This window comes from Kribbella sp. VKM Ac-2566 (assembly GCF_004366005.1).
Lineage (GTDB): Bacteria > Actinomycetota > Actinomycetes > Propionibacteriales > Kribbellaceae > Kribbella > Kribbella pratensis.
The window spans coordinates 111,053-224,804 of sequence record NZ_SODT01000001.1; the positions used below are offsets into that span (position 1 = coordinate 111,053).

General features: G+C 68.5%; 104 protein-coding genes and 1 tRNA gene. 50 read left to right on the forward strand and 55 right to left on the reverse strand.

The annotated features are described in order from the left end of the window. Positions 1-40 precede the first annotated feature (40 nt). Complete coding sequence (locus EV647_RS00585; RefSeq protein ID WP_133996676.1) at positions 41-514, reverse strand: methylated-DNA--[protein]-cysteine S-methyltransferase; 474 nt, start codon at positions 512-514, stop codon at positions 41-43. 109 nt (positions 515-623) lie between these two features. On the opposite strand from EV647_RS00585, the gene EV647_RS00590 reads away from it, so the two are divergent. The 3 genes from EV647_RS00590 to EV647_RS00600 all read left to right on the forward strand — a co-directional run bounded on the left by EV647_RS00590 (position 624) and on the right by EV647_RS00600 (position 4,374). Beyond that, positions 624-1,349: a DUF4328 domain-containing protein gene (locus EV647_RS00590; protein WP_133996679.1), complete on the forward strand. Its 726-nt coding sequence runs from the start codon at positions 624-626 to the stop codon at positions 1,347-1,349. Positions 1,350-1,557: 208 nt separating this feature from the next. Continuing rightward, positions 1,558-3,573: a DUF4328 domain-containing protein gene (locus EV647_RS00595; RefSeq protein ID WP_133996682.1), complete on the forward strand. Its 2,016-nt coding sequence runs from the start codon at positions 1,558-1,560 to the stop codon at positions 3,571-3,573. 12 nt (positions 3,574-3,585) lie between these two features. Next, positions 3,586-4,374 carry a sugar phosphate isomerase/epimerase gene (locus EV647_RS00600; protein ID WP_133996686.1) on the forward strand — a complete coding sequence of 263 codons (789 nt, stop codon included), beginning with the start codon at positions 3,586-3,588 and terminating at the stop codon, positions 4,372-4,374. On the opposite strand, the gene EV647_RS00605 is transcribed toward EV647_RS00600, so the two are convergent. Further along, positions 4,335-4,901, reverse strand: a complete 567-nt coding sequence (locus tag EV647_RS00605; RefSeq protein WP_133996689.1) for a TetR family transcriptional regulator — start codon at positions 4,899-4,901, stop codon at positions 4,335-4,337. The genes EV647_RS00600 and EV647_RS00605 overlap by 40 nt on opposite strands. 86 nt (positions 4,902-4,987) lie before the next feature. Between EV647_RS00605 and EV647_RS00610 the strand changes: the two genes are divergently transcribed. Beyond that, the gene (locus EV647_RS00610; protein WP_133996692.1) at positions 4,988-6,130 is read left to right on the forward strand and encodes an NAD(P)/FAD-dependent oxidoreductase; all 1,143 of its coding nucleotides are present in this window, start codon (positions 4,988-4,990) and stop codon (positions 6,128-6,130) included. On the opposite strand, the gene EV647_RS00615 is transcribed toward EV647_RS00610, so the two are convergent. Further along, entirely contained in the window at positions 6,127-7,125 is a 999-nt protein-coding gene (locus EV647_RS00615) for a LacI family DNA-binding transcriptional regulator (RefSeq protein WP_133996695.1), read from the reverse strand. The genes EV647_RS00610 and EV647_RS00615 overlap by 4 nt on opposite strands. A gap of 277 nt (positions 7,126-7,402) precedes the next feature. Between EV647_RS00615 and EV647_RS00620 the strand changes: the two genes are divergently transcribed. From EV647_RS00620 to EV647_RS00635, 4 genes are read left to right on the forward strand one after another with little or no spacing between them, the layout of a single operon-like run. After that, complete coding sequence (locus EV647_RS00620) at positions 7,403-8,890, forward strand: alpha-N-arabinofuranosidase (protein WP_133996698.1); 1,488 nt, start codon at positions 7,403-7,405, stop codon at positions 8,888-8,890. A gap of 20 nt (positions 8,891-8,910) precedes the next feature. Continuing rightward, on the forward strand, positions 8,911-11,121 hold the full coding sequence (locus EV647_RS00625; RefSeq protein WP_238176947.1) for a family 43 glycosylhydrolase: 2,211 nt from the start codon (positions 8,911-8,913) through the stop codon (positions 11,119-11,121). Further along, a complete protein-coding gene (locus EV647_RS00630) occupies positions 11,122-12,000 on the forward strand; it encodes a glycoside hydrolase family 43 protein (protein WP_133996701.1) in 879 nt (292 codons plus the stop codon). 56 nt (positions 12,001-12,056) lie between these two features. Beyond that, on the forward strand, positions 12,057-12,950 hold the full coding sequence (locus EV647_RS00635) for a hypothetical protein (RefSeq protein ID WP_238176948.1): 894 nt from the start codon (positions 12,057-12,059) through the stop codon (positions 12,948-12,950). Here the strand turns inward: EV647_RS00635 and EV647_RS00640 are convergent. Then, positions 12,937-14,301 carry a PLP-dependent aminotransferase family protein gene (locus tag EV647_RS00640; RefSeq protein ID WP_133996704.1) on the reverse strand — a complete coding sequence of 455 codons (1,365 nt, stop codon included), beginning with the start codon at positions 14,299-14,301 and terminating at the stop codon, positions 12,937-12,939. The two genes, EV647_RS00635 and EV647_RS00640, sit on opposite strands and share 14 nt — an antisense overlap. 18 nt (positions 14,302-14,319) lie before the next feature. On the opposite strand from EV647_RS00640, the gene EV647_RS00645 reads away from it, so the two are divergent. From EV647_RS00645 to EV647_RS00655, 3 genes are all read left to right on the forward strand, one after another. After that, the gene (locus EV647_RS00645) at positions 14,320-15,264 is read left to right on the forward strand and encodes an RNA polymerase sigma-70 factor (protein WP_133996707.1); all 945 of its coding nucleotides are present in this window, start codon (positions 14,320-14,322) and stop codon (positions 15,262-15,264) included. Positions 15,265-15,346: 82 nt separating this feature from the next. Beyond that, on the forward strand, positions 15,347-16,522 hold the full coding sequence (locus tag EV647_RS00650) for an NAD(P)/FAD-dependent oxidoreductase (RefSeq protein ID WP_133996710.1): 1,176 nt from the start codon (positions 15,347-15,349) through the stop codon (positions 16,520-16,522). 53 nt (positions 16,523-16,575) lie between these two features. Further along, positions 16,576-17,256: a pyridoxamine 5'-phosphate oxidase family protein gene (locus EV647_RS00655; protein WP_133996713.1), complete on the forward strand. Its 681-nt coding sequence runs from the start codon at positions 16,576-16,578 to the stop codon at positions 17,254-17,256. Here EV647_RS00655 and EV647_RS00660 read toward each other — a convergent pair. From EV647_RS00660 to EV647_RS00680, 5 genes are all read right to left on the reverse strand, one after another. After that, entirely contained in the window at positions 17,253-18,053 is an 801-nt protein-coding gene (locus tag EV647_RS00660; RefSeq protein WP_133996716.1) for an ABC transporter permease, read from the reverse strand. The genes EV647_RS00655 and EV647_RS00660 overlap by 4 nt on opposite strands. Beyond that, entirely contained in the window at positions 18,050-18,994 is a 945-nt protein-coding gene (locus EV647_RS00665; protein ID WP_133996719.1) for an ATP-binding cassette domain-containing protein, read from the reverse strand. The genes EV647_RS00660 and EV647_RS00665 overlap by 4 nt, the downstream gene beginning before the upstream one ends. A gap of 132 nt (positions 18,995-19,126) precedes the next feature. Further along, entirely contained in the window at positions 19,127-19,651 is a 525-nt protein-coding gene (locus EV647_RS00670; protein ID WP_133996722.1) for an EXLDI protein, read from the reverse strand. 117 nt (positions 19,652-19,768) lie between these two features. Further along, the gene (locus tag EV647_RS00675; protein WP_133996725.1) at positions 19,769-20,377 is read right to left on the reverse strand and encodes a hypothetical protein; all 609 of its coding nucleotides are present in this window, start codon (positions 20,375-20,377) and stop codon (positions 19,769-19,771) included. A 48-nt stretch (positions 20,378-20,425) separates the two neighbouring features. Continuing rightward, complete coding sequence (locus EV647_RS00680; protein WP_133996728.1) at positions 20,426-21,043, reverse strand: hypothetical protein; 618 nt, start codon at positions 21,041-21,043, stop codon at positions 20,426-20,428. Between the two features lie 72 nt (positions 21,044-21,115). On the opposite strand from EV647_RS00680, the gene EV647_RS00685 reads away from it, so the two are divergent. After that, the gene (locus EV647_RS00685; protein ID WP_238176949.1) at positions 21,116-21,571 is read left to right on the forward strand and encodes an Lrp/AsnC family transcriptional regulator; all 456 of its coding nucleotides are present in this window, start codon (positions 21,116-21,118) and stop codon (positions 21,569-21,571) included. Positions 21,572-21,757: 186 nt separating this feature from the next. Here the strand turns inward: EV647_RS00685 and EV647_RS00690 are convergent, their stop codons facing one another. Then, positions 21,758-22,018: a cell division protein CrgA gene (locus tag EV647_RS00690; RefSeq protein WP_133783707.1), complete on the reverse strand. Its 261-nt coding sequence runs from the start codon at positions 22,016-22,018 to the stop codon at positions 21,758-21,760. Between the two features lie 102 nt (positions 22,019-22,120). On the opposite strand from EV647_RS00690, the gene EV647_RS00695 reads away from it, so the two are divergent. Beyond that, positions 22,121-22,891: a DUF881 domain-containing protein gene (locus EV647_RS00695; RefSeq protein ID WP_133996734.1), complete on the forward strand. Its 771-nt coding sequence runs from the start codon at positions 22,121-22,123 to the stop codon at positions 22,889-22,891. A gap of 8 nt (positions 22,892-22,899) precedes the next feature. Then, positions 22,900-23,517: an aminodeoxychorismate/anthranilate synthase component II gene (locus EV647_RS00700; protein WP_133996737.1), complete on the forward strand. Its 618-nt coding sequence runs from the start codon at positions 22,900-22,902 to the stop codon at positions 23,515-23,517. Between the two features lie 54 nt (positions 23,518-23,571). On the opposite strand, the gene pknB is transcribed toward EV647_RS00700, so the two are convergent. From pknB to EV647_RS00730, 6 genes are all read right to left on the reverse strand, one after another. Continuing rightward, positions 23,572-25,422 carry a Stk1 family PASTA domain-containing Ser/Thr kinase gene (pknB, locus tag EV647_RS00705; RefSeq protein ID WP_133996740.1) on the reverse strand — a complete coding sequence of 617 codons (1,851 nt, stop codon included), beginning with the start codon at positions 25,420-25,422 and terminating at the stop codon, positions 23,572-23,574. Positions 25,423-25,548: 126 nt separating this feature from the next. Then, entirely contained in the window at positions 25,549-27,003 is a 1,455-nt protein-coding gene (locus EV647_RS00710) for a penicillin-binding protein 2 (protein WP_133996743.1), read from the reverse strand. Beyond that, complete coding sequence (locus EV647_RS00715) at positions 27,000-28,397, reverse strand: FtsW/RodA/SpoVE family cell cycle protein (protein ID WP_133996746.1); 1,398 nt, start codon at positions 28,395-28,397, stop codon at positions 27,000-27,002. The genes EV647_RS00710 and EV647_RS00715 overlap by 4 nt, the downstream gene beginning before the upstream one ends. After that, on the reverse strand, positions 28,394-29,800 hold the full coding sequence (locus tag EV647_RS00720) for a PP2C family serine/threonine-protein phosphatase (protein ID WP_133996750.1): 1,407 nt from the start codon (positions 29,798-29,800) through the stop codon (positions 28,394-28,396). The genes EV647_RS00715 and EV647_RS00720 overlap by 4 nt, the downstream gene beginning before the upstream one ends. A 10-nt stretch (positions 29,801-29,810) precedes the next feature. Further along, positions 29,811-30,293: an FHA domain-containing protein gene (locus EV647_RS00725; protein ID WP_133996753.1), complete on the reverse strand. Its 483-nt coding sequence runs from the start codon at positions 30,291-30,293 to the stop codon at positions 29,811-29,813. Positions 30,294-30,303: 10 nt separating this feature from the next. Continuing rightward, positions 30,304-31,143: a DUF3662 and FHA domain-containing protein gene (locus EV647_RS00730; protein WP_133996757.1), complete on the reverse strand. Its 840-nt coding sequence runs from the start codon at positions 31,141-31,143 to the stop codon at positions 30,304-30,306. 169 nt (positions 31,144-31,312) lie between these two features. Here EV647_RS00730 and EV647_RS00735 point away from each other — a divergent pair. From EV647_RS00735 to EV647_RS00750, 4 genes are all read left to right on the forward strand, one after another. After that, positions 31,313-31,396, forward strand: a tRNA-Leu gene (locus EV647_RS00735). Positions 31,397-31,495: 99 nt separating this feature from the next. Beyond that, positions 31,496-31,810, forward strand: coding sequence for a type II toxin-antitoxin system Phd/YefM family antitoxin (locus tag EV647_RS00740; protein ID WP_238176950.1), 315 nt, complete (start codon positions 31,496-31,498; stop codon positions 31,808-31,810). Beyond that, positions 31,807-32,067, forward strand: a complete 261-nt coding sequence (locus EV647_RS00745) for a Txe/YoeB family addiction module toxin (RefSeq protein WP_133996760.1) — start codon at positions 31,807-31,809, stop codon at positions 32,065-32,067. The genes EV647_RS00740 and EV647_RS00745 overlap by 4 nt, the downstream gene beginning before the upstream one ends. 370 nt (positions 32,068-32,437) lie before the next feature. Next, positions 32,438-33,415, forward strand: coding sequence for a helix-turn-helix domain-containing protein (locus tag EV647_RS00750; RefSeq protein WP_133996763.1), 978 nt, complete (start codon positions 32,438-32,440; stop codon positions 33,413-33,415). A gap of 21 nt (positions 33,416-33,436) precedes the next feature. On the opposite strand, the gene EV647_RS00755 is transcribed toward EV647_RS00750, so the two are convergent. Next, complete coding sequence (locus EV647_RS00755; protein ID WP_133996766.1) at positions 33,437-37,069, reverse strand: S8 family serine peptidase; 3,633 nt, start codon at positions 37,067-37,069, stop codon at positions 33,437-33,439. Between the two features lie 147 nt (positions 37,070-37,216). Here EV647_RS00755 and EV647_RS00760 point away from each other — a divergent pair, with 147 nt between their 5' ends. Both EV647_RS00760 and EV647_RS00765 read left to right on the forward strand, forming a co-directional pair. After that, a complete protein-coding gene (locus EV647_RS00760; protein ID WP_133996769.1) occupies positions 37,217-37,999 on the forward strand; it encodes a PrsW family intramembrane metalloprotease in 783 nt (260 codons plus the stop codon). A 75-nt stretch (positions 38,000-38,074) separates the two neighbouring features. Then, positions 38,075-39,199: an aminotransferase class I/II-fold pyridoxal phosphate-dependent enzyme gene (locus EV647_RS00765; RefSeq protein WP_133996772.1), complete on the forward strand. Its 1,125-nt coding sequence runs from the start codon at positions 38,075-38,077 to the stop codon at positions 39,197-39,199. 11 nt (positions 39,200-39,210) lie between these two features. Here the strand turns inward: EV647_RS00765 and cysS are convergent, their stop codons facing one another. Then, entirely contained in the window at positions 39,211-40,677 is a 1,467-nt protein-coding gene (cysS, locus tag EV647_RS00770; RefSeq protein WP_202875990.1) for a cysteine--tRNA ligase, read from the reverse strand. A gap of 53 nt (positions 40,678-40,730) precedes the next feature. On the opposite strand from cysS, the gene EV647_RS43325 reads away from it, so the two are divergent. Both EV647_RS43325 and EV647_RS00775 read left to right on the forward strand, forming a co-directional pair. After that, on the forward strand, positions 40,731-40,862 hold the full coding sequence (locus EV647_RS43325; protein ID WP_255517806.1) for a hypothetical protein: 132 nt from the start codon (positions 40,731-40,733) through the stop codon (positions 40,860-40,862). A gap of 161 nt (positions 40,863-41,023) precedes the next feature. Beyond that, complete coding sequence (locus EV647_RS00775) at positions 41,024-42,142, forward strand: endonuclease (RefSeq protein ID WP_238176951.1); 1,119 nt, start codon at positions 41,024-41,026, stop codon at positions 42,140-42,142. Between the two features lie 3 nt (positions 42,143-42,145). On the opposite strand, the gene EV647_RS00780 is transcribed toward EV647_RS00775, so the two are convergent. Further along, positions 42,146-44,737 carry an AAA family ATPase gene (locus EV647_RS00780; RefSeq protein WP_133996778.1) on the reverse strand — a complete coding sequence of 864 codons (2,592 nt, stop codon included), beginning with the start codon at positions 44,735-44,737 and terminating at the stop codon, positions 42,146-42,148. Between the two features lie 181 nt (positions 44,738-44,918). On the opposite strand from EV647_RS00780, the gene EV647_RS00785 reads away from it, so the two are divergent. From EV647_RS00785 to EV647_RS00795, 3 genes are all read left to right on the forward strand, one after another. Next, positions 44,919-45,956: a hypothetical protein gene (locus EV647_RS00785; RefSeq protein ID WP_133996781.1), complete on the forward strand. Its 1,038-nt coding sequence runs from the start codon at positions 44,919-44,921 to the stop codon at positions 45,954-45,956. A gap of 2 nt (positions 45,957-45,958) precedes the next feature. Then, positions 45,959-46,996 (forward strand): hypothetical protein, encoded by a 1,038-nt coding sequence (locus EV647_RS00790; protein WP_133996784.1) that lies wholly within the window; start codon positions 45,959-45,961, stop codon positions 46,994-46,996. A 71-nt stretch (positions 46,997-47,067) separates the two neighbouring features. Then, positions 47,068-47,880, forward strand: coding sequence for a siderophore-interacting protein (locus EV647_RS00795; protein WP_133996787.1), 813 nt, complete (start codon positions 47,068-47,070; stop codon positions 47,878-47,880). A gap of 5 nt (positions 47,881-47,885) precedes the next feature. Here EV647_RS00795 and EV647_RS00800 read toward each other — a convergent pair whose 3' ends face one another. From EV647_RS00800 to EV647_RS00815, 4 genes are read right to left on the reverse strand one after another with little or no spacing between them, the layout of a single operon-like run. Then, on the reverse strand, positions 47,886-48,938 hold the full coding sequence (locus tag EV647_RS00800) for a hypothetical protein (protein ID WP_133996790.1): 1,053 nt from the start codon (positions 48,936-48,938) through the stop codon (positions 47,886-47,888). A gap of 39 nt (positions 48,939-48,977) precedes the next feature. Then, the gene (locus EV647_RS00805; RefSeq protein ID WP_133996793.1) at positions 48,978-49,685 is read right to left on the reverse strand and encodes a hypothetical protein; all 708 of its coding nucleotides are present in this window, start codon (positions 49,683-49,685) and stop codon (positions 48,978-48,980) included. A 46-nt stretch (positions 49,686-49,731) separates the two neighbouring features. After that, a complete protein-coding gene (locus EV647_RS00810; protein ID WP_133996796.1) occupies positions 49,732-50,511 on the reverse strand; it encodes a Fic family protein in 780 nt (259 codons plus the stop codon). 3 nt (positions 50,512-50,514) lie between these two features. After that, the gene (locus tag EV647_RS00815; RefSeq protein WP_133996799.1) at positions 50,515-50,748 is read right to left on the reverse strand and encodes an antitoxin VbhA family protein; all 234 of its coding nucleotides are present in this window, start codon (positions 50,746-50,748) and stop codon (positions 50,515-50,517) included. 27 nt (positions 50,749-50,775) lie between these two features. Between EV647_RS00815 and EV647_RS00820 the strand changes: the two genes are divergently transcribed. The 5 genes from EV647_RS00820 to EV647_RS00840 all read left to right on the forward strand — a co-directional run bounded on the left by EV647_RS00820 (position 50,776) and on the right by EV647_RS00840 (position 56,211). Then, positions 50,776-51,696, forward strand: coding sequence for an aminoglycoside phosphotransferase family protein (locus EV647_RS00820; protein WP_370342092.1), 921 nt, complete (start codon positions 50,776-50,778; stop codon positions 51,694-51,696). Positions 51,697-51,708: 12 nt separating this feature from the next. After that, on the forward strand, positions 51,709-52,167 hold the full coding sequence (locus tag EV647_RS00825; RefSeq protein ID WP_133783664.1) for a group II truncated hemoglobin: 459 nt from the start codon (positions 51,709-51,711) through the stop codon (positions 52,165-52,167). Positions 52,168-52,244: 77 nt separating this feature from the next. After that, on the forward strand, positions 52,245-53,300 hold the full coding sequence (locus EV647_RS00830) for a glycine betaine/L-proline ABC transporter ATP-binding protein (RefSeq protein WP_133996802.1): 1,056 nt from the start codon (positions 52,245-52,247) through the stop codon (positions 53,298-53,300). Then, a complete protein-coding gene (locus EV647_RS00835; protein WP_133996805.1) occupies positions 53,300-55,252 on the forward strand; it encodes an ABC transporter permease subunit in 1,953 nt (650 codons plus the stop codon). The genes EV647_RS00830 and EV647_RS00835 overlap by 1 nt, the downstream gene beginning before the upstream one ends. Further along, entirely contained in the window at positions 55,249-56,211 is a 963-nt protein-coding gene (locus EV647_RS00840) for an ABC transporter substrate-binding protein (protein WP_133996808.1), read from the forward strand. Before EV647_RS00835 ends, EV647_RS00840 begins: the two co-directional genes overlap by 4 nt. On the opposite strand, the gene EV647_RS00845 is transcribed toward EV647_RS00840, so the two are convergent. After that, positions 56,189-58,999, reverse strand: coding sequence for a BTAD domain-containing putative transcriptional regulator (locus EV647_RS00845; RefSeq protein WP_133996811.1), 2,811 nt, complete (start codon positions 58,997-58,999; stop codon positions 56,189-56,191). The genes EV647_RS00840 and EV647_RS00845 overlap by 23 nt on opposite strands. Before the next feature lie 42 nt (positions 59,000-59,041). On the opposite strand from EV647_RS00845, the gene EV647_RS00850 reads away from it, so the two are divergent. After that, positions 59,042-59,902 (forward strand): NAD(P)-binding domain-containing protein, encoded by an 861-nt coding sequence (locus EV647_RS00850; protein WP_133996815.1) that lies wholly within the window; start codon positions 59,042-59,044, stop codon positions 59,900-59,902. On the opposite strand, the gene EV647_RS00855 is transcribed toward EV647_RS00850, so the two are convergent. Then, the gene (locus EV647_RS00855; protein WP_133996818.1) at positions 59,899-60,147 is read right to left on the reverse strand and encodes a hypothetical protein; all 249 of its coding nucleotides are present in this window, start codon (positions 60,145-60,147) and stop codon (positions 59,899-59,901) included. The two genes, EV647_RS00850 and EV647_RS00855, sit on opposite strands and share 4 nt — an antisense overlap. After that, complete coding sequence (locus EV647_RS00860) at positions 60,144-60,665, reverse strand: RNA polymerase sigma factor (RefSeq protein ID WP_133996821.1); 522 nt, start codon at positions 60,663-60,665, stop codon at positions 60,144-60,146. Before EV647_RS00860 ends, EV647_RS00855 begins: the two co-directional genes overlap by 4 nt. A gap of 258 nt (positions 60,666-60,923) precedes the next feature. Here EV647_RS00860 and EV647_RS00865 point away from each other — a divergent pair, with 258 nt between their 5' ends. Next, on the forward strand, positions 60,924-61,520 hold the full coding sequence (locus EV647_RS00865; RefSeq protein WP_133996824.1) for a ParA family protein: 597 nt from the start codon (positions 60,924-60,926) through the stop codon (positions 61,518-61,520). Positions 61,521-61,523: 3 nt separating this feature from the next. On the opposite strand, the gene EV647_RS00870 is transcribed toward EV647_RS00865, so the two are convergent. The 5 genes from EV647_RS00870 to EV647_RS00890 all read right to left on the reverse strand — a co-directional run bounded on the left by EV647_RS00870 (position 61,524) and on the right by EV647_RS00890 (position 67,192). Further along, positions 61,524-62,675: an ROK family transcriptional regulator gene (locus tag EV647_RS00870; RefSeq protein ID WP_238176953.1), complete on the reverse strand. Its 1,152-nt coding sequence runs from the start codon at positions 62,673-62,675 to the stop codon at positions 61,524-61,526. A gap of 74 nt (positions 62,676-62,749) precedes the next feature. Beyond that, the gene (locus tag EV647_RS00875; RefSeq protein WP_133996831.1) at positions 62,750-63,628 is read right to left on the reverse strand and encodes an oxygenase MpaB family protein; all 879 of its coding nucleotides are present in this window, start codon (positions 63,626-63,628) and stop codon (positions 62,750-62,752) included. Between the two features lie 24 nt (positions 63,629-63,652). Continuing rightward, positions 63,653-65,302, reverse strand: coding sequence for a PHP domain-containing protein (locus EV647_RS00880; protein ID WP_133996834.1), 1,650 nt, complete (start codon positions 65,300-65,302; stop codon positions 63,653-63,655). Positions 65,303-65,335: 33 nt separating this feature from the next. Beyond that, entirely contained in the window at positions 65,336-65,887 is a 552-nt protein-coding gene (locus tag EV647_RS00885) for a GNAT family N-acetyltransferase (RefSeq protein WP_133996838.1), read from the reverse strand. 9 nt (positions 65,888-65,896) lie between these two features. Then, positions 65,897-67,192 (reverse strand): XRE family transcriptional regulator, encoded by a 1,296-nt coding sequence (locus EV647_RS00890; RefSeq protein WP_133783642.1) that lies wholly within the window; start codon positions 67,190-67,192, stop codon positions 65,897-65,899. 228 nt (positions 67,193-67,420) lie between these two features. On the opposite strand from EV647_RS00890, the gene EV647_RS41795 reads away from it, so the two are divergent. Continuing rightward, entirely contained in the window at positions 67,421-67,594 is a 174-nt protein-coding gene (locus tag EV647_RS41795) for a hypothetical protein (RefSeq protein ID WP_166679921.1), read from the forward strand. A 389-nt stretch (positions 67,595-67,983) separates the two neighbouring features. Here the strand turns inward: EV647_RS41795 and EV647_RS42430 are convergent, their stop codons facing one another. Together EV647_RS42430 and EV647_RS00905 are read right to left on the reverse strand one after the other, a co-directional pair. Continuing rightward, positions 67,984-68,985, reverse strand: coding sequence for a GNAT family N-acetyltransferase (locus EV647_RS42430; RefSeq protein ID WP_202875991.1), 1,002 nt, complete (start codon positions 68,983-68,985; stop codon positions 67,984-67,986). Between the two features lie 9 nt (positions 68,986-68,994). Further along, complete coding sequence (locus tag EV647_RS00905) at positions 68,995-69,906, reverse strand: PD40 domain-containing protein (protein WP_133996841.1); 912 nt, start codon at positions 69,904-69,906, stop codon at positions 68,995-68,997. A 97-nt stretch (positions 69,907-70,003) separates the two neighbouring features. Here EV647_RS00905 and EV647_RS00910 point away from each other — a divergent pair, with 97 nt between their 5' ends. After that, positions 70,004-71,023: a LuxR C-terminal-related transcriptional regulator gene (locus EV647_RS00910; protein WP_166680172.1), complete on the forward strand. Its 1,020-nt coding sequence runs from the start codon at positions 70,004-70,006 to the stop codon at positions 71,021-71,023. Position 71,024: 1 nt separating this feature from the next. Here the strand turns inward: EV647_RS00910 and EV647_RS00915 are convergent, their stop codons facing one another. Continuing rightward, positions 71,025-72,473 carry an MDR family MFS transporter gene (locus EV647_RS00915; protein WP_133996847.1) on the reverse strand — a complete coding sequence of 483 codons (1,449 nt, stop codon included), beginning with the start codon at positions 72,471-72,473 and terminating at the stop codon, positions 71,025-71,027. Positions 72,474-72,638: 165 nt separating this feature from the next. Here EV647_RS00915 and EV647_RS00920 point away from each other — a divergent pair, with 165 nt between their 5' ends. Continuing rightward, positions 72,639-74,888 (forward strand): NACHT domain-containing NTPase, encoded by a 2,250-nt coding sequence (locus tag EV647_RS00920; RefSeq protein WP_133997212.1) that lies wholly within the window; start codon positions 72,639-72,641, stop codon positions 74,886-74,888. Here the strand turns inward: EV647_RS00920 and EV647_RS00925 are convergent. Together EV647_RS00925 and EV647_RS00930 are read right to left on the reverse strand one after the other, a co-directional pair. Then, a complete protein-coding gene (locus EV647_RS00925) occupies positions 74,878-75,540 on the reverse strand; it encodes a hypothetical protein (RefSeq protein WP_133996850.1) in 663 nt (220 codons plus the stop codon). The two genes, EV647_RS00920 and EV647_RS00925, sit on opposite strands and share 11 nt — an antisense overlap. A gap of 116 nt (positions 75,541-75,656) precedes the next feature. Beyond that, on the reverse strand, positions 75,657-76,781 hold the full coding sequence (locus EV647_RS00930; RefSeq protein ID WP_238176954.1) for an MFS transporter: 1,125 nt from the start codon (positions 76,779-76,781) through the stop codon (positions 75,657-75,659). Between the two features lie 54 nt (positions 76,782-76,835). On the opposite strand from EV647_RS00930, the gene EV647_RS00935 reads away from it, so the two are divergent. After that, positions 76,836-77,567 (forward strand): helix-turn-helix domain-containing protein, encoded by a 732-nt coding sequence (locus EV647_RS00935; protein WP_133996853.1) that lies wholly within the window; start codon positions 76,836-76,838, stop codon positions 77,565-77,567. Here EV647_RS00935 and EV647_RS00940 read toward each other — a convergent pair. From EV647_RS00940 to EV647_RS00975, 8 genes are read right to left on the reverse strand one after another with little or no spacing between them, the layout of a single operon-like run. Next, the gene (locus tag EV647_RS00940) at positions 77,540-78,151 is read right to left on the reverse strand and encodes a TetR/AcrR family transcriptional regulator (RefSeq protein ID WP_202875992.1); all 612 of its coding nucleotides are present in this window, start codon (positions 78,149-78,151) and stop codon (positions 77,540-77,542) included. The two genes, EV647_RS00935 and EV647_RS00940, sit on opposite strands and share 28 nt — an antisense overlap. Next, positions 78,144-79,700, reverse strand: coding sequence for an AMP-binding protein (locus EV647_RS00945; protein ID WP_133996857.1), 1,557 nt, complete (start codon positions 79,698-79,700; stop codon positions 78,144-78,146). The genes EV647_RS00940 and EV647_RS00945 overlap by 8 nt, the downstream gene beginning before the upstream one ends. A gap of 13 nt (positions 79,701-79,713) precedes the next feature. Beyond that, positions 79,714-80,871, reverse strand: a complete 1,158-nt coding sequence (locus tag EV647_RS00950) for an acyl-CoA dehydrogenase family protein (RefSeq protein ID WP_133996860.1) — start codon at positions 80,869-80,871, stop codon at positions 79,714-79,716. After that, on the reverse strand, positions 80,868-82,820 hold the full coding sequence (locus EV647_RS00955) for a biotin carboxylase N-terminal domain-containing protein (protein WP_133996864.1): 1,953 nt from the start codon (positions 82,818-82,820) through the stop codon (positions 80,868-80,870). Before EV647_RS00955 ends, EV647_RS00950 begins: the two co-directional genes overlap by 4 nt. Positions 82,821-82,825: 5 nt before the next feature. Then, positions 82,826-84,379, reverse strand: a complete 1,554-nt coding sequence (locus EV647_RS00960) for an acyl-CoA carboxylase subunit beta (RefSeq protein WP_133996867.1) — start codon at positions 84,377-84,379, stop codon at positions 82,826-82,828. Beyond that, complete coding sequence (locus EV647_RS00965) at positions 84,376-85,497, reverse strand: acyl-CoA dehydrogenase family protein (RefSeq protein WP_202875993.1); 1,122 nt, start codon at positions 85,495-85,497, stop codon at positions 84,376-84,378. Before EV647_RS00965 ends, EV647_RS00960 begins: the two co-directional genes overlap by 4 nt. Then, entirely contained in the window at positions 85,494-87,203 is a 1,710-nt protein-coding gene (locus EV647_RS00970; RefSeq protein ID WP_133996874.1) for an acyclic terpene utilization AtuA family protein, read from the reverse strand. The genes EV647_RS00965 and EV647_RS00970 overlap by 4 nt, the downstream gene beginning before the upstream one ends. Further along, positions 87,196-87,984 (reverse strand): TIGR03084 family metal-binding protein, encoded by a 789-nt coding sequence (locus tag EV647_RS00975; protein ID WP_133996878.1) that lies wholly within the window; start codon positions 87,982-87,984, stop codon positions 87,196-87,198. The genes EV647_RS00970 and EV647_RS00975 overlap by 8 nt, the downstream gene beginning before the upstream one ends. A gap of 244 nt (positions 87,985-88,228) precedes the next feature. On the opposite strand from EV647_RS00975, the gene EV647_RS00980 reads away from it, so the two are divergent. The 3 genes from EV647_RS00980 (at position 88,229) to EV647_RS00990 (ending at position 91,140) form a co-directional block, all read left to right on the forward strand. Continuing rightward, complete coding sequence (locus EV647_RS00980) at positions 88,229-88,861, forward strand: hypothetical protein (RefSeq protein ID WP_238176961.1); 633 nt, start codon at positions 88,229-88,231, stop codon at positions 88,859-88,861. A 61-nt stretch (positions 88,862-88,922) separates the two neighbouring features. Then, a complete protein-coding gene (locus EV647_RS00985; protein WP_166680173.1) occupies positions 88,923-89,822 on the forward strand; it encodes an N-acetylglucosamine kinase in 900 nt (299 codons plus the stop codon). Between the two features lie 70 nt (positions 89,823-89,892). Continuing rightward, positions 89,893-91,140 (forward strand): hypothetical protein, encoded by a 1,248-nt coding sequence (locus EV647_RS00990; protein ID WP_133996886.1) that lies wholly within the window; start codon positions 89,893-89,895, stop codon positions 91,138-91,140. Here the strand turns inward: EV647_RS00990 and EV647_RS00995 are convergent. Together EV647_RS00995 and EV647_RS01000 are read right to left on the reverse strand one after the other, a co-directional pair. Beyond that, complete coding sequence (locus EV647_RS00995) at positions 91,137-93,200, reverse strand: YhgE/Pip domain-containing protein (protein WP_133996889.1); 2,064 nt, start codon at positions 93,198-93,200, stop codon at positions 91,137-91,139. The genes EV647_RS00990 and EV647_RS00995 overlap by 4 nt on opposite strands. Further along, complete coding sequence (locus tag EV647_RS01000) at positions 93,197-93,913, reverse strand: hypothetical protein (RefSeq protein WP_133996891.1); 717 nt, start codon at positions 93,911-93,913, stop codon at positions 93,197-93,199. Before EV647_RS01000 ends, EV647_RS00995 begins: the two co-directional genes overlap by 4 nt. A 56-nt stretch (positions 93,914-93,969) precedes the next feature. Between EV647_RS01000 and EV647_RS01005 the strand changes: the two genes are divergently transcribed. Then, complete coding sequence (locus EV647_RS01005) at positions 93,970-94,581, forward strand: TetR/AcrR family transcriptional regulator (RefSeq protein ID WP_133996894.1); 612 nt, start codon at positions 93,970-93,972, stop codon at positions 94,579-94,581. Here the strand turns inward: EV647_RS01005 and EV647_RS01010 are convergent. Together EV647_RS01010 and EV647_RS01015 are read right to left on the reverse strand one after the other, a co-directional pair. Next, positions 94,562-96,082, reverse strand: coding sequence for a molybdopterin-dependent oxidoreductase (locus EV647_RS01010; RefSeq protein ID WP_133996898.1), 1,521 nt, complete (start codon positions 96,080-96,082; stop codon positions 94,562-94,564). The two genes, EV647_RS01005 and EV647_RS01010, sit on opposite strands and share 20 nt — an antisense overlap. A 271-nt stretch (positions 96,083-96,353) precedes the next feature. Beyond that, entirely contained in the window at positions 96,354-96,905 is a 552-nt protein-coding gene (locus EV647_RS01015; protein ID WP_238175397.1) for a MarR family winged helix-turn-helix transcriptional regulator, read from the reverse strand. A gap of 196 nt (positions 96,906-97,101) precedes the next feature. Between EV647_RS01015 and EV647_RS01020 the strand changes: the two genes are divergently transcribed. The 5 genes from EV647_RS01020 to EV647_RS01040 all read left to right on the forward strand — a co-directional run bounded on the left by EV647_RS01020 (position 97,102) and on the right by EV647_RS01040 (position 101,936). After that, entirely contained in the window at positions 97,102-98,118 is a 1,017-nt protein-coding gene (locus EV647_RS01020) for an ATP-binding cassette domain-containing protein (protein ID WP_133996901.1), read from the forward strand. Then, positions 98,115-98,912 carry an ABC-2 family transporter protein gene (locus EV647_RS01025; protein ID WP_133996904.1) on the forward strand — a complete coding sequence of 266 codons (798 nt, stop codon included), beginning with the start codon at positions 98,115-98,117 and terminating at the stop codon, positions 98,910-98,912. Before EV647_RS01020 ends, EV647_RS01025 begins: the two co-directional genes overlap by 4 nt. After that, complete coding sequence (locus tag EV647_RS01030) at positions 98,905-99,714, forward strand: ABC transporter permease (protein WP_133996907.1); 810 nt, start codon at positions 98,905-98,907, stop codon at positions 99,712-99,714. Before EV647_RS01025 ends, EV647_RS01030 begins: the two co-directional genes overlap by 8 nt. A gap of 93 nt (positions 99,715-99,807) precedes the next feature. Beyond that, positions 99,808-100,608, forward strand: coding sequence for a hypothetical protein (locus EV647_RS01035; RefSeq protein WP_133996911.1), 801 nt, complete (start codon positions 99,808-99,810; stop codon positions 100,606-100,608). An 11-nt stretch (positions 100,609-100,619) separates the two neighbouring features. Then, entirely contained in the window at positions 100,620-101,936 is a 1,317-nt protein-coding gene (locus EV647_RS01040; protein WP_133996914.1) for a hypothetical protein, read from the forward strand. A gap of 121 nt (positions 101,937-102,057) precedes the next feature. On the opposite strand, the gene EV647_RS01045 is transcribed toward EV647_RS01040, so the two are convergent. Beyond that, entirely contained in the window at positions 102,058-102,690 is a 633-nt protein-coding gene (locus tag EV647_RS01045; protein WP_133996917.1) for a GNAT family N-acetyltransferase, read from the reverse strand. Between the two features lie 52 nt (positions 102,691-102,742). On the opposite strand from EV647_RS01045, the gene EV647_RS01050 reads away from it, so the two are divergent. Together EV647_RS01050 and EV647_RS01055 are read left to right on the forward strand one after the other, a co-directional pair. Next, positions 102,743-103,669, forward strand: a complete 927-nt coding sequence (locus tag EV647_RS01050) for a hydroxymethylglutaryl-CoA lyase (RefSeq protein WP_133996920.1) — start codon at positions 102,743-102,745, stop codon at positions 103,667-103,669. 31 nt (positions 103,670-103,700) lie between these two features. Further along, the gene (locus tag EV647_RS01055) at positions 103,701-104,534 is read left to right on the forward strand and encodes a helix-turn-helix transcriptional regulator (RefSeq protein ID WP_133996923.1); all 834 of its coding nucleotides are present in this window, start codon (positions 103,701-103,703) and stop codon (positions 104,532-104,534) included. On the opposite strand, the gene EV647_RS01060 is transcribed toward EV647_RS01055, so the two are convergent. Next, a complete protein-coding gene (locus EV647_RS01060) occupies positions 104,521-105,216 on the reverse strand; it encodes an EcsC family protein (protein ID WP_133996926.1) in 696 nt (231 codons plus the stop codon). The genes EV647_RS01055 and EV647_RS01060 overlap by 14 nt on opposite strands. Before the next feature lie 129 nt (positions 105,217-105,345). Here EV647_RS01060 and aat point away from each other — a divergent pair, with 129 nt between their 5' ends. Beyond that, positions 105,346-106,011, forward strand: a complete 666-nt coding sequence (gene aat / locus EV647_RS01065) for a leucyl/phenylalanyl-tRNA--protein transferase (protein WP_133996929.1) — start codon at positions 105,346-105,348, stop codon at positions 106,009-106,011. Here the strand turns inward: aat and EV647_RS01070 are convergent. Further along, entirely contained in the window at positions 106,004-106,690 is a 687-nt protein-coding gene (locus EV647_RS01070; protein ID WP_133996933.1) for a TetR/AcrR family transcriptional regulator, read from the reverse strand. The genes aat and EV647_RS01070 overlap by 8 nt on opposite strands. Positions 106,691-106,802: 112 nt before the next feature. Between EV647_RS01070 and EV647_RS01075 the strand changes: the two genes are divergently transcribed. Next, on the forward strand, positions 106,803-107,270 hold the full coding sequence (locus tag EV647_RS01075; RefSeq protein ID WP_238176955.1) for a nitroreductase family deazaflavin-dependent oxidoreductase: 468 nt from the start codon (positions 106,803-106,805) through the stop codon (positions 107,268-107,270). Here EV647_RS01075 and EV647_RS01080 read toward each other — a convergent pair. Then, positions 107,267-109,054: an ABC transporter ATP-binding protein gene (locus tag EV647_RS01080; protein WP_133996936.1), complete on the reverse strand. Its 1,788-nt coding sequence runs from the start codon at positions 109,052-109,054 to the stop codon at positions 107,267-107,269. The genes EV647_RS01075 and EV647_RS01080 overlap by 4 nt on opposite strands. Beyond that, a complete protein-coding gene (locus EV647_RS01085) occupies positions 109,041-110,837 on the reverse strand; it encodes an ABC transporter ATP-binding protein (protein WP_133996939.1) in 1,797 nt (598 codons plus the stop codon). The genes EV647_RS01080 and EV647_RS01085 overlap by 14 nt, the downstream gene beginning before the upstream one ends. A gap of 64 nt (positions 110,838-110,901) precedes the next feature. On the opposite strand from EV647_RS01085, the gene EV647_RS01090 reads away from it, so the two are divergent. Then, positions 110,902-111,966, forward strand: coding sequence for an adenosine deaminase (locus tag EV647_RS01090; RefSeq protein WP_133996942.1), 1,065 nt, complete (start codon positions 110,902-110,904; stop codon positions 111,964-111,966). Here EV647_RS01090 and EV647_RS01095 read toward each other — a convergent pair. Continuing rightward, the gene (locus EV647_RS01095) at positions 111,958-112,725 is read right to left on the reverse strand and encodes an ABC transporter permease (RefSeq protein ID WP_133996945.1); all 768 of its coding nucleotides are present in this window, start codon (positions 112,723-112,725) and stop codon (positions 111,958-111,960) included. The two genes, EV647_RS01090 and EV647_RS01095, sit on opposite strands and share 9 nt — an antisense overlap. Continuing rightward, on the reverse strand, positions 112,722-113,702 hold the full coding sequence (locus EV647_RS01100) for an ATP-binding cassette domain-containing protein (protein ID WP_133996948.1): 981 nt from the start codon (positions 113,700-113,702) through the stop codon (positions 112,722-112,724). Before EV647_RS01100 ends, EV647_RS01095 begins: the two co-directional genes overlap by 4 nt. Positions 113,703-113,752 lie beyond the last annotated feature (50 nt).

Genomic DNA, 113,752 nt, shown 5'->3' on the forward strand with positions numbered 1-113,752 from the left:
CTCGATCAGCGCCGACCGAGTGTCAGATCTTCGTCAGGTCTCAGGTCCAGAGCGTCTCGAGGGTGACCCTGGCCTCGAGCTCGAGCAGGTGCCGTTTGGTCGGGATGCCGCCGCCGAAGCCGACCATCTTGCCGCCGGCGCCGACCACCCGGTGGCAGGGCACGACGATCGCGATCGGGTTCCGGTTGCACGCCGTACCGACGGCGCGGGCGGCACCGGCGTCGCCGACGATCTTGGCAACGTCGCCGTACGTCTGCATCTCGCCGTACGGGATCCGGGTGAGCTGGGTCCAGACCGCGCGCTCGAAGTCGGAGCCGCTGCGGACCGAGAGCGGCAGCGTGAACTCCTGGAGTTCGCCGGCGAAGTACGCCTTCAGTTGCTCGGCGGCCTCGGTCAGCAGCGGATCGGCACCGAGCGGCCGGTCGGTCGCCCCGAAGTGCAACCGGCAGAGCCCGGTCTCGTCGACTGCGAGCGTGAGGTCGCCGATCGGTGAGTCGACCACGGACCAGTGCATACGACCATCTTTCCCGCGGCCACCGACAGTTTCTGGCAGAAATGCGCCACGGAGAGGCCGCAACGTGATGTTCTCGCTCGGTCACGCCCTGTTGTGCTATGTCTGATCCATGCCGAGCCGGGCGTCGCAAGTACCGCAGGACCGGTGGTTCAGTTCCGAGCGGGCCATGGGTATCGGTGCGTCGATCCTGATCGGGGTCGTCACCGTCACCACGTGGTCGACCGCGTGGTCGGACTGGAACCTGTACCGGACCCGCAAGGTGTACGGCGGTGACCCGGACAAACTGGCCGAGGCCGACCTGATCTCCGGCTCGCTCGGGATCGTCGCCGCGCTGGCGCTGCTCGCGGCCGCGGTGGTGTTCATCGTCTGGCTGTGGCGGGTCCGCTGGAACGCGGAGATGTTCTGCCGCGGCGAGCACCGGTTCACCCGCGGCTGGGTGCTCGGGTGCTGGCTGGTCCCGGTGGTGAACCTCTGGTACCCGAAGCAGGTCGTCGACGACGTCGTCGCGGCCAGCGACCCGCGCACCGATCCGCTGACCCCGATGCTCAAGGACGTTCCGGGCACGCATCTCGTCTGGGCCTGGTGGCTGACCTGGGTGGCCGGCCTGGTCACCGGGAACATCGTGCAAAGAGGTGTTCTCGTCGGCGCGTCGGAGCTGGGAGATCTGCGGACGAACGTCATACTGTCCTCCGTCTCGGCGCTGTTCACCACCGGCGCGGCCGTGCTCGCAGTCATCCTGATCCAGCGGATCGACGAGCTTCAGAGCAGCCGTCCGTGGGTGCCGTGGTGGGCGGTCGGGACCCCGCAGAGTGGCTTCCAACCACCTGCGCGGTAAACCAAACCGTCACGCCCCGTCTTGTCGGTCGTTACCACTGGTGATGGGCGTACGAAAAGAACACGTTAAGTCGACACCCTCTGTGCTGGGGCCGACTGCCCTGGCGTACCTACTTCGTGGTATCAATGTGGCTCGGTCACGCGGGGGTAGGGCCAGGCAGATACGCCGGACAGACGACGGAGTTCCAGCAACGCGAGGGACGCGAGACGTGAGCCACCCGCAGGCATTGATGACTGCTGTCGAGGATCAGGAAGAGTGGCAGCCGCACGCGGCTGAAGAGTTCCAGCAGGTCGGGACGGTCGGCAAGATCGCGATCGGACTGCTGGGCGCATCAACGGTCACCCACCTGCTGTCCACCTGGTCCGACTGGAACACGTACTCCGTGGTGCATCGCTACCTCGGCGGCATGCCGAACGTCGACGACGCGGACCTGAACCGCGCCGACGCGATCGCCAAGGTCACAGCGATCCCGAACGTGATCGTCTCGGTCGCCGCCGCGGTCGTCTTCGTCATCTGGTTGTGGCGGGCCCGGGTCAACTCCGAGGTCTTCTCGCAGGCCGACCACCGCCGCAGCCACGGCTGGGTACTGGCCAGCTGGTTCGTCCCCGGACCCAACCTCTGGTACCCGAAACAGATCGTCGACGACGTCTGGATCGCCAGCGACCCGAAGACCCCCGTGTACACCGACGACCTGCGCCGGTTCAGGACACCGACCCTCACCTCCGTGTGGTGGGTCGCCTGGATCGGCGCTCTCGCGTTCGACGTGGTGGTCCGCCGGTTCCTGATGTGGATGGAAGCCACCGTCGGCTCGCTCCGCGGTATCGCACTGGCCGGTACGGCGTCCCTCGTGCTGACGGTCGTCTCCGCGGTCGCCGCGACGATGGTGATCCGCAAGATCAACCACATGCAGACCACGCGTGAGTGGGTGCCGTGGTGGGACCAGGGCCCGAAGCTCAGCGCCGTTCCGTCGTACGAGGTGACGCAGGTTCCGTCGTACGCGAACGACGACACCGACGAGCAGCCCGCGATCTCCGAGCCGATCGCCGCCGGGCCCGCGCTGGGTCTGGTCCGCGAGCCGCAGTTGCAGATGGCCGGTCCTTCGCAGGCCCCCGTGCAGAACCCGTTCGCCCCAACTCCGGCACCGCAGAGCTTCCCGGGCGACGGCGCTGCCGCCCCGGCCGCGTTCGCCGGCGGTCCTTCGGCCGACGACGCGCCGAAGTGGAGCCCGTTCGCCCCGGTCGCCGGGAACTGGCAGGACGCCGACGCCGGTCCGGCCACCGAGCAGTTCAACCCGATCGAGACCTGGCGGGACGAGAAGCCGGTCGAGCAGACGACGTACGACACGCCGCAGCAGAGCTGGGAGGACTACCGCAGCTCGCTCACCGCGGACCTGCTCGGTACGACGAGCAGCTGGCGTGACGAGGCTGCGCCGATGACCGTCGTACAGCCCGACCCGTACGGCTACCAGCCCGAGCCGGAACCTCAGCCGCAGCCCGCCGAGGAGCCGTGGGCGGCGCGCTACTCCGAGCCGTACTCGTACGAGCCCGACTACCTCACCTCGACGGCCTCCCCCGTGGAGGCGCAGACCGCACCCGAGCCTGAGCCCGCGCCTGTTGCGCGCGCCGGCCGCCGGGCCGCTCGGGTCGCGGTCGACAGCCCCTCGGCGATTCAGCCGGCGGTGCCGAACCACTCGCCGCACGTCTCCCAGACCGAGACGTACTCGTCGTACTCGGACCACAACGTCTACGGGCCGTCCGAGCACACGCAGCCGTCGTCGCACGTGTCCGCCTCGTCCGGGTACTACGAGCCGGCGCCGGCCCCGAGCTACCAGGAGCAGGACGACTTCCTGACCCCGTCGAAGCCGCTCCCGCCGGTGCCGTCGTACGGCCCGGAGCCGACGTACTCCTCCGGCGGGTACTCCGACCAGGAGACGTCGTACACCTCGGACTACTCCTCGTCGTACAACTCCGAGTCCTACGGTTCGAGCAACTACGACGCGTACGGCAGCAACGGCGGCTCGGAGTACACGAGCACCGAGTCCTACGAGACCTACAGCCCGAACTACGCGACCGAGTCGTACGGGTCGCAGTACTCGCCGGAGCCGGAGCCGGAGCAGACCGAGCACCAGCAGCACTCGCCGTACGCCTACGAGCAGCAGCAGCCGACCGACCCCGAGCAGCCGCCCAGTCCCCGGACCCTGCCGCGCCGTGGCCGCTGGATCTGATCAGATAGCAGTATGCGTTTAGGTTTCGCCACCCTCGGTTGTCCCGGAGCTGCCCTCGACGACGTCCTGGCACTTGCCCAGGGCAACAACTTCGTCGGTCTGGAGCTACGGGCCGCGCCGGACGAGTTCACGAACACGGGTCTGTCGGCGACGCAGCGCCGTGAGCTGCGGACCCGGATCGAGGACGCCGGCCTGGAGATCTTCGCGGTCAGCAGCTACGTGAAGCTCTGCGCGGTCGAGGAGCAGCCGCTCGAGGAACACCTCGAACTCGCCGCGGACCTCGGCGCCCGAGGTGTCCGCGTGTTCCCCGGTGACGATCCCGGTGAGGGTACGCCGGACGGCCCGAGCGCCGGTGAGATCCGCGCGCTCGACCGGGTGACGACCGCACCGAAGGACGTCCCGATCCTGCTGGAGACGCACGACTCGCACTCGACGGCCCGGCAGGTCGCCGCGTTCTGCGCGCTGCTCGACACCGACGTCCCCGGCCACAACGTGAAGGCACTCTGGGACACCTCGCACACGTGGTCGCACGGCGAGACCCTGGCCGAGTCGTTCGCCCTGGTGCAGCCGTGGCTCGAGTTGGTCCAGTTCAAGCAGGCCGACTCACAGCAGGAGTACCGCCCGGTCGCGATCGACGCCGGCGACTTCCCGATCGGCGAGCTGCTGACGGTTCTCGACGGCACCGATTACCCGCTCTCCCTCGAGTGGGAGCTCAAGTGGCACCCGCAGCTCCCGTCATTGGCTGAGACCCTGCCGGCCGTTCACGCCTGGTTGAGTGTTGGAGCCGGCGAGGTCAAGTAGCGGGCCAACGTCGGCCCGAGCCAGGCGACCACCTGGTCGTCGGGCATCGTCGCGATCGGTGGGAAGCCGAGGATGTACCGGCAGAGTGCGAAGCCGAGCACCTGACTCGCGACCAGACCTGCCCGTACGTCGGGTTGGTCGACTGCCTGCACCCGCAGCGTGGGCGCGAGCTGCGCCGCGAAGATCGAACGCATGCGCTCGACCGCGACCTCGTTGGTGACCGCGGTCCGCAGTAGCACCCGCAGTGAGTCGTCGGCCTCCCAGCGCTCCAGGAAGTGCCGCGCGAGTGCCTCCCCCAGCGATTCCAGCGGTACGTCGCCGAAGTCCGGCAACCGGATGTCGAACTCGGCTGCCGCCGCGAACAGCTTCTCCTTGCTGCCGTAGTACCGCATCACCATCGCGGGGTCGATCGCCGCGTCCGCCGCGATCGCCCGGATCGTCGCCCGCTCGTACCCGTCCGCGCCGAACCGCTCGCGGGCCGCCGCGAGGATCGCCGCCCGGGTCCGATCGGACTTCTTCTCCGCCATGCCCCCAGCATATGCCAACGCCTGTTGACTTTTGCCATCCCCAGGCCTAGCGTGAAAGTCAACAGGTGTTGATAAAAGGAGCGACGATGATTCCCCAGCAGGCAGAAATCGTGGTGGTTGGTGCCGGTCCGGTCGGGCTCGCCGTGGCGGTCGGGCTCCGGCTGCACGGACATGACGTCGTGGTCGTCGATCAGCAAGCCGAGGGTGCGAACACCTCGCGGGCCTGCGTGATCCACCCGCGGACGCTGGAGGTGCTCGAGGAGCTCGGCGTCACCAAGCGGCTCGTCGACCTCGGCCTGGAGCTCGACGACTTCGCGATCCGCGCCGGCGACCGCAAGCTGATCCCGGTCGGCTTCGCGGACCTGCCGACCGAGTACCCGTTCGTGACGATGATCCCCCAGCCGGTCACCGAGCAGGTGCTGCTCGAACGGCTCGAGGAGCTCGGCGGCTCGGTGCTCCGTCCGTACGCCGCGACCGGCCTGACCCAGACCGCCGACGGTGCCGAGGTCACGCTCGACAGCGGCGACGTGATCAAGGCGCAGTACGTCGTGGCAGCCGACGGCATGAACAGCACGATCCGCGAACTCGCCGGCCTTCGGATGCCGGGCAACACCCTGCAGATCTCGTGCAGCCTGGTCGACGTCCGCGTCGACAGTGGCCTGCCGGTCGACGAGGTCGCCCTGTACTTCGCCTCCGCCGGACTGCTCGTCGTGGCGCCGCTGCCGGACGGAAGCTTCCGGCTCGTCGCCGAAGTGCATGACGCGCCGGAGCACCCCGATCTTGCCTACGCGCAGCGGTTGCTGGCCGATCGCGGTCCGCGCAAGGCGCACCCGAAGGTCACCGAGGTCGTCTGGGGTTCGCGGTTCCGGATCCACGAGCGGGTCGCCGACGCGTACCGTGCGGGCCGGGTGCTACTGGCCGGCGACGCCGCTCACACGCACAGTCCGGCCGGCGGCCAGGGCATGAACCTCGGCCTGCGCGACGCGGTCACCCTGGCAGACGCCCTGTCGGCTGCCCTGGCAGGAGACGACTCCGGCCTCGACGCCTACGCCGCGAACAGCCGTGAGGAGGCGGTCCGGGTGATCGGGCTGGTGCACCGCCTGACCCGCCTCGCGAACGTCCCGCGCGCGATCCGCCCGGTGCGCAACGCCGTACTCAGCCTGGTCGGTCGAGTGAGCAAGACCCAGAACGGCCTTGCCAAGCAGTTGGCCGGCTTCCCGGAGCGTTAACCCCCGGTCGACTCGCGGATCTTCAACGTGTACGGGACGGTGAGGTCGCGATGGGTGGATCCACCGTTCCCGGCGATGCGGTCGAGGAGCAGCGCGACCGCGTTGTCGGCCAGCCATTCCGTGTCCTGCGAGATCGTGGTCAGTGACGGCGAGTGGTACCGGCCGTCCTCGATGTCGTCGAAGCCCACCACGGCCACGTCCTCCGGCACCCGCAGGCCCGCCTCGGCCAGCGTCCGCAGGGCGCCCAGGGCGAGCAGGTCGTTGAAACAGAACACCGCGTCCGGCGGCTCTGGCAGCGCCAGCAGTTCCCGCATTGCCGTGGCCCCGTCGAGTCGGTGGTACCCCGACGCGGCCAACTCGAGCGCGGCGTCGTGCGGCATCCCGGCAGCTTTGAGCGCCTTGCGGTACCCCTTCCGCCGGACTGCGCCGGTGCTGGTCCCGCCGACCCCGATCGCCGCGATCCGGTGCCGGCCCAGTGAGATCAGGTGGGCGGTTGCGTCGTACGACGCCTGCACCGAGTCGACCGCGACGCGGTCGAACTGACCGCCGGCAGGTCGTTCACCGAGCAGGACCAGCGGCTTCCCGGTGTCCGCCGAGGTGAGCTTGGCGGGGGCGGTGGCCAGCGGGGAGAAGATGATGCCGTCGATCAGCTGCCCGCGCATGCCGTCCAGGACGAATCGCTCGGCGGCGGACTCGCCCTCGGTCTGGTCGATCAGGACGGTGATCCCGCGACGCTTCGCGGCCCGGCTGATCTCCGCTCCGAGTTCGGCGAAGTACGGCGAACCCATCTCCGGGATGGCCAGCGCGATGAAGTCCGAGCGGCCCTTGCGCAGCGACCGGGCGCTGACGTTCGGCTTGTAGTCCAGGGCGGCGATCGCGGCCTCGACCTTGGCCCGGGTGCGCGCCGTGATGTGCGGGTAGTCGTTGATCACGTTCGAGACGGTCTTCACCGACACACCGGCCCGCGCGGCCACGTCGCTCAGCCTGGTCGCCATCGGAGCACCCTCCTGTCACCGTCCCGTCGCCCGAGTGTGCCACGTCGGCAGCCCGCTCTACCCCCGCCACCGCCCTCTCCGCATTTGCCTGGCTGACCCACCAGGTGAGGGGTTTGTGACCCAGATTCAGGGTGTGGAACCCCCGACCTGGTGGGTCGGCCAGCGAAATTGGTGGGTCTGCCAGTCAAATGAGGTTCGGGTGGTGAGGTCTTTACACCGATTGTCAATCGTTGTAGACATCCACGGTAATCGTTGTAACCGTTCCCCGGGAGGTCTTGTGGCGCGCCTAGTGGTGGATCCGGCGTTCGTGGTCGGGGCGCTGGACCGGCGGGTGTTCGGCTCGTTCGTCGAGCACATGGGGCGCTGCGTCTACACCGGGATCTACGAGCCGGGGCATCCCACCGCCGACGCGGACGGGTTCCGGCAGGACGTGCTCGCGCTGGTCCGCGAGCTCGGCGTGACCGCGATCCGCTACCCCGGCGGCAACTTCGTCTCGAACTACGACTGGGAGGACGGCGTCGGGCCGAAGGACGAGCGGCCGCGGCGGCTCGACCTGGCCTGGCGGGCGATCGAGCCGAACCAGTTCGGCACCGACGAGTTCGTCACCTGGTCGCGCAAGGCCGGCGTACAACCCATCTGGGCGGTCAATCTCGGCACCCGCGGGATCCGCGAGGCCGTCGACCTGCTCGAGTACTGCAACCTCCCGGCGGGCACCGCGCTCGGCGATCGCCGGGTCGCGAACGGCAGCCCGGAGCCGCACGACATCCGGATCTGGTGCCTGGGCAACGAAATGGACGGCCCCTGGCAGATCGGCCACAAGACCGCCGAGGAGTACGCGCGGCTCGCCGAGGAGACTGCGAACGCGCTGCGGCGCGTCGATCCCGGGCTCGAACTGGTCGCCTGCGGATCGAGCAACGCCGGGATGCCGACGTTCGGCGACTGGGAACGCGTCGTCCTGGAGCGCACCTACGACCTGGTCGACCACATCAGCCTGCACGCGTACTACGAGCCGCGCGACGGCGACCAGGCGAGTTTCCTGGCGGCCGCCGAGGAGATGGACCGGATGATCTCCGCGGTGGTCGCGACCGCCGACCACGTGAAGGCGCTCAAGCGCAGCGACAAGGAGCTGACGCTGTCCTTCGACGAGTGGAACGTCTGGTACCAGCAGCACTTCCCCGGCGAGCTCGGCCTGCCGATCCGCGAGGTCGGCCCACTGATCGAGGACACCTACACCGTCGACGACGCGGTGGTCGTCGGCAGCCTGCTGATCACGTTGCTCCGGCACGCCGACCGGGTGAAGATCGCTTGCCTCGCGCAACTGGTGAACGTGATCGGCCCGATCCGTACCGAGCCCGGTGGGCGCGCGTGGCGGCAGACGATCTTCTACCCGTTCGCCCTGACCGCGCAGTACGCCGGCCCGACCGTGCTGCGGACCGCGATCACCGGAGGCCCGGAGCTCCACACCTCGGCCTTCGGCCGCGTCCCGGCCCTCTGGAGCACAGCGACGTACGACGAGAACACCGGGGAGACCGCGATCTTCGTGGTGAACCGGAGCGAGACCGACAAGATCGACCTGGAAATCCCGGTGACCGGAAGTGTGATCCGGCACCTGGCTCTCTATGACGAGGACCGGTCCGCCGTGAACACGGCGGACGATCCGGACCGGGTCCAGCCCCGGGCCGTCGACACCACCGAGGTCGCCGACGGTTTCTGCCGTGCCACCCTGCCACCCGCATCGTGGCACGTGATCCAGCTCAGCAGTTGATTCGAGAGGGGACCCCGCCCGTGCCTTCGAAACGACTCCTTGCCGCAGTCCTGACTGTGGCTGCCGTCGCAGCCGGCATCTCGGCTGCGACCGCCGCACCACCGGTGACCACGACCAACGCGATCAGCTCCAGCTTCGCCGACACCTTCGCCGACCCGTCGATCATCCAGGGCCGCGACGGCTACTGGTACGCGTACGCCACCTCCGATCCACTGGTGGCGAACGGCCCGTTCGGCTTGATGCACATGGCCCGGACCAAGGACTTCAGCTCCTGGGAGTACCTCGGCACGGTCTTCAACGACCAGACCAAGCCGGCCTGGGCCGCGCCCGGCTCGTTCTTCTGGGCGCCGGACATCCGGTACTTCCACGGTCACTACGTCATGTACTTCACTGTCACCGACACCGCGGCCAACCCGGGTGGCGATCCCGCAATCGGCGTAGCCACCGCCCCGACCCCAGCGGGACCGTGGACCGCCACCGACGGCCCGGTCGTCGCCCCGAAACCGGACGGCAACGGCGGCTTCTTCGGCACCATCGACCCGGCGATGCTCACCGCCGCGGACGGCAAGCGGTACCTGTACTACGGAGGCTTCTACGGCGGCATCTCCGTCACCGAACTGAGCGCCGACGGCATGCACGCGGTCGGTGAGCCGACGCAGATCACGATCGGCGACCGCTACGAGGGCTCGTACGTCGTCTACCGCGACGGCTGGTACTACTTCATGGGCTCGTCGATGAACTGCTGCGCCGGCCCGACCACCGGGTACTCCGTGTTCGCCGGACGCTCCCGCTCCCCGCGCGGCCCGTTCGTCGACGCCGACGGCGCCGCGCTCACCGACTCCCGGGTCGGCGGTACGACGGTCGTCACGCAGAACGGTAACAAGTGGATCGGCCCCGGCCACCACGCGTTCATCACCGACGCGGCCGGGCAGGACCACATCGTCTACCACGCGATCGACCGCGGTACGCCGTGGCTCACCAACCCGTTCGGGATCAACCGGCGGCCGATGCTGATCGACAAGATCGACTGGATCAACAGCTGGCCCCGCACTCGCGCCGGCCTCGGCCCGTCCGAGGGCCCGGTCCCCGCGCCGACCACCGGCTCGTCCCTCGGCATCGACTCCACCGACCCGGCGTCGGGCATCCAAGGCGCCACCAGACAACCGGGTGACTCACTCGGCGGACCGACCGCGACCATCAACGGCGGAGCCCAAACCCGAGCGGCTGCACCTGCAGGATCGCTCCGGGTAGAAGCGGATGCCCGACTCGGCACCTCCTTCACCACGGTCCTCGGCAACCAGGTGGTGGCGACTGTCGCGAACAATCGGGTGACGCTCACGGTCGGTCGCCGTACGACGTCGGCGAACCTGCCGCCCGATTTCGACCGCACCCAGTGGAACAAGCTGTCCGTGCAGGTCTCCGGATCAACCGTGACGGCTCGCCTCAACGACGCCGGCCTCGGAGATCTCTATGCGGAGGCACGGTTGGAGGTTCCTGGGCTTTCGCTGAAGGCGGCGCCGGTGCGGTGGCTCGGATCGGCGGAGGTGGACAACCTGACGGTCCGCCCGGTAGCGCGCCCGGTGACGAAGTTGGCCGACGTACCGCGGACCGGTGACCTGCTGTCCGGCGACGACTTCAGCGGTCCGCTCGGTGCGGACTGGTCGTGGGTCCGTCAGGACGACAAGGCGACTGTTGCCGACGGCAAGTTGTCCTGGCCGCTGGAGAACGCCGACCTGACCGGCTCGTCCAACAACGCCGGGTTGCTGCTGCACGCGACACCGGCCGGGAACAGCTGGATCGCGGAGACCAAGCTCCACCTCGACACCGGGGAGGGCGACGTCCGCAACTACCAGCAGGCCGGCATGATCGCGTACCTGAACGACAGCGACTTCGCCCGTCTCGGCAGTGTGGCGATCTGGAAGACCCGCCAGACGGAGTACGGGCGGGAGCTCGTGGCACGGCCGTCGGACGGCGCGACGTCGTACGGCGCGGCCGCGATCGGGCGCTCGGCGCCGACGTTGTGGATGCGGCTCGCGTACCACCAGAACGCCGCCGGCGAGCACGTCTACCGCGCAGGTACGTCGGTGGACGGGAAGAACTGGACCTGGGGCGCGTCGTGGGTGCTGCCGGCCGCGGCTCGCATTGGTCTGTATGCACACGGCGAGTTCACCGGCGCGAACCCGCCGCCGGTCGCCACCTTCGACTACCTGAAGTTCTACGAGAGCAGATAAATGCGATTCTCCAATCCGGTGTACGACGGCAGCTTCGCCGATCCGCAGATCATTGCGGTCGGCAACGACTACTACGCCTTCGCGACCAACGGCCCGCTGGGCAACGTGCAGACGCTGACCTCCCGTGACCTGGTGTCGTGGGAGGCGGTGGGTGACGCGCTGCCGTCGTTGCCGGATTGGACCGCTCCCGGACGGGTGTGGGCGCCGGAGATCGCGGCGCACGCGCCCGACCGGTACGTCATGTATTACACGTCGCGGGACACCGCGGCGGATCGGCAGGCCGTCGGCGTCGCGGTGGCGTCCATCCCCACAGGTCCATATGTCGACAAATCGATGAAGCCGCTGATCAGTCAGGCCGAGGAGGGCGGCTCGATCGATGCGTCGCCGTTCCAGGACTCGACCGGCCGGCGCTGGCTGTACTGGAAGAACGACGGCAACGCGATCGGCGTCGACACCTGGATCTACGTGTCCGAGCTGTCCGCGGACGGTCTCACGCTGACCGGTCCGGTGCATCGGCTGATCAAGCAGGACCTGCCGTGGGAGGGCGATCTGGTCGAGGCGCCGTACATGGTCGAGCGGAACGGGAAGTTCCACCTGTTCTACTCCGGCAACGCGTTCGACAAGGCGACGTACGCCGTCGGCCATGCACTGTGCGAGTCACCGACCGGTCCTTGCGTGAAGACCGGCGATCCCATCCTGAAGTCGAGCCCGGATGCTGCCGGGCCGGGGCACAACATGGTGCTCGGCGACTGGTTCGTCTACCACGCGTGGGACCCCGCGCAGGTCGGCACCGACCCGAAGGGCCGCACCATGTGGCTGTCGCGGCTGACCTGGGACGGCGATCGCCCGGTCGTCGAGCCGCCCCGCACCAGGCCATAACTTGTCCAGCCCCTCCCGCATCAAGGTCTGTGGAAGATCGAGATCCGGGAGAGAACATGAAACGACGCAGCACCTTCGCCTGCCTGGCCGGGACGCTCGCACTGACCGCGGCGGCCTTCGTGCCGACAGCCCACGCCGCGCCGCAGTCCGCGACCGAGGCCTGCGCGGTGGGGCTCGGGTCGGTCGACGCCGCCGGTGCCCAGACCTCGTCCGGCGTGACCGCCGGTACGCCGCCGACGATGAAAGGTCCCACAGCGGTCGACGAGCCCGTCTTCCCGCCCGGCCAGGTCCGGCTGAGTTCCGTGTGGGAGATCGAACCCAACGTCGCCGGCTTCGACCGGTCCGGCTACGTCGTGCAGGGCGATGCGCTGTACCGCTATTTCTACAACCGCAGTTTCGGCGACGACATTGTCAAGCGGATCGGCGGCGGCTGGTCGAACTTCACCGCGCTCGAGGTCTCCCACTTCGAGGACACCAAGCGCAAGATCTTCCACTGGATGGCGTACGGGCTGCGCAGCGACGGCACGCTGTTCCGCTGGAACGGCGGGTGGGGCAGGGCCCAGTCGGTGCCCGGGTTCTCGTCGGTGAAGTCGATGGCGCTGATCAGCAAGACGGCGACGTACGACACCTTCCTCGCGAACACCCGCGGCGGTGCCCTCTACACGATCCGGATCCCGGTCACGTCGCCGCTGAAGCCGATCGTGACGCGGGTGCGGACGAGTACCTGGCAGGGCTTCGAGGCGCTGGTCGCGAGCAAGTGCGGCAACTACGGCACCTTGTTGCTCGGCATCGACAAGGACACCAACAGCGGCTACCTGTACGCCGTCGGCCACGCGAACGGCGCGGCGACGGTGATCAACGCCCTGGGCAAGGTCGATGGGACCTTCCCGAATGCCCCCTACTACCGCTGGGGCGCGGTCTTCTACCTCGACCCGCTCAACGGCGACTGAGGATTTCGGTCAGGATCGTCAGGGCGCGGTGCAGGTCGGAGGTCGACGGGGTCGCGTACCCGATCACGAGCCCTGGCGGTCCCGGCACGGTACGGCGGTACTCGGACAGCGGCGCGACCACGACGCCGGCCTCCCGGGCCGCGGCGGCGATCCGCAGATCGTCCGCGTCGTCGGGAAGCAAGAGCGTGATGTGCAGCCCCGCGTCCTGGCCGACGATCTGACCGTACGGCGACAGCACCGCGCACGTGTGGGTACGACGGTCCGCGTACATCCGGCGCCCGCGGCGAACGGCCTGGTCGAGGTAGCCGTCGCGGAGCATGGCGAGCATCGCGGCCTGCATCGGCCAGCCGGGCCAGTCGCCGGAGTCGGCCCGGAACGTGGCGAGCCGATCCACCATCGCCTCGGACGCCACCAGCCAGCCCAGGCGGAGCGCGGGACTCAGCGTCTTCGACAGTGTCCCGAGGTGGACGACCCGCTCCAGATCGAGCTGCGCGAGGGCGGGCAGCGGCGCGACGTCGTACCGGAACTCGCTGTCGTAGTCGTCCTCGATCAGCAGGCTGCCGGTGCGGCGTGCCCAGCGGACCAGTTCGTTGCGTCGGGCAACGGGCAACCGGCCGCCGAGCGGGTACTGGTGCGACGGCGTGACGTAGACGGCGGCGGCCTCGGTGAGCGCGTCGACCTGCAGGCCGTCCTCGTCGACGGGGACGTCGACGATCTCGAGCCGGTGGTCGCGCGCGGCGACGACCGCGTTCAGGTAACCAGGGTCCTCGATCGCGATCCGGTCGCCGGGCTGCCGCGTGACCGTGAGCAGCAGCCGCAGCCCGTGGACGGTGCCGTTGGTGACGAGCACGTTCTCCGGTCCACAGGCGATTCCGCGGACCCGGGCGACGTGGTCCGCCAGAGCGGCGCGCAGTGCGGGAAGCCCGGCCGCGTCGTCGTACCCGCGCGGCGGTGACTGGGTGGACACCTCCCGCCACGCTCGCCGCCAGCCCGGATCAGGCGTCGGTGCGATGTACGGGATGCCGGGGCGCAGTGTCAGGAGTTTCGCGTCGGCATCGGGCCGATGGGCTGGGCGTCGTCGTACGGCGGGTTGCAACGGCACGACGTCCGTGACGAAGGTGCCGGCGCCGGTGCGCCCCTCGATCCAGCCCTCGGCATGCAGTTGGTCGTATGCCGCCTGCGTCACGGACCGCGAGACCCCGAGCTCCCGCGCGAGATCGCGCGTGGACGGCAGCCGATGACCGGCCTGGAGCCGCCCGTCCAGCACCGCCGCACGGAACTGTTCCGCGAGCTGCAGGTGCAACGGCAGTCCGGCGGCTCGGTCGATCGTCAGCGGCAGCGAGCTCTGCACGCCAACTAGGATCGCAGCATGACCATGACCGCGGAGGACGTGTCTCGTTTCGAGCAGTCCAGAGGTCGGCTGGAGGCGATCGCGTACCGGATGCTCGGTTCGGCGAGCGAGGCGGAGGACGCCGTACAGGAGACGTTCCTGCGCTGGCAGGCCACCGACACCGCCCGCATCGAGGTCCCCGAGGCGTGGCTGACGAAGGTGCTCACCAACCTCTGCCTCAACCAGCTCGCCTCCGCTCGCGCGCGGCGGGAGACGTACGTCGGCCAGTGGCTGCCCGAGCCGCTGCTCGACGGCGACCCGATGCTCGGCCCGGCGGACACCGTGGAGCAGCGCGAGTCGGTGTCGTACGCCGTACTCACGCTGATGGAGCGCCTCTCGCCGAACGAGCGGGCGGTCTACGTACTGCGGGAGGCGTTCGACTACGCGCACCGGGAGATCGCCGAGATCCTCGAGATCAGCGAATCCTCCAGCCAGCAGATCTTCCGCCGGGCCAAGCAGCATCTCGCGGACGGCCGGGCGCGCACCGAGGTCGACGAGGCCGTGGCGCGGCGGATCGTGGACGAGTTCCTGGCCGCCGCCACCAGCGGCCAGACCGACTCGATCGTGCGGCTGCTCACCGCCGACGCCGTCTCGGTCGGCGACGGTGGCGGCAAGGTCCCGGCCCGGACCACCGCGGTCGAAGGCGCGCTCGCGGTCGCCCGCTTCCTGCGCGGACTGTTCAAACCGACCGATGCGAAGCGCCTGTACGTCGGCGGTCCGGCAGAGGTCTACGCCTGGCCGGCCAACAGCGAACCCGCCCTCGTGGTGGTCGTGAACGGCGAGGTCATCGGTGTCATCTGCCTCGACATCACCGCCGACGGTGTGACTGCCGTCCGCACCCAGGCGAACCCGGACAAGCTGGCGCGTGCGACCGAACTGTTCGCCGCCTCCGACCACGGGGAACCGCTGACGACCATCCTGTGACCTGCTTCACATCGAACACCTGTCATGAAACGGCGGGCTGCCCGGTTCAAGGGGAGACACCGCATCAGACAGGAGTACGGATATGAAGCACCGCATCGTAGTTCTCGGCGCCGGGTACTCCGGAGCCGTCGCCGCCGGCCGTCTCGCCGCCCGGCTGTACCGCGACGAGGTCAGCGTCACGCTCGTGAACGGCGAGACCGACTTCGTGGAGCGGGTCCGGATGCACGAGGTGGCCACCGGCCGGGACCTCAAGTTCCGTCCGTTCGAGCAGATGTACGCCGGGACCGGCGTCGAGCTGAAGTTCGCGAAGGTCACCGCGGTGGACGTCGACCGCAAGACGGTCGCGCTGGAGTCGGAGGAGCTGGAATACGACACGCTCGTGTACGCGCTCGGCAGCCGGTGGAACCCGCAGGGCGTTCCGGGTGTCGCGGAGCACGCCTACGAGATCGCGAGTCGTCCCGGTGCACTTCGACTGCGTGAGCGTCTGGCGTCACTGACTGCCGGCCAGACCGTGACGGTTGTCGGCGGCGGCCTCACGGGCGTGGAGTTCGTGACCGAGCTCGCCGAGTCGCGACCGGATCTCGACGTGGCGTTCGCCGTCCGCGGAGAGCTGGGCGATTGGCTGTCCCCCAAGGGACGCCGGCACCTCCGGAAGGTCGTCGACCGGCTGGGCATCACCGTGCACGAGAAGGCGGCGGTGACGCGGGTCGACGCGGATCAGCTGACGACGGCCGACGGTGGAACGATCCCCGCCGCGGTCACGGTGTGGACGGCTGGATTCGCCGTACACCCGATCGTGGAGGCGACGTCGCTGGAGGTCAGCGACACCGGCCGGATCGTGGTCGACGAGACCATGCGGTCCGTCTCACATCCGGACGTGTACGCCGTCGGCGACGCGGCGTACGCGATGGGCTCGAAGAACAAGCCGCTGCGGATGTCGTGCGCATCGGGGCAGCCGATGGCGTGGCAGGCCGCCGACTCCATCGCAGCCCGGTTGACCGGCGGCAAGCTCGGGCACGCGCCGCTGTTCTACTTCAACCAGTGCATCTCGCTGGGGCGCAAGGACGGGCTGATCCAGTACGTCACCACCGACGACTGCGCCGTCAACGCGACCCTGACCGGCCGGGTGGCAGCCGTCTACAAGGAGCTGATCTGCAAGGGCGCCGCGTGGGGCACGGAGAACCCGACGATGGGCCTGCCGACGCGGCGGCGCCACGTGATCAGCCAGGCCGTCCCGCTGCACGAATGGACTAGCTGATTCGAGCCGGAATGGCCCGTGCAGCCAGTCCACTCAGAGTCGAACCTAGTTACATGACCACTACGCCGTTGCAGCCGACCGCCCGGACCTCGTTGCGTCGCTCGAAGGAACGTGCCGCCACCGAGCGGCAGGTGCTGTACGACGTACTGCTCGACGGCATGTTCTGCCACCTCGGCGTAGTGGTCGACGGCGATCCGCTCGTGCTGCCGACGGCGTACGGCGTGGACCTGGACCGCGGACCGGACGGGGAGCTGTACCTGCACGGCTCGGTCGCGGCCCGGAGCGTGGTCGCGGCTCCGCAGCAGACCGTGTGCGTCACCGTCACGCACACCGACGGTCTGGTGCTGGCCCGGTCGGCGTTCCACCACTCGGTGAACTACCGGTCCGCGGTGATCTTCGGCGTACCGCGGCTGGTCACCGACCCGGACGAGAAACTGCACGCTCTCAACCGGATCGTCGACCACCTCGTCCCCGGCCGGTCGACCGCCGTCCGCCCACCGAACCGCAAGGAGCTGGCGAAGACCTCGGTGCTGGCGCTCTCCCTCACCGAGGCGTCGGTGAAGACCCGCTCCGGACCCGCCAACGACGACGAGGAGGACCTCGACCTGCCCTACTGGACAGGCGTGATCCCCCTCCACGTCGTCGCCGGCGCACCGGAGAACAACCCCGACTGCGACCTGCTGGTCCCCGCCCACATCCGCAGCCGGGCGAACGTCCTGGGCGCACCCTCCTAGGCCACGGTCCCCTTGTTGTAGCTGGACTGGGCCCAGAAGTACCCGACCACCGCGATCGCCACGCACCAGGCGGCGGCGAGCCAGCCGCTGCTGGAGTCCATCGGCGTCCCCAGCAGCAAATGGCGCAGGCTGTCGATGATCGGGGTGAACGGCTGGTACTCGGCGAACCAGCGGATGCCGCTCGGCATCGCCTCCAGCGGGATGAACGTGTTGCTGAGGAACGGCAGCAACAGGCTGATCGGCAGTACGACGTTGCTCGCGCCTTCCGGCGTCTTACTGGTCAGCCCCAGCGCGATCGCGAACCAGGTCAGGCCGATGGTCAGCCCGATCAGCAGCACCGCCGCCAGCAGCCAGTCCCCGACCGACGCGTTCGGCCGGAACCCGATCAGGATCGCGAAGCCGACCACCAGGGCCAGGCTGACGATCGTCACGAGCACGTTGCCCAGCACGTGTCCGGTCAGCACGGCCGGCCGGAAGATCGCCATCGTCCGGAACCTGGCCACGATGCCCTCGGACATGTCCATGCAGACGGCGACCGCTGGCGACATCGTCCCGGACGCGATCGACATCAGCAGGATGCCCGGGGTCAGGAAGTCGATGTAGTCGAAGCCGTTTGCGCCCCCGCCGAGCCCGGCCGAGAACGTGTCGCCGAAGACCAGACCGAACAGCAGGATCATGATCACCGGCATCCCGAGGGCGCCGAGCGACAGGCCCGGGTACCGCTGGGCGTGCCGCAGGTTGCGGCGCAGCATGGTGCCGATGTCGGCCATCGGGCGGACGGTTGCGGTAGTGCTCATCGTGCGGTCACCTCTTCGGACTTGGGCTGACCGGTGACGGCGAAGAACACGTCGTCCAGGTCAGGGGTGTGGACAGTCAGTTCGTCGACCTCGAGCGAGGCGTCGTCGATCCGGGCCAGCAGGTCGCGCAGCGCGTGCACGCTGCCGTCGTTCGGCACCTGCAGAACCAGTGCTTCGGGATTCGGTACGGCGGTCGGCAGCACCTGACCGGCGAGCGTGAACTCCTCCGGCGACGTGAAGCGCAAGCGGATGTGCCCGCCCGGCGCGAGTCGCTTGAGTTCTTCCGCCGTACCTTGGGCGACCAGTCGCCCGTGGTCGAGGACGGCGATCCGGTCTGCGAGCTGATCGGCCTCCTCCAGGTACTGCGTGGTGAGCAGGACCGTGACGCCGCCGGCGACGAGTTCGCGGATCAACGTCCACATGCGGTGCCGGCTGCGCGGGTCGAGACCGGTCGTCGGCTCGTCCAGGAAGATGATCTGCGGGCGGCCGACCAGCGTCATGGCCAGATCGAGCCGGCGCTTCATACCGCCGGAGTACGTCGATGCGAGCTTCTTGCCGGCATCGGCCAGGTCGAACTGTTCGAGCAGCTCGTCCGCCCGGCGGCGGGCCTCCTGCCTGCCGAGGTGGTGCAGATCGGCCATCAGGATGAGGTTCTCGCGCCCGGTCATCAGGCCGTCGACCGCGGAGAACTGACCGGTGACGCCGATCGCGGCACGGACCGCTTCGGGCGACTGGTGCAGGTCGTGGCCGGCCACCCTGATCTCGCCGGCGTCGGCGGCGACCAGGGTGGACAGGATCTGCACCGCGGTGGTCTTGCCGGCGCCGTTCGGGCCGAGCAGGGAAAAGATGGTGCCTTCGGCAACGTTCAGGTCGATGCCGTCGAGCACGAGTTTCTCGCCGTAGGACTTGCGCAGTCCACGGACGTCGATCGCTGCTGACATGAGGGATCCTTGGGTGATTTCGGGCAGGTGTTCCTGACCCGGGGTGGTTGACGGGTCTGCTGGAGGAGGATTTGGGCGTGCCTCACCGGCCGGACGGCCGGCAGTCGGCGTCCGGTGGTGGTGTGGGTTCAGTTAGATGTCGAGATCCTCGACCGCCGGCTGATCGGCGGCCTCCTCGACGAGTTGATAGAGGTCCTCGGGGATCAGTTCACGGAGCTCGTCGACCGTGTCCACGACATGCAGGGTGGCCTCGCCCTGCGCCATGCTCCAGGACTGGTCGGTGCTCCAGTTGCCGACCCAGGAGCGCCACCCGGTGAGGAAGCGCTCGTCGTCGGCGTTCTGCTTGAACTGGCTGCGGCGGTCCGCGTGCAGGACGAACTTGCCGGTGCGGCTGCGGTAGACCTTGAAGGCCTCGTACCCGGTACTGCTCGACCGGCCGCCTTCAGCGAGCAGTACGCCGGAGAACCGTTGCTTGCGGCCGGTGCCCCGGCCCACCCGCACGGTGATCTCCTCGTACCCCTCGAACCGGCCCTCCTCCATCTCGACGTACTTGCGCAGTGCGATCGAGATCGCCGAGGACAGGTTCCCGGCCAGCTCCCCGGCCCGCTTGTACAGCGGCAGGTCGTCGTCGGACACGTAGATCGTCTTGTTCGGCATCGCTTGTCTCCTCCTACGTAGAACTATACGCACACAGGTGCGCACATGTCTACGTATATCCCTACGTAGAAGGAGGCGGCCGCGACGGGATCCGTCGCGGCCGCCTCGGGTGGCTGTCTACTTGGGTGAGTACAGCCAGGGGTGCTCGATGTCGTAGAACGTCGGCGGACCGGAGGAGAGACTGTTCATCTCGTCCATTTCCGCCTTGAGTTCCGATGGCACCTCTTTCTGCTCGCCTTCGCGGGCCTCGGTCTCGGAGGTGAAGTACATCGCCATCGTGTAGTCGCCGTCGTCGTACATGGCGACCTCACTCCCGAGGATCTCGGGCCGGAACTCGGCCCATTCGTCGCGGTGCTGACCCATCAGTTCCCGCGCGCGCTCCGGGTTGCTGCCGGCGCCCTGCATCACCTGGACGAATCCGGCGGCGTCCGGGTCGCCGTGGGTGTCGATCACCACGTCCTCCGTGTCGTGGAAGGTGGCTCCGTCGCTGAGCAGCGACGAGAACTCGTGCCACCACTTGTCCTGTGCCGGGCTCTCGCTGTTCCGCCGCGCGGCGTCGGCGGAGTCGAAACGAGCCAGCGCGATGAACTTGCCGTCCGCGGTGACACCGGCGGTGGTCCCCAGCCAGCCGGACGCCCCGGGCGCCAGTTCTTCCATCCACCGATCCATCGCCGTGTGAGCCTGCTCGGCATCGGTGACCTGCCCCTGAATGACCTGAACGAACATCTGAGAGCCCTCCCTGGTCTCGCGGATCGTTCACTGGCGATTTCGACGTTACGCCCGCCCGTTCCCGGCGTCGACGGCGTCACCCGTGACAACTCGCCGACGATTCGTAGCCCGAGCTCGGGCGAGCATCAGCAGACTCGCGAGCACACCGGTCGCGCCGAGGGTGGTCAGGCGTACGTCGGCGTTCCACAGGCCGAACATGAGCCAGCAGGACAGCTCGCCGAGGACCAATGCCCAGGTGCCCGCCGAGATCCCGGTCGGGTGCGCGGTCCGGTACGCCGTCCACAGCGAAGGCGTCACCTGGACGATCGAGGCTGCGGCGAGCAGGCTGCCCAGTCCGATGCGTCCGCCGACGATCGCGCCGACCACGAGCAGCGCCGCCCAGCCCGCGATCCACCCGACGGCGCGTGCGTTCAGCGCACCACGGCGTACCAGCATCACCGAGAGGGTGCCGGCGAGCGACGCCGCCGCGGTGGAGGGCAGGCTCGCGGTCCAGTAGCCCGACGCCATGAAGTAGCCGAACCAGGCCGCGTTGTTGATGCTCGTCAGCGTCGCCCAGGACCAGGAGACGCCGGCCGTGTCGCCGGTCCGGCGCAGCTTGAGGAGCTGCGGAAGGTACTGCGGGATGCCGAACGCGGCGGCGATGACGGGCAGGAGGTCGAGCATGGCGCAAGATTACTGCCGAATCATCGACAGATTCGTGCGAATTCATGCCAGTCAACGGCTCTGAGGGATAAGATGTTTGCCGTGGACACCATTGATCGCAATATCCTTGCTGTGCTCCAGGAAGACGGTCGGCTGACCGTCACCGAACTTGCGCAGCGGGTCGGGTTGAGTGCCGCGCCGTGTCATCGGCGGTTGCGGGAGCTCGAGCGGGCCGGGGTGATCCGCGGGTACCGCGCGGTCGTCGACGGAGCGGCCGTCGGGCACGGGTTCGAGGTGCTGCTGGCGGTGACGATGGACCGGGAGGAATCGGTCGCCGGGTTCGAGGCCGGGCTGGCCGAGATTCCCGAGGTGGTGCAGGCCGAGCGGCTGTTCGGGGAGCCGGACTACTTCGTCAGAGTCGTGACCGCGGACATCGCTGCGTTCCAGAAGCTGCGCGACGAGCGCCTGGCGCGACTACCCGGTGTGCAACGGCTGACATCCACCATTGTGATGAAGAAGGTCGTGGACAACCGGCCGCTGCCGACGTGAACGGTGTGGAAACTCGTCGGCTCAAACCTGAGTTATCCACAGATTTGAGCCAGTTTTGACCACATTCAGTGGAGAACCATTACTGAACCTGGGGATAACTCCAACGAATCGGTGTGCACAACTGGGGATACCGGTGTGGATAACTCCGGCACTCCACCTCATGTGACGCACAGGTGGGTGGCCTGGTCAGACCCACTGGGTGGAGACGACGAAGCCGACCGCGATCAGGCCCATGCCGATCAGCAGGTTCCAGTTGTTGAGGTCCTTCATCACCGGGATGTCCTGGCCGGCCACGTAGAAGACGACCAGCCAGGCGAGTCCGAGCAGCCAGCACGCCAGCATCAGCGGCGCGACCCACACGCGACTGGTGGTACGCGGCTTCTTCGGGGTCTTCTCGGCCTTGACCTTCTCGGTCTTCTTCTTGGGGCGACTGCTCGACTCGGGCACGACTGAACTCCTTGTAAGGACGGACGCATAAGCTGACCGCGAGGACCTGGTAGGGGTCCGGTCCGGGTTAGCGTAGTGCAGAGAGCAATATGGAGATCACGGGTGCGTAGGTTGAGGCGGATTTCGCTGTGGCGTGCGGTCGCGCCGCTGGCGCTGCTGTGCGCCGGTCTGCTGTTCGCGACCAGCGCGACCAACGCCCGGGGCACCGACCTCCGGCCCAGCCGTAACACTACGCTCGCGGGCCTCGTGGAGGAACAGAGCCGGCGCAGCGCCAGCCTGGTCCGGCAGCACGCGGCCCTGACCCAGGACATCGAGAAGCTCCAGGAGCAGCAGGGCTCGATCGACCCCGCGCTGGCCAAGCAGCTCAAGGACCTGGCCGACGCCGTCGGCACCACGCCGGTCACCGGGCCGGGGCTGACCGTGACGCTCAAGGACGCGCCGTCCCAGGTCGTCAAGGACAACCCGGACGTCGACGCCGACTGGCTTGTGATCCACCAGCAGGACATCCAGGCGGTGGTGAATGCTCTCTGGGCCGGCGGCGCGGACGCGATCTCGATCCAGAACCACCGGGTCATCTCCACCACCGGGATCAAGTGCGTCGGCAACTCCGTCGTACTGCACGGCGTCCCGTACCTCCCGCCGTACAAGATCACCGCGATCGGGGACCGGCGGAAGTTGCAGAAGGCGCTCGACGACTCGCAGTACATCGAGAACCTGCAGGACTACGTCGTGAAGTTCCAGCTCGGGTACGACGTGAAGAACGAGTCGTCGATCTCGATGCCGGCGTACGAGGGCACCCTGGATCTGCAGAGCGCGACGGTCCCCGGGTTCCCGCGGACTCCCTCGACAAGCCCGACCGCCAGCGGGCGATAATGGACCGCATGCCGCGGATCCTTGTCGTCGACAACTACGACTCCTTCGTCTACAACCTGGTGCAGTACCTGCAGCAACTGCAGGCCGACACCACCGTGCTGCGCAACGACGAGGTCACCCCTGAGCAGGCCGGTGAGTACGACGGCGTGCTGCTCTCCCCCGGTCCCGGTACGCCGGAAGAGGCCGGCGCCTGTGTCGACATCGTGAAGGAGAAGGGCCGCGAGGTCCCGATCTTCGGTGTGTGCCTCGGCCTGCAGGCGATCGGCGTCGCGTACGGCGGGGTCGTCGGCCGCGCGGACGAGTTGCTGCACGGCAAGACCAGCCAGGTGTTCCACGACGGCGCCGGCGTACTGTCCGGGCTCCCGTCGCCGTTCACCGCGACCCGGTACCACTCGCTGGCGATCGCGCAGGACAGCGTGCCGGACGAGCTGCAGGTGACCGCGCGGACCGAGGCCGGCGTGATCATGGCGGCCCGGCACCGTGACTTCGCGGTCGAGGGCGTGCAGTTCCACCCGGAGTCGGTGCTGACCGAGGGCGGCCACCGGATGCTCGCCAACTGGCTCGAGATCTGCGGCGACCCGGACGCGGTCGCCCGCTCCGCCGGCCTGGCCCCGGTCGTCAGTTAGTCCGTAGAACTGAAGAACCCCCGGAGCGCGACGCGCTCCGGGGGTTCTGTCGTCTCAGCCGCCAGGGATCGTGATGGCGGGGCTCGTCGGTGTCGACGGCGGTGGTGTCTCCGACTCGGTCGGAGTGCTCGGCGGTGGCGTCTCTTCCTGCAGTTTGTTCACCGTCAGCGTGATCAGCGTGCCCTTCGCCGCCTTGCTGCCGGCCTTCACGGACTGCTTGAGGACGGTCCCCTCTGCCTGGTTCTGGTCGTTGCCGAACGTCTGCCCGACCCGGAAGCCGGCCTGCTCCAGCGTCAGCTTCGCGTCGTCGAACGTCTGAGTGACCACATTCGGTACGTCGACGTCGGTCTTGCCGGTGGAGACGGTCAGGGTGAACTCCTGACCTGACGGATACTTCCCGGTCGGGTCCGGGCTGACCGCGAGCACGATGCCCTTCTTCTGGTCGCTGTCCTGCTCGATCGTCTTGTCCTTGACCTTGAAGTTCGCGGACGTGCCTTCGAGCGCCTTGCGGGCCGCGGACTCCGACTTGCCGATCACATCCGGCACCGGGAACGCACTTCGCCCGGACGAGAACACCACGGTGACCGTCGAGCCCTGCTCGGCCTCGGTCCCCGCCGGCGGGGTCTGCCGGATCGCGGAGCCGCGACCGACCGTGTCGCTGGTCTCGGACGGTCCCTGCGCGAACTTCAGGCCCTTGTCGGCGAGCAACGCGGTCGCGTCGGCGACCGACTTGCCGCTGACGTCCGGCACGGCAACCTTCGCCACCGGGGTGGCGGTCGTCCCGCCGCCGCCGGCGTTGTTGTCCTTGTTCATGTTCGAGAACAGCGCGTACGCGCCGACCGCGACCGCGACGATCGCGAGGCCGAGCAGGAAGTAGGCCAGGCCGCGGTTGCGGCGGGACCGGGCGTCCTGCGCCTCGTCCAGGTCGTCGCCGCCGGGCGGGAGCAGGTCGTTCGCCGAGGTCTGCTGGTACTGCTGGGTCGCGGCCGCCGCCACCGCGGTCGGCGCCATCGACCGGGTCTCGGCGACTGCCGCCATCGGCGCGGTCACCTGCTGGCCGGCCAGCACCCGGTGGATGTCGGCGCGCATCTCGGACGCGCTCTGGTACCGCTCCTCGCGGCTCTTCGCCAGCGCCTTCAGGACGACCGCGTCGACCTCCGGCGGGATGTCCGGGTCGAACGAGGACGGCGGCAGCGGCTGCTCACGGACGTGCTGGTAGGCCACCGACACCGGCGACTCACCGACGAACGGCGGGCGGCCGGTGAGCAGTTCGTACAGCAGGCAGCCGGTCGAGTACAGGTCGGAGCGGGCGTCCACGGTCTCGCCGCGGGCCTGCTCCGGGGACAGGTACTGCGCGGTGCCGATCACGGCCGCGGTCTGGGTCATCGTGGAGGACGTGTCGGCGACCGCACGGGCGATACCGAAGTCCATCACCTTGACCTGGCCCTGCGGGGTCAGCATCACGTTCCCGGGCTTGATGTCGCGGTGCACGATGCCGGCCCGGTGGCTGTAGTCGAGCGCCTCGAGCACACCGGAGGTGATCTCCAGCGCCCGCTCCGGCATGATCTTGCGGCCCTCGCGGATCAGGTCCCGCAGCGTCTTGCCGGTCACCAGCTCCATCACGATGTACGGAATGGTGACGCCGGAGCCGTTCGGGTCCGGCTCCTCGCCGGTGTCGTACACCGACACGATCGTCGGGTGGTTCAGCGACGCGGCCGACTGGGCCTCGCGCCGGAACCGCGCCTGGAAGGTGGCGTCACTCGCGAGGTCGACGCGCAGCCGCTTGATCGCGACGCTCCGGCCGAGCCGGTTGTCGAGGCCCTTGCGGACCTCCGCCATGCCGCCGCGGCCGAGCGGTTCGCCTTCTTCGTACCGGCCGCCGACGAGACGTGCCTGCGATGTCATGACTCAGCCTTCCAACCTGTCTGCGGTAAATCAGTCAACTTGCCCACGGTAGCGGCCGCCACACGCGGATCCCCGTTGGAAAGACGCGCTGTCATCGCATCATTCCGTATGGTGCTCATCGGATGCTCATTGGCCCAGCACCGCCTCCATCACCTTCTTGGCGATCGGAGCCGCCAAGGTGCCGCCCGCGATGTCGTTGCGCGCGATGTTCGCGTCCTCGATCAAGACCGCCACGGCCACCTTCGGGTCGTTGGCCGGCGCGAACGCGGTGAACCACGCGAACGGCGGGCGGTCCTTCGAGGTCTGCGCCGTACCTGTCTTGCCGGCCACCTGGACTCCGTCGATCCGTCCCGGCTTGCCGGTGCCGTTGTTGACGACGTCGACCATCATCGCGGTCAGCTGGGCCGCGACCTGCGGGGTGACCGCCTGGTGCAGCGACTCCGGCTTGGTCTCCGAGACCGTCTTCAGGTCCGGGGTCTTCACGTTCTGGACCAGGTACGGCTTCATCACCTCGCCCTTGTTCGCGATCCCGGCCGCCACCATCGCCATCTGCAGCGGGGTGGCGCGGACGTCGAACTGGCCGATCGCGGACTGCGCGGTCTGCGGCTCGTTCGGGTCGCCGGGGAACTGGCTGGTGGCCACGCTCGGCAGCTCGGTCAGCGGCCGGGCGCCGAAGCCGAACTTCGCGGCCTGCTCGTTGAGCGCGTCCGCGCCGAGGGCCATGCCGACGGTGCCGAACGCGGTGTTGCAGGAGTAGCGCAGCGCGATCGTCAGCGTCGCGCTGTTGCTGCCGCCGCAGTTCTTGCCGTCCTCGTTGACCAGCGGGACCGTGGTCTGCGGGAGCGGCAGCTCGGCCGGCGAGTTCACCTTGCTCTCCGGCGTGTACTTGCCGCTGGACAGCGCGGCCGCCGCGGTGACCAGCTTGAAGGTCGACCCGGGCGGGTACAGCTCCTGCACCGCGCGGTTCGACAGCGGTTTGTCCTTGTCGGCGTTCAGGTTCTTCCAGGCCGAGCCGACCTTCTCGGTGTCGTGCGAGGCGAGCAGGTTCGGGTCGTACGACGGCCTGCTGGCCATCGCCAGGATCCGCCCGGTCTTCGGCTCGATCGCGACCACCGCACCGGTCTTCCCGGCCAGGCCGTTGTACGCCGCCTGCTGGGCCGCGGCGTTCAGGGTCAGGGTCACGCTGCCGCCTTGCTGCGGGCGGTTGCTGATCACGTCGATGATCCGGCGGAACGCCATCGAGGGGTCCGAGCCGTTCAGCTCGGCGTTCATCGTCAGCTCGATACCGCCGCGACCGAACAGGTACGAGTAGAACCCGGTCACGGGCGCGTAGACCTGGCCTCCCGCGTACGTCCGCTGGTACTTGAACCGGTCTCCGGACGGCTTGCTCTGCGCGACCGGCGTACTGCCGATCAGGATCGGGCCGCGGTTGACCGAGAACTGCGAGTCGCGGACCCGGTTGTTGTCGTTACGGCCGTTGATCTCGTTCGCCCGGAAGGCCTGCAGGTACGTCGAGTTCGCCATCAGCGCGAGCATCAGGATGATCGCCGCCACGGCCAGTCGCCGGATCGCTGAGTTCATGCCTTCTGCACCGCCATCGCGATCGTTTCGTCGGAAACCGGGGCGGCCGGGGTCTGCGGACGCCGGGCCTGGTCGCTGATCCGCAGCAGCAGCGCGATGATCGCCCAGTTGGCGACCAGCGACGTACCGCCGAGTGCCATGAACGGGGTGGCCAGACCGGTCAGCGGGATCAGCCCGGTGACGCCGCCGACGATCACGAACACCTGCAGCGCGAACGACATCGCCAGACCGGTCGCGATCAGCTTGCCGAAGATGTCCCGGCAGCCGAGCGCGGTCCGCAGGCCGCGCTCGATGATGAGGGTGTAGACCAGCAGGATCGCGATCAGCCCGGTCAGCCCGAGCTCCTCGGCGAACGACGAGATGATCATGTCGCTGTTGGCGTACAGAGTGGCCTCCGGGTGGCCCTGGCCGAGACCGCGGCCGAGGATGCCGCCCCAGGCCTGACCCATCAGCCCGAGCTTCACCTGGCCGCCGTCGATCGCCCACGGGTTCAGCCAGTCGGTGACGCGGCGGTGCACGTGGCCGAACGTCATGTACGCGAAGTACGCGCCGCCGACGAACAGCAGGCCGCCGATGATCAGCCAGCCGGCCCGCTCGGTCGACACGTACAGCAGGAACAGGAACAGGCCGAAGAACAGCAGCGACGAGCCGAGGTCGCTCTCGAACACCAGGACGCCGAGGCTGACCGCCCAGGCGATCCCGATCGGGCCGAGGTCGCGGGCCCGCGGCAGGTCGAGCCCGAGGAAGCGGTGCCCGGCCAGCGTCAGGACGTCGCGTTTCACCACCAGGTAGCCGGCGAAGAACACGACCAGACAGATCTTTGCGAACTCACCGGGCTGGAAGGACATGCCGGCGAGCCGGATCCAGATCCGGGCGCCGTTCAGGTTCACGCCGAGGCCGGGGATCAGCGGCAGCACGAGCAGCAGCAGACCGACCAGGCCGGCGGTGTAGGTGAGCGCCTGCAACCGACGGTGATCTCTGATCACGAGGATGACGACCAGGAACAACACGATGCCGACCGCGGTCCAGGTGATCTGCTGCGGCGCAGCGGGCGCCTTCGGGACCTTTCCCTTCGCCTCGGCGACGATGGCCAGGCCGAGGTCGATCCGGTGGATCATCGCGACGCCGAGGCCGTTCAGCAGCACGGCGCAGGGCAGTAGCACCGGGTCGGCGTACGGCGCCCGGTAGCGGAGCGCGAGGTGGGCGATCAGGGCGAGCAGCCCGATCCCGGCCGCGTAGTACCCGGTGCTGGCCGGTACGGCGTTCTGCACGGTGATGCCGATGTTCACGTAGGCGCCGACCGAGACCGCGATCGCGATCACGAGCAGCAGCAGCTCCACCCCACGCCGGGTACGCGGGATGATCTGAATGACGGACGTCGAAGCGATGCTCATCGGACCCCGTCGCAGTCGTCGGGGTCGACCGGCGTGCTCGGCGACGTCGTACCGGTCGGGGCCGTCGACGCGGGCGGCGAGGAAACCGGAGGCTTCGAGACCGGAGGTGTCGAGACCGCGGGCTTCGAGACGGGCGGGGTCGACGGCTTCGGCGTCGGGGACGGGGTCGGCTTGACTCTGGCGGCGCACTCGGCAGCGGTGTGCTGCAGCTCCGCGACGATCGAGCGGGCGCCGGCCAGGTTGTCCGCCTGGATGTTGGCCTCGACCTGCTGCCGGCTGTACGTCGGGAGCTTGTCGACCTGCAGCGCCTGCCGCTCGTACACCTTCGACAGTGTCAAGCCGGGGAGATCCGCCTCGACGCCCTTGAAGATCGCCACGTAGTCGCCGTCGGTGCCGACGTAGTACTGCTTCTGGGTCCAGCTGTACGCGAACCAGCCGCCGCCACCGATCAGGCCGAGGACGACGAGCAGTACGGCGATCCGCCGCAGCCACGCGAACCGCTTCGGCGGACGCGGCGCATACCGCAGTTCCTCCGGGTCGAGCGCACCGCCGTGACCACCGCCGCCGTGACCGTCACCACCGGCAGTGCGGACCGCGACCGTCGGCTCGCCGCGCCCGGTGCTGCCTTGCGCCAGCTCGGCGGCGGCACCGACCAGTTGCGGCTGGACGCCACTCGCGGGCTCGGTCTCGACGACGTCCGCGACCAGGACGGTGACGTTGTCGTTCGAGCCCGCCTCCAGCGCGTGCGTGATCAGGTCGACGACGACCGAGTCCGGCGTACCGGAGGCCATCGAGGCCGCGATCACCTCGTCGCTCACGTAGTCGGGCAGGCCGTCGCTGCACAGCATCAGTCGGTCGCCGGCCTGGACGTCGAGCATCTCCAGGTCGGGGTCGGAATCCGGGCGGCCGTCGAGGACACGCAGGATCAGGTTCCGGTGCGGGTGGGTGAAGGCCTCCTCCTGGGAGATCCGGCCCTCGTCGACCAGCGACTGCACGAAGGTGTGGTCGTGGCTCAGCTGGTACAGCTGCCCGTCCCGCAGCCGGTACGCGCGGGAGTCGCCCAGATGGGCCAGGCCGAGCCGCTTGCCGTCGAACATCAGCGCGGTGACCGTCGAGCCCATGCCTTCGCGCTCGGGGTCCTCCTCGACCAGCTCGGACAGGCGCTCGTTGGCCCGGTGCACCGCGCCGGCCAGCGCCTCGATCATGTCTTCGCCGGTGATGTCGGCGGTGTCCAGCCGCCGCATCACCTGGACTGCCGCCGCGCTGGCCACCTCACCGGCTGCCGCACCGCCCATCCCGTCGGCGAGCAGCAGCAGGTGCGGACCAGCGTACGCCGAGTCCTCGTTGTTGCGGCGTACTCGTCCGACGTCGGAGAGGGTTGCGTAGTCGAGCGACAGGGTCATCGAGGCAGGCCTACTTCGCGATGTTCAGCGTCGTCCGGCCGATCCGGATCGAACCGCCGATCTCGGCCGGGACCGGGCGGGTGACCCGCTGGCCGTCCAGGTACGTGCCGTTGGTGGAGCCGAGGTCCTCGACCCACCACTGGCCCTCGGACAGGAACAGCCGGGCGTGCCGGGTGGAGGAGTAGTCGTCGTCGAGCCGGATCTGGCAGTCCGACCCGCGTCCGATGATCACCGGCTCGTCACCCAGTGAGGCACCGACCCCGGCCTGCGGGCCGTCCGCGATCGTCACCGATCCGGGCAGACCCTTGCGCTTCTTGACCGGCTTCGAGGGCTTCGGCGTACGGGAGTTCTGCGGTACGACGGCAGCCGCGGCCCGGCTGTCCACCTTCGCGCCGAACAGGTCGGACCTGATCACGGACAGCACCGCGAGGACGAACATCCACAACAGGGCCAGGAACCCCAGTTTGATCAGGGTCAGGGTCAGTTCCGACATGGAAGGTCAGTCACCACCCGCTGCTCGGCGGCTGGGCCATCGGCTCGTCCGCGAGACGCAGCGTCATGGTCGTGTTGCCGATCCGGACCGTCGAGCCGTCCACCAGTTCGGCCTCGGTGGTCCGGCGGCCGTTCACCAGCGTGCCGTTGGTGGAGCCGAGGTCGACCATCACCACCCGGATACCGCCCGGGCCTTCCGGCATCAGGCGGATCTCGGCGTGCCGCCGGGAGACGCCCGGGTCGTTGATCTGGATGTCGGCGTCGGTGCCGCGGCCGAGCACCACGCCGGGCGGGTTCACCGGGCGGCGGCGGCCGTTCACCTCGAGCATCACCTGCGGGTGCCCGCGGCGCGGCGCCTGCTGCGGCGGCGGCTGCTGGAACTGCTGCGCTGGCGGCGGGGTCTGCACGACCGGCTCGTTCGGCGGCACGTAGGGCTCCTGCTGATAGGGCTGGGGCTCGTAGGGCGGGCGCCGCTGGGGCGTCCCGACCGTGGCGCTGACCACCCGGAACTTACCGGTCGGGAGATCATCCTGCTGGACCAGCTCGATGTCGATGGGCCCGGAGAAGGTGTAGCGCTGGATGTCGGCGTGGTCCCGCAGTTCGTTGGCGAGCTCGTGGTTGAGGGTCCGGCCGTACGCGTTCAGCCGCTCGAAGTCGTCCGGACCGAGCTCGATGGTGAAGTGGTTCGGCACCAGCCGGCGGTCCCGGGACAGGATCCGCGCGGTGTTGTCGATCTCACGCTTGAGCGCGGCGGCCAGTTCGATCGGCTCGACGTCACCCTTGAAAGCGCGCGCGAAGACACCGCTCACAATGCCTTCCAGGCGTCGCTCGAAGCGCTGTAGCGGTCGCACGCCTCCTCCTCCACGGTCGGTACGCCAACAGATGTCCACCGGTCAGGCGGACACACCGGGTACGACGATCGATCGTATCGGGAGGTTCGACCGAACCCGCAATGTGAAGCACCGGCAGAACCCGTGCTACTGTTCCTTCTCGTCGCCAGGAGATGTATCAGGCGGCTGCGCGCGGGTGGCGGAATAGGCAGACGCGCACGGTTCAGGTCCGTGTGCCCGAAAGGGCGTGGGGGTTCAACTCCCCCCTCGCGCACAACAAAGTCCCGGTCGACCAGACCGGGACTTTTGCGTTCTCCGGCCAGCTTTCGTCCTTTCGGAGGATCCAGAACTCATCTCTACGAGTCTGTGGCCGATGTACGTTATTCTGTACATCGTGAAGACGATGAGTTTTACCGAGACGCGCGCGAACCTGGCCGCGGCCCTCGACGCGGTCGAGAACGACGCGGAGGAGTTGGTGATCACCCGCGCCGGGCACGAGCCCGTCGTCGTAGTCACGCTGGCGGAGTACGAATCGCTGAAGGAAACCGACTACCTGATGCGGTCGCCGGCCAACGCGAGGCGCTTGCGCGAGGCGATCGAGCAGGACCGGGCGGGCGACGGCACGGTGCGCGAACTGGCCGACCCCGACGCCGCCGATGACAGAGGAACGGCGGGCGGCGCAGCGTGACGGTCGTCTTCCTCGACCGCGGTTGGGAGGACTATCTGTGGTGGCAAGCCAACGATCGGAAGCTCCTCAAACGGATCAACCAGTTGATCGAGGACATCGACCGCAATGGCCATGAAGGCATCGGCAAGCCGGAGCCACTACGGCACGAGTTCGCCGGTTACTGGTCGAGGCGCATCAATACGGAGCACCGTCTCGTCTACCGGATCGCTGACGACGGAATCCACATCATCGCCTGCAGCTACCACTACGGCCCCTGACGATCCGGCGGGCTTACCTACTACCGCGCGAGGAAGCGCGTTCCGGGCGGGTCGGTCGCGGTAGTCGCAGGGTAGGGGCGCCGCGGTGTCGCGCGGTCGGGGCGATAGTGCGGTGGTTGCGGAGCATCCAGATTGCTACGGCGGTGGCCGCGATCAGGCCGGCGACGCCGGCGTAGTCGGTGAAGCTCATCATGCGTTCTCTTCTCCAGGGCGGGCGGCTGGCGAGTTCCGCGGGTGTCTGACCGGAAGGTGACGGGAGTTCGCCTGCTTCGTGATGGCACAACCGTGCCGTGGCTGATGAGTGCCAGATGGAAAATGCTCGCTTCCACGTTGGAATGCCTGCTTAGGTGGTGCCCGGGAGGTGGGGCGGATGCAGGACGGAATGTTGCTGGACGAACGGGAAGAACAGGCGTACCGACTGCTCGTCGGGCTGTCGGCGGCCAAGGCGGCCGACCTGGCCGAGGTCGCCAAGTTCACGCAGCCGGAGGCCGACGAAGTGCTGCAGCGGTTGCAGGCCAAGGGGCTGGTGACGGCGCAGGCGGCCGACGATCCGGTGTTCCGGCCGTTGCCGCCGGACGTCGCTTTCGGTACGACGTTGCTGCGCCGCCAGGAGTCGCTCGAGGCGGCCCGCAAGACGGTGAGCGCACTCAGCGAGGAGTTCAGGGCCAGCGTCAGCCGGCGCGACGCGCACCACCTGGTCGAGGTGATCGTCGGCGCCGCCACGCTCCGCGAGCGGCTGCGGGACCTGCAGAACTCGGCCCGCGAGGAGATCCTCTGGTTCTGCCGCGCGAACCCGCTGGCGATGCAGGGCGCCGAGAACACCGAGGAGTACGGCGCTTTGTCCCGCGGCGTCCGGTACCGCGCGATCTACGAGCGCGCACTGATCGAGACACCCGGTGAGCTCGACTCGATCGCCGAAGGCGTCAGCTGGGGCGAGGAGGCCCGGGTGGTGCCGACACTGCCGGTCCGGATCGCGATCGTGGACCGGTCGACGGCGATCTGCCCTCTGGTCCGTGACGACGAGCAGAGCATCGGAGAGCCGTCCGCCGCGATCATCAGCCGCGGCCAGCTTCTAGACGCGTTGCTGGCGCTCTTCGAGAGCTACTGGGAGTTGGCGACACCCGTGCGCCTCCACTCCGAGGAGAAGCACGAAGACGAGGGTCTGGACGACTCCGAGCGGCTCCTGCTCTCCCTGCTCGTAGGCGGCGTACCGGACAAGTCCATCGCCAACCAGTTGGGTATCAGCCGCCGTACGGTTCAGCGCCGTCTCGACCGCCTCATGGCGCTGGCCGGTGTGGACACCCGCACCGGCCTGGCCTTCCAAGCCGCAAAACGCGACTGGCTCTAGCCAGGCCGGTGCGCTGCCCTACTACTTGACGCCGTACGCGCGGATCACCGTCTGGGTGACCTTCGTGCCGTTCGGGCCGGTTGCCGCGACCTTGAGCGAGACCGTGTCGTGGGCGTTGGGGACGACGGCCAGGTAGTGGCCGGCGGCACCGAGTACCACGAGGCGCTGCCAGGTCTTGCCCTCGTCGAACGAGGACCAGGCCTGCAGTCCGGTCGCCCGGGGCGACTCGAAGCCGACTACGTGCGTCCGGGCGCTCACCCGGCCGGTCAGGTCGACCGGGACCTTGTAGTCCACCTGCTGCAGTGCGAGCGGCGTTGCCTTGTCGTCCGCCTGCTTGGCCGAGCGGAACTCCCAGGAGGTCTGCGTGCGCGTCCCCCAGTTCCACTCGCCTTCGGAGTCGATGCGCTCGGTGGACACGTCCAGCTTGTACGCCGCGTTGTCGCTGGAGGTGATCACGTCCTCCCACGCGTCCGGAAGCTCGGCCACGACCTGACCGTTGCGGGACAGCGTCGCGGAGTCCTTCGTGGCCTCACCGATCGTGTAGTGCCCGGCTGCGTCCACGAACGACGGGATGCGGAGCGAGAGCCGGTCACCTGTGCGCGTGGACTGGATGCCCGGCGCAGCCGCGGGACGTACGACCGGACCGAACCACGTTTCGTCCGACGACCCGGTCCGGTAGCTACGCGGTACGGACGTCATACCGCCGGCCAGCGGGTTCATGATGTCCCACGTGTACAGGTGGTGCACCCGGTGCTGCCAGAGCGAGTCACCCGACGTCACCCACTCCTCCCGGACCTTCGGCGTCTCGACGAACCGCTGGGAGTCGTTCCACGAGTACTCCTGCCACGGACGCCACCCGAACCGCTGCTCCTTGGCCCAGTTGAACCCGCCGTTGTCGGCGTACCGCGTGGTGATGCGGGCGCTGTTCGCCGCCGTCACCTTGTAGACGATCTGCGCCGGGATGAACCCGGTCGAGACCTGCTGTACGTCGTACAGGTACGGGCTGGACGTGGTGAGCGTCAGGTCGATGGTCGCGTGGCCCTGACGCGCCCGGGCGATCAGCTTCTGACCGTCCTGGTACGTCGTCACCATGGCGGGGATCGGCTCGCGGTCGCCGACCGGACGCCAGACCGTCCAGGCGGACCAGTCGGCGGGCCGGACCAGGATGACCGCGGCGGCACCGGCCTTCGCGGCTGCTGCGATCTGGTCCTGCTCGCTGCCGTTGCCCCAACCGTCCTCGCTGGAGTCCAGCACCGCCAGCGCGCCCTTGACGCCCTGCAGCGAGGAGTCGGCATGCACCAGTGGGAACCGCCTCTTGCCCTCGTACGACGGCGACTGGTGCAGCAGGTTGATGTCGAGCGGACCGGACACTCCGGGGACCGACGCCTGGACCAGCGGCGCGACCAGCTGCCAGCGGGACGAGAACTCGAAGCTGCCGTCCTTGACCGGCTTCGTCGGGGTCACGTTGACCTGCTGGACGGTGCTGAAGTGCATCACGCCGTGGCTGATCGACCGCCCGTTGCCGTACTCGCGGTGCACGTAGTAGCTGAGCACTGCCTGCTGCTCCGACGGCTTCGGCGTCTCGATCTTGATCGGAACCGCCTTCCGCGCGTCGATGACGATCTCGGTGTCCTTGCTGACCACGATGTTCGGGTCGGTGAAGAGGCTGACCTGCTCGTCCTGCGGATCGTAGTTCTCCACCAGCGAGTGCAGCAGGTACGTGCCCTCCTCGACCTCGGCGGTGAACGTCTCGCCGTCTCCGATCCACGCCAGTACGTCGGACCGCGAGTTGTCGCCGTACAGCGAGATCACCGGGACGCCGGTGGGCTGACCGTCCAGGCCGACCGCCCGCAGTGTGACCTTGTGCTTCGGGCCGGACCGGAGCGCGCCGACCGCGGTGTGCGTGACGACACCGTCGGGGCCGGTGGCAACGATCCAGCCGCTGTACTGGCCGCGGCCGAGCTTGGCCGGGTCCAGGGTGAGCGGTACGTCAGCGGTGCCGTTGGCCGGGACCGTGACGGTCGCGGGCAGACCGAAACCGTCGGTTTCCGGCTGCTTGTCGTCGAGGTTCGTCACCTGGACGGACAGGTTCAGCGTGACCGCGCTGCCGGAGTCGTTCCGGTAGGTGATGGTCCGCGTGCCCGCCTCCGCCGTCTGTACGCCGAAGTCCGCGACGCCGCTGGCGGTCACCTTCTGCGCGACGGCCCGGGGCAGGTCGACCCGACCGGCGCCCTGTGCGTACACGGTCTGCTCCGGCTGGGTCTTCGCGGTGCTGACCAGCGCGTTCTTCAGTTGGTCGGCCTTCCAGTCCGGGTGCTGCTGCGCGAGCAGGGCCGCTGCACCGGCGACGTGCGGCGTCGCCATCGACGTACCGGAGGCTGCCGTGTAGAGCTCGTCGACCGGGTCGCCCATGACCGTGCCCGTCGCGCGGGCGGCGATGATGCCGACGCCGGGGGCGGTGATCTCCGGCTTCAGACCCGCGTCACCGAGCCGCGGTCCGCGACTGGAGAAGTCGGCGAGCTTGTCCTCGCGGTCCACGGCTCCGACCGTCAGCGCGGACGCCGCGGCGCCCGGCGTACCGACCGTCTCGTCCTGGCCCTCGTTGCCGGCCGCAACCACGAACAGCGTGCCGGTCTGCGCGGTGATGTCGTTGACCGCCTGGCTGAGCGGGTCGGTGCCGTCGGTGGCCTCGCCGCCGAGGCTCATGTTCACGACCTTCGCGCCCTCGGACGCGGCCCACTCCATCCCGGCGATGATCCAGGAGTCGTACCCGTACCCGTCGTCGCCGAGCACCTTGCCAACGAGCAGGTCGGCCTTCGGCGCCACACCCTTCCGGGTGCCGCCGGCTCCCGCGCCGGTGCCGGCGATGGTCGCGGCGACGTGCGTGCCGTGGCCGAAGTGGTCCTCGGTGCCGCTCGGGCTGCCGGAGAAGTCCTGGCTCTCCTTGACCTTGCCGTCCAGGTCCGGGTGCGTCGCGTCGACACCGGTGTCCAGTACGGCGACCTGGACTCCGGAACCCTCGTACCCGGCCTTCCACGCGTCCGGCGCACCGATCTGCGGGACGCTCTTGTCGAGCACCGGACGGACCTTGCCGTCGAGCCAGATCTTGGTGACGCCGCCGTTCAGCGAGCGGGTGCCGACGCCGGGCTTGAGAGACTTCCACAGCTCCGGCAGTTGGTCCTTCGCGGCGGTCAGGGCGCGGCCGCCGATCGACGGGAGCTGTCGCGTCGTCGTCGTACCGGCGAGGTTCTGCGCCGACCGGACGCCAGGGGTGTCCTTGACGATGAGCGGGAGGCTCGCGGCGGTGCCGTACCCGTCGGCGATCAGCTCGTCGACGTCGAACAGGTCCACGTCCAGGACGCCGCTCGACACGAACGGTACGGCGTCGCTCGGCAGCACGCGGAGTCCGCCGTCGGCCTCGATCGTGTGGAACGAGACGCCTTCGCGGCCGGCCGCCGGGCGGACCGTGGCGGCCTTCTTGCCGGCACCGGCATCCGTCAGTTCGACGACGTCACCGGTGATCAGCGTGACCGAGGACGTCTTGATCGCTGTGGATCCCGTGGGAGGGGCAGCGGCGGACGGGATCACCGTCGCCGCACCGAGAGCAAGCACCGCCGCGGTGGTGAGCGCGGCGGCACGTCGGGGGGAGGACATAGGCGGAATTCTCCTTCGAGAGGTTTGGGGCAGGCACACCTCTTCTTCAGTGAGAGTTTGCAATCAGGTCACAGCAATCCGCCCTGTCCACCACTGCCGTCCCTGCGACATGGCGCAATGAGGACAGCAACCGGCACCATTCAGTGCATGACACAACAGCTGGTACGCCGGTGGGCCTGGGTGGGGACGTTTCTGATCGGGGCGGGGCTGTATCTGGCCGTGCTGGCTGTGCTGACCGATACCGGGAATCCGAATCTGTTCCCGACGATGATCTTGCTCGGGGCACTCGTCGTACCGCTGACCTTCGTGACGTTCGCCGCCGGCCGGTCCGGGCGGTGGCTGATCGACGGGCCGACGCTCGGCGGTTGCCTGCTGTTCGGCGGGGTGGTCGGGGTCGTTGTCGCGGGCCTGCTCGAGTACGACGCGATGCGCCGGCTCGGGACGCTGCCGATGGTCGGTGTCGGGCTGATCGAGGAGGCGGCCAAGCTCGTCGTACCGGCGATCCTCGTGGTGTTCTTCGGGCACCGGTACCGGACGTCGATCGGGCGCGGGATCGTCATCGGGGTCGCGGTCGGCACCGGGTTCGCCGTACTGGAGACGATGGGCTACGCGTTCGTCGCGCTGCTGCAGTCGAACGGGAACGTCGGCGCGGCCGAGCAGACGCTGTTCATCCGCGGCCTGCTCTCACCGGCGGGGCACGCGGCCTGGACCGGTCTGACCTGCTGGGGCCTGTGGCGGTTCGTGCTCGAGCCGACCCGCAAGCGGTTCGCAGGCTTCCTCGGAATGTACGCACTGGCCGTCGCGCTGCACTCCACCTGGGACGGTATCGGCGGCCGCATCACCTACGCCGTCGTCGGCGCGATCTCGATCGGCCTCCTGCTCTACGGCCTCAAGCGCGCCCAGCGCGCCGAAGTCCCGGCTCCAGCGTGAGCGCGGTCGCTCGCCCCTTGCGGATCTCTCGCTCCGCGCTCTACCAGCTGCTCGGTCAAGCCCGGAAGGAACCGCATGCCGACCCTGCCTGATTTCCGCCTGGAGACGTACTTCGCGCGCTGGGAGTTCAGCGCGCGCTACCACCTGACCGCGTCGGACGCGCAGACGCTGCCGATGTCCGAACTGCTGGCGATGGCCGACGACGACGGTCGCGAGCGGTGGGAGTCGCTGGACCTCGGCTACACGGAAACCCGCGGTCTGCCGGCGCTGCGCGAAGCGATCGCGTCGACGTACGCCGAGGTCGAGCCCGAAGACGTCCTGTGCTTCGCAGGCGCCGAAGAGGCGATCTATCTGGCGATGCGCACCCTCCTCGACCCCACGGACCACGCCGTCGTCCTCACCCCCAATTACCAGGCAGCAGAAACCATCCCACTGTCCGTCTGTGAGGTGACTGGGGTATCACTGCAGTCCGGTGAAGGTTGGGCACTCGACGTCGACGCGACAGCAGCTGCCCTACGCCCCAACACCCGGCTCGTGTCGGTCAACTTCCCCAACAACCCGACAGGTGCACTCCCCTCACCGGACGCCTGGTCGCGACTCGTCCAGCTGTGCGACGAGCGGGGCATCATCTTGTTCTCCGACGAGGTCTACCGCGGCCTCGAAGCGGATCCTTTGCCCCAGGCAACAGATCTTTCGGGTACGGCGATCTCTCTCAACGTGATGTCCAAGGCGTACGGGCTGCCGGGCCTGCGGATCGGGTGGGTCGCCTGCCGCGACCGTACCGTCCTGGATCGGCTCGAACGGGCGAAGCACTACACGACGATCTGCAACGCGGGGCCGAGTGAGGTCCTCGCGTTGATCGCACTGCGCGCCCGGGACCGAATCCTGGAGCGCAACCGGGGCATAGTCGCGCGGAATCTGCCGCTGTTCGGCGAGTTCTTCGGGCGGTACCCGGAGCTGTTCGAGTTCATCGCCCCGGACGGCGGATGCGTTTGTTATCCGCGCTACCTCGGCGCTGACGGTGTCGAATCCCTGTGCAGTGAGCTGGTCGAGCAGACCGGCGTACTGCTGCTGCCGGCAAGCATCTACTCGTCCGAGCTGACCGCGACGCCGACGGATCGCTTCCGGGTCGGGCTCGGTCGGAGCGGGCCGGACGAAGCTCTGGCGGTCTGGTCCGACTGGCTGGAAAAGCGGCGGTGAAGGTTGGCTGCTCAGCTGATGCGGGTCCAGGTCGGGCCGTCGGCGGTGTCGGTGACCTGAACGCCCAGCTCGGTCAGCTCCGCACGCAGGGCGTCGGCGCGGGCCCAGTCCCGAGCGGCCCGAGCGGCCTCGCGGTCCGCGACCAGTTGATCGACCGCAGCCTCGTCGAGCTCCGGCAGCCCGGTCGCGACCGGCTCGACGTCAGCCGGGGTGAGCTGGCCGAAGGGCAGCCCGAGTACGGCGGCGCACGCGGCCACGACCGCCCGCTGACCCGCCTCGGACAGCGCCTGATCGCGCAGCGACTCCTGCAGCAACGCGAGCACGCGCGGTGTGTTGAGGTCCGAGCTGATCGCATCGTCGATCTGGTCGATCACGGCGATGGCCGCCGCGTCGTCACCGGCCGCCGCGCGAGCCTCGTCCGCTGTGGTCACGGACGGCAGCTGACCGAGTGACGACGTACGGCGGACCAACCGGCGCAGTGTGGATTGGGCGCTGTCGAGTCCGGCCATGGTGAACTCGAGCTGAGCGCGATAGTGACCACCGAGCAGGAACAGCCGATACGCGAGCGGATGGAATCCCTGCTCGGCCAGGTCGCTGACCGTGAGGATGTGACCGGCCGACTTCGAGATCTTCGCCGAGCCGAGCTGCAGGAACTCGTTGTGCAGCCAGAACTTCACCCACGGCTGCGCGTCGCCGAGGTACGCCTCGCTCTGGGCGATCTCGTTGACGTGGTGCAACTGCCGGTGGTCCACGCCGCCGGTGTGGATGTCGAAGTGCTCGCCGAGCAGCAGCATGCTCATCACCGAGCACTCGAGATGCCAGCCGGGTGCTCCCCAGCCCCACGGCGAGTTCCAGCGCATCGCCCGCAGCTGTCCCGGGGCCTCCGCGCGCCACAGCGCGAAGTCGGTCTTCGCCCTACGGCCGGGCACCTCCTCGACACGCGCGCCCTCGAGCTGACCGCTGACGTCGATCAGACCGAGCTGCCCGTACGTCGGATCCTTCGACGTGTCGAAGTACAGTCCGGACTCGATCTCGTAGGTGAAGCCGCGCTCGACGAGGCGTTCCGCGAACGCGATCATCTGCTCGACGTACTGGGTGGCACGCGGATAGTGGTGTGCGGGCAGGATGTTCAGCGCGGTCAGGTCGGCGAAGAACGCCTCGGTGTACATCGCCGCGATCTCCTCGACCGACCGGCGTTCCCGGGCGGCCGCGACCTCGAGCTTGTCCTCGCCGAGCTCGGCCTCCGCGACCGCGTGACCGACGTCGGTGATGTTGATGACGTGCTCGACCTGCAGGCCCTTCCAGAGCAGGGCCCGGCGCAAGGTGTCCGCGAACGTGTAGGCACGCAGGTTGCCGATGTGCGCGTAGCTGTAGACCGTCGGGCCACAGCTGTACAGCCGCACGATGCCGTCTGTGCCGGGGGTGAAGTCCTCGACCCGGCGTCCGAGTGAATTGAAAAGTCGCAACGGCACGGTCACCCGCGCGATGCTACCGGTCGGAGTGTGAGATGGCTCCGGCGAAGGCATGGACAATGCGTGCTGAAGTGAGTACGGTCCGTAAACGGCGTCCGTCCCACGCCGACCTCGACGGTGAGGTGCCGCCCGCCAGTGGCGCCTCGCTGGTGTGTGGGCAGAGCGGGCTGCGGCTGTGCGTCTCGGCCTGATGGGGGCCCATTCACCCAGGTGGGGTGGTGAGCGGCACTCACCCGTTCACCGCCCCACCGGTTCAACTCTTCATCAAGTGTTTGCATGCCGGATGTTCGGCGGCTCGGCATCCTGGGCAGACTGACCTGCGTCCGGTCCCCAACCGCCCCTGGGAGTAGCCGTGTCCCGACTCTTGCGTCCGGCGCTGCTCGTCACCGCCGTACTGGCCCTGCTCGGATTCGGCATCACGCCGGCCGGTGCCGCCACCTCGATCACGGTCGCCACGGCGATCGGCCGCCAAGACGGTTCGACCGCTTCGGTCACCGGGTACGTGGTCGGTCAGCCGACCGCCACCAGCACCGTTGTCCGCAGCAACTTCCCGAACGACTACGCGCTGGCGCTGGCCGATTCGGCGTCCCAGACCAGTACGTCGTCGATGCTCTACGTCCAGATCCCGACCGCGTTCCGCGCGTCGTACGGACTGCAGAGCAACCCGAGCCTGCTCGGCAAGCAGATCACCGTCACCGGCACGCTGGCGGCGTACTTCTCGCACCCCGGCCTGAAGAACGCGACCGCCGTCACCGGCGGTGGCGGCACGGACCCTGGCCCGGATCCGGGTGACTACTACGCCGGCGCCGAGGGCAAGACCGGGTCGGCGCTGAAGTCCGCGCTGCACACGATCATCTCGAGCCAGACCAAGCTCACCTACGACCAGGTCTGGGACGCGCTGAAGGTCACCGACCAGGACCCGAACAACAGCAGCAACGTCATCGAGATCTACTCCGGCCGCTCGATCAGCAAGACCCTCAACGGCGGCGACGCCGACGACTGGAACCGCGAGCACGTCTGGGCCAAGTCGCACGGCGACTTCGGGACCGCGACCGGCCCGGGCACCGACGTCCACCACCTCCGCCCCGAGGACGTGACGGTGAACTCGGCCCGCGGCAACCTCGACTTCGACAACGGCGGTACGTCGGTCGCCCAGTGCTCCGGCTGCACGGCGGACTCGGACTCGTTCGCGCCCCGTGCGGCGGTCCGCGGTGACGTCGCGCGGATGATCTTCTACATGGCCGTGCGCTACGAGGGCGACGACGGGTTCGCGAACCTCGAGCTGAACGACTCCGTCAGCAACGGCACCGCGCCGTACATCGGCAAGGTCTCGGTGCTGAAGGCCTGGGCCGCGGCCGACCCGCCGGACGCCTTCGAGAAGAACCGCAACGAAGTCATCTACAGCCAGTTCCAGCACAACCGGAACCCGTTCATCGATCACCCGGAGTGGGTCGCGTCGATCTGGCCGTAGGGGTCAGCGGTTCTGCTGAACGTCTTGTTTCGCGCCGAGGGCGGGCCGGTGGTCTACGGTCCGCCCTCCGTTCGTCGTGAGCTGCGCCTGGGGCCTGACCGGTGCTGCGATGCCGGACAGCGCAGTAGACGTGCCGAGCCGGGTCTGTACCCAGTCCTGGAAGCCTGGGTCGGTGACGTGGATCCGGAAGTCGGTGCGGGTCAGCAAGCCGCGTGAGATCAGCGTCTTGGACGCGTTGTCGAGGTCCCAGCGATCCGGACTGTCGGTCCGGGACGGGATCGGTACGCCGTGGGTCCCGTGCGCCGCGGTCTTCGCGAGCAACGCCATCTCGTGGTTCGAGCAGTTGGCCCAGGCAGCGGCGTACAGCGACTGGGATCGCGTGTTCAGCCGAGAGGCCGCTGTCACGGCGATCTCGGTGGTGATGGTATTCTGGCCGGGCTGAACGAGCTCGAGGGCCGCGCCGGCCAGCGTCCGCAGCCTGCTCGGGTGGCCCTGTGCGCCCTCCACCAGTTTGTCCACAGCACCCGGCTCACACCGGATACCGGCCTTGGACAGCGGCCGGACAAGTGCCGTGCGCATCTCGTCGGCGTTCATCGGCACCAGTTCGCGGACGTCGAGCTTCAGCTCGGTCTCCGTCCCGGAGCGGCCACCCGATGCCGACAGCAGCCGGGACTCCATCTGGTTGCCGCCCGCTGCGATCAGGAAGGCCGGCTTCCGGTTCTCGTGCAGGGTGGCCGACAGCCCGGTCAGGGCGACGAGGTCGGTGTCCGACGCGGCATCGAGGTTGTCGACCATCAGCAGGATCGGCTCGCGGCGTGGCCCGGCCATCTTGCCGAGCTGTTCGCCGAGCTCGCTCAAGGTGCGACCGACCGAGTCCTTCGTGACGCCTTCCCAGGCCCGGTGGACGCCGATCTTCGGCCCGGGCGCGAGACCGGCGCGGAGCTGCGCGGTGTTCATCGAGTTCTTGGTCCGGACGGCCATCCGGTTCAGGATCTCTTTCAGCTCCTTGACCTGGTCGGCCGGGTACCGCCGCTTGAAGGTGTCCAGCTCGTTCTGAACGGCGCGAATGATCCTGGACTCCACCGACTCGCGGCGCGAGGCGCTGAAGCGGATCGAGATCCAGCCTTCCCGGTCGGCCAGCGCCTTGGTCCGGGTCAACTCGTGACTGGTCCCGATGCCGGGAGGGCCGGTGAACAGCACCGTTGTTCCGATCGGGAGTGCCTGTTCGAGCGAGATCGGCCGGCCGTTCTTGTCCTTGCGGTCGATCTGCTCGACGAGCTGACCGGACGCGCCGAACACTCTGTTGACCGCAGCGCGGTCCCCGGCGAGGTGTACCGGTGCCAGGTTGGCGGCGGGTCGGCCGGCTTCCGGGCCGCGGGCAGGCGCCGGCGTCTGGTCGAGGTGTGTGTTGACCCAGTCCCGGAACCCCTTGTCGGGGATCGTCACGAGCTGGCCGTCGTGCTCCCTGAGCATTCCGCGGGCGACGAGTTCCTGGCGCGCCCTGTCGACCTGCTGCCACTCGTCCGGCAGATCGGGACGGGTCTCGGGCGGCATGTACAGACCGTTCGTTCCCTGCGCCGCGACTCTGGCGAGGAGATCCTTCTGGGCGTGCGTGGTCTCCGGCTGGTTCCATTTGCTCTGGTAGCTGTGTTCCGAGTCCGTCCAGACCCTGACGGTCGCCGCTTCCGCGGCCGCCACCGTGATCCCGCGCTCCGGGTCCCGGATCGCGACAGCGGCCAGGGCGAACTTCCGCAACTGGCTCGGGTTGCCGTTGGCGGCGCGGACCAGTACGTCGATGCCGTCGTGCTCGTACGGGATCTCCGCGGCGTCGAGCGGTGCGGTCAGGGACATCGCGAGATCCGCGTCGGGCAGCGGCTCGAGCTCGCGGAGACTGAACTGGTTGGTGATCGTGGTGGCGATGCCGGACATCCGCCGGGACGCGTGCATCAGCGAACTCGTCGACTTCGTGCCGCCGGCGACGACCAGCCACACCGGGCGATCCATTTCCTCGAGATGGATCGCCAGGTCGTTGACGCCCGCCTGGTCGTGCTCCGACGCCGCGTCGATCTTGTCGATCAGCAGCAGGATCGGCTCGTTCTCGTGGCCGGCGATCCGGCCGAGTTCGTCGGCGAAGTCGTTCAGCGTGGTGCCGAGCTTGTCGTGCGCGGTGGTGTCCTTCTCGCGCTTGCCGACGAACTCGACCGGGACCGGGCCGCCACCGAGCCGCGCCTCCCAGCCCCAGCGGGTGTTGCGGCCACTCTCGGTCAGGTCACGAACCGTCTTGCTGAGGCCGCGTACCCGGCGCTTGCCGAACCGGTCCTGCAGGTCTTCGAGCTTCTTCCGGAACGCGGTGGTGAGGTGGTGCTCGAGCGGTATGTTCTCGGACGCGGTCACCCTGATCGTGGTCCAGCCGTGGAGTTCGGCCAGATCTTCCACCCGGTTCAGTTCGGTGGTCTTGCCCATGCCGGGTGCGCCCTGGAAGAGGATCGCTCTGCTCTCCGGCAGTACGCCGCTCAACGAGAGCGGCGTACCGAGCTGGTCCTTGCGCGTGATCAAGTACGCCGGGCGCCCGTCGGCTCCGAAGACCTGGCTCATTGGGACAGCGTGCGGACCGTAGCGGTCCCCGACACGGTCGGTGAGTTACCTGGCGGTTAACACTCGCCTCCTGGAAGTTGAATCCCGGGTCGGCGGCAACCGGTCTACAGACCGCGACCCGATCGCGCACACCTGAGCCGAAATGCTTGGAAGCGACCTGTACCGCTGTCACCCTCAGTGCATGAGAACCGGACGAGTGCTCGCTGCGCTGCTCGCGGCACCGCTGCTGCTGGCCGTCTTCCCGGCCGTGGCGGCCCAGGCCGCGCCCGACCCCGACCTCAAGATCGACTCGATCACACTGAACAAGACCAGCGTCGCGGTCAGCGGACTCAACACCGTGCCGGTCACGGTGACGGTGAAGGGAACGTACGGCGCCGACGCCGGCACGCCGGTGAACGTGATCCTCGAGCGGACCGGCGGCACCGGCCAGGAGCGGACGCTGTTCTCCACGAACCTGCCGCGGCTCGCGAACGGCACCTGGAGCGGACCGCTGCAGGTCCCGTCGACGGCGAACGGCACGTTCAAGGTGACCGGCGTACTGACCGGGCCGTTCTTCCCGGGCAGCGGGAGCATGACGGACCCGACGGCGTACGCCGGTCCTTCGCTCGCGGTCACCGGGACGCACCAGCCGAAGATCACCGCGTCGGTGTCCCCGAAGGTGGTGCCGTTCGGCTCCGGCTTCTCGATCACGTGGGCGGTCACCGACGCGCAGACAGGCAAGCCGTACGGCAGCAAGGTCCGCGTCGTCCTCGGGACCGACAACACCTGCGCCGAGTACTTCGGCCCGGGGTACACGAACCTCACCAACACGAGCGGTGTGGTGACCAAGGCCTACCCGGCCTCGGACGCCCAATGGGTGAACTGCCTGCTGCTGCCGGGTAACCCGTCGTCGATCGGCGGACTGGGACTCGGCGTCGCACGGCCCGGCATCGTGACCGCCACGCCGTCCAAGACCAGCGCACCGGTCGGCACGATCGTCCCGGTGAACGGCGTCGTCCAGGGGGCGCCGTCCGCGTGCAAGGTGTATCTGCAGCGGCTGTACGGCGCCACGCAATGGAAGACGGTCAGCCCCGCGGGCAGCATCCGGTCCTACAGCGGAAAGTTCACGCTGAACGCGCAACCGGCGTACAAGGGTCTGATCCCGTACCGCGTCTACTTCCCGAAGTGCTACAACTACCAGGCCGGTGTCAGCAAGGTCTTCTACATCCGAGGGCTGTAATCATGCGCCGAGCACTCACCGCACTGCTCGCCGCACCTCTTGCAATGGCTGCGTTTCCGCTCGCGGCACAGGCTGAGCCCGATCCGGCTCTGCACATCACGTCGGTCGCCCTGAACAAGACGAGCGTCGCGGTCAGCGGGCTCAACACCGCACCTGTCACGGTGACGGTCAAGGGCGTCTTCGACACCGGCTCGTCGACCGACGAGAAGGTCCCGGTCAACGTGATCCTCGAACGCACCGGCGGCTCCGGCCAGGCGTCGGTGCTGTTCTCCACGAACCTCGTCCGCAACACGCAGAGCGGCACCTGGACCGGGCCGCTGCAGGTCCCGTCGACAGCGAACGGCACGTTCAAGGTGACCGGCGTGATGACCGGGCCGTTCTTCCCGCCCAACCCGCCGATGACCGACCCGACGCCGTACGCCGGTCCGTCGATCACCGTCACCGGTACGCATCAGCCGAAGATCACCGCGGTGGTGACGCCGAAGGTGGTGCCGTTCAACCAGCCGTACTCGATCAGGTGGGCGGTCACCGACGCGCAGACCGGCAAGCCGTACGGCAGCCGGGTCAGGGTCGCACTGAAGACCAACAGCGGTTGCGTCGAGTACTTCGGTCCCGGCTACACGCACCTGACCGACACCAACGGCGTCGTGACGAACTCGTACCCGGGCGTGTCGATCACACCCATCACCTGCCTGCTGCTGCCGGGCAATCCGGCCGAGAACGGGTGGCTCTCGTTCGTCCCGGCCCGGCCGGCGGTCGTGTCCGCGGCACCGTCGAAGGCGAGCGCACCGGTCGGCACGATCGTTCCGGTCAACGGTTCGGTCAGGGGCGGTCCGTACAAGTGCCCGGTCCACCTGCAGCGGCTGTACGGCGCGTCGCAGTGGCGGACCGTCGGCTCCGGCGCGGTCCGGGCGTCCGGTCGCTTCACGCTCAACGCGCAACCGGCGTACAAGGGCCTGATCCCGTACCGCGTCCACTTCCCGGCGTGCCGGCCGTACGTCGCGGGCGTCAGCAAGACCTTCTCCATCCGCGGAGCCTGATCCTCGTTGGGCGGGTGAGTTAGGCTGAGTTAGGTTGACCTAACTTATCCGCCCGAGAGGACCGTGGTCGAGTGACCAGCCCCGCACCCCGCCGTAACCGCGTCTGCAAGCGCGCCGTCGTCCTGAGGACCGAGCGGATCACCCCGCACATGATCCGGGTCGTGTTCACCTCCGACGACTTCGCCGACAACGGCTTCACCGACCACTACGTGAAGCTGCTGTTCTGCAAGGACGGCGTCGAGTACCCCGAGCCGCTGGACATGGGCCTGGTGCGGGAGACGTATCCGGCCGAGCACTGGCCGACCATGCGGACCTACACCGTCCGCGGCTGGGACGAGGCGACGCGGGAACTGACCATCGACTTCGTCCACCACGGTGACGAGGGCATCGCCGGTCCGTGGGCGGCGTCGGCGCAGCCGGGCGACGTGCTGTGGTTCAACGGTCCCGGCGGAGCGTACGCGCCGGACGAGGCGGCCGACTGGCATCTGCTCGTCGGTGACGAGAGCGCGCTGCCGGCGATCGGCGCCGCGGTCGAGCAGTTGCCGCCGGGTGCGCGCGCGACCGTCCTGATCGAGGTGGCGGACGAGACCGAGGAGCAGAAGTTCGGCGGCCCGGGCGAGGCCGACGTGCAGTGGTTCCACCGCTCGGCCTCCGACGGTGAACGCGGCGACGGTCTGGTCGCAGCCGTCGAGGCCCTCGATTTCCCGGAAGGTACGCCGCACGTGTTCGTGCACGGCGAGGCCGGATTCGTGTTCCGGATCCGCAAGAACCTGTTCCAGGACCGTGGACTCAGCCGGGACAACGTCTCGCTGTCCGGCTACTGGCGACTCGGCAAGAACGAGGACGGCTGGCAGGCGGAAAAGGCCGAGACCGCCCGCCGGTAACGCTCCTAGACCCCTCGGATGTAGAACACCCGGCTGACGCCCACAAGGTACCTGCCGCACTTCGGGAAGTAGACCCGGTACGGGATCAGACCCTTGTACGCCGGTTGCGCGCTCACCGTGTAGCGCCCACTCTGGCGCGTCTTGGCGGTGCTGACACCGCGCCACTGCGAAGCGCCGTACAAGCGCTGCAGCAGGACCGGGCAGAAGGCCGCCGGCCCGAGCACGCTGCCGTTGACCGGCACGATCGTGCCGACGGTCGCGCTCGTCTTCGACGGCACGGCCGACACGACGCCGGGCCGGATGACCGCGAGACCGAGACCGGTGATGTCGAGCGGGGTGCTCTTGATCCGCAGGCAATTGATCGACTCGCCGGCACTGGACGGGTACGAGTACGAGACCAGGCCGCCTGTCGTCGTCAGCACGTTGGCCCCGCCGGCTTCCTCGGCGCATTGGTTGTCGACGCCGAGCAGGGCCCGGACGCGGGTGCCGTAGGGCTTACCGGTCGTCCGGTCGGTGATCGCCCAGGTGATCGTGTAGTTCGGGCCGAACGGCACCACTGCGGGTGTCACCTTTGCGGTGACCTTCGGCTGATGCGTGCCGGTGATGGTCAGCGTCGGGCCGTCGACCGGTGTCGGGTCGGGCAGCATCCCGCCTGCCTGCCAGGTGAAGTAGGGGCCGTACGAGACGCCGTACACCTTGTAGGTCCCGTTCGCGGTGGACGGGATGTGCACCGGGCCGGACCAGACCCCGTTCTGCACCGTGCCGGAGGTGCGCGGCAGGTCGGTCGAGAGCAGCTGGCTCATCGGGCCGGTCCCACTGATCCGCTTGATGTACACGAGCAGCACCAGGTTGTTGTCGTCCGGATTGGCCGTGTCGTACTTAGCCGCGACGGTCAGCTTCACCGGGACGGTGTTCAGCCCCGACACCGCGATCGTCGTCCGGTCAGCTGTGACGCTCGTGACCGTCAATTTGGGGTCCACCGCAGCGTCAGCCGCCGTGATCCCGGTCCCCACCACTGCCGACGCCACCAGCGCCGCAACCACTCTGTGCCCCCACATGTAAGCAGGGTGGCACTCCGCGGCGAAGCTGACTAGACCTCAACTACCTCGGCGTTCGGTGAGTACGTCGATCAGCGTGCCGGCCTGATTCGTGGGGAGAACCCAGTCCTCGCCGTTCGCCTGCAGGATCACGGCCGGGCCCTGGCTGGCAACTGCGTGGGTCACGGCGATCGGGAAGCGCAGCCGCTCCGAGCCGGAGAGCGAGAACTCGTACGTGCCGGTGATCGCGGTCAGCGGATAGGTGCGGAACTGGTGTGCGGCGCGTGGGACCGGGTGCGACTGGACGGTGACCGAGTCCGCGCCGACGAGGACGGCGGCGAGCGGGATGCCACGGAGCCGGAAGACCAGTTCGTACGGCGTACCGGCGAGCTCGGGGTCGAACGGGACCAGCAGCGCGCGGTCGGCGGCGCGCGCCAGAGCCAGGCCGGCGACGATCCCGAGGATCAGGCCGGGCAGCGCGAGGATCGCCGGCCACCAGACCCCGACCGCCAACGGGAACAGGGTCACCGTCAGACCGGTCAGACCGCCGAACAACCCGGCGACGCCCAGCCACCACCGCGGCTGGTACCGATGCCGCCGCCGCAGCACGAACCCGATCACCAGCATCCCGACCGGCACGACACAGCCGATCCACGCCGCCGGCGTACCCGTCGACGCGATCACCGCGACGACCACCAGCAGCACCGCCGGGATCCCCAGGTAAATCCCCGCCACGATCCGCTGCACCCGCCGAAGCCTGCTCTCCACGGGAGAACCCAAGCACATCCCTGCCGACGCACCTACTGTCCGGGCGTCAGCCCCGCTCGGTCGACTGCCCGGACCGGCCGCGCGTCGTACTCCGGCGCTGGCTGCCGGCAGCGCCCTGGGACTTCGTGGTCCGTGCCGCAGCCTCGGTCAGATCGAGCCCGGCGACCCGCCGGGCCTCCTTCAACTCCGACGAGATCATGGTCCTGGTCGGTCCGCCCGGTCGTGGCTCGGCGATGTGCTTGAACACCGGCACCATCATGTCGGGCACCGGTTCGTACTTGCCGAGATCCGGGTCGGTCAGCATCGACCGCTGGTTCCACACGTCGGGCGGGCACTTGGTGAAGTCGAGCTGGTAGTTGGACAGCTCCGATACCTGCTGCATGAACACCTTGGCCGCGCGCCCGTTGCCCTCCCGGTGCGGATGGGCCTGGTTCACGTAGGCGTGCACCTCTGCCGCCTTCTGCGCGAACTGGTCCAGGTCCATCGACGCCCAGTCGGCGGACTCGATCATTGTGGCGGCATCGTCCAGGTAGCGGTCGATCTGACCCAGAGGTGCGAACCCGCCCGGACCACTCTTGCTCAGCTCGACCGTACGGCGCTGGCCGGCCCACTCGTAGACGTCCTGGAAGAGATGCGCGTGGATCGCCTGCACGTGCTGAGCGTCGTACGTCCGCGGGATCTCCACCTCGCCGGACTCCAGCTCGCGCTGGCGGTCCGCCACCGCGGTGTACTCCATGTCCTTCAGCAGATCTTTGTCACGCTGGCCGAACTTGTTCTGCAGTGTCTCGTGGTGGGGCGGCGGATACACATAGGGGTCTTGTGCCATCGCTCAGCCCTGGTCCGCGGCGCGGCGGCGGGCGGCGGCCTGGGCGCGGCGCAGGTACTCGTCCTTGTCGATGACACCGCGGGCGCGATCGGCGAGATTCTCGACGTCCTCGCGGTTCGGCTCCCAGCCTTCGTGCCACGCATTGGCGAGGGACTGCAGAACGGCACGGCGTTGCACGTCGTCGAGCGGGGCGAACAGCTCGGGCCAGCGGTCCTCGATATCCAGCTCCTCGGCCATGCCTCCAGTCTACGAAAATCCAGGCGCATCCCCGGTGAATCACCTACTGTGCCGAGGGTGATCGAGATTCCCGCGAAGCTCGTCCGGAACCACAGTGCGAAGGCCTCCGACTGGTTGGCCGGGCTGCCCGCGGCGGTCGAGCGGTACGTCGATGAGTGGCAGCTGACCGTGTCCGGCGACCCGTTGAGTGGCGAGGCGTCGCTCATCCTCCCCGTCGTACGGCGTGACGGCACCGAGGCGATGCTCAAGCTGCAGAGCGTCAACGACGAGTCCGAGAGTGAGGCGCTCGCGCTGCGGACGTGGAATCACGACGACGTCGTCGAGGTGTACGAGGACGACCCGGAGACGTCGACGCTGCTGCTGGAACGGCTCGAACCGCGAACCCTCGACGACCTGCCGGACGACGTCGAGGCGACCCGGATCCTCGCCGAGCTCCTCAACCACCTGAGCGCCGTACCCGCCCCGCCCGGCATCCGCCACCTCTCGGACATTGCCGCCGGGATGATCGAGGACGCGCCCCGCGTGATCCCGATGCTCGCGGACCCGGCCGAACAAGCGTTGGCCTGGAGGTATGTCGCGCAGGTGACCGAGCTGCTGCCGGAACCTGGTGACCGCCTGCTGCACTGGGACCTGCACTACTACAACGTGATGGCGGCGAAGCGGCAGCCGTGGTTGGTGATCGACCCGAAGCCGCTGGCCGGCGACCCGGCGTTCGAGCTCATGCCGGCGGTGTGGAACCGGTGGGACGATCTGGTGGCGACCGGCGACCTCTCGCAGGCGATCCGCGGTCGGTTCGACCTGATGCTCGAGGTGTCCGGCATCGACCGGGATCGCGCGCTCGGGTGGACGGCAGGGCGGATCCTGCAGAACGTGCTGTGGTTCACCGCCGACGGCGCTACCCGGATCGAAGCGGAGTTGAAGGCGGTGTCCGATGCCCTCTACGTGTGATTACATGATTACGTGACTACCCCGACGCTGTACGAATGGGCCGGTGGGCACGAGGCGCTGCGCCGGCTGACCGAGGTGTTCTACGACAAGGTGCTCGAGGACCCGATCCTCGCACCGGTCTTCGCGCACATGAGCGAGAACCACCGTGAGCACGTGGCGATCTGGCTCGGCGAGGTGTTCCGCGGCCACAGCCGCTACACCGACGAGCTCGGCGGCTACCCGGCGATGCTGTCGCATCACCTGAACCTCGGCCTGACCGAGGAACAGCGGTCGCGTTGGGCCGCCCTGATCGCGAGCAGCGCCGACCCCGCCGGCCTCCCGGACGACCCGGAGTTCCGCTCGGCCTTCGTCGCGTACGTCGAGTGGGGCACACGGATCGCCCTGGCCAACTCCCAGCCCGGCGCAACCCCGCCCCCGAAGGCCCCGGTCCCGCACTGGGGCTGGGGCGAGGCCCCGCCGTACCAACCCTGACAGGCGTCGGCGGTCTTCTGGTTGGGTAGAGTCCCGGTTCACGTTGTGTCTGCCAGCGGGGATGCGAGGGTTTACCTGTGACCGCTCAGCTCGAATACCCCGACATTCAGGATTCTGATGCGCTGCTGTCCGTGCAGGGCCTGTGGAAAGTGTTCGGGCCGAAGGCCCAGCGGGTTCCGCGCCGGCCGGAGCTCGCGGCCCTCGACCGCACCGAGCTGTACGCGAAGACCGGCTGTACGGCGGCCGTTCGCGACCTGAGCTTCGACGTCGCGCCCGGTGAGGTGTTCGTGGTGATGGGGCTGTCCGGTTCGGGCAAGTCGACGCTGGTCCGCTGTCTCACCCGCTTGATCGAGCCGACCGCCGGTGGGCTGTACTTCGAGGGCGAGGACCTGCGCGCGGCCGACGAGAAGCGGCTGCGCGCGCTGCGGCGGAGCAAGTTCTCGATGGTGTTCCAGCACTTCGGGCTGCTGCCGCACCGCAAGGTGATCGACAACGTCTCGTACGGCCTGGAGATCCGCGGCGAGAGCAAACCGGACCGGCGGCGTCGCGCCCAGGAGGTCATCGACCTGGTCGGCCTGGCCGGCAACGAGCACCTGTACCCCGAGCAGCTGTCCGGCGGCATGCAGCAGCGGGTCGGCCTGGCGCGGGCGCTCGCCAACGATCCCGACGTACTCCTCTTCGACGAGCCGTTCTCCGCGCTCGACCCGCTGATCCGGCGCGAGATGCAGACCGAGGTCGTGCGGCTGCACCGCGAGGTCGGCAAGACGATGGTGTTCATCACCCATGACCTGTCCGAGGCCCTGAAGCTGGGCGACCGGATCCTGTTGATGCGCGACGGCGCCGCGGTCCAGCTCGGCACCGGCGACGAGCTGGTCGGTGCACCGGCCGACGACTACGTGCGCGAGTTCGTCCGCGACGTCCAGCGGGCCGACGTACTCACCCTGCGATGGATCGCCCGGCGACCGCGCGACGGCGAGCCGTTGGACGGACCCGAGCTCGGTCCGGACGTCCTGGTCCGCGAGGCGACCCGCCTCGTGCTGGAGGCCGACCGGCCGGTCAAGGTCGTCTCGAACGGCACGCTGCTCGGTGTGATCGGTGACGAGGAGATCCTCGCCGTCGTCGCGGACAACTGATGGCCGCCATCACCAGTGACGTGGAGGTCGAGGTACGTCGGCCGCGGCGCAGCGTGGTCGTCGGCGTGCTGCTCGTCGTGTGGGTCGCGGCGTACTTCGTCCTGCGCGGGATCGACACGCTCGTCCTCGGCGGGCAGGAGACCACCCCGCTGCATCGCTGGCTGACCGAACACCGCGACGACGTCGGCCAGGGCAACGTGTTCTTCGAGGCGATCCGGATCGTCGTCGACCACTTCGTCGTACTGCTGCAGAACGTCATCTCGCAGCCGTCGTTCGACCGCCCGGTCCCGGTGATCGGGTGGCTCGGGGTGGTCGCGATCTCGGCGTACTGCGCGTGGGCGTTCGGCAACTGGAAGGTCGCCGTACTGACCGCCGCCGGGCTCGGCTTCGTCGGGTTGCAGGGGTTGTGGCAGGAGAGCATGGACACGCTCGCGTTGACCGTCGCGGCCGTGTTGCTGTCGTTGCTGTTCGCGATCCCGCTCGGCATCTGGGCCGGCCTGTCGAACCGCGCGTTCCGGGTGGCGACGCTGGTGCTCGACCTGATGCAGACGCTGCCGACGTTCGTGTACCTCGCGCCGTTGACGCTGTTCTTCGCGATCGGGCCGGCCGCGGCGACGATCGCCACGCTCATCTATGCGGCGCCGCCCGCGGTCCGGCTGACCGCGCACGCGATCCGCTCGGTGCCGCCGGAGAGCGTCGAGGCGGCGCGCTCGCTCGGCTCGACCCGCGGCCAGACGTTGCTGAAGGTACTGCTGCCGATGTCGCGATCGACCGTTGTCGTCGGCATCAACCAGACGATCATGGCCGCGCTCTCGATGGTGACCGTCGCCGCGCTGATCGACGCACCGGGCCTCGGCCAGACTGTGCTGAAGGCGCTGCAGACGCTCGACGTCGGCGTCGCGTTCAACGCCGGGCTGGCGATCGTGGTGATCGCGATCGTCCTCGACCGGGTCACGACGGCAGCGGGCGACCGGCCTTGGCGTACGGCGAGTGTGCGGCGGCGGGTCCTGCTCGGTGCGGGCGCTCTCGCCGTGCTCGTCGCGGTCTGGTTCTCCCGCACCTACGTGTGGGCGGCAGAGTTCCCGTCGGACGCAAACGTGGGCTCGCGGATCGCTGTGGTCGCCACGGACGTGACCAATTGGGTGCAGGACGTTTTCGGCGGGTTCACGTACGGCGTGCGGGACGCGGTCACCATCGGACTGCTCAACCCGCTCGAAGCGCTCCTGACCGGGTCGCCTTGGTGGCTCGTCAGCGCGGTCGTCGTCGCGTTGGCCGCCGTACTCGGAGGTTGGCGAGGCGCCGTACCCGCGGCCGTGTGCCTCGTGTTGCTGGTGGCAACCGGCGTGTGGCAGGACAGCATGGTCACGCTGGCCTCGACGTTGCTCGCGACGGTCGTGGTCGTGGCCGTCGGGCTCGCGCTCGGTGTGTGGTCCGGGCGGAACCGTCGGGTCGACACCTGGATCCGGCCGGTGCTGGACGCGGGCCAGACGATGCCGCCGTTCGTGTATCTCGTGCCGTTCCTCGCCTTGTTCGGGACGAGTCGGTTCACCGCGATCGCGGCCGCGGTGGTGTTCGCCGTACCGGTGACCACCAAGATCGTTGCGGACGGCATCAAGGCGGTGCCGGTCGCGACCGTCGAGGCGGCGAACTCGGTCGGATCGAGCGCCTGGCAGGTGATCAGCAAGGTGCAGCTGCCGGTGGCGCGGCGGGCGATCACGCTTGCGGTCAACCAGGGGCTGATCTACGTGTTGTCGATGGTGGTCGTCGGCGGACTGGTCGGAGCGGGCGCGTTGGGGTACGACGTGGCCGCCGGCTTCGCGCAGAGCGAGCTGTACGGCAAGGGGCTGGCCGCCGGGCTGGCGATCGTGCTGCTCGGCGTCATGCTCGACCGCATCACGCAGGCGGCGGCCCGCCGTACTCAGAACTTCCAAAACAGAGGAGACAAGCGGTGAAGAAACTCCGGTACGCCGGTGTGCTGACGGCGGTCGCGCTCGCCCTGACGACGACGGCCGGGTGCGGTGGGGAGAAGGTCGGCGCGGAGAAGCCGGCCGCCGGGGGGAAGGACTGCGGCACGTTCAACCTGACCGTGAGCCCGTGGGTCGGGTACGAGGCGAACGCCGCCGTCGTGGCGTACGTCGCGACCAAGGAGCTCGGCTGCAAGGTGGTGAAGAAGAACCTCAAGGAGGAGATCGCCTGGCAGGGCTTCTCCACCGGCGAGGTGGACGTGAACCTGGAGAACTGGGGTCACGAGGACCTGAAGAAGAAGTACATCACCACCGACAAGGTCGCGGTCGAGGCCGGTTCCACCGGGGTCAAGGGCGTGATCGGCTGGTACGTGCCGCCGTGGATGGCCGCCAAGTACCCGGACATCACCGACTGGAAGAACCTCAACAAGTACGCCGCTGTGTTCAAGACGTCGGAGTCCGGCGGCAAGGGGCAGTTGCTCGACGGCGACCCGTCGTACGTGACGAACGACGAGGCGCTGGTGAAGAACCTGGCGCTGAACTACAAGGTCGTGCAGAGCGGCAGCGAGACCGCGCTGATCCAGGCGTTCCGGGACGCGGAGAAGAACAAGCGGCCGCTGCTCGCGTACTTCTACGAGCCGCAGTGGTTCTTCAACGAGGTCAAGCTGGTGAAGATCGACCTGCCCGCGTACAAGGCCGGCTGCGACGCGGTCCCGGCGAAGATCGCCTGCGACTACCCGCCGTACGACCTGGACAAGATCGTCTCGAAGAAGTTCGCCGACTCCGGCAGCCCGGCGTACGACCTGGTCAAGAACTTCCAGTGGACCAACGAGGACCAGAACACCGTCGCCCGCATGATCGCCGTGGACAAGCTCACTCCCGACCAGGCCGCCGAGAAGTGGGTCAAGGACAACCAGTCCAAGGTCAACGCCTGGCTCGGGAAGTAGCTCTCTCTACATCGAACTGTTCGCCTGGCGGCAGCGGGGCGCCGATCTGCTGACGTAGCGCTGCTGCTTCGGCGAGCAGCTCGAGGGCGCGACCGGGGTTCTCGGTCGCGCCCGCCAGGCCTTCGAGCGCGAGGGCAACCGCCCGTTGGTCGCCGATCTGTTGCGCGAGTTCGAGGCCGCGCGCGTGCAGGGTGCGGGCTGTTGCGTAGTCGCCGCGTTGTTCGGCGATGTAGCCGAGTTGGTTCGTGATGAAGGCGATGCCGGGGGTGCCGCCGATCCGGGTCAGCCAGTCGAGCCATTTGGTGAAGTACCGCTCGGCGTCGTCGAGGCGGCCCTGGCGACGGGCGGTCAGGCCGAGACCGACCTCGGCGTACTCCTCGGCCGACTTGTTGGACTGCTCGACCGCCAACTGCCGGGCCCGCTCGTGCAGTTCGTCGGCCCGTGCGTAGTCGCCGGTCAGCAGCGCGATCCGGCCCAGGCCTGCGGTCCGGAACGAGACCTCCGTCCACAGCCCGAGATCCTCCGCGTGCCGGATCGCATCCTCCAGGTACGCCGTGGCGGTCGGATAGTCACCGCTGATCTCGGCGGCCACGATCAGCGCGTACGTCGCTTGCAGCCGTCCCCAGTCGTCGTCGAGGGCGTCGAACAGCTCGAGGCTGCGCAGGCTGTCCCGGCGCATGGCGCCCAGATCCGCGCGCACGATGTTCAGCTGCGACCGGGTGCTCAGCGCCGCCGCGAGACCCCAGCGGTCGCCGCGCTCGGTGAACGCCTCGATCGCCCGGTCGATCCGGGTGAACAGCACCTCCGCGTCGCCGTACGCCCAGCGGGTCATGGTCAGGAACCAGAGTGCGTGCGGGTCGTCGCCGACGGCTCGCAACGCTGCCTCACCGGCTTCTGCGACATCCGTGCCCTGGGCGTCGGTCGCGGCCATGCCCGCCAGCCAGACCATGGCCTGTGCACGGAGCGCCGGTTCCTGGTCGGGTAGTGCGAGGGCGGCGGTGAGCGTACGGCGTGCTTCGCCGAGCCGGCCGCGCAGGTACCGGTACCAGGCGAGCGCTGTCGCGAGCTCGAGTGAGGGCGGGGTGGCCCGGAAGTTCGCCGCCTCCTGGTCGAGCCGCCGAAGCCACTTCCGCTGGCCGGGCCCGTGCAGATCGGCCCGTCGCGCGAGCGCGAGGTAGTAGGCCGAGTGCCGGTTCCGGACGACTGTCTCCTCGCCGGCCTCGCGCAGCCGTTCCAGACTGTAGGCAGCGACCGACTCGAGCAGTCGGTACCGGCCGTCGCTCGCCACCACCAGCGACTTGTCGACCAGCGCCAGCAGGTGGTGCTCTGGCAGAGCGCTCACCTCGACCGCAGCCTCCGCTGAGAACGTGCCGGCCTGGACCGCGAGTCTCCGGAGCATCTGGCGTTCCTGCTCGTCCAGGAGGTCCCAGCTCCAGTCGATGGTGGCCCGCAGCGTGCGCTGGCGTTCCGGACCACCCTTGCCACCGGTCAGCAACCGGAAGCGGTCGTCCAGACGCTCGGCGAGCCCCTGGACCCCCAGTGCGCGCACACGGGTCGCCGCCAGCTCCAGTGCGAGCGGAATGCCGTCGAGCCGTTCGCAGATCGCGGTCACGTCGTCGGTGACACCGGCCCGGGCCCGGAACAGCTCTCCCGCGGCTGCTGCCGTCAGGGGCGGTACGTCGAGGACTCGTTCACCAGTTAGGCCCAGCGGCTCCCGGCTGGTCGCGAGTACGCGTAGACCGGGAGCTGCTGCGAGCAAACGCCGTACCAGGTCTGCCAGGTCGAGGTGCTCGCAGTTGTCGAGGATCAACAGGAGCTGCCTGCTGCTGAGTGAATCGAGCAGCCGCGGCAGGAGGTCGGTTGACTCGTCGCGGAGACCTACCGCGGTGGCCACCGCGTCCAGTACGTCGTCCTGCTGCAGCGGAGCGAGCTCGACCAGACGCGCGTTGGTCGCGCCGCGGCCGAGCTCCAACGCCAGACGGGTCTTTCCGACTCCACCGGGACCGACCAGCGTCAGCAAACGGTTCGCAGCGAGCTGCTCTTGTGCGTCGGCCAGTATCTCGTCCCGGCCGATCAAATCGTTCAGCGGCTCCGGGAGCGAGGTCGGGCGGCGGAGCTCGTGGCGCAGGATCGCCTGGTGCAGCTCCTGCAGCTCCGGCCCGGGGTCGACGCCGAGCTCGTCGGCCAATGCCTTGCGAAGCTCGGCGTACCGGTCGAGCGCCTCGTGCTGGCGTCCTGCTCGGTAGAGCGCCTTGAGGTGTACAGCGTGCAGTCGCTCGTCGAGCGGGCGCTGCTGGACCAGTGCGGTCGTCTGCTGCAGTACGTCGTCACCGCGGTCGGACAGCTGCTCGAGCGCGGTCAGGTAGAGGTCTTCCAGGTGCTCGCGGGTCGCTCGGGCGAACTCGTGGTCGGCGTACGGCTGTCCACGCCACAGTGCGAGCGCTTCCGGCAGCCGGCCCGCCCGCACGTGCTGCTCGAAGATGTTGCTGTCGACAACGTCTGCGGCCAGCGTGTAGCCGGCCGGGCCGTACTGGACGAGGCTGCGCGCGCCAGGCTCGGCACGGTCCAGTGTGCTGCGCAGCTGGGAGACGCGGGCCTGCAGCGTGCCGGTCGCGTTGCGAGGCGGCCGGGTGCCCCACAGGTCGTCGATCAACCGGTCCGCGCTGACCGGCCGGCCCTGGTTCGCCAGCAGATCGAGGAGCAGCGTCCGGACCTTCGTGTCGGGTACGGCGACCGGTTCGCCGGTGTCCGTCCGCACGAGCAGCGGACCGAGCACCCCGAAGTACATACCCGTAGTAAACCCGTAGCGCGTTCTTCGAGCATCGGGTGCATGAGTTCACGTGAAGCAGTGACAGTGATCGGGCTCGGTTCGATGGGGTCCACGATGGCCCGGACGTTCGTCGCGGCCGGCCATCCGACCACCGTCTGGAACCGGACGCCCGGCAAGGCGGACGGTCTGGGAGCGGTACCGGCGGCGACCGCGGCCGAGGCGGTGGCCGCGAGCAAGGTTGTGGTGATCAGTCAGGTCGACTACGCCGCGATGTTCGAGTCGCTGGCCGACGCGGACCTGCGGGGGCGGGTCCTGTTCAACCTCAGCTCGGACAGCCCGGAGCGGTTGCGGAAGGCGACCGAATGGGTGGCCGGGCGCGGCGGGACGCTGGTGACCGGCGGCATCATGGTGCCACCGCCGGGGATCGGGCGGCCCGGTTCGTACGTGTTCTACGCCGGCTCTGAGCAAGCTGTCGCCGCACACCAGGCGACGCTCGAGGTGCTGGGCCGCGTCGACCACGTCGGCACCGACCCCGGGCAGGCGATGCTCTACTACCAGGCCATGCTGAACATCTTCTGGACCACGTTGATCAGCTACTTCTACTCGGCGACGCTGGTCGGCAGCGCCGAAAAGCTACGCCCGTACGCCGCGACGATGCTCACCGATCTCACCGAGGACGGGCCGATGGGCTTCCTCCGCATCCTGACCGCCGAACTGGAATCCGGTGAACACCCCGGCGCGGAGAACAACCTTCACATGCAGGCCGTCGGAGCCGAGCACGCCGTACAGGCATTCACCGAGGCAGGCCTCGACGTGACCGTGCCAGGTGCGGTGGCCGCACTCTTCGCCCGCGCAGACGCCGCAGGGTACGGCGCCGACGGCCTGAGCGCGCTGGTCGAAATGGTCCGAAAGCCCAGCTAGGCGGTGGTGGTCAGCTTGCATTGGCCGTCGACGCAGTCGCGTCGGAGTTTGCCGCGGGAGATTGTTTCGAGTAGGCCGATGACCCAGCAGGTGGGGCAGCCGCGGAAGGCGAGGAGGGTCACGGGCAGGAGCAGGAGGCTGGCCGGCCCTACTGCCGGCAGTAGGGCGAACGCGGCGATCAGGCTGCCGAAGCCGAGTGCGCCCCGGAGCAGGTGGCGGGGCAGTGAGGTGCTGGCGAAGGTCATGTGGGGGCTCCCAGGGATTCGCGCACGGTGCTGCGGGCGCGGTGCAGGCGGGACTTCATGGCGGGAACGGTGAGGCCGAGGGCCTTGGCGACCATCGGGCCGCTGTAGCCCTGGACGTCGCGGAGGATCAGGACGCTGCGCTGGTCGGCAGGCAGTTGCGCGATGGCTGCGGCAACTGCCTGCGCCTCCAGTTGGCGCAGTACCTCGTCCTCCGCCGAAGGTGCTGTTTCCGGTGCCAGTTGCTGGTCCCGGAGTACGGCGCGCGCTCGGCGGAGGCACTCGTTGCGGATGATGCGGAACATCCACGACGTGAGGGCGCTCGTCGCGCGCAACATGCCGATCTTGCGGTACAGGATGATCAGGGCCTCCTGTGCCGCGTCCTCGGCGTCCTCCGGCGTCGCGCACAGCGTCCGGGCGAACCGCCGTACGGTTGGATGCGAGTCCGCGACGAGCGCGGTGAGGGCGTTGACATCGCCGTCCTGGGCGGCGCGGATCAGTTGTTCGTCGAGGTCAGCCACGGGCCCTCCGGCGCAGTACGACGACGCTGCAGGTGCCGAGCAGCGAGACGGCGACGGCCGCGACGATCAGGGTGACGGTCATGGTGAGCTCCTTCATCGGATGCGATTTCGGGAGTAAGAGTCAGCGGCCGGGCAAAAGGATTCACGGCTGAAGTGGGGTTGAGCTTGTACACACGGGCTGGGGGCAACTATCACGATCTTGACGGGCAACGCCGATGACACGCCGGATTTCGGACAAAACCGGGTAAGTTCTGTCCCATGATCATCGTGACAGCTGCACTGAAGGGCGGGGTCGGTAAGACAACCACGTCGGTGTACTTGGCCGCGCTGGCATCTTCCAACCGTCGCACAGCCACTCTGATCGACGCCGATCCGCAGGGTAGCGCCGCGGACTGGATCGCGGAGTCCGACGACGAGCACCTGAACCGGATCGAGATCGCGGAGGCGCCGACCGAGCGCCTGCTGAGCAAGGCGGTGGACAAGGTTCCGCCGGAGGGTATCGGCATCGTCGACATGCCGCCGTCCCACGAGCGGATGCTGAACAAGGCGCTCGAACGGGCCCGGATCGTGATCCTTCCGACGCGGGTCGGCGGCGTCGAGACGCCTCGGGTCAAGGCGGTGCTGGAACTGGTCCCCGACTACATCCCGGTCGGCCTGGTGATCTGCTCGGCGCGGACCTACACGCGGTCGTACCAGGAAGCCATGCAGCAGTACGCGCAGGAGAACATCCCGGTCTGGGGCACCATCCCCGAGCGGGTCTCCATCACCGCCGGGCCGACCGGACCGCTCGCGGCCGACGGCCTCGAGTCCTACAAGAAGGTCTGGCGCAAGATCCTGGCCGCGGCCCGCAGTTAGGTCCTAGGCGCCACGCTCGAGGGGTGGCTCGCCGCGGACGTACGAACGGATGACCGTGGCGGCCGCCCCGCGCGCCCAGTCGTCGAAGGTGTGGGAGCGGAGCATCAGCCGGCAGTCCCCGGCCGCTCCGAACGCGTGCTCCGCGAACGCGAGCCGCATCCGCTCCTCGTACAGGTCGTACTCCGCGACGCCCTCGCCGGCGATCATCACCAACTCCGGCCCGACCAGGTTCACCATCGCGGCCAGCGCGGCGCCGATCACCTCACCGGCCCGGTCGAACGCCTCGCGCGCGTGGGCGTTGCCCTCGTGCGCCAACTTGATCGCACCGGCCAGATCCAGGTCCGCCTGTCCGGTGGTCTCCCGCGTCCGCGTCAGGATCGCGTCCGACGACGCCACAGTCTCCACGCAACCACGGCGGCCGCAGGTGCACACCAGGTCGCCCGGCGCGAGCGGCAGGTGGCCGAGCTCGCCCGAGACGCCGTACGCGCCGGACACCACCTCTCCGTTGACGTACAGCCCGCACCCGATGCCGGAGCCGATCGTCACGACGGCGAACGAGTCCGCGTTCACGCCGGCCCCGAACCAGTGCTCGGCCACGGTCAGCGCGCGGACGTCGTTCGACACGACGATCGGCACGCGGACCAGTTTGCCGAGCAGCTCCGCGACCGGGACGCCGCGCCAGCCCATCAGCGGTGAATCCCGCACCACGCCGTGAGCCGCGTCGACATCGCCCGACACCGCGATCCCGATCCCGGCGAGCGGACCGGCCACCGCCGTACCGGACTTGAGGGCGGCGATCAGCGCCTTCACGTGCCCGGCGAGCTGCTCGATCACCGCGTCCGGGTCGGTGCTGTCCAGCTCGTCGTGCCGCACGTTGAGAATGCCCGCGGTGAAGTCGGTGGTGACTCCGATCAGGCTCGTCGGCGTGACCTTGACCCCGATCACCGAGACGCTGCTCGGTACGACGGTCAGCGGGCTCACCGGTCGTCCGATCCCGAGCTGGCTGTCGCCGTCGGCCGGGGCCGCCTGGTCGGTGACGAAACCGGTCTCGATCAGCGGCGCGACCGCCTTCGTCACAGCCGCCTGCGACAGCCCGGTCCGGCGCGCGATCTCCACCCGCGGGATCGGCCCCTGGGTCAGGATCTTGGTCAACACCTCGACTCCCGCTGGAGTGGCCAACGGGAGTGGACGATGAGGACGCAGCGGCACGAGAACAACCTACCGGCGCGTCATACCTCCGCGCCGGTTTCTGTCAGTGTTGGTGAGGCGAGGGCCCAGCGGATGGTTCGGGTCAGGCCTTCCCCTGCCGCCCGTACGACGGTCTGCTCGGCCAGTGGGAGGTACGGAAGCCGTAGCGGCAGTCTGGTCCACCGCGGGAGCAGCCCGACCGCAGCAGCCGTCAGTACGCCGTACGCGGGTCGCGCGGCCCACGGCACGGGCGGGTGGATCAGCATGAAGCGGGCCGCCTGGCGTGCTTCCGTCGTACCGCGTAGCTCGGGCTGGTACTGCTTCAGCAGGTCTTGCAGCTCGGCCACCGTGGTCGGCGGGTCGATCACCCCGAGTTTGCCCGCCACGAGCGCCGCCTCCTCGACGTACTGGTCCTGCTCCGCCACGGTGAGCGGATGCACGCCGTACCGCTGGTGTGCGGCGAGGAAGCTGTCCACCTCGGCCACGTGCACCCACTTGAGCAGGTGCGGGTCCGACGCCCGGTACTTCACCCCGTCCGGACTGGTCCCGCGGACGCGCTCGTGCACGGACCTGACGTGTGCGATCGCCTCCTCGGCGTCCGGGATCGCGCCGTACGTCGTGATCGCCAGGAAGTAGCTGGTACGCCGCAGACGCCCCCACGGATCGCCCCGGTACCCGGAGTGCGCCGCCACGGCAGCCATCGCCAGCGGGTGCAACGACTGCAGCAGCAACGCCCGCAGTCCCCCGGTGAACATCGACGCATCCCCATGCACCCGCCGGATCGGGCTCTCCGGCGCGAACCAGCGCGGACCGGGTGTGTTGTGCACTCGCCCACGCTCAGCCTGCGGATCCGGACCCGCAACCTTCGTCAGAATCATCCGCGCGAGCCCATCGCGCAACGGGCTCAACTGGCCAGTCATGCGACCAGTGTCCCCACAACACAACTACCGGACCACGTCGACGAAGATGGGGTTGGTGTAGAGCCAGGTGTCGAGCCACGGGTCGCCGTCGTTGTCCGGGTGCTGAATCGGGCCCGCGGGGTCGATCCGGCTGCCCAGGTACCCAGGCCCGCTCCGCCTCCCGTCGCTGCCGCGCACCCGGACGTAGTGCGACCGCTCCGCGCGTCCCAGTGGGATGCGGACCTCGTACGTCCCGGACTTCCGCCGTACGTCGACCTGCTCGACCACCCTTGTGTCAGGAGCCTTCCAGCTGTCCCGGTCCGCGCTCGGACCGGTCACCGCACCGCGGATGACGTCTACGTGCGCCAGCTTCGGCAGTAGGCCGTGGTAGTTCGGGCGGGATGCACTGGTCACGGTGACGCGCAGTTCGAGCCGCTGCGACCTCGGGACGCGCAGCCGCCCGCCCAGCGTCGCACCACGCTGCCGTGAACCCACAGGTGCAAGTCGTACGTCGATACCATCCACAAGCTGCCCGTGGTCCACCCAGACGCGTCCGGCCCGCAGAGCGGCCATCACCTCGAGGTAGCCGTACCTGGTGACGCCGACATGCGTCCTGCTGAACTGACCGGGCCAGAAGTCACTGCCCGGCTGCGGTACGCCGGAGTCCGTCGGCGACGGCTTCCAACCGAGGCTGTCGAAATTCTGCCCTGCCGGGAACTCCCCGTCCTTCCAGGTGTCCCAGATGGTCCGGTGGTTGTCGCTGTTGGAGGTGATCGAGAACAGTCGGCCTTCGGCGAGCATGCTGTCCCACAGCCCGCCGACGGTCGCGGTCGCCCAGTCGAAGCCGCCGTACGTCCGGTACGCGTCGGCTGGGTATCCGAGATAGCTGCCGGTGCCTGGTGCGTTGACGTACTCACCGCGCTGCGCGTGCGTCGACCCGCGGTACGCGACCCACGCCGGGTCTGCATCGCCCTGCGAACCAGGTGCGCCTTCCATCCCGATGCAGACACCGCTGTCCCGCCAGGCGCGCAGTTCGTGCGGCGCGTCGATGCCGAGGCGCATCGGGTGGTTGGCGAGCACCAGTACGTCGTCGACGTACCGCGCCTGCTTCTGCGCGGCCAGCCACTGCAGGGCCTTGACCGCGTGCAGTTCGTTCTCCGGTGTGTCGGCAGAGCGCCCCGTCAGCTTGCCGTCGTACTCGCGCTCGAACTGCTGGAGCAACGAGACGTTGTTGACTCCGGGGGCAACGAGGACGGTGCCGTGCTCGGCGGCGGGGATGTACCACTCGAGTCCCTGGAAGATCAGCATGCGCGGGTTCTCAGCACGAGCCTTCAGAACCTCGGCGTTCTCGGCCGCCGCACCCTTGTCGGCATGCCCGAAGTTGCTGTGCTCGGTGAATGCCATCCAATCCAGCCCGTACTGCGCACCACGCTGCGCGAGCTGGCTGAAGTCGTACTTCGCGTCATGGCTGTACCTGCTGTGGACGTGATGGTCACCCGCCAGATAGACGAGCTCAGGCTCACTGTCCGAGTACGCCGTACCCGCAGCCGCCTCCTGCGACGTCACAGCGGCCGCCGCGAACCCTGCCCCGAGCAAACCGGCTCCGCGCATCAGGGTCCGCCGCGACACCCCCTGCGGATCCAGCTCCTGCTCGGGAATCCTCGGATCCGCCCACTCCGGCACCTGTTGCGTCATGACGCGCAACCTTGCTGGTCCTGACAAACCAGGTCAAGGCTCCGGGTGACTGCTGGGTGAATGTTCGGGTTCGAGGATGGAGTAGAGGAGGGAATCGCGCCAGGCGCCGTTGGTGAAGACGTGGTCGCGGAGGTGGCCCTCGTAGGTGAAGCCGAGGCGCTTCACGACGCCGATCGATGCCTCGTTCTCGGGGCCGATCGCGGCCGTGACCCGGTGCCGGCCGAGGGGGCCGAACGCGAAGCCGAGCAGCACCCGGGCCGCGTCCGTCGCGTACCCGTGGCCCCAGTGGTCCGCACCGATCGCGTAGCCGAGCTTGGCGGTCCACGACCCGCTCGGCGCGATCCGGCCGAACCCGATCACGCGATCGTCGTCCGGCCGGGTCACGGCGAGCATGTAGTCGGGACGGTTGTCCTGCGTGGACCGCGCCACGATGGCGGCCAGACTCTGCTCGGCCTTGGCGCGGTCGTAGCTGTCGAACGCCATCCAGGTGGTGACCCGGTCGTCACCGGCGATCGCCAGATAGTCGTCGAGGTCGGTTGTCCGAAATTCCCGCAGTACAGTCAGCCGTCCGCTGAGTGCCTCCATCCGCGCAGGCTACCGGGGGTAGGTCTGCATCGGGGTCCGGGTAAAGGTCTCGATCTCCTCCTGGAGCTCCCGCGCGTCGTCGGCGCGACCGGACTGCCGCAGGGCCTGGTGGACCCGGCGGGCCGAGTGCACCACGCCGTTGATCCGGCGCTCGGTCGGCAGCGTCAGCACCGGGGCCAGCGCGTCCGCCGCACCGTCCAGCTCACCGCTCGCGATCCGGGTGATCGCCATCGCGGCGTGGCTGCCGGCGGCGTCGCCGAAGGCCCACTCCGGGTGGTTCTCGTCGGTGTACGCGTCGACGGCCTGGCTCGAGTACCGCTGGGCCTGCTCGACTTCACCGGGCAGTTGGGCGAGCGCGTCGGCGGCGTAATACAGCTGGCGGTTGCGGCCGAACGTGCACAGGCCGCCCATGTCGTCCAGGTCGTCGTTGTGGACCGAGTTCCATGCCTCTTCGGCGCGCTCCAAGGCGGCCCGGGTGGCCTCCGGGTTGCCGAGCGCGGCCCAGGCACGGGCCTCGCTGACCGGGAGCCAGACGCTGGTGGTGCTGTTGGCCTGCTCGGCGTATCCGGCCCCGAGCTGCGCGTACCGCACCGAGTCGTGCGGGTTGCCGGCCCAGTAGGAGACCAGGGACTGCAGGCCGCGCACCCAGGCGCGCAGGCCGTGGTGGTCGGCGTTGTCGGCGCACATGAACGCGGTCCGCGCCTGGGTCAGCGCGGCGTGCGGGTTGCCGAGGTCGTGGGAGGCCTTGGCGAGCAGCCCGCCGGTGACGCCGGCCAGGAAGTACAGCTGGCGGTGGTGGTCCGGGCGCTGGCGGCTCTCCAGCAGACCGAACACCAGGTCCTGCGTCTCGACCAGTTGGCCGAGGATCTCCGGGAGTGGACGCTGGGGGTACGCCTGGGCGGCGTGGCGTACGTCGTCGTACACCTGTTCCATGGCCTCGCTTCCGAGACCGGACTGGGCCGCGAGGGCAAACGCCCTCGCGCGGCTGGCAGCCATGTCGAGAACCTCCATCTCATTACCTGTCGTGATCCGTCCACTCGCGGCAGGTGCCGGCACCACCTGGGCGGCCTGTTCCGGCACGTACGGCGCGAGGAGTTCCTCGACCGGTTTGCCGAACAGGCGTTGCAGGGTGCGCCGGGTCTGAGGAGTGGTCCCCGCGCGCTCGCCCGATGCGAGGCGACGCAGGTGCCGCTCGGTGATGGTTCCACCCAGCTCGACGAACTCGGCGACGATCTCGGAGTAGGTCTGGTTCCGGCGCTGGATCAGGTGCGCCAGGACCGTCTTTGGCGCATACCTACTCGCCATCGTTCCTCCCGTTCACGTCAGTCAGACGTTGTCTCGACTTGTGCCCCACGACAAGGTGCTGTCCCCCAGATGTCCGCGAGAGGACCGGAAGAGGTCCGGCAAAGGTCCGGTCCAGGTCCTAGAGCGGTCACGTTGGGCTCGTGCACCATTACTGCCATGACAACCAGTAAGTCCAACTGGTTGCAAGGCCTGAGAGTTACGGGGTGAGAGGTTGTGACCATCGCGGAAATGACGTCGAGACAGCACCGGCGCCGAGTCCGGGTCTGGTTCGGCGAGCACGTGATCGCGCAGTACGTCGCGGAGGCGCCGCTCGCGGCCCGCTACGAACAAGCGATGCGGCGCCGTTTCGCCGGTCTCAAGGTCACCAACGACCTGCTCGGCCCGCTCGACTCGAACGACTGAAACACCTGATCGCTTCCGGGTCCTCCTCAGACCCGGTCGGCTGCTCCCTGGAGTCTCCTCACGTCCAGGGGCAGTGCTTGGAAGGTCCGGAGCACTCCTCAGTTCCGGACGAAACCCGAGGTGCGGTCCGGAGCACTCCTCAGCTCCGGACCGCACCGCCCTCCCGACCCGGCTGGGCTTGGCGGTTGAGTCCCTGTGTCGCCGCCGCCCAGCCGTTCCAACCCACCTCCTGGCCGACACCTCGGGCCAGGCAGGGCCGAGTGTCCTGGGCGGTAGGACACCGGAGGCTCCCGACACCTCACCGGGAACCTCCCCCTTGAGGTGGCTGGCTCCGAGTGTGACCGCCGCGCCTGGGCGGTCACACTCGGAGCCTTTTCACACCAGGTTGGTCACCGGGTGATGACGTAGACGGCGAAGGGGGCGTCTGGTTGTACGTCGGGGGCGTCGGCGGACCAGCCTTCTGCGCGGATCTCGCCGGCGTACTGCATTCCGAGGCGCTTCATCACGGCCTGGGATGCGGTGTTGACCTGTTCCGTGAACGCGATCACGGATGCAGCGTTCAGGGTGTTGAAGGCGTAGTCCAGGCCCGCACGGGCGATTTCCGTGGCGAGGCCGCGGCCGCGGGCGGACTCGACGAGGGCCCAGCCGAGTTCGAGGCCCGTCCATTCGGGTCCTACCAGCGCGGCGATGGCCTCGGCAGTCGGCGTACCGGCGGGCATCCGGGACATTCCGCCCCGCCCGGCGAGCTCGCCACTCGACCGCTCGTACGCGATCCACTTGCCCACCGAGTCGCGATCCCAGCCCTCCTGCTGTTGGACGGCTCGCGCGGCTGCTTCCTCCGGTGACCACGACCCGTCGTACCACCTGGCCACCCATGGGTCCGCGTACAGCCGCACCAGGTCCGCTCCATGTCCGGGCAGGACACCGTTCGGACCAGTGATCGGCTCCAACCGGAGGCGGTCCGTGAACCGCGTCCGGACCACGTGCGCCACCAGGTCCCGCAGCCGCCGGTCGCCGTCGGTCCGGTTCACCATCAGCAGGTCAAGGTCACCCGGTCCGGCCCACGCGGACGCGTCGTGCTTGCCGGCCTCGAGACGCGGCCGGCTGAGGTCCCCGTCGACGGTGACGAGATAGTCGACCTCCCGCCGTACCCGGCCCTCCCACTCCCATTCCCAGTCCGCGACGGTCCTGACGATGTCGCGGACCTTCCAGCCGGTCTCCTCCTCGACCTCCCGCGCCAGCGCCTCCTCAGGCGTCTCCCCTGCCTCGAGATGCCCACCGACGATGTCCCAGATCCCCGGCAACAACCGCCGCCCCGCCGTACGCCGCTGCAAATAAACGCGATGTTCGGAATCCCGGATCAATGCCCCAACACAGTCGACCGCACGCATGCCACCAACCTAGTGGGATCCCCAGTCGATGTAGCGCGGTGCTGTCGGCAGCGACAGGATCTGGTGCGGGTGGCCACCGTGCGCGCGGAGCTTGTTCAGGGCGAACGTCCCGTGATCCTCGAGGCGGTAGGCGATCCAACGTCCATCGGGTGAGTACGAGCCGGTCAGCGCGTTGACCGCACCGCCGCTGAAGCGGGTCAACATCCGCAGCCCGGAGCCGTCCGGGCGGATCGTCGCCACGTTGGCCGACGTACCGGCCGGCTGATGGTCGGCATGCGTGATGATCGCGATCCGCGAGCCGTCCGGGGCCCAGTCGTGCTTGACGCCGACATCGAGCGAGTACGACGTCAACTGCCGCAGACCGGACCCGTCGACGCGCATCCGGAACAGCGCCTGTTCGACCGCGTCGACCCTGGCCCGGACGAATGTGATGTACCTGCCGTCGGGCGACACGTTCGCGTCGGTGTCGTGGCCGGTGCCCGGGAAGGGGTTCACCGTCAGTTGCCGGCGTCCGGTGCCGTCGGTTCGCATGATGGCGATCCCGACCTCCGAGTCGAATACGATCCGGTGACCGTCGGCGGTGAATGCCGGGTTGCCCTGGAATCCGGTCGGGGTCAGGTCGTGCGCGCCGGAACCGTCCCGGTTCATCACCACGATCCCGGCATGGGTCTCGTCGCTGAGCTCGAACACGAGCCGCTTGCCGTCCGGCGACCAGTCCGCGTTCACGGCCTCGCCTGCCACCGAGGTGAGCTGGCGTAGGCCGCTGCCGTCCTGACGCACGGTGAACAGTTGCACCCCGGCGCCCGTGTCCGCGGAGTACACGATCCGGCCGTTGTCACCAGGAGTGGTCGCCTGCGCGGGTACAGCAGGGATCGCCAGTAAGGCTGCCAACGGCAACCAGAGCAGTCGTCGAATGTTCATGAGTCCCCCTCTGTCGACTATCCGCAGTCTCCGGGACCGCCGCGGCGACCTGCACTCCCCACTTCTCGGGATGCCGTCCGGGTGTCACGATGAGCAGATGGGGGATAGGGTCCGCGCTGCCAGGCGGACGATCCTGGCGAGCGCGCGGGACGAGTCGCGCGGCCTGCCGTTCGCGGACGGGGTGATGCGGGCCGTCAATCAAGCGGTCGGATTCGACGGGTACTGCCTGTTCGCCGTCGATCCGGTCACCGGCCTGCGCTGCGCGATGTACGCCGAGCACGGACTCGTCGTGCCGACCGAACGCCTGGTCTTCAATGAGACCGTCGAACGGGACTTCAACCGGTACGCCGAGCTGATCCGCCGTCCCGGTCATGCCGGAGTACTCGCGATGCACACGACACCGGAGCCGCCGAGTCCTCGGCTGCACGAGATCCTGCGCCCGCTGGGGTACCAGTCCGAGCTTCGGCTGGCTCTGGTCGACGATGGCCGGTATTGGGGCGCGCTGTCGCTGTTCCGCGACGACCGGTGGCAGCCGTTCTCCGACGCCGAGGCGGCGACAGCGGCCGAGCTGGTCGGTCCGCTCGCGACAGCGCTCCGCCGCCATCAGGTACGACGTACTGACAGCCGGCAGGCCACGCGATCAGCCGGCATCGTCTTGGTGGGTCGCGAGGGCCGCTTCCTCACCGTGAGCCAGGAGGCGCAGACCTGGCTGGGTGATCTGACGTCTGAGGGCGTCATCGTGGAGGACGTGAGCCGGGTGGTGCATGAGGTAGCTCGAGCGGCCGCAGCGGGTCGTCGCGACGCGCTGTGTCGAGCTCGCACCACGGATGGCCGCTGGTTGGTGATCAGCGGGAGCCGAACGCCCGTGGAGCCGGTCGCTGTGACTGTCGTCGTTCAGCCCGCAGACACAGGCCAGGTGATACCGGCCTTCGCAGCATGGAGTGGGCTGTCCCACCGCGAGTCCGAAGTACTGGGTCTTGCTGCGACCGGTCTTGCGGCGAAGCAGATCGCCCGGCGGCTCGGCCTGTCCGTCTTGACCGTCAACGATCATCTCGGCTCGACCTACCGCAAGACCGGCGTCAGCGGTCGTGACGAACTGCTGGCGCTGATGAGCTGAGCTAGCGGGGTGGGCGTTCGGTGATTCGGTTGGGCATGAAGAGGACGGCTACTACGAGGAGGAGGGCGGCTGCGGCGGCGCCGTAGTAGACGTCGTGGATCGCGGGGGCCAGGACGCCGGCGGGTACCTTCTCCAGGTCCGCGTGGTCGTCTCCCAGGCGGGCGGCGACGACGCCGTTCGCCACTGCGCCGAAGACCGCGACCCCGACCGCGCTGCCGACCGAGCGGGCGAACATGTTCGCACCGGTCACCACACCGCGCGTCTGCCATTCGACGGACGACTGCGCCGCCACGACGGATGGTGATGCGGAGAAGCCGAGCCCGATGCCGATGATGAAGCAGGCCGCGGCGAGGTGCAGTACGGCGCTGGTGGCGCTGACTGTGAGCAGGACGCCGGATCCGAGGACGACGATGAGGGCGCCCATCGACATCGTCGTGCGGAAGCCGACGCGCAGGTAGAGCCGCCCGGCGAGCGACGCCGCGATCGGCCAGCCGAGGGTCATCGCGGCGAGGGTGAACCCGGCGACGAGGGCCGACGTACCGAGGACGCTCTGGGCGAACAGCGGCACGTACGTCGAGAGCCCGATCATCAGCAACCCGATCAGGAGCGCGGCCGAGTTGGCCGAGTTCAGGACCCGATGGCCGAGCACCCACAGCGGCAGGATCGGCTCGGCCGCGCGGCGCTCGACCAGCACGAACGCGGTCAGCAGTACGACGGCCGCGGCCAGGATCACGATGCTCGTCGGGGAGTCCCAGGCCCACATCACGCCGCCCTCGAGCAACCCGAGCAGCAGCAGCGAACCGCCGACCGAGAGCAGGATCGCGCCGGCGTAGTCGATCCGGTGGCTGGTCTTGTCCGCCACCTGCTCGTCGAACCGGCGGACCAGCACCCAGGCGGCGGCCATCCCGAGCGGGATGTTCACGAAGAAGATCCACCGCCAGGAGATGAAGTCCGAGAACACGCCGCCGAGCGTCGGTCCGACGAACGACGAGATCCCCCAGACGCTGGCGATGTAGCCCTGTACCTTGGCCCGCTCCGCGACCGTGTAGATGTCGCCGACGATCGTCATCCCGATCGGCTGGATCGCACCGGCGCCGAGTCCCTGGATCAGCCGGAACGCGATCAGCGCCGGCATGCTCCAGGCGAACCCGCACAGCACCGACCCGAGCAGGAACAGTCCGACGCCGAGCAGCATGATCGGCTTCCGGCCGCGCTGGTCCGCGAGCTTGCCGTAGATCGGCACCGACACGGCCTGCGCGAGCAGGTAGATCGAGAACAGCCAGGGGAACTGGGTGAAGCCGCCGAGGTCGGCGACGATGGACGGTACGGCGGTGGCGAGGATCGTCGCGTCGATCGCGACCAGCCCGACGCTCAGCATCACCGCGAGCAGAATCGGGCCCCGCTCCGACCGAAGCCCCACGCCCGTCCGGTCGATCCGCTCCGTAGTCATATCACCAACCAATGTATGTGAACCGGCAACTCTTCCCCACTCTCAGCCCGCCCACCGGACGGTCCCCTGGGTACGACGAAGCAGGACGCCCCAGTGCAAGCGGAGTACGACGCGCCCTGGGTCGGGACGGTGGGCTCACGGGCCGTTACGCTCCGAGGGGTGAGGATGCGGGCCGTACTGCGTGGCGTCGTGCTCGTGGTGACTGTCTCGCTCGCGCTCGTACTGCTGCCGATCGCGATCAACGTCGGCACCGGCGGCACCGCACCGGCCTTTCTCGCGCCGTACGTCGGCTGGGTCTGGCCGGCGATCGGGGTGCTCTGGGTCGTCGCGGTGCTGACCGCACTGTTCGAGCTGCGCGACCGCCGCCTGCCGATCATCTCCAACCGCGGTGCCGACCAGCCGCGCAACCGCCCCAACGCCCTTGCCCGCATCGACCGGTACTTCTCCGAACGTCGTGCCGGCTCGCTCGCGGCCCGCACCCGCGTCGCCCTGGCCCTCGACGAACACCCCGGCGTCGTGGTCCGCCCGTACGACCTGTTCGTCCAGCCGCTCGACAGCGCACCGCGGCGCGTACCGAACGAGGCGGACATCGCAGGTGTCTTCGACGAGCTCCAGGACTCGATGCTGATCCTCGGCGCACCTGGTGCCGGCAAGACCACCCTGCTCCTCGACCTTGCCCGGAACCTCGCCAAGAAAGCACATGTCGACAAGGACCAGCCCCTCCCTGTCGTGGTCGACCTGGCCGGCTGGACCGCACAGTCGTCGTACAAGAACGACGACGACCCGAGTGACAGCCCACTGGTCGCCGGCTTCGTCCGCTGGCTGTTGTACGAGCTGGACGACCGCTACGGAATCCCGCCCGCTGTCGGACGCACCTGGCTGAGCAACGGCGAGCTGACCCTTCTGCTCGACGGACTGGACGAGATCGCCGAACCGAGCCGTGCCAAGCTCGCACCGGTCCTGGAGGAGCTCCGGCGCAACTACCGGATCGGCCAGCTCGCAGTCACGTGCCGAACGAACGACTACGAACGCCTCCCCCACAAGCTCCGGCTGTTCGGCGCCGTACACATCAGACCGCTCACGAGAGAACAGGTCCTCGACTACTTCACCACCGTCGGGCCGGCGCTCGACGGTGCGCGCGCTGCGATCGAGCAGGACGACGCACTCTGGGAGCTGGTCAATTCGCCGCTCATGCTCAACGTGATGGTCCTGGCGTACCAGGGGCGAGCGCCGGAGGAGGTGAACGCCCGCGGCGTCGCAGACCTACGCCGTGAACTCTTCGACACCTACATCTGCGAAGTCCTCGCCCGAAACCGCCAGACCGCGAGACAGTACGACGCGAAGACCGCCGTACGGCGCCTGTGGTGTCTGGCCTGGTGGACTCGACGCCGTGCCGGTGACCGGACCGCCGTACCGCGGTGGATGATGCCTGACGGGTGGTACGGGCTGTCGCTGCCGGGTGTGGACTACCTGACGCACGCGGTGTGCCTGCCCGCACTGTTCGCTGCCCTGACTGCCGGCGTGACGCTGGTGATGCTCGCGCAGTACGGCGTACTCGCCGGACTGGCTGTGGCCGGTGCTGCGCTGCTACTCGTCCACCTCCTGCCGCACCCCTGGCAGAAACACGAGGGGAACGGGCCGGACCGAGTACCGCTCTTCGCCCTCATCTTGTTCGCAGGTACGGCGATTACTGTCGCGGTGACTGTTGCCGCGCTCGGGCTGGTCGAGCTGCTCACCGCCAAGCCCGCACTCGTCGTCGAGGGCGCTGTGATCGCTGGATCCTACGTAGTCGAGCTGATCGTGTTCCACGACAACCGGCGGCGGCTGCTCCTCGGCGTACGGCTGGCTGTGGTTGTGGCGGCGAGCTGGATCACCCTGAGCCTCGGCGACCCCACAGCGTTCGCCTGTGGGGTGGCAATCGGCCTCCTTATTGCTCACGCGATCAGGATGCTGAAGTCGCTGCCGACGGACCACCTCCCCACCACAGCCGACAAGGGGTGGCGGATGGACCCATGGGTCGCTGGCGGAGCCGTTGCCGCGTTCCTGGTTGCACTGGTCCTGGGAGCGGACTTTGCGTCGCCGCAACTGGAAGCGGTCGCTGGCATCGTGGTCGGCACGGTCGCGGCGAAGGCCTGGCGGCGTCGTCCACCCGTCCTGGCCGGCCCGCTGTCCCGGCTGCTGCACGACTCGCTCCTCCGCTGGAGCGGGTACCTGCCGTGGCACCGCCGAGCCTTCTTGCAGTACGCCGCGGACCGCCACGTACTGGCTCGCACCGGGCGTGCGCAGTACTCGTTCATCCACCTCCTCGTCCGCGACCACCTGGCCGAATGCACACCGGACGAACTCGCGGCAAAGGTCGACCGTCGCATCGGAGAACGCGCTGCCCGCACTCAAGCCGGTTCGTTCAGGGCATAGCTTGGTGCTGCTGGTTGAGCCGGCTCAACCGCGCGGAACAGCGGCTGCCGGCAGCACCGCCCACCACCGCGCTCACCAACGTGACGAGCAGAATCGCGGCGAGTCCGACCAGCGCCGCCGCCATACGATCGGTCTCGGCGATCGGTAGGGACGTCCAGTCGATCCTTGCGACGAGGTCGTATTCGCGGTCGGCGATGTACCCCAGACCGACGATCAGGGCGGTGGCGCACCAACTGAGCAGCCACACGTCCAGGCCTTGCCGTCCACCATGCGCCGGCACCATCCGTCCCCCGGCGTAGCCGCCGGAGAACGCACCGATTCCCAGCGACACAACGACGACGATCCAAGCGGTGACATAGACCCATTCCCAGCCGGCAAGCCTTTCCCAGCCGATCAGGGTGCCGGCAGCACCGACCGACGCCAGCAGCAGTACGACGATGCCGCCGGCAACCAGCCAGCCGAAGAAGGCGACGCCGAACGACACGCCCTCGTCCGCTCGCCACTGGTCGACGACGCCTTGATCAGCATCGTCCTCATCGTTGTCAGGGTCGGGATCGCGCTCCGCGCGCTCGTAGCCCGCCTGTAACAACTCGTCCAGTCCGACCTCGAGGACCTTGGGTTCCCGGTGGACCGCGCCCCGTTGACGCATCATGGTCACTCCCTGACAAGACCGCCGTACGACGGTGTGCTGCCAGCTACTTCAGCCGCATTCCGCGGCGCTTCCGCTGTATCTCCCGGTACCCGCGACGAATCGCGGTCAGCCGCCGTTCAAGCTGGTTCGTTCAGGGTGCAGCCGATCAGGGTGCTGCACAGGGCCAGTGCGATCAGTGTGCTGAGGGCGAGGCGCAGAGAGGTGTGCTCGGCGATGGTGCCTAGGACCGGGGTCGCGACGCCGCCGATGCTGACGGCGAGGCCGAGGGTCATGCCGCCCGCCGTGCCGACGCGGCTGGGGAGGAAGTCCTGGCCGAGGGTCACATGCAGCGAGAAGGGGACCGACATCGCGATCGCGGCCGCCGCGAGGAAGCCGAAGAACGCCGGCCCGGGGACGAATACCAGGGAGGCGATCGCAGGTACGGCGACGGCGTACGACGTCCGTAGGGTGCGGACTCGTCCGTAGCGGGTGGCGAGGCGGCCGCCGAGGAGCGTGCCGAGTGCGCCCGCTGCGAAGAGGACGAACAAGGCGATCCCGCCGGTCGTCGTACCGCCGCCGACCCGCTGCCCGGCGTACAGCGCGATGAAGGTACCGAGGCCGACGAACACGATCGACCGGCAGATCATGATCAGCGACAACCGCAGGAACGACGGCCAGTCGTCCGTCCCTCCACCGCCGCCGCGGGCGATCACCACGTGAGCGCGCGAGCGGACCGCCCAGGTGGTGATCGCGGCACCGAAGAGCGCGGGTACGACGAGCAGTGGCGTCATCGACAACCCGCCCGCGGCGACGATCGGTGTGACCAGGACCGGCGCCAGCGCGAACCCGACGTTCCCGCCGACCGAGAACCAGCTCATCCCGACGTGACTGCCGCCGCTCACGACGCGGGCCATCCGGGCGGCCTCCGGGTGGTACGCCGCGACGCCGAGCCCGGACAGCGCGGCCGCCAACCACGTGAGCCCGTAGGTCTGTCCGACGCCGATGAGGGCGATGCCGAGTCCGGCGGTGGTCATCGCGACCGGGATCAGCCAGGTGAGCGGGCGGCGATCGGTCAGTACGCCGAACACGGGCTGGACGACCGAGGAGAGCAGTGTCGCGGCGAGCGTGATGCCGGACACCGCGACGTACCCGAGGCCGCGCTCGGCGACCAGGAACGGTACGAGCGCCGGCACGCAGCCCTGGTAGATGTCCACGCACGCGTGGCCGGTGGCCATCAGTCCGATCGGTCGGAGTCTCCGCACCACTCGATCGTCACGGCTCGGCAGCCTGTCCGGCTTCCGATAAAATGCCAATTCATGCCGGAAGCCCGCCAACGTCCCGCGAGCACCGGCCACCAGCCGATCCAGGCCGGTGGCGGCATCGACCCGCACTGGCACGACCGGAACCAGATCGTGTACGCCGGTCGCGGGGTCCTGTCCGTCACCACCGACGCCGGCAGCTGGGTAGCCCCCGGGACCAGAGCCATCTGGATCCCAGCAGGCACCCTCCACCAACACCGCGCGTACGGCGAGACAACACTCCACACGGTGGGCCTGGAGGAGAACCCACTAGATCTGGACGCCCCGTCAGCCCTGGTAGTAAGCCCCCTCCTCCGAGAGCTGATCCTGGCCTACACAGATCCCGCAGAGAACCAACCTGATGAGACGCAGCGCCTGCGTGCAGTACTGCTGGACCAGTTGCGGCGTTCGCCTCAGCGGCCCACCTATCTACCCACACCACGTGACGCCAGGCTCGCGGCAGCCTGTGACGTATTGCGGGAGGATCCTGCGGACGCCAGAACCCTGACGGAGTTGGGGCGAGCGGTCGGGGCGAGTGAGCGGACCCTGAGCCGGCTGTGCAAGGTCGAGCTCGGTATGACGTTCCCGCAGTGGCGGACTCAGCTCAGGTTGCACGAGGCGTTGAGGTTGCTGGCAGAGGGGAACTCTGTAACTCAGGTAGCGCACGCATGCGGCTGGGCGTCGACCAGTGCGTTCATTGACACGTTTCGGCGCGCGTTCGGTCACACACCCGGCTCACGCAGGGCCTGATCGAGAATGCGGCTCCACTGGCGGACAATGCCGCGCCGGCGCGCACTGTCGTCCGTGAGCAGGTCAGCCAGCCCAAGACCGCGCGCCATGTCCAACACCCCCTGCACGGTCTCCCTCACCCCAGGAGTCCGCTCACTGATGTCCAGCACCTCGAGCAGCGCCCGGTGCGCCTGCCGACCCACATGTGACTCCAGCCGCACGATCTGCTGCCGCAACGCCTCCTCTGTCGACGCCGCCACCCATAGGTGTAGTGCGGCGCGAAAGAGAGGCCCGGTGTACACGTCCGCCAGCATTCCCACGATCGCCTCAGTGCGCCCACCTCCGCTCGGCAGCGCTGCGGCCTGCGCGCGGATCTCCGCCAACCGCACCTCGGTCATGTACTCGACCGCCGCCGCGAACAGATCCGCCCGCGTCGGGAAGTGATGCTGCGCCGCACCCCGCGACACCCCGGCCCGGGCCGCGACGACCGACACCGTCGTCGCGGCGTACCCGACCTCGGCCAGCGACTCGACCGAGGCCTCCAGCAGCCGCTGCCGCGTCGCCCGCGACCGGTCCTGCTGGGGTGCTTTCAGAACCTCACTCACGCGCAGCCTCACGCGCCCGCAGCTCCCGCCGCAGGATCTTCCCCGACGCAGCCTTCGGTACGGCGTCGATGAACTCCACCTGCCGGATCTTCTTGTACGGCGCCACCCGCGCGGCGACGTACTCCATGACATCGTCCGCCGTCAGCGAAGCCCCCGGCATCGGCACCACGAACGCCTTCGGTACTTCGTTGCCGTCCGCATCGATCCCGATGACCGCCGCGTCCGCGATCCGGTCGTCGGTGAGCAGCACGGCCTCCAGTTCGGCGGGCGGCACCTGGTACCCGTGGTACTTGATCAGCTCCTTCACCCGGTCCACGACGTACAGGTAGCCGCGCGCGTCCATCCGCCCGATGTCGCCGGTGTGCAGCCAGCCGTCCGCGTCGATCGTCGCGTCCGTCTCCGCCTGCCGCCCGAGGTACCCCTTCATCACCTGCGGCCCGCGGATCCAGATCTCGCCCTCGTCGGCGTCGTTGCCATCGGCACCGACCAGCCGCATCTCGGTCGACGGGAACAGCTTCCCGACCGCACCTGGCGGCGGCTCCCGGTCGTCCTGCGGTACGGCGTGTGTGCCCGGCGACAACTCCGTCATCCCGTAGGCCTGCAGTACGGCGTGCAACCCGAGCCGCTTCGCACATGCCTCGGCCAGCTCGCCGTCGAGCGGAGCAGCGGCCGAGGTCACGTACTTGAGCCGCGACAGGTCCACCCCGTCGACGGCCGGATGTTTCGCCAACGCCAGGACGATCGGCGGCGCGACGAACGCCCGCGTGATCCGCTGCTCGTCCAGCGTGGTCAGGAACTGCTGCAGGTCGAACTTCGGCAGTACGACGACCGTCGCGCCGAGTCGCAGCGGCAGGTTCATCAACACCGACAGCCCGTAGATGTGGAAGAACGGCAGGATCGCGATGATCCGCTCCTCCTGGCCCAGCCGGATCATCACCTCCGCCTGGGAGATGTTCGTCGCGATGTTCCGGTGCGTCAGCATCACGCCCTTGGCGGCGCCGGTCGTTCCGCTCGAGTAGGGCAGTACTGCGACGTCCACAGCTGGATCGATCGTCACCACCGGCTCCGGACCCGTGGACGCGAACAGCTCCTGCACCGAGCGGTACCCCTCGGCCCGGTCGCAGACGAAGATCTGCTCGACCCCGGTGCCCTCGATCGCCGCGGTCGCGGTCGGCAGGAAGAGCGAAATCGTCACCAGCAACTTCGCCTTCGAGTCGATCAACTGCTTGTGCAGCTCGTCCGCGGTGTAGAGCGCGTTCACCGTGGTCACGGTCGCGCCGGCGCGGGTGGCGCCATAGAACACGACGGGGTACAGGATCGTGTTGGGGCTGTAGAGCGCGATCACGTCACCGTGCCGGATGCCGAGCTCGGCCAGTCCGGCCGCGACCCGCCGGGTCAGGTGGTCCAGCTGGGCGTAGCTCAGCTCTTTACCGGTAACACCGTCGACCATCGCCGGCCGGTCGCCGTACTCCTGCGCTCTGCCGAGGACGGCGTCGTGGATCGGTACGTCGAGCACCTCGACAGGCGGGAACTCACTGGTGATGATCATTGCCCCACTCCTCCTAGTACGACTTGGGCAGCCCGAGGCTGTGCTGGGCGACGAAGTTCAGGATCATCTCCCGGCTGACCGGCGCGATCCGGGTCGCCCGGGCCGCGGCGACGAGCGACGCCACGCCGTACTCGACCGTCATACCGTTCCCACCGAGCGATTGCACTGCCTGATCGGTGGCTCGTACGGCGACCTCGCCGGCGGCGTACTTCGCCATGTTCGCGGTCTCACCCGCTGCGAGATCCTCGCCCGCGTCGTACAGCGCCGCGGCCTTCTGCATCATCAGCCGGGCCAGCTCGAGCTCGATCTTGATCTGGGCAAGCGGATGCGCGAGACCCTGATGCGCGCCGATCGGAGCCTTCCAGACCTGCCGTTCCTTGACGTACGCCGTTGCCTTGTCGAGGGCGTGCCGCGCGATCCCGATCGCGAACGCGGACGCCATGATCCGCTCCGGGTTGAGGCCGGCGAACAACTGCATCAGCGCCGCGTCCTCGGAACCGACGAGCGCCTCACGCGGCAGCTGTACGTCGTCCAGGAACAACGCGTACTGCTTGTCCGGGCTGATCAGGTCCATCTCGATCTGCCGGAACTCCACGCCCGGCGCGTCGATCGGGACGATGAAGAGCGCCGGCTTGAGCTTCCCGGTCTTCGCGTCCTCGGTGCGGCCGACGACCAGGATCGCCTCGGCGACGTCGAGTCCGGAGATGAAAACCTTGCGCCCGGTCAGCGACCAGCCGTCCTCGGTACGGCGGGCCGTGGTGATGATCTGGTGCGAGTTCGAGCCGGCGTCGGGTTCGGTGATCGCGAACGCCATGATCGTCGTGCCGTCGGCGAGACCTGGGAGCCAGTGCTGTTTCTGCTCGTCGGTGCCGAACCGGGAGATCACGGTGCCGCAGATCGACGGCGACACGACCATCATCAGCAGCGGGCAGCCGGCCGCACCGAGTTCCTCGAGGACGATCGAGAGGTCGGCCATTCCGCCGCCTCCGCCGCCGTACTGCTCGGGGAGGTTCACGCCGAGGAACCCGAGTTTGCCCGCCTCCAGCCACAGCTCGGTGGTGTGACCGCCGGTCCGAGCTTGCTGGTTGAACCACTTGTAGCCGTACTTCTTCCCGAGCTCGCCGACGACTTTCCGCAGCTCCCGGCGCTCTTCGGACTCAATGAAGCTCATGCGTCCTCCCCAACCACGGCCAGTACGGCGCCGACCTCGACCTGTTGTCCTGCTTCCACCTTCAACTCACCGACGACCCCGTCTGCCGGGGCGGCGATCGTGTGCTCCATCTTCATCGCTTCCAGCCACAGCAGCGGCTGTCCTTGTTTCACCACGTCACCGACCGCGACGCCGACCCGGATCACGGTCCCGGGCATTGGCGCCACCAACGACCCGGCCGCGACCTGGTCAGCCGGATCCACGAACCGTTCCACCGGATGCAGCGCGACACTGCCGAGCGACGAGTCCACACACGTGATCCCGTCGTACGCCGCCACGGCGAAGGACCGCCGCACGCCGTCGACCTCCAGCACCACCCGCTCGGGGCTGCTGTCCAGAAGCGTGATGTTGCCGTCGGCAATCAGGCCGTCACGGCTGTGTCGGTAGGCAACCTCGTGCACCACGTCGCCCACGCGGTAGCTCTTGCGCTGCGGCTGCGACGCCAGGTTCCGCCACCCGCTCGGCACCCGCACCGGAGCCGCCCGCCCGGCCGCATCCGCCAACGCGGCAGCCAACGCCGACACCCGCACCACCGCGTCGTCAGGCCCCGCTCCCACCCCGTGCTTGTCGAAGAACGCGGTATCGGTGTCGCCCGCGAGGAACGCCGGGTGCCGGAGGATCCACGCCAGCAAGTCGCGGTTCGTCCCCACCCCGTGGATCGTCGCGCGTTCCAGTACGCCGGCGAGTCGTCGCGCGACTGCGGCCCGATCGGACCCGTACGCGATGACCTTGGCCAGCATCGGGTCGTAGTACGGCGAGACCTCCGACCCGTCCTCCACCCCCGAATCCACGCGGACCTTGAGGGGAAACTTTTCGCCACCAGGAGCAACTTTGTTTCCCCGCTGCGGGTCGTCGCCGATGGCGAAGCGGTGGAGGTGGCCGGTTTGCGGGCGCCAGTCGTTGAGCGGATCCTCGGCGTACAGCCGCACCTCGATCGCATGCCCGACCGTCGGATGTGGTTCGGGCGTGAGGCGATCGCCCGCAGCGACGGCGAACTGTAGTGCGACGAGGTCCAGGCCCGTCGTCTCCTCCGTCACCGGGTGCTCCACCTGGAGGCGGGTGTTCATCTCCAGGAAGTAGAAGTTCCCGTCCTCGTCCGCGAGGAACTCGACCGTCCCGGCGCCGACGTAGTTGATCGCCGCCGCTGCCTTCCGTGCCGCGTCGAACAGGTCCGCCCGCATCGACGGGATCCGTTCGACGAGCGGCGACGGGGCCTCCTCGACCACCTTCTGATGGCGGCGCTGGATCGAGCACTCGCGTTCGCCGACCGCCCAGATCGTGCCGTGCCGGTCGGCCATCACCTGCACCTCGATGTGCCGCCCGGTCGCCAGGTACCGCTCGCAGAACACGGTCCCGTCGCCGAACGCCGACAACGCCTCCGCCGACGCCGCGTCGATCTCGGCGGCAAGATCCTCCAGCCGCGACACCACCCGCATCCCGCGCCCACCACCGCCGGCCGACGCCTTCACCAGCACGGGGAGATCGTCCGTCGACACCTCGGCCGGAGTCAGCTCGGCAAGGACCGGCACCCCGGCCGCTGCCATCAGCTTCTTCGCCTCGATCTTCGACCCCATCGACGAGATCGCATCCACCGGCGGCCCGATCCACGTCAGCCCCGCGTCGATCACCGCCTGCGCGAACGCCGCGTTCTCCGACAGGAATCCGTACCCCGGATGTACGGCGTCCGCGCCGGCCCGCCGCGCCGCGTCGATGATCAGGTCGGACCGCAGGTAGGTCTCGCCCGGGGTGTTCCCGGGCAGATGTACGGCGGTGTCCGCCTCGTCGACGAACGGCATCCGGGCATCGGCGCTCGAGTACACCGCGACCGTCGACAGGCCGAGCGACCGGCCGGTGCGGAAGATGCGCCGGGCGATCTCGCCGCGGTTGGCCACCAGGACCGAAGTGATCATGCGCGTCACATCCTGAAGACGCCGAAGGACGACGTACCTTCGACCGGGGCGGAGTGGATGGCGGACAGGCAGATGCCGAGGACGGTCCGGGTGTCACGGGGATCGATCACGCCGTCGTCGTACAGGCGGCCGGACAGGAACATCGGCAGCGATTCCGCCTCGATCTGTCCCTCGACGTACGCACGCATCTGCTGGTCGGCCTGCTCGTCGTACGGCTGCCCCTTCGCGTCGGCCGCCGCCCGCGCGACGATCGACAGTACGCCGGCCAACTGCTGCGGACCCATCACCGCCGACTTCGCCGACGGCCATGCGAACAGGAACCGCGGATCGAACGCCCGTCCGCACATCCCGTAGTGCCCCGCACCGTACGACGCTCCCATCAGGATCGAAAGGTGCGGCACGCGAGAGTTGGAGACCGCGTTGATCATCTGCGCGCCGTGCTTGATGATCCCGCCCTGCTCGTACTCCTGCCCGACCATGTAGCCGGTCGTGTTGTGCAGGAAGATCAACGGTGTGTTCGCACGGTTCGCGAGCTGGATGAACTGCGCCGCCTTCTGCGACTCCTCGCTGAACAGCACCCCGCGCGCGTTCGCGAGGATCCCCACCGGGTACCCGTGCACCGACGCCCACCCGGTCGCCAGCGACGACCCGTACAGCGGCTTGAACTCGTCGAACACCGACCCGTCCACCACGCGAGCGACCACGTCCCGCGGATCGAACGGGATCTTCAGGTCGCCCGGCACGATGTCCAGCAGGTCGTCCGCGGCAAGCAGCGGTTCGTCGTACGCCGGCTTGGGGGCCGGACCCTGTTTGCGCCAGTTCAGGCGCGACACGATCTGCCGCCCGAGCCGGATCGCGTCCGGCTCGTCCACCGCGAAGTAGTCGGCCAGACCGGACTTCCGCGCGTGCATCGACGCGCCGCCGAGCGATTCGTCGTCCGCGTCCTCACCGGTCGCCATCTTCACCAGCGGCGGCCCGGCCAGGAAGACCTTCGCGCCGCCGTCGACCATCACCACGTAGTCGCTCATGCCGGGGATGTACGCGCCGCCCGCGGTCGAGTTGCCGAACACGAGCGCGATCGTCGGGATCCCCTCGGCCGACAACCGGGTCAGGTTCCGGAACATCGCGCCGCCGGGGATGAAGATCTCCTTCTGGGTCGGCAGGTCCGCGCCGCCGGACTCGACCAGGCTGATCACCGGCAGCCGGTTCGCCCGGGCGATCTCGTCGGCCCGCAACGCCTTCTTCAAGGTCCACGGGTTGCTCGCACCGCCCTTGACCGTGGGGTCGTTCGCGGTGATCAGGCACTCGACGCCCTCGACCACACCGATCCCCGTCACCAGGCTGGCGCCGACGGTGAAGTCCGAACCCCAGCCGGCCAGCGGCGACAGTTCGAGGAAGTATGAGTCCGGGTCCAGCAACAGCTCGATCCGCTCCCGCACCAGCAACTTGCCCCGCTTGTGATGCCGCTCGACGTACTTCGGCCCGCCGCCGGCGAGCGCCTTCGCATGCTCGGCGTCGAGCGCGGCAAGCTTCTCCAGCATCGCCTCACGGTTACTCATGTAGTGAACCCCAGTCGTTTGGAGGCAAGGCCGGTCAGGATTTCGGTGGTGCCGCCGCCGATGGCGAGGATCTTCTGGTCGCGGTACTGGCGTTCCACCTCGGCCTCCCGCATGTACCCGAGACCGCCGTGCAACTGCAGCGCCTGGTCGCACACCCACTGCCCCGCTTCGACCGCGGTGTTCTTGGCGAAACAGGTCTCGGCGATCACGTCTTCGCCTCGGATCGCTCGCTCCGCCACCGAGTGCACGTAGACCCGCGCCACGGAGATCCGCCGCGCCATCTCGGTCAGCGTGTGCTGCACGCTCTGCCGCGAAATCAACGGCCGCCCGAACGTGTCCCGCTGACGGCACCACTCGACCGTCAGATCGAGCGCCCGCTGCGCACCGGCGTACGCCTGCACCGCCAACGTCAGCCGCTCGGCCACGAAGTTCACCGCGAGCTGCACGAAACCGGAGTCCTGCGCCCCCACCAGGTTCTCGACCGGCACGCGAACATCGGTGAACGACAGCTCAGCCGTGTCCGAGCAGAGCCACCCCATCTTCTCCAGCTTCCGCGACACCGCGAACCCCGGCGTACCACGCTCGATCACCAGCAAGCTGATCCCGTGCGCCCCAGCCTCACCAGTACGAACAGCCGTCGTCACGAAGTCAGCGCGACAACCTGACGTGATGTACGTCTTCGCGCCGTTGACGACGAACACGTCACCCTCGCGACGCGCCGTCGTACGAATCGACGCCACATCGGACCCACCACCAGGCTCCGTGATCGCCAGTGCACCGATCAGCTCACCGTCCAGGGTCGGGCGAACCCACCGCTCGATGTGCCTCTCGTTGCCGCCAGCAATGATGTGTGGAAGTGCGATGCCGCAGGTCAGCAGCGACGCGACCAGCCCGCCGGACCCGCCCGCATAGTGCATCTCCTCAACTGCCCCGAGCGCATCGAGCAACGACCCGCCCCCACCACCGACCGCCTCAGGGAATCCGACGCCCAGCAACCCCAGCGCGCCCGCCTTCTTGTGCAGCTCCCGCGGCAGCTCGCCGTCCCGCTCCCACTGATCCAGATGCGGCAACACCTCAGCCGCCATGAACCGCCGTACCGACTCCCGGAAGGCGTTCACAACAGCACTTCCGGTACGTCGACGTACCGCGACCGGAGCCATTCGCCGAGGGCCTTTGCCTGGGGATCGAACCGTGCCTGCGCCGCGACGCCCTCACCCAGCAGACCCTCGACGACGAAGTTCATCGCCCACAGGTTCGGCAGCAGGTACCGCGTGACGATCAGCGGCTGCGTCTCCGGGAGGAGCACTTGGAAGAGCTCGACGGTGAGGGTGTGCGCGAGCCAGCGCCATACCTTCTCGTCGCGAGCCCACACGCCGACGTTCGCGTCGCCGCCCTTGTCGCCCGAGCGGGCGCCGGCGATCCGGCCGAGCGGTACCTCGCGGGTCCGCGGCGGTCCGCTCGAGAGCTGCAGCAGCGGCATCGGCGCCTCGATGTCGTCGACGGGCCGCAGCGGCTGCGTCTCCACCGCAGGTTCAATCGTGCGACGGGAGCCGTCCGGCAGTACGACGACGTGCTCCACCTCGTGGATGTCGACGTACCCAGCACGGAAGACGCCGTACGGCGAACTGTCGCCGGGCGGCGCGGTGACGTGGAATCCGGGGTAGCTCGCGAGCGCCAGTTCGATCGCGGCGTTGCTGAACGTGCGGCCGACGACCTTCGGATCCGGATCCTTCACCGCGCACCGGAGGAAGACGCTCGCCTCCTCCTCGGACTCGGCGTTCGGCTTCTCCGTCCACGCCAGCGTCCACTTCAGCTCGGCCGGCCGCTTCGGCAACGCCTGCTCAAGTTGCCGCTGCACGAGCTCGGCCTTCTGCTCCAGTTGCAGCCCGGTGAGCACGAAGTCGACCTCGTTGCGGAACCCGCCGACACTGTTCAGCGAGACCTTGTACGTCGGCGGCGGGGCTTCACCGCGGACGCCGGAGATCCTGACGCGGTCGGGACCGTCGTCGTCGAGCTCGATCGAATCGAGGCGCGTGGTGACGTCCGGACCGGCGTACCGGGCGTCGGTGATCTCGTACAGGAGCTGCGCCTTGACCGTGTCGATCGTGACCGCGCCGCCGGTGTTGTCGTGCTTGGTGATCACGCTGCTGCCGTCCGCGTGGATCTCCGCGATCGGGAATCCGGGGCGCCCGAAGTCGCGGATCTCGGTGAAGAACGCGTAGTTCCCGCCGGTCGCCTGGCAGCCGCACTCGATCACATGCCCGGCGACGACGGCTCCGGCGAGTTCGTCGTACTGCGTGCGCTTCCAGCCGTGATGCGCCGCGGCCGGCCCGACGATCACCGAGGCGTCCGTGACCCGACCGGTCACCACCACGTCGGCCCCGGCCTGAAGCGCTTCGGCGATACCCCAGGCGCCCAAGTAGGCATTAGCTGTCAGCGGCTGTCCGAGACCCAACTCATCGGCCCGAGCCAACAGGTCGTCACCTTCGACGTATGCGACCTTCGGATGCAGCCCGAGCTTGTCGGCCAACTGTCCGATCGCCTCCGCAAGCCCGGCCGGGTTCAGCCCACCCGCGTTGCTGACGACCTTCACGCCTCGATCCAGCGCCTCACCAAGGCCCGTCTCGAGCTGCTTCAGGAACGTCTTCGCATAACCCAGTCCTGGGTCTCGCATCCGATCCCGCCCGAGGATGAGCATCGTCAACTCAGCCAGATAGTCGCCCGTCAGCACATCCAACGGCCCGCCGGTCAGCATTTCCTGCACCGCGCTGAACCGGTCCCCGTAGAAGCCGGACGCGTTGCCGATGCGGATCGGCTCAGTCATGTTGTCCTGCCTGACGACCCTTCCCGGGCAGGCCGGCGAAGGCCTGGATGATCCCCAGCCACTCCTCGGCGTCCGCGCCCTCAGCCGTCACGGCCAGGTCGTCGCGGTGCCGGCGTTGCGTGGCGAGCAGGCAGAAGTCGACCGCCGGCGCAGTCACCCGCTGGGCGGCGTCCTCCGGACCCCAGGTCCACACGTCGCCGTCCGGTCCGGTGAGTTCGACGCGGAACGGTTCGGCCGGCGGCTTGCGATCGTTGAGCAGGTACGCGAAGTCGCGCGTGCGCACCGCGAGATGGGCGACGTGCCGCAGACGGTTGCTCGGCTGCCGTTGTACGCCGAGGGCGTCGAACACATCCTGCCCGTGCGCCCACGTCTCCATCAGCCGCGCGGTCGCCATCGAGGTCGGGCTCATCGGCGGTCCGTACCAGAGCACCTTCTCGCCGGCCGGCACCTTCTTCAGCGCCTCGGCGACCTCGGCCCGGGTCTCCCGCCAGTACGTCAGCAGTTGGTCAGGCGGCAGTGTGGCAGTCTCCTCGGCGCCGTCATCGACGTACGTCGTCGGACTCGCGGCTGCTTTCTGCAGTAGCTCCTTGAACGCTTCGGGATCGGTCGCGGCCAGCTGCGTCGCCTCGTCGGTCCAGGCCAGGTGGGCGATCTGGTGCGCGATCGTCCAACCCTCGGCCGGCGTCGGCGTCGACCACTCCCCAGCAGCCAACCCACCGACCAACCGATCCAACTCCGCACTCTCGGCCCACAGATCCGCCAGCACTTCGTCCAGTCGCACGCCGCACTCCCTCACGAGGCACTCGTGCCCCCGAGCGTCCCACGCCCAACAAAAAGAATCAACCGTGCTTGTTTTGGTGAGGTGGACCCCCACGCACGGCCCAACTGCGCCTTTGGCCGCTGAAACCGGCAGCTGCGGAACTTGCGCCTGCGTGGACGTCCACCTGGTCGGGGAGGGTGGGTGACTGACATGTCATGGAGATTGGGTGGGGGAGGCGGGGCGTCAATAAGGTGCGTGGGTGGATATGGGATCGCCGATCAGCACGGTGGTGCCGTCGTTGGATGGGCCGGTGTTGCGGGTGCTGGCTGAGGCCGAGGGTGGTCTGTCGGGGCGGCAGATTCACAAGCTCGCCGGTTCCGGAAGCGTCGCGGGTGTGCGGCTCGTGCTGCAGCGACTGGCGGCGACCGGGCTGGTGCACGTCGACGATCTGGGCAATTCGTTGCTCTATCGCCTCAACCGCAAGCACCTGCTTGCCTCGATCGTCGAGCAGCTCGCGAACCTCCGCAGTACGTTGATCGCCCGGCTCGCCGACGAGATCAGCGGCTGGCGGATCCCGCCGGTGCACACGAGCGTGTACGGCGCGGTCGCCCGCGGTGACGGTGATCTGGACAGTGATGTCGACCTGTTGCTGATCCGTCCTGACCGGCATGACTTCGAGGACGTGGTGTGGGAGGACCAGGTCGGCCGGCTGATGCAGACAGTCGTCGACCTCACCGGGAACCCGGCCCATGTCTTCGAACTGAGCCAGACCGAGTTCTCGGACCACCTGGCCACCGAGGACCCGATCCTCAACGACTGGATGCAGCCGAACATCCGGCTGACCGGTGTTCCGTTGAACGTGCTCCTGAATGACCTCGAGGCAGCCCTTCCCCGGTAACCGGAGCCTGTGGGTACGCTGCCTGTCATCATTGTCAGGACTATCTACCCGGGACCACCCAATGACCCGCATCGCCATCGACGGCGGCCAGTCCGCTCTCCGTCTTCGCGTCCTTCCGTCCCGACGTACCGGCAACGGTCCCGGCTACACGCACGGACCGGACGCCGTCTCCAACCTCCTCGAGGCGATTCGCGCTGCCGCGTCCGAGGCCGAGCTGACCGGACCGGTCGAGGTCGTGGCTCTCGGCCTCACCGGTTACCCACAGGCGCAGGGCGCCGCGGAACGATTCGCGGCCGACGTCGGTGAGGTGCTGAATGCCGACGAAGTACGCCTCACCCAGGACATGGTCACCGCGCACGCCGGCGCGTTGCCGGAAGGGTACGGCGTCGTTGTTGCCGCGGGTACTGGGCTCGTGTGTCTTGCCGTGGATCGCGACGGCACGTGGCGAAAGCTCGACGGGCACGGGTACCTCTTCGGCGACGCCGGGAGTGCCTTTGCGATCGGCCGCGCCGGGCTGGTCGCCGTACAGCGTGCTCGGGACGGCCGTGGTCCGGTGACGAAGCTCGCGGACACTGCTCTCGATCCGGTCGCGCTGTACCGGTCGTCCACGCTGGTCGACGACGTGGCTCGCTTCGCACCCGAGGTACTGCGCTGTGCGGCCGAAGGCGATCCTGTCGCGGTCGAGCTCCTGGTCCAAGCGGCCGGCGACATCGCCGAGACGATCGGCGCCGCGGTCGACCAACTGGCCGGTGAGGGACCCGTCCCGGTCGCCTGTGTCGGCGGTCTCTTCGACGGTGCCGGTGACCAGTTGCTGACACCTGTCCGCGAGGCGCTGCCGTCGCGAGCCAAGCTGACGCCGGCGGCGGGCAACTCGCTCGACGGCGCGGAACGCCTCGCCACCGAACCAGCCGAAACGTATGCCGACCTGATCGTCACACACCGCCGGGCGCGACCTCGATAATTACGGTGTAGGCCGTTATCTTGACCATGCATCGTCCGATCAGTGCCGGTACGACAGCTGGAGACTTCACGTGAACGAACTTCTCCTGGCCGCGACGTCCCTCGACGTCACCCCGCCGCCCGGCCACCGGCTCGACGGGTACGCCGCCCGCGCCGGGCTCTCGACCGGTACCGCGGACCCACTCCGCGCGACCCTGATCTGGTTGTCCACGAAGGACGATCCCGGCGTGTTGTGGCTGACGCTGGACGCGATCGCCGTCGGGAGCGCCCTCTCGTCGGAGCTCGCCGAGGCCGCCGGAGCCGCCGCCGGCATCCCGCCGTCGCATGTCGTGGTGTCCGCGTCGCACACCCACTCCGGGCCGTCCGGCTGGACCGGTGAGATTCATCCCGTCATTCCGGCCGAGCGGGAACGGCCGCTGGTCGACCCGCTGGTCGGTTCCGTACGGGCGGCTGCACTCGAGCGGCACCCGGTGACGGCGAGCTGGCACTCGGTCGAGGTGATCGGCGTCGGTACGAACCGGCATCGTAAGAACGGTCCTCACGACAATACCGCCGGCATCCTCGCGCTGCATGGGCTCGACGGTTCGCTCGACGCGGTGCTGCTGGACTTCGCGTGCCACCCGACGACCTACGGCCCGGAGAACCTGCAGTACTCGGCCGACTGGCCGGGAGCCGCACGCGCCGCTCTCGCTCCCGCTGTGGTCGGCTTCCTGCAAGGGGCTGCGGGCGACGTCAGTCCTCGCTTTACTCGACAGGGTCGCGGTGCCGCGGAGGTCGCCCGCTTGGGCGGTCTGTTGGCTTCACGAGTCCGTGAGGCGCTGGCGACCCCTGGCCTGGAACTACCTCAGTCCGCGCCGAGTATCCGACGTACCACTCTCACCTTGCCGGTGCGGTCCGTCCCACCCGTTGACGAGTCCGAAAAACTCGTGTCCGCCATGGAGAGCCGCGTCAACGCCGAGCACGCCGGCGGCCCGTCAGGCCGCATCTCGCAAACCCGCCTGGAGGGCGCGCGCGGCCAGGCACTGATGGCTGCAGCCAACCTCCCACCGGCGCTGGACCTCCCGGTCAGCACGGTGACAATGGGCGACGTCTGCTGGATCAACCTCCCGGTAGAACTCTTCGCCGTCCACGGTGTCTGCCTGCAGGCCGACAGCACGCACCCCATCACCCGCGTCATCGGCTACACCGACGGCTACTACGGCTACGTAGTAGACCCGTCCGCCGCCGAAGCCGGCACCTACGAAGCCCTCATCACCTTCTTCGACCAACCCACCACCAACACCCTCCTCACCGAAACCGCCACCTTCGTCAACAGCTAGAGCGCGAGCTCTGGCTGTAGCTTCTTGGCCGGCCACACGCGTTGTTTGCGGGCGGCGAGGGTGGAGGCGGCCAGGGCTACTGCGAACCAGGCTGCCAGTGCGAGGAGGTCTCGGCCGAGGGAGGTGCCGGGGCCGCCGTACATGAGGTGGCGGACGCCGTCGATGGCGTAGCTCATCGGGAGAGCGTGGTGGAAGAAGTACAGGGGTTCGGGGATGGTCTGCCACGGGAACGTGCCGCCGGCGCTGACCAGTTGCACGACCATCAGGACCAGACCGAGGAACTTGCCCACGGCCCCGAACCACGCCGACAGTGCGTGCAGGATCGCGACGAAGGTGAACGACGTCAGGATCAGGAAGCCGACGGTCAGCCAAGGGTGAGCGGCGTGAATACCGAGGCCCAGAACCACGGCGACGAAGACGAGCGTGGCCTGGATCGCGCCGAAGAGCGCCGGAGGCAACCAACCGCCGAGTGCGACGCGGAACGGCGACTGCAGTGCGGCGAGCGCGCGCGGTGACAGCGGCCGGACCAGCAGGAACAGGACGTACGCCCCGATCCAGCACGCCAGGCTGAGGAAGAACGGGGCCAGGCCGGCGCCGTAGCTGTCGGCCGTGGCCTGCGAGACGTTCTGCAGCGTGACAGGTGCACCCAGCGTCTCGGCGACCGCCTTGCGCTGGTCGGCGGAAGGGTTCGGGATCTGCTTCACGCCGTTCTGGAGACCGGTGTTCAGCTGCGTCGCTCCGCTCTTCAGCTGACCCACACCGGTCGCAAGGCTGTTCACACCGGTCAGCAACTGCCCTTGCCCAGTCACAGCTTGCTTCTCGCCCGCAGCAAGCTTCTGCGCACCAGTCTGCAACGTGCCCAACCCGGTCTTCAGCTGCCCAGCGCCCGTGCTGAGCTGATGCGCCCCACTGGACGCCTCACTGATTCCACTCGTCAGAGCCGGTGTTGCCTTGGCCAGCGCCGACGCACCGTTCGACACCTTCCGCGCACCGCTCGCGAGCTGGTTGAGCTGCTTGGACGTCGACTGGATCTTGGTGTTCGCCTGTACGACGGGAGCACGCAACTTCGCCGTCTCGAGCAGAATCACCCTGATCTGGTGCTGGCTCAGCCCCTGCTGCTTCAAGCGCGCAGCCAGCTGCGCATCGTACGCCTTGAGATCCTTCACCAATGTGCTGGACGCGGTCGCTACCTGCCGCCCTGTGCTGGCGATCTTCTCGTTGCCATCCGCTACCTGATCCGCTCCGGATGCCAACTGCTTCGTCTGGTTCGGCAGCGATGCAGTCTTCTCCTTCAACGTGCCCAAACCGTTGTCGAGCTTCGCAGCGCCCGTCGCCAGCGAAGACGCACCCTGAGACGCCTGTGCGGTGCCGGTGGCCAACTGTGTCGCTCCTGCTGACAGCTGCTTCTGCGCAGTGTTGAGCTGCGTAGCACCGGACTGCAGCTTCGTGACTCCGGTAGCGGCCGACGTCAGACCGCTCTGAAGCTGGGCAGCACCAGCAGCCGCAGAACCCACCTGCTTGTGGATGGTGTTGTACCCGGCCAGCAGCTGCGAGGCCGCGGTCTCACTCACCTGCGACGCGACAGTCTTCGTCACCTGCGCCACGACCTGGTTGGCGATCGTGTGCGCGATGTAGTTGTTGGCGTCGTTCGTCAGGAGTTCCAGCTCCGCCTGCCGCGGTGTGAAGTCCGCACTCGACGCCAGGTCGGACGAGAACGACTTCGGCAGCACCAGCGCGAACTCGTACGTCCCGTCCGATACGCCTTGCGTCGCGTCCGCGCGCTTCACCTGATGCCAGTCGAAGCTCTTCGACTTCACCAGTTCGTCCGCGACCTGCGGTCCGACGTCGAGCTTCTCGCCGGTCGCAAGCGTCGTACCCTCGTCCTCGACGACGACGGCGGTCGGGATCTTGTTCAGACGCCCGTACGGGTCGTGGTTCGCGTAGAGGTACAGGCCGCCGTACAGCACCGGCACCAGCAGTAGCGCGACCACAGCGAGCTTTGGCAGCCGTCCGGCCGTCAAACGCCGCAACTCACTCAGAGCCATCCGCAGCGCGGTCACGCCTCTATCTCCTGTTCCTGGTCAATCGGGTCTTCTTCGTCGATCGGGGTGACTGGCTCGACGGGAGCCACAGGAGTGACCTGCACCGGGTCCGGCTGATCGGTCTCGCCCATTCGCGCGGCCTTGACGTCCAGCAGCCGTGCTGACGCGTCAGCACACGTGATGATCACGCCGTACCCCTGCGCCGCCAACCCGCGTCCCAGCTCGTACCAGCCATGCGGATCGCCACCGTGTCGATCCGGCATTGTCAGAATGACCACCTGTACGTCGGGACGCGCCACAATGAGCTCCGTGAGCAGTCTGGTCCGTACGGCGACCGGCAGGTGCTCGAACCGCTTGTCGGCGTGCTCTGCGGCGTCATGCTCGTTCAGCCACTCCAGCACGGCCTTACGCCCCGCCTTGCGGCCGGCGATGGCCAGTTCCTCGCCCACGACCGTCTGAACAGGTAGTGCGTCGTCCGGCTCCGTGATGCCGGGCGCGTCGACCACGGCAACGCGTCGTCGCAGCAGGCCCGGGTCGGTCTTGCCGTCGAGCCGGACTCGCCCGGTGTCGGGCTTCAGCCGACCGGACAGGCCCAGCGCCGCAGCGACGTGCCCCGCGCCGGGGTATCCCGTCAGGAGCACCACCTGATGATCCGCGACCGACACCGACGTGGTGTGCAGCATCGGTGCGTGGGGTCCACGCACACTGATTCCGGCGGCCTCGAGCTCCATCCTGCATCCCCGTTCAATACGGTTGTGTATTCAATACAGAACTGTATCCTACTCCTATGGAAACGCCCAAGCGCCGCCGCTCCAACACCCGGGCCCGACTTCTCGAGGGGGCACTGGAGGTGTTCGCCGAGCGCGGGTTCCACGGTGCGTCGGTGGAGGACATCTGCGAGCGGGCCGGGTTCACCCGCGGCGCCTTCTACTCGAACTTCGGCTCCAAGGACGAGCTGGTGCTCGCCCTGTTCCAGGCCACGACCGACCGGCTCCTGGAGCAGATCGAGGCGCTGCTCCCCGAGCTGGCGAATCAGCCCGGCACGCTGCTGGACGCCGTCCTGGGACTGCTTGACGAGACCGCGCCGGACCGGCGGCAGTGGCATCTGATCTCCGCCGAGTTCACGTTGCACGCGTTGCGCGATCCGGAAGCGGCGGAGGCGCTGAACAGGCAACGGGCGATGTTCCGCGAGAGTCTGACCCGGCTGGTCGAGCAGATCGCCGAGACCGGCGGGCTGGAGCTCACCGTGCCGGCCGAGCAGTTCGTGCGCATGGTGATGGCGCTGCACGAGGGCGCGCGCTCACAGAGCCTGCTCGAGCCGCTGGAGGTCCCGGCCGGTTCGCTCGAGCACACGTTCCTGCCGATGGTGCTGGAAGCGGTCAGCCGACCTTCACGTTGACCGTGTGCAAGCCGGTCGCACCGTTAGGAGCGGGCGGCGCCGAGGACTCGACCTGGGGATTGCCCTTCGCGTCGAACGCCCGTACCTGCAGCACGTGCGTGCCGCGCGACGCCTCCCACGTCCAGTGCCACTGCCGCCAGGTGTCGATCGACGGATCCGCGGCCAGCGTGGCTTGTTGCCAAGGGCCCCCATCGACCCGGACCTCGACCTTCGACACCCCGACGTGCTGGTCCCAGGCCACGCCGGCGACCGTCACCCGTCCCGGTTCGACCTTCTTCCCCAGCGGAGTGTCGATCCGCGACGACAACTTGATCGGGCCGAGCGCCGACCAGCCGCGCGGCGTCCAGTACCCCTCGAACCGGTCGAACCGCGTCACCTCGATGTCCACCAGCCACTTCGTCGCCGACACGTAGCCGTACAGCCCGGGTACGACGATGCGCACCGGGAACCCGTGCTCCACCGGCAACGGCTGCCCGTTCATCGCGAACGCGAGCATCGCCTGCCGGTCGTCGAGCAACGTCGGCAGCGGCGTACCTGCGGTGAATCCATCCTTCGACGTGGACTGGATCGCATCCGCGTCCTTCGACGGGCCGGCCTCCAGGAGCAGGTCCTTCAGCAGGACGCCGGACCACAAGGCGTTCCCGATCAGGTCGCCGCCGACCTCGTTGCTCACACAGGTGAGCGTGACCCACTTGTGGATGACCTGGCGTTTCAGGAGGTCGTCGAAGGACAGTTCGAGCTGGTGGTCGACCATGCCGTGGATGCGGAGCTTCCAGTCCGCGGGCACGATCTGCGGCACCGAGAGTGCGGTGTCGATGCGGTAGAAGTCGTCGTTTGACGTCGCCCACGGTACGGCGCCGTCGGCCTGGACGCCGGCGGGCGGGGCGAGGGTCGGCGGCAGTGGGAGGTTTAGCTGTTTGCGGGCATCCGCCACGGCGGCGCGATTCCCGCCGACGACCTTGCCCAGTGCGCCGATCGCCGCCGCGCCGAGGGCGACACCGGCCGACAACTGCAGGAAGCCGCGGCGGCTGACACCGTCGTCCGGGAAGTCGAGTAGCGGCTCGAGCCGACGGCTGAACAGGCGAAGAATGATGAGTGCGGTCACGCCGGCGAGTGCCGACGGGAGGAACCCGGTCTGGCCGGAGTCGGCGCGCGTCATGGCTGCGGCGACGGCGACGCCAGTCAGGGCGATCGTGATCAGGGCACCTGCCCAATAGCGTCGTACGGCGAGGATGCCGCCGACCGCGGCGAGGGCCACGACGACGATCAGGATGCCTGCTCGGAGCGCGGTCTTGTCGTGGATCCCGAACCAGGAGATCGCCAGCTCCTTCAGCCACGGAGGCACGCGGTCGATGAACGCGGATCCGATCGCGACGACGGGCGTCTGCCGCGTACCGAGGATCCCGGCTGCCACGCTGCCGACTGCCAGTCCGGCGAGGGCGGCGAGTACGCCACCGGCTGCCGCGCGCCAACGGATCGCCCGACGTACCGGCCCTGCCATAGCCCGCCCATCAGGGCCGCCTGGGCTCCCGGGTCCGCCGGAACCTCTGGGGCCTCCGGTTCCGCCCGAAGCTCCCGGACCGCCGGTTCCACCCGAAGCTCCTGGACCGCCGCGGTGTCCGCGGCCGGTGGTGTCCGGCGTACCCGTGCCGGGGTGCAGCTGATCCGGGGGTTGTTTCACTTCTCAACCATTGCGCGATGAGGCGCCCGACACCAGTCGGGCGCCCCATCCGTTAGTCGCGGGTAATGCTCTTGTGTAGTTGTGAGGTTGGTCAGATCCGGTCGGGTGTGATGGGCCCGAGCCCCGGGCGGCCGTTCGGCCAGCGGCGGGCGTTGTCCCGCACTCGGCGAAGCTTGCCGAGAACGACGTCCTGCTCGTCGGCCAACTGGGACATCCAGAGGCTGTCGATTTCGAGGAGGTGGTCCGGCAGTGCTTCGCGCAGCCGCCGCTTTCCCTCCTCGGTCAGGACCGCGAACGAGCCGCGGGCGTCGTCAGGACAAGGCTCCCGGCGGACCAGTCCGAGGTTCTCGGCACGGTCGACCAGCCGGGTGATGCCGCCGGTGGTGACGGTCAACTCCCGGGCGAGGGAGGTAAGACGCTGCTTCTCCCCGTTGCTGCGGGCCAGCCGCAGCAACAGTTCGAACATTGCCATTTGCAGTCCACTGCGCTTCAGGGAATGACGCATCAGGTGATCCAGCTCGGCTGCTGCTTCTCGCAGCAGGCCGTAAGCCGTCAGCACGTCGCTTTCCCAGGGTTCGGCAGCGCGGGTGGGTTCTGCATCGGCGAGCGCTAGGGGCGAGCAAAGCGAAGGCGCGATGGTCATGCGCGGACTCTATTAGCTGACTAGGTCACTTCGCTACACGGGGTGACCTTTCGGCTACAGATCGACCCAGAACCGCGTGCTCCTGAGCGTAACCGAGCACTCTCCGACAGATCCGGTCTAGAACGGTGAAATTCGGACTGCGGTGTCGGCGGATCGGTGGGAGGATGACCGTTCGCTCTTGCTGGGGAGGGTACGCATGGCGGTGATCGAGGCGGCTGAGCTCGTCAAGGAATTCAGCCGGCCGGCCGTGCTGGAAGGCCGGCTGCCGCGGCTGCGGGCGCTGTTCAGCACCAAACGCGACATCAACCGCGCGGTGAACGGGGTGAACTTCGAGGTCGAGCCCGGTGAACTCGTCGGCTACCTCGGCCCGAACGGCGCCGGCAAGTCGACAACGATCAAGATGCTGACCGGGATCCTCACCCCGACGTCCGGCGTGTGCCGGGTCGCCGGGCTGGAGCCGTCCCGGGACCGCGCCCGCAACGCCCGCAACATCGGCGTCGTCTTCGGCCAGCGGACCCAGCTCTGGTACGACCTCCCGCTCCGCGACTCGTTCGAAGTCCTCGCAGACCTCTACAACCTCGACCGAACGACGTACCGCAACCGCGTCGGTCTCTTCACCGAGCTGCTCGACCTGTCCGACTTCCTGGACACGCCCGTCCGCTCGCTGTCACTCGGCCAGCGGATGCGCGGCGATCTCGTGGCCGCGATGCTGCACGAACCGTCGATCCTCTTCCTGGACGAGCCGACTGTCGGCCTGGACGTGGTCGCGAAGGCGCGGCTGACCGAGTTCATCGCCGAGACCAACCGGTCCGCCGGTACGACGGTGGTCCTGACCACGCACGACATGGAAGACGTCGAGCGGCTCTGCCATCGCATCATCGTGATCGACTCGGGCACGGTCCTGTACGACGGCGACCTGTCGCGGTTGAAGGAACGCTTCATGCCGTACCGCTTCCTCGTCCTCACCTTGGCCGAGCGCAGCATCCGCCGGGTCGCGGACATCCCCTTCGCGACCGAGGTGGAGACCAGCGCGGTCGGCACGGTCCTGCCGTACCCGGACCGCAGCGTCGTCCTGCGTTTCGACCCGCGGGAGATCACCACGCCCGAGCTGATCGCGCGGGCGTCGCAGGTGTACCAGGTCGACGAGTTGTCGATCGTCGATCCACGGCTGACCGACGTGATCTCCCAGCTGTACGACGGACTGCTGACGTGAGCACGGCGGAGCAGGTCAGGGCGTTCCGCGGGATGACCCGTGCCGGCACCCGATCCGTCCTCATCTACCGAGGCGATCTGATCACCGGCGCGGTGACGTTGGTGATCCAGGTCGTCCTCGCGATCGCGGTCTGGCGGATCGTGTACTCCGGGCGTGGGCCGGTCGACGGCGTTGACGCTCGTACCGCGGTGGCGTACGCGGCGATCGCGGCGTGTCTGCAATCGGTGCTCCTTCCGTGGCAGTTCTCGTCGTTACCGATGCGGATCCGCAACGGGCAGATCGCAACGGACCTGACCCGGCCGCTGGGCCTCATCTGGCAGGTCTTCGGGCAGAACCTCGGCGTACTGCTCGGCCGGCTCCCGCTCGGCGCGTTCGGGCTCGCGGCCGCCGCGGTCCTCGGTGCGTTGACGCTGCCGCCGGGGTGGGCTGCGGGACTCCTCTCGCTGGTGGCGACGGTCGGCGGCGTACTGGTCGCGATGCTGTGCAACCTGATCGTTTCGATGGTGACGTTCTGGACGTTCGAGGTCGGCGGGCCTTTGATCGTGTACCGGTTCGGGAGTGCGTTCCTCTCGGGGTCGTTGATTCCGTTGTGGTTCATGCCGGGGTGGTTGCGGGCTTCGGTCGAGTGGCTTCCGTTCCAGGCGCAGGTGTACACGCCCGTTTCGATCTATCTCGGTCAGACACGTGGTGGTCAGGCGCTCGCGCTGGTCGGCGTACAGCTGGTGTGGGTGACTGGCCTCCTCGAACTGGTCTGGCGACGGGCGCGGTACCGGGTGGTGGTGCAGGGTGGCTGAGCAGACGTGGCTGCGTCAGTACGTCATCCTCGAACGCGCTGCGTTGCGGGCGCAGTTGCAGTACCGGGTGAACTTCTGGACGACTCTGATGGGCGGTGTCGCGTACCAGGGCACGCAGTTGCTCTTCCTCGGCGTACTCCTCGGGAAGTTCGGACTGATCGGCGGCTGGGGGTTCTCCGAGGTCGCGTTCGTTTTCGCGATGCGACTGGCGTCGCATGCCTTGTACGTCGTCCCGTTCGGGGCGCTGATGTTCACCGACGAGATGGTCCGCGACGGTGAGTTCGACCGGGTCCTGTTGCGACCGGTGAACCCGTTCCTGCAACTGGTCACGCGGAGGTTCCAGCTGATGGCGCTCGGGGACGCGCTGCTCGGCTTCGGTGCGCTGGTCATCTTCGGCTGGCAGGCGCCCGTCGACTGGACCCCGGCGAAGATCGGCTACCTGATCCTCGCGGTCGTCGGCGGCGGTCTGGTCGAAACCGGCATCCAGACGTTCTTCTGCGGCCTTTCCTTCGTCGCCACGTCCACCTTCTCCCTTCGCATCTTCGCCGACAGCTCGATCACCCAGTTCTCCGGCTACCCGCTGACCATGTTCGGCCGGGCCACCTTCTACGCGTTCTGCACGCTCTTCCCGATGGCGTTCATCTCCTTCCCCCCGGCAACAGTCCTCCTCGGCCGCACTTCCGACGTCCCGCTCCCCACCTGGCTGACCACCCTCTCCCCGCTCGCCGGCCCCGTCGTCCTCGCCCTCGGCTACTCCTTCTTCACCAAGATGATGCCGAGATACACCAGCCCCGGGAGCTGACTCTTCGGGCCTGTGGATAACTTCCGCGGCGGTCCGGCGATTTTTGCGAGCCTTGATCCGCGAGGTTGTGGATCAACGGAGGCGGGGAGTCGGATGAGCAAGGACAAGGACGAGAGTTCGCCGTACGGCGCTGGATTCATCGCGGCCTGCATCGTCGTCGGTGCGGTCCTGATCTGCGGGATCGTCATCATCTTCGCGGGCGGGGGCGGCTCGACCCGCGCGAGCGCCGCGGCCCAGCAGCCGGTCGCGGCCGCCTCGGTTCCGCCCACGGACGAGCCGGCCTCCGCGCCTGGCACCCCCGAGGGTGGTCCGGCGCAGACCAGCAACACCAACAGCTCCGGAAGCGAGGGGCGGACGGGTTCGTGCGGTCTTCCGGCCGGTGACCAGGCCGTTCCCGCCCAGGCGCCGGCGGTCGACGGTTGGGAGGTCAGCCGGCGGGTCGTCGTACCGCGCTCCTCGAAGTACGGACCGGGCACGACCGACTCCGACGGGTTCCGGCATTGCTTCGCGCACTCGTCTACCGGCGCGGTGTACGCGGCGTACAGCGCGATCGCGGCGATCGCGGACCAGAGCAAGCTCGTCCCGACCGTCAAGAAGCTCATGGTTCCCGGCTCGGCGACCGACAGCCTGCTCCGCCAGGTCGCCGCGGACGGGTCCTCGAGTGCCACCTCGACGGTCCAGGTCGTCGGTTACCGGGTCATCGACGCCGGACCGGACCGAGTGACCCTCATGCTCGCCATGCCCGTCGAGTCCGTGTACATGAGCGCCAACCTGACCCTGGTCTGGCACGAGGGTGACTGGCGTCTCCAGCCGCCGCCTCCGGGCGAGGCTGTCGGAGCCCCCTTCTCCCAGCACCGCGACCTGAGCGACTTCGTGAAGTGGAGTGGTATCTGATGTGCTCACCAATGGACATGAAGTGCCACGTCGTCGAGGGCGTCCAGTCCGCCGCCAACAACGGGATGGCGACCTTCGAGCGGATGACCTCGGACTTCTTCTCGACCATCCTGAACTCGCTGGCGACGTTCTGGGTCGAGCCGAAAACCCCCGTCGCCCTCGCGACCTCCAGCGCCGACGGGCAGACCTGGACGGAGAGCAAGACGGTCGCGTTCGTGCATGAGAAGACGCTCGGATTGACGTTGACGATCTTCGCTCTCGCGATCGTCATCGCCGGAATGCGGATGGCTTGGGAGCAACGGGCCAAACCGCTCCAGGACCTGCTGAAGGCGATGCTGACATTTGTGGTCGTCTGCGGTGCAGGAACCGCAGCTGTGCAACTCCTGATCGCGTGGTCGGACGACTTCGCCCTGAGCGTGGTACAGGACGCGATCGGAGGCCATAGCTTCGTGGACGCCATGAAGAATGTGGTCACCGGGCCCTCCGATACCGGTGGCGGGGTCGGGAACGTGGTCAAGTCAGTACTGATGCTCGTGCTTCTCGGACAGTTGTCGGCCTGGGCTTCGCTGATCCAGATCGTGCTGATGCTGATTCGATCGGCGATGCTGGTGCTCCTTGGCTCGACGCTGCCGCTGGCAGCCGCGGCGACCAACACCGAGGTCGGCAAGGCGTGGTTCAAGAAGTACTGCGCGTGGACCCTGGGCTTCATCGCCTACAAGCCTGCAGCGGCCCTGATCTACGCGGCTGCGATCAAGCTCAAGCAGGAGAAGATGTTCGCCCAGGGGAGTTCGGGCCTGCTGCCGTCCCTCACCGGCGTGATGATGATGATGCTCGCGATTTTCGCCTTGCCGGCGCTGCTGCGCCTCGCGGTGCCGATCACAGCGGCCGTCGGGGGTGGCTCGGCCGGCATGGGGAGCACCGGTCCCGAGATGGGGTCGTTGGCGTCGGGCGCCGTCAACGTCGGCCCGTCCTCCCGCAGCGGTAGTAGCGCAGGGGCATCCGGTGGCGGGGCATCGGGGGCCGGCGCATCGGGTGCGGGTGCGAGTGGTGCTGCGACGACCGGCGCCAAGGCTGCCGGGCTTGGGCCGGCGGGTGTCGCCGCGGCCGCGGCGCGCAAGGCTGTGGGGGCGTTCGCCGGGGCGGCGGCGCATTCGGCGGGTGAGGCAGGTGGTGGCAGTTCGGGGGCGTCCATGCCTCGGTCGAGCGGCAGCCGGTCAAGCGGCGGCCGCACGAACAGCCGAAGCCCCGGTGGGCGGACCAGTCCAAGCCCCAAGGTTCCGGCCGGTTCCACAACCGGTGGAGACACCGGACCCTCCGGTAACTGGTAGCCGGTTCGCAGACAGGAGGATGGGTGCGATCGCTCTTGTCCCCAGGGTTATCCACAGCTGTGTATTGGGGCTGTCGGCAACGATCCGCTGGGTGTTCATCTGCTGGGTGTTCATCTGCTGGTCACTTGACCAGGAGGGCCTCGGAGCCGACTGGTTTGTAGCCGACGGCCAGGAAGGTGCGCAGGGAGGCCGCGTTGCCCGGCGTGATCTGGGCCCAGATCGAGGTTTCCGGCGGAATCAAGGCCCGGGCTGCCAACGCGAGCCGGCGGCCGTTGCCTTGACCGCGGGCGTCCGGTGGCACCTCGATCGCGCACTCCAGGCGCCCGGCCAGGCCGCGGCCGATCACCACGAGCCCGCCGTGTGCGTCGCCGTACACGTGGACGTCGTCGCGGTACCGCCGCGCGCGTTCGACCCGCGGGTGGTCGTTGTCGGCGAGCTCGGTCAGCCCTGCAACTGCAGCCGGGTCGGTGAGGGCCGGGGCGAGCAGCATCGCGTCGATCGCGTTGACCTGGCGGCCGGTGAACTCCTCGAGCGCGGCCAGGAACGGCGGGTTCGTCGGCGCGAAAGGATCGCCGTCCGGGACCCGCTCCGTGACCCAGGCCGGATCGACGTCCGCGGCGATCACGATGTGCCCGGTGAACGCGACCACGCACGACTCCCGCTCCGACGGCGCGGGTACGACGGTGAGCCCGAGATCCGGGGGCGGGAACACGCCGCGCTCGACGCCCCGCAGAATGTCAGCAAGAGATGTCATCACGAGCATTGTCACGGAGACCCCGTGTCATGCTCGACGAGGAGGCAGCACGATGCGCGAACCGCAGCTGGTGAAGGCCGACGGACTGCCCGACCGGGTCACGATCTACGAGGTCGGTCCCCGTGACGGGCTGCAGAACGAGTCGGCGATCGTCGACGTCGCGGTCAAGGCCGAGTTCATCCGGCGACTGCTCGACGCGGGTCTGACGACGGTCGAGACGACGAGTTTCGTGCACCCGAAATGGGTCCCTCAGCTGGCCGACGCGGCCGAGCTGCTCGACCAGCTGGAGCTGCCGGCCGGGGTACGCGCCCCGGTCCTCGTCCCGAACGAACGCGGTCTCGACCGTGCGCTCGCGGCCGGTGTCCGTGAGATCGCGATCTTCGCGAGCGCGACCGAGACGTTCGCGGCGAAGAACCTCAACTCCACGCTCGACGACCAGTTCGCGATGTTCACGCCGACGATCCAGCGTGCGCTCGCCGAGGGTCTGTCGGTGCGTGGCTACGTGTCGATGTGTTACGGCGACCCGTGGGAGGGCGACGTACCGATCGACCAGGTGGTCAAGGTCGGCGCGCGGCTGGTCGACCTCGGGTGCCACGAGCTGTCGCTCGGCGACACGATCGGTGTCGCGACGCCGGGCCAGGTCGGTGCGCTGATCGCCGCCTTCGGTGCGGCCGGCGTGGGTGTGGACAAGCTGGCGGTGCATTTCCACGACACCTACGGGCAGGCGCTCGCCAACACGCTCACCGCGCTGCGCGACGGCGTGACCACGGTCGACAGCTCCGCCGGCGGCCTGGGCGGCTGCCCGTACGCCGAGAGCGCGACCGGCAACCTCGCCACGGAGGACCTCCTCTGGCAACTCAACGGCCTCGGCATCGAAACCGGCGTCGACCTGGAGAAACTCGTCTCCACCAGCACCTGGATGGCCGAACAACTGGGCAAACCCTCCGCAAGCCGAGTTGTGCAGGCTCTGGCCGGCTGAAAATGTCGGTGGCGCCTGCGACCCTGGTTCGGTGAGTGCGCAGCGAGCTGAACTCGGCGAGTTCTTGAAGGCTCGGAGGGCCCGGGTGGCGCCGGAGGATGTTGGCCTGCCCAGCGGCGGAAGACGGCGGACGCCGGGGTTGCGGCGGGAGGAGTTGGCGCTGCTCGCCGGTGTCGGCGTGACTTGGTACACGTGGCTCGAGCAGGGCCGGCCGATCAACGCCAGCGGGCAGGTGCTGGACGCGGTCGCGAAGACGCTGCGGCTGACGCCGGTCGAGCGCGAGCATCTGTACCGGCTGGCCGAGGCGACGCCGGTGCGGCTGCCGCGTACGACGGACTGCGCGAGCGAGGCCGTGTTCGACGAGATCGTGGCGGCGCTCGACCCGCTGCCCGCGGTGATCACGAACACCCGGTTCGACATCATCCGCGCGAACCAGGCGTACCACGACCTGTTCCACGACTGGCACCAGCTGCCCTGCATCCACAAGAACCTGCTCTGGTGCATCATCACCGAGCCCGCCGCCCGCGAGCAGTTGCTGAACTACGACACCGAGGTCCCGTATCTCGTCGGCCGCCTGCGCTCGGCCTACGGCGAACACATCGGCGACCCGGACTGGGAGACCGACCTCGAGCGCCTGCAGTCGATCTGCCCCGAGTTCGCCCAGCTGTGGTCACGCCACGAGGTCGCAGCCTGTACGCCGCGCCTGCGTCGGATCCTCAACCCGATCGCCGGCGAACTGCACCTCACCGTGACCGAACTAGCGGTGTCAGCGCACCCCGACCTGGTCCTCTACGTCGAGACCCCCGCCGACGACGAAACCCGGGCCAAACTCCAACTCACTCGCAGGGAGGCTACGGCTCGATAGGTCGGCGGATGCGCCGTACCAGGCTCTTGTCCGCGAACTGGCCGACGCGGTACGTCGTCCAGCCGTCGACGCCGGCGCCCACGGCACCGCCGAGCAGCGGGATCCGGCGAGTGAAGGTCACCGCCATCCGCTTACCACTGATCCGCCCGATCAGCTCCGCGACGACCTCGCCGGAGATCTGGCGGTCCAGCTCCGGGTCGAACACCGGCGCGGTCGCGATCGCGAGCGGAGACGAGACCAGGCTCGACTTCCGTAGCCGGGCCGTCACGCCGTCCTCACCGAGCAGGCAGGTGATGACCGCCGTACGGACCCGCGGGTCGTCGAGGTCGTACCCGCGCAGGTGCGCGATCGCCGCGACCATCCGGCACTGGACGACCGCGAGACCGGTCAGGTTGGCGGGCAGCGCGACGGGCAGGGTGACGAGACCGCCGATGCTGGTGACGAACCCCTGCACGCCGGCGAGCCGGATGTGCTGGTCGATCACTGCCTCGATCGCGTCCGTGACGTCGCCGTCGCACCGCTCGAGCTTGTTGTCCGCGATCCGCTCCGCGCCTGGGAACCGCTGGTACCCGTCGATCGCGATCTCGAGGATCTGGCGCAACACACCGCCCGCTGCCGTCGGGGCGAACCGCTGCGCGGCGGGCGCGAGACTACTGGCGACGAACCTGGCTACTCCGGCCACGGTGCTCCTTCCCGCCCGGCCCCACGCGTAAGAACCCGGACGTGCTTCAACTGTACGTGGCTCCGCAGCTCTCGGCACTCGGGACAAACCCTTAGGGTCCCTAGATGTGCCCTGGTGCAGGATGGTGTCGTGCCGATCGAACCTGCTCCGTCCCAGTGGGACTTCCCGCCGGTCGGTGTGGCTGGGGCGAGTGATGTGGTCGCGGGCGGTGCCGATCTGGCGCCGGGAACGATTCTCGCCGCGTATCGGCGGGGGCTGTTCCCGATGCCGGACCATCGCGGTTCGGTGCTGTGGTGGTCGCCGGTCGACCGCGGCGTCATCGAGGTCGCCGGGTACCGCCCGACCCGCTCGCTGCGGCGGGCTCGAGCGAAGTTCGAGATCCGGGTCGACACCGCGTTCGACCGTGTCATTCGGGCGTGTGCGGACCCACGCCGCCCGGGTTCGTGGATCGATTCCGAGATCATCGCGTCGTACACCGAACTGCACCGGCTCGGCTGGGTGCACTCGGTCGAGGCGTGGGACGGCGACGAGCTGGCCGGTGGGCTGTACGGCGTCGCGATCGGCGGACTGTTCGCGGGCGAGTCGATGTTCCACCACAAGACCGACGGCTCGAAGGCGGCCGTCGCCGGCGCGATCGAGCTGCTGAACGACGAGTACGCCGCCGACCGGGTCTTCGACATCCAGTGGGTCACCGATCATCTGGCCACGCTCGGCGCGGTCTCGATCCCGCGGGAGACCTATGTACGCCGTGTCTCGAAGGCGCTCGAGGTCCCGCTGCCGAAGGCGTTCAGCTGAGCCCGACGAAGGCCGCCATCTGCCGCGAGGCCGACGCGAAGAACTCGTCCGCCGGATCCATCGATCCGACCAGCTGACCGAACAGTTCGAAGCTGAGCATCCCGAACAACTGCGTCCACACGATCACGGTCCGCACCAGCACCGCCGGCGGAACGTCCGGGGCCAACGCGACCAGCACCTCCGTCTGCTGAGCCAGCGCTCCGGACGGCGACGGCGCGTCCGCCGGCGTCACCAGTCGCCCGGACTCCTGGGCGCGCTGCAACAACCCCAGCAACAGCAACGGCACCCGAGACGCTGGTTGCACCGTCGTCTGAGGCGCCTGGTAACCGCTGATCGGGGAGCCGTAGATCAGCGCGTACTCCTGCGGATTGGCCCGCGCCCAATCGCGTACGGCGGCATAGACCGCGATCCAGTCGTCCACCGGATCGTCACCGGTCGGCGCCGCCTCGGCCGCCGCGCCCAGAGCGTCGTACGCGTCGATGATGAGCGCGGTCAGCAGCTCGTCGCGGCTTGCGAAGTACCGGTAGAGCGCTGACGACACCATCCCGAGCTCACGGGAGATCGCGCGCAGCGACAGCGCCTCGGCGCCGACGGTGGCCAACTGCTGCCGGGCAGCGGTCTTGATCTCCTCGGTCAGCTCGGCCCGGGCTCGTTCACGGGCGGTACGTCCGGCGTTCATGGAACCAGTGTGCCACAGAAACGAGAGCAGTGCTCTTGACAATGAGCGGCGATCTACTGTTCACTGATCACAACAGAGAGCACCGCTCTCGCAGAACAGTGAGGGAACGACTGTGACCGAGTACAAGCAGACCTACGACAGCAAGCGCGTGATCACCCTCAACGAGGGCAGCATGCGGGTCTTCAACAAGATCGTCGCGCGGCTGACGAAGCTCGGTCTCAGCCTGATGGGCAGCCGGGTGCTCTCGGTCCAGGGGCGCAAGTCCGGCGAATGGCGCAGTACGCCGGTGAACCTGCTGGTCATCGACGGTCAGCGCTACCTGGTCGCGCCCCGCGGCCACACCCAGTGGGTGAAGAACCTGCGCGCCAGCGGCACCGGGCGGCTGCAGCTCGGGAGCAAGGTCGAGACGTTCCGGGCCGAGGAGCTCGCCGACGCGGACAAGATCCCGGCGCTCCGGACGTACCTGAAGAAGTGGGCCTGGGAGGTCGGCACGTTCTTCGAGGGCGACGTCTCGAAGAACTCACCCGACGGGGTCCTGCACCACGTCGCCCCGGGTGTCCCCGTCTTCAAGATCAACTAGTGGTAGGCGGCCGCCTGGATCCGGTACAGGTCCGCGTAGTGGCCGTCGCGCGCCATCAGTTCCTCGTGCGTCCCGGTCTCGACGACGTGAGCACCGTCCAGTACGACGATCAGGTCGGCCATCCGCACTGTCGAGAACCGATGTGAGACGAGAATCGTGATCCGCCCGTCAGAACTCTCCTTGGCCGCCGCTGCGTACCGTTCGAAGAGTGCGTGCTCGGTCTCGGCGTCCAAGGCGGCGGTCGGCTCGTCGAGCACCAGTAGCAGCGGCCGATCCCGCATGAACCCGCGAGCCAACGCAAGCTTCTGCCACTGCCCGAAGCTGATCTCGGCTCCGTCCGGCCAGGTCGAACCGAGCTGGGTGTCCAGCCCCGACTCGAGCCGCTCCAGCACATCCTCCGCGCCGGCTCGTCCGACAGCAGTGGTGACAGCCGGTACGTCGTCCAGCCGCGGCAGGTCGCCGATTCCGACGCTGTGCGCCGCGCGGAACTCGAACCGGAAGAAGTCCTGGAACGCACCCGCGATCTTCGAGCGCCACGCCTCGGCCGGGATCCGGTCCAGTGGCTGCTCGTCCAGCAGCACCCGCCCACTGCTCGGCTCGTACAGCTTGCAGATCAGCTTCACCAAGGTGGACTTGCCCGCGCCGTTCTCACCGACGACTGCGATCACCTTGCCGGCCGGCAGCGTGAGGTCGACGTCCTGTAGTGCGGGCCGCGAAGCTCCGGCGTACGAGAACGACACGTGCTCCAGGCGGATGCCGTCGACGAGCCGTTCGGGCGCAGGCTGATCCGCTGTGCTGTCGAACGACGCCGCGTAGTTCTCCAGCCAGACCAGCCGCCGCGACCCGTCCAGCCAGATCCCGCGCAGGAATCCGATCTCGCCGACTGTCGCTCCGATGTACGACGACAGCCGCGCACCGGCCGCCAGGATGAGCAGCACTTGACCGACTGAACCATGCAATCCCGAGGCGACGAACAGCACTGCGGCGACGTATGCCGCGCCGAAGATCGCCCACGCGATCCCGTGCCACACGGCACTGGTCCAGCGCGCGGCGGCGATCGGTCCGTACCACTGCTCCCACTCGCGACGACGTCCCGCGACCAGGTCGGGCCCGATGCCGATGACTCGGACCTCCTTGCCGGGGGCAGGTGTGGTCGCGGTCTTGAAGAGGTGATCGGCCAGCCGGCTGTGTGGAGCCTGCTGCTCCTCCACCTCGCGTTCGACGCCCGGTCGCCAACTGGAACTGAGGACCGTCGGCAGCGCGAAGAGCAGGAGGAACGCGAGAGCCGGATGGATCGACATGAGCAGGGCGACCGTCACGCCGAGACGCAGGATCCAGCCGCAGGTGGAGAACAACGACATGTACATGTGGTCGAGCACGAAGACCTGTTTGCGCAGTACGGCCAGCCGATCCAGGTAGTCACGGCGTTCGTGGTGCTCGATTGTGGCGACCGACGCCTGCAGCCGGGCGACATGTGCCTCCAGCATGATCGTCACGCGGTCTCGGAACCGGCGTGAGATCCGTGTCGACAACGTCCGCAGGAACCAGGTCGCGGTCACCGACAACGCCAAACCGCTTGTCGCCAGCAGCGCGATCCGCCGATCGCCGTCCAGTACGCCGTCGGCGAGGATCTTCAGCCACAGAGCGAGCAACGCGTCCGGTACGGCGGCCAGCAGCGTCATCAGGAACGCGGCAACGAGCAGCCAGGGCTCGTGCTGGTACCCGAGCTTGCACAGGCGCCACATCGCCGGCAGTGCGCGCGGCAGGTCGTCAGAGCGTGTCATAGCTGAGCCCCTCCTCGTTGACCTCGGCGGTGAAGCGCTGCGCCTGCAGATCGAACATCGTCCGGTAGCGCCCGCCCAGCGCCATCAGTTCGTCGTGGCTTCCGAGTTCGACGACATGGCCCTGCTCCAGGACGCAGATCCGGTCGGCGTGCCGGACGGTCGAGAACCGGTGCGAGATGAGGATCGTGGTGACGTCGCGGGTCGCGGTCAGGATTCGGTCGAAGATCGCCGCCTCACCGCGAACATCCAGCTGGGCGGTCGGTTCGTCGAGCAGAACGAGGCCGGCGCCCTGGCGGACCGCGCACAGTGCCCGCGCCAGCGCGACCCGTTGCCACTGTCCACCCGAGAGGTCGGTGCCGTCGCCGTACCCCGTGGCCAACCGGGTATCGAGATCCGCCAAGTCGTCGGCGCCCGCGTCCGCCAGTGCGGCGCGGACGTCCGCCTCAGGCGCGCCGGCTGGTGCGACGTTGTCCCGCAACGGCAGCTCGAGCTTGAGGAAGTCCTGGAAGACGGCGGCGACGCGTGTCCGCCAGGCATCGACGTCGAGTTCCCGCAGGTCGCTGCCGTCGACCCGGATCGTCCCGGAATCAGGGTCGTACAGGCGGCACAGAAGCTTGGCCAGCGTGGTTTTACCCGCGCCGTTCTGACCGACGACCGCGAGCGACGACCCGGCCGGAATCGTCAGGTCCAGCCCGTCGAAGACCTGCCGATCGGACTGTGGATAGCTGAAGCTCAGCCCTCGAAGCTCGATCTCGACGGGACCCCGGCCGGCCGAAGCGTTCCCGACGCTCAACGCGCCGGCCGGTGCCATCGCGGGCTCCAGTCGCTGTACGGCGGCTACTGGGGCTGCTGCCCCGTCCAACGCCCAGTTCAGTCCGCCGAACGCGATCATGCTGACTCCGATCGCGACCTGTGCGAACACCACCAGCCGGTCGAGCGGCAGCCGCCCGTCGATCGCGGCTGCCCCGAGCGCCCAGAACACGAGACCGTTGGCCATCACCACGATCAGGAGACTCCAGATCATCGGGCGTTCCCGCAGGCGCGTGGCGGCGTACTGCAGCTCGAACAGGCGTCGGCGTCGCTCGGTAAAGCGCCGTACGGTCCAGTCGGCGAGGCCGAACAGGCGCAGCTCCTTCGCCGCGTCCGGCTCGACCGCCAGCTCGTAGGCGTAGTGCGCATGCCGTTGCGCCGAACGGACCTCGGCGGTGTTCCGGTCCTTCCAGACGCCGCTCTCCCGGAGCAGCCAGTGCGTCGCGGACCAGGCGGCGACGAGCACCAGCGGCGCCCACCAGGTGAACCCGAACAGCACCACCGCGGACGCGATCCCGCCGACCAGCTCGACCAGACTCCCCGCGACGAAGTCGACGTTCAGGTACATCGGCGGCCCGGTCTGGCCGTGGTCGAACTCCCGGGCCACCGTCAGGTCCTCACTCAGCTCCGGATCCTCGAGATGCCCGATCCCCGGCGGGCCGACACAAGCCTTCGCCAGCGCGTCGTTCAGGTACGCCGACACCCGACTCCCCAGGTTGGCGCTGACAGCCTGATGCACCGGCGTCAGCACCTGCAGCAGAACGAACGTCGTACCCATCAACCCCAACGGCGCGGCCAACGACTCCCCGTGCTGCACCGCCCCCACCAGCCACCCCATCGCCACCGCAAACACCGCCGGCAGCGCTCCCCGCGCCACCAACAACCCCCACCAGGCGATCGCCAGCCCTCGATCCGCCCGCGGCAGCACACCGAAGAACCGCCACTCAGCCCGCTCCCACAACCGCCTCACCATCTCCTCACGATGACACCCCCACCGCCCCAAGTCTTGAACGTTTGCCGGATGGCACTATGGCTGGATGATCAGTCCCGAGCAGCTCAACGCGGCGCCCAAGGTCCTTTTGCATGACCATCTGGATGGTGGGCTGCGGCCGGCGACGGTGGTTGAGCTGGCGGGGGAGATCGGGCATGTGCTGCCGCGGACGGATGCGGGGGAGCTCGGGGCCTGGTTCGTGGAGTCGGCGGACTCGGGGTCGTTGGAGCGGTACCTGGAGACGTTCGATCACACGGTTGCCGTGATGCAGACCGCCGAGGCGATCAAACGGGTGGCCAGTGAGTGCGTGCAGGACCTTGCGGCGGACGGGGTGGTGTACGCCGAGGTCCGCTACGCCCCCGAGCAGCACCTGACCAAGGGGCTCACGCTCGAGCAGGTCGTGGATGCGGTCCGGGAAGGGTTCGAGCACGGGATGGCGGTTGCCGAGCGGCCGATCGTGGCGCGGCAGTTGCTGACCGCGATGCGGCACAAGGCGCGCTCGATGGAGATCGCCGAGTTGGCGGTCGCGTACCGCGACGCGGGCGTGGTCGGGTTCGACATCGCCGGCGCGGAGGCGGGGTACCCGCCCACCCGGCACCTGGACGCGTTCGAGTACCTGCAGCGCGAGAACGCGCACTTCACCATCCACGCGGGCGAGGCGTTCGGGCTGCCGTCGATCTGGCAGGCGATCCAGTGGTGCGGGGCGGACCGGCTCGGTCACGGCGTACGGATCATCGACGACATCACGTACGACGAGGCAGGTGAGAAGGCGGAGCTCGGGCGGCTCGCGGCGTACGTCCGGGACCGGCGGATCCCGCTGGAGATGTGCCCGAGCTCCAACCTGCAGACCGGCGCGGCCGACTCGATCGCGAACCACCCGATCGGCCTGCTCGCCAAGCTCCGATTCCGGGTCACCGTCAACACCGACAACAGGTTGATGAGCGGTACGTCGATGAGCCGCGAGCTCGCCCTGCTCGCCGAAGCGTTCGGCTACGGCCTCCCCGACCTGCGCTGGTTCGCGATCAACGCGATGAAGTCAGCCTTCATCCCCTTCGACGAACGCCTCGCGATCATCGACAACGTGATCAAGCCTTGGTACGCCTCAAACTGACCGTTGATATGTACGGAAGGCTCGGGTGGACAGCCAGCCGACTATCAGTGTGAAGGCCAGTAGATAGAGGCAGTGCCGCCATACCGACGACCAGTTCGGGTCGGCGGCGAGGGACTGGCGGGCTGCGATGGTGGCCCAGTCGACCGGGTTGAAGCGGGCCGCGACGTTCACCCAGTGCGGTGCGACCGTCGGGTCGATCATGATCGACGACATGAACGTCAGCGGCAGCGACACGAACTGCGAGATCCCGATCAACGCCTCCTGCTGACGCGTGAGCAGCGCGACCGCGTTCGAGAGCGACCCGAACGCCGTACCGACGAGCATCGACGCGACGATCGTGACCACATAGCCGACGATCCCGCCGTCGTACCGTGCGCCCGCGGCGATCCCGATCGCGAACACGAGGATCGTCTGGATCAACGTGGTCGTCGCGTTGCTGAGCAACTGTCCCGCCATCAGCCCGCCGCGGCTGACCGGTGACGCGAGCATCCGGTCCATCACGCCGCGCTCCATGTCCTGCACGAACGACGTACCGCTCCAGCCGCTCGTCATCAGAGCCGTCATCATCACGATCCCCGGCGTCAGGAACGCGATGTACGACGAGTCGCCGAACCCAGGGAGCCGTACGACGCCCTGGAACAGCTGCCCGAACAACAGCAACCAGATCGCCGGCTGCACCAACGTGAACGCGATCAACGCCGGTTGCCGGTACGACGCCCGCATCCACCGCCCGAAGACGAGACCCGTGTGCGCAATCATGCCGCCTCCTCCGCCACGCGGAACGAACGACCGGTGTGCTGCAGATACACGTCATCCAGCGACGGCCGCGACACGGTGACCGCGACAACCGGAATCGCCTTGTCCTCAAGGGCTCCCAGCACAGCAGGTACGGCGGTTGCGCCGCGATCGACCCGTGCACGCAGCGTGTTGCCTTCGACAACGATCTCGCCGATGCCAGGCAGCTGCCCGAGCAACGCCCGGACCGTCCCGTCGGTGTCCGGATCGACGAGCTCGACATGTACGGAGTCGCCACGCAACGAGGCCTTCAATGCCTCGGGGGTGCCCTCGGCAACGATCCGGCCGTGGTCGACGATCGCGAGCTGCCCCGCGAGCCGATCAGCCTCTTCCAGGTAATGCGTGGTCAGCAGCACGGTCAGACCTTCTTGGCCGGACAGCCGGACTACCTCGTTCCACAGGTCGGCGCGGGCCTCGGGGTCGAGTCCCGTGGTGGGCTCGTCGAGGAACAGCACCTTCGGCCGATGGACCAGGCCGAGCGCGACGTCCAGCTTGCGCTGCATGCCGCCGGAGTACGTCTTCACCGGGCGACTGCCATGCTCCCGCAGCCCGAAGCGCTCGAGCAGTTCACGAGCACGCTGCAAGGACTCCTGGTGGGACAGGCCGAAGATGCGCCCGCTCAGCACCAGGTTCTCGAGACCGGTCGCCATCGGGTCCGAGCTGGACTTCTGCGGTACATAGCCGATCGAGCGTCGTACCTGGTCCGGCGAACGATTCACGTCGTATCCGGCGACCACGGCGGTCCCGGAGTCGGCTCGGGAGAGTGTGGTGAGGATCTTGACGGTGGTGGACTTGCCCGCGCCGTTCGGTCCGAGCAGACCGAGTACGACGCCTTCTCCGACGCTGACGGTCAGACCGTCGAGCGCACGAAGCGGTGGGTTCTTGCGGCCGGCCGGGTACGTCTTGACCAGCTCGACCGCTTCGACGGCATGCGTAGCCATCACATGACTCCCTAAGGGATCGGGAGTCGGTCCGAGCTGGCTATCCTGAT

Bases quoted from the DNA above. Each gene is read 5' to 3' on its own strand.
- EV647_RS00585 (WP_133996676.1), bottom strand. From the start codon at position 514: ATGCACTGGTCCGTGGTCGACTCACCGATCGGCGACCTCACGCTCGCA.
- EV647_RS00590 (WP_133996679.1), top strand. From the start codon at position 624: ATGCCGAGCCGGGCGTCGCAAGTACCGCAGGACCGGTGGTTCAGTTCC.
- EV647_RS00600 (WP_133996686.1), top strand. From the start codon at position 3,586: ATGCGTTTAGGTTTCGCCACCCTCGGTTGTCCCGGAGCTGCCCTCGAC.
- EV647_RS00605 (WP_133996689.1), bottom strand. From the start codon at position 4,901: ATGGCGGAGAAGAAGTCCGATCGGACCCGGGCGGCGATCCTCGCGGCG.
- EV647_RS00610 (WP_133996692.1), top strand. From the start codon at position 4,988: ATGATTCCCCAGCAGGCAGAAATCGTGGTGGTTGGTGCCGGTCCGGTC.
- EV647_RS00615 (WP_133996695.1), bottom strand. From the start codon at position 7,125: ATGGCGACCAGGCTGAGCGACGTGGCCGCGCGGGCCGGTGTGTCGGTG.
- EV647_RS00630 (WP_133996701.1), top strand. From the start codon at position 11,122: ATGCGATTCTCCAATCCGGTGTACGACGGCAGCTTCGCCGATCCGCAG.
- EV647_RS00635 (WP_238176948.1), top strand. From the start codon at position 12,057: ATGAAACGACGCAGCACCTTCGCCTGCCTGGCCGGGACGCTCGCACTG.
- EV647_RS00645 (WP_133996707.1), top strand. From the start codon at position 14,320: ATGACCATGACCGCGGAGGACGTGTCTCGTTTCGAGCAGTCCAGAGGT.
- EV647_RS00650 (WP_133996710.1), top strand. From the start codon at position 15,347: ATGAAGCACCGCATCGTAGTTCTCGGCGCCGGGTACTCCGGAGCCGTC.
- EV647_RS00655 (WP_133996713.1), top strand. From the start codon at position 16,576: ATGACCACTACGCCGTTGCAGCCGACCGCCCGGACCTCGTTGCGTCGC.
- EV647_RS00660 (WP_133996716.1), bottom strand. From the start codon at position 18,053: ATGAGCACTACCGCAACCGTCCGCCCGATGGCCGACATCGGCACCATG.
- EV647_RS00665 (WP_133996719.1), bottom strand. From the start codon at position 18,994: ATGTCAGCAGCGATCGACGTCCGTGGACTGCGCAAGTCCTACGGCGAG.
- EV647_RS00670 (WP_133996722.1), bottom strand. From the start codon at position 19,651: ATGCCGAACAAGACGATCTACGTGTCCGACGACGACCTGCCGCTGTAC.
- EV647_RS00675 (WP_133996725.1), bottom strand. From the start codon at position 20,377: ATGTTCGTTCAGGTCATTCAGGGGCAGGTCACCGATGCCGAGCAGGCT.
- EV647_RS00680 (WP_133996728.1), bottom strand. From the start codon at position 21,043: ATGCTCGACCTCCTGCCCGTCATCGCCGCCGCGTTCGGCATCCCGCAG.
- EV647_RS00685 (WP_238176949.1), top strand. From the start codon at position 21,116: ATGTTTGCCGTGGACACCATTGATCGCAATATCCTTGCTGTGCTCCAG.
- EV647_RS00700 (WP_133996737.1), top strand. From the start codon at position 22,900: ATGCCGCGGATCCTTGTCGTCGACAACTACGACTCCTTCGTCTACAAC.
- pknB (WP_133996740.1), bottom strand. From the start codon at position 25,422: ATGACATCGCAGGCACGTCTCGTCGGCGGCCGGTACGAAGAAGGCGAA.
- EV647_RS00710 (WP_133996743.1), bottom strand. From the start codon at position 27,003: ATGAACTCAGCGATCCGGCGACTGGCCGTGGCGGCGATCATCCTGATG.
- EV647_RS00715 (WP_133996746.1), bottom strand. From the start codon at position 28,397: ATGAGCATCGCTTCGACGTCCGTCATTCAGATCATCCCGCGTACCCGG.
- EV647_RS00720 (WP_133996750.1), bottom strand. From the start codon at position 29,800: ATGACCCTGTCGCTCGACTACGCAACCCTCTCCGACGTCGGACGAGTA.
- EV647_RS00725 (WP_133996753.1), bottom strand. From the start codon at position 30,293: ATGTCGGAACTGACCCTGACCCTGATCAAACTGGGGTTCCTGGCCCTG.
- EV647_RS00740 (WP_238176950.1), top strand. From the start codon at position 31,496: ATGTACGTTATTCTGTACATCGTGAAGACGATGAGTTTTACCGAGACG.
- EV647_RS00750 (WP_133996763.1), top strand. From the start codon at position 32,438: ATGCAGGACGGAATGTTGCTGGACGAACGGGAAGAACAGGCGTACCGA.
- EV647_RS00755 (WP_133996766.1), bottom strand. From the start codon at position 37,069: ATGTCCTCCCCCCGACGTGCCGCCGCGCTCACCACCGCGGCGGTGCTT.
- EV647_RS00760 (WP_133996769.1), top strand. From the start codon at position 37,217: ATGACACAACAGCTGGTACGCCGGTGGGCCTGGGTGGGGACGTTTCTG.
- EV647_RS00765 (WP_133996772.1), top strand. From the start codon at position 38,075: ATGCCGACCCTGCCTGATTTCCGCCTGGAGACGTACTTCGCGCGCTGG.
- EV647_RS43325 (WP_255517806.1), top strand. From the start codon at position 40,731: ATGCGTGCTGAAGTGAGTACGGTCCGTAAACGGCGTCCGTCCCACGCC.
- EV647_RS00780 (WP_133996778.1), bottom strand. From the start codon at position 44,737: ATGAGCCAGGTCTTCGGAGCCGACGGGCGCCCGGCGTACTTGATCACG.
- EV647_RS00785 (WP_133996781.1), top strand. From the start codon at position 44,919: ATGAGAACCGGACGAGTGCTCGCTGCGCTGCTCGCGGCACCGCTGCTG.
- EV647_RS00790 (WP_133996784.1), top strand. From the start codon at position 45,959: ATGCGCCGAGCACTCACCGCACTGCTCGCCGCACCTCTTGCAATGGCT.
- EV647_RS00800 (WP_133996790.1), bottom strand. From the start codon at position 48,938: ATGTGGGGGCACAGAGTGGTTGCGGCGCTGGTGGCGTCGGCAGTGGTG.
- EV647_RS00810 (WP_133996796.1), bottom strand. From the start codon at position 50,511: ATGGCACAAGACCCCTATGTGTATCCGCCGCCCCACCACGAGACACTG.
- EV647_RS00815 (WP_133996799.1), bottom strand. From the start codon at position 50,748: ATGGCCGAGGAGCTGGATATCGAGGACCGCTGGCCCGAGCTGTTCGCC.
- EV647_RS00835 (WP_133996805.1), top strand. From the start codon at position 53,300: ATGGCCGCCATCACCAGTGACGTGGAGGTCGAGGTACGTCGGCCGCGG.
- EV647_RS00845 (WP_133996811.1), bottom strand. From the start codon at position 58,999: ATGTACTTCGGGGTGCTCGGTCCGCTGCTCGTGCGGACGGACACCGGC.
- EV647_RS00850 (WP_133996815.1), top strand. From the start codon at position 59,042: ATGAGTTCACGTGAAGCAGTGACAGTGATCGGGCTCGGTTCGATGGGG.
- EV647_RS00855 (WP_133996818.1), bottom strand. From the start codon at position 60,147: ATGACCTTCGCCAGCACCTCACTGCCCCGCCACCTGCTCCGGGGCGCA.
- EV647_RS00865 (WP_133996824.1), top strand. From the start codon at position 60,924: ATGATCATCGTGACAGCTGCACTGAAGGGCGGGGTCGGTAAGACAACC.
- EV647_RS00875 (WP_133996831.1), bottom strand. From the start codon at position 63,628: ATGACTGGCCAGTTGAGCCCGTTGCGCGATGGGCTCGCGCGGATGATT.
- EV647_RS00880 (WP_133996834.1), bottom strand. From the start codon at position 65,302: ATGACGCAACAGGTGCCGGAGTGGGCGGATCCGAGGATTCCCGAGCAG.
- EV647_RS00885 (WP_133996838.1), bottom strand. From the start codon at position 65,887: ATGGAGGCACTCAGCGGACGGCTGACTGTACTGCGGGAATTTCGGACA.
- EV647_RS00890 (WP_133783642.1), bottom strand. From the start codon at position 67,192: ATGGCGAGTAGGTATGCGCCAAAGACGGTCCTGGCGCACCTGATCCAG.
- EV647_RS41795 (WP_166679921.1), top strand. From the start codon at position 67,421: ATGACGTCGAGACAGCACCGGCGCCGAGTCCGGGTCTGGTTCGGCGAG.
- EV647_RS42430 (WP_202875991.1), bottom strand. From the start codon at position 68,985: ATGCGTGCGGTCGACTGTGTTGGGGCATTGATCCGGGATTCCGAACAT.
- EV647_RS00905 (WP_133996841.1), bottom strand. From the start codon at position 69,906: ATGAACATTCGACGACTGCTCTGGTTGCCGTTGGCAGCCTTACTGGCG.
- EV647_RS00910 (WP_166680172.1), top strand. From the start codon at position 70,004: ATGGGGGATAGGGTCCGCGCTGCCAGGCGGACGATCCTGGCGAGCGCG.
- EV647_RS00915 (WP_133996847.1), bottom strand. From the start codon at position 72,473: ATGACTACGGAGCGGATCGACCGGACGGGCGTGGGGCTTCGGTCGGAG.
- EV647_RS00920 (WP_133997212.1), top strand. From the start codon at position 72,639: ATGCGGGCCGTACTGCGTGGCGTCGTGCTCGTGGTGACTGTCTCGCTC.
- EV647_RS00925 (WP_133996850.1), bottom strand. From the start codon at position 75,540: ATGATGCGTCAACGGGGCGCGGTCCACCGGGAACCCAAGGTCCTCGAG.
- EV647_RS00935 (WP_133996853.1), top strand. From the start codon at position 76,836: ATGCCGGAAGCCCGCCAACGTCCCGCGAGCACCGGCCACCAGCCGATC.
- EV647_RS00945 (WP_133996857.1), bottom strand. From the start codon at position 79,700: ATGATCATCACCAGTGAGTTCCCGCCTGTCGAGGTGCTCGACGTACCG.
- EV647_RS00950 (WP_133996860.1), bottom strand. From the start codon at position 80,871: ATGAGCTTCATTGAGTCCGAAGAGCGCCGGGAGCTGCGGAAAGTCGTC.
- EV647_RS00955 (WP_133996864.1), bottom strand. From the start codon at position 82,820: ATGATCACTTCGGTCCTGGTGGCCAACCGCGGCGAGATCGCCCGGCGC.
- EV647_RS00960 (WP_133996867.1), bottom strand. From the start codon at position 84,379: ATGAGTAACCGTGAGGCGATGCTGGAGAAGCTTGCCGCGCTCGACGCC.
- EV647_RS00970 (WP_133996874.1), bottom strand. From the start codon at position 87,203: ATGACTGAGCCGATCCGCATCGGCAACGCGTCCGGCTTCTACGGGGAC.
- EV647_RS00980 (WP_238176961.1), top strand. From the start codon at position 88,229: ATGGGATCGCCGATCAGCACGGTGGTGCCGTCGTTGGATGGGCCGGTG.
- EV647_RS00985 (WP_166680173.1), top strand. From the start codon at position 88,923: ATGACCCGCATCGCCATCGACGGCGGCCAGTCCGCTCTCCGTCTTCGC.
- EV647_RS01000 (WP_133996891.1), bottom strand. From the start codon at position 93,913: ATGGAGCTCGAGGCCGCCGGAATCAGTGTGCGTGGACCCCACGCACCG.
- EV647_RS01005 (WP_133996894.1), top strand. From the start codon at position 93,970: ATGGAAACGCCCAAGCGCCGCCGCTCCAACACCCGGGCCCGACTTCTC.
- EV647_RS01010 (WP_133996898.1), bottom strand. From the start codon at position 96,082: ATGGCAGGGCCGGTACGTCGGGCGATCCGTTGGCGCGCGGCAGCCGGT.
- EV647_RS01015 (WP_238175397.1), bottom strand. From the start codon at position 96,905: ATGACCATCGCGCCTTCGCTTTGCTCGCCCCTAGCGCTCGCCGATGCA.
- EV647_RS01020 (WP_133996901.1), top strand. From the start codon at position 97,102: ATGGCGGTGATCGAGGCGGCTGAGCTCGTCAAGGAATTCAGCCGGCCG.
- EV647_RS01035 (WP_133996911.1), top strand. From the start codon at position 99,808: ATGAGCAAGGACAAGGACGAGAGTTCGCCGTACGGCGCTGGATTCATC.
- EV647_RS01040 (WP_133996914.1), top strand. From the start codon at position 100,620: ATGGACATGAAGTGCCACGTCGTCGAGGGCGTCCAGTCCGCCGCCAAC.
- EV647_RS01045 (WP_133996917.1), bottom strand. From the start codon at position 102,690: ATGACATCTCTTGCTGACATTCTGCGGGGCGTCGAGCGCGGCGTGTTC.
- EV647_RS01050 (WP_133996920.1), top strand. From the start codon at position 102,743: ATGCGCGAACCGCAGCTGGTGAAGGCCGACGGACTGCCCGACCGGGTC.
- EV647_RS01070 (WP_133996933.1), bottom strand. From the start codon at position 106,690: ATGAACGCCGGACGTACCGCCCGTGAACGAGCCCGGGCCGAGCTGACC.
- EV647_RS01080 (WP_133996936.1), bottom strand. From the start codon at position 109,054: ATGACACGCTCTGACGACCTGCCGCGCGCACTGCCGGCGATGTGGCGC.
- EV647_RS01085 (WP_133996939.1), bottom strand. From the start codon at position 110,837: ATGGTGAGGCGGTTGTGGGAGCGGGCTGAGTGGCGGTTCTTCGGTGTG.
- EV647_RS01090 (WP_133996942.1), top strand. From the start codon at position 110,902: ATGATCAGTCCCGAGCAGCTCAACGCGGCGCCCAAGGTCCTTTTGCAT.
- EV647_RS01095 (WP_133996945.1), bottom strand. From the start codon at position 112,725: ATGATTGCGCACACGGGTCTCGTCTTCGGGCGGTGGATGCGGGCGTCG.
- EV647_RS01100 (WP_133996948.1), bottom strand. From the start codon at position 113,702: ATGGCTACGCATGCCGTCGAAGCGGTCGAGCTGGTCAAGACGTACCCG.